Origin of the sequence: Micromonospora sp. LHW51205, assembly GCF_003315815.1 — a bacterium.
Lineage (GTDB): Bacteria > Actinomycetota > Actinomycetes > Mycobacteriales > Micromonosporaceae > Micromonospora > Micromonospora chalcea.
On the sequence record NZ_QMEZ01000006.1, the window covers coordinates 56,994 to 167,526 of the forward strand.

The 110,533-nt window shown below is 73.4% G+C and carries 109 protein-coding genes (2 of these 109 only partly in view); 50 read left to right on the forward strand and 59 right to left on the reverse strand.

All coding sequences use genetic code 11. The features are described from left to right. The 7 genes from pafA to arc form a co-directional block, all read right to left on the reverse strand. Nucleotides 1-686, reverse strand: partial view of a Pup--protein ligase gene (gene pafA, locus DQE82_RS22165; RefSeq protein ID WP_030504131.1) — the 5' portion only. The gene continues 673 nt to the left of window position 1, outside the view; the window shows 686 of its 1,359 coding nt (coding positions 1-686); the start codon lies at nucleotides 684-686; its stop codon lies beyond the left edge, outside the window. A gap of 149 nt (nucleotides 687-835) precedes the next feature. Continuing rightward, a complete protein-coding gene (prcA, locus tag DQE82_RS22170) occupies nucleotides 836-1,669 on the reverse strand; it encodes a proteasome subunit alpha (RefSeq protein WP_113973697.1) in 834 nt (277 codons plus the stop codon). Nucleotides 1,670-1,732: 63 nt separating this feature from the next. Next, on the reverse strand, nucleotides 1,733-2,572 hold the full coding sequence (prcB, locus tag DQE82_RS22175; protein ID WP_030504129.1) for a proteasome subunit beta: 840 nt from the start codon (nucleotides 2,570-2,572) through the stop codon (nucleotides 1,733-1,735). Next, nucleotides 2,491-2,973: an endonuclease VII domain-containing protein gene (locus tag DQE82_RS22180; protein ID WP_104112475.1), complete on the reverse strand. Its 483-nt coding sequence runs from the start codon at nucleotides 2,971-2,973 to the stop codon at nucleotides 2,491-2,493. Before DQE82_RS22180 ends, prcB begins: the two co-directional genes overlap by 82 nt. Nucleotides 2,974-3,164: 191 nt before the next feature. Next, nucleotides 3,165-3,371, reverse strand: coding sequence for a ubiquitin-like protein Pup (locus DQE82_RS22185; protein ID WP_030504127.1), 207 nt, complete (start codon nucleotides 3,369-3,371; stop codon nucleotides 3,165-3,167). Nucleotides 3,372-3,478: 107 nt separating this feature from the next. Continuing rightward, nucleotides 3,479-4,996 carry a depupylase/deamidase Dop gene (gene dop / locus DQE82_RS22190; RefSeq protein WP_036344014.1) on the reverse strand — a complete coding sequence of 506 codons (1,518 nt, stop codon included), beginning with the start codon at nucleotides 4,994-4,996 and terminating at the stop codon, nucleotides 3,479-3,481. A gap of 167 nt (nucleotides 4,997-5,163) precedes the next feature. Further along, nucleotides 5,164-6,945 (reverse strand): proteasome ATPase, encoded by a 1,782-nt coding sequence (gene arc, locus DQE82_RS22195; protein WP_043324384.1) that lies wholly within the window; start codon nucleotides 6,943-6,945, stop codon nucleotides 5,164-5,166. A 177-nt stretch (nucleotides 6,946-7,122) separates the two neighbouring features. On the opposite strand from arc, the gene DQE82_RS22200 reads away from it, so the two are divergent. Beyond that, complete coding sequence (locus DQE82_RS22200; RefSeq protein ID WP_043324386.1) at nucleotides 7,123-7,416, forward strand: ferredoxin; 294 nt, start codon at nucleotides 7,123-7,125, stop codon at nucleotides 7,414-7,416. A 61-nt stretch (nucleotides 7,417-7,477) separates the two neighbouring features. Here DQE82_RS22200 and DQE82_RS22205 read toward each other — a convergent pair whose 3' ends face one another. The 3 genes from DQE82_RS22205 to DQE82_RS22215 form a co-directional block, all read right to left on the reverse strand. Then, nucleotides 7,478-8,050 carry a hypothetical protein gene (locus DQE82_RS22205; RefSeq protein WP_043330176.1) on the reverse strand — a complete coding sequence of 191 codons (573 nt, stop codon included), beginning with the start codon at nucleotides 8,048-8,050 and terminating at the stop codon, nucleotides 7,478-7,480. A 175-nt stretch (nucleotides 8,051-8,225) separates the two neighbouring features. After that, nucleotides 8,226-9,170 carry a tRNA (adenine-N1)-methyltransferase gene (locus tag DQE82_RS22210; protein ID WP_043324388.1) on the reverse strand — a complete coding sequence of 315 codons (945 nt, stop codon included), beginning with the start codon at nucleotides 9,168-9,170 and terminating at the stop codon, nucleotides 8,226-8,228. After that, a complete protein-coding gene (locus DQE82_RS22215; RefSeq protein ID WP_233514754.1) occupies nucleotides 9,167-10,225 on the reverse strand; it encodes a M50 family metallopeptidase in 1,059 nt (352 codons plus the stop codon). Before DQE82_RS22215 ends, DQE82_RS22210 begins: the two co-directional genes overlap by 4 nt. A 202-nt stretch (nucleotides 10,226-10,427) precedes the next feature. Here DQE82_RS22215 and DQE82_RS22220 point away from each other — a divergent pair, with 202 nt between their 5' ends. The 4 genes from DQE82_RS22220 (at nucleotide 10,428) to DQE82_RS22235 (ending at nucleotide 15,939) form a co-directional block, all read left to right on the forward strand. Continuing rightward, nucleotides 10,428-11,342, forward strand: a complete 915-nt coding sequence (locus DQE82_RS22220) for a PD-(D/E)XK nuclease family protein (RefSeq protein WP_113973699.1) — start codon at nucleotides 10,428-10,430, stop codon at nucleotides 11,340-11,342. A gap of 338 nt (nucleotides 11,343-11,680) precedes the next feature. After that, nucleotides 11,681-12,364, forward strand: a complete 684-nt coding sequence (locus DQE82_RS22225) for a response regulator transcription factor (protein WP_064446104.1) — start codon at nucleotides 11,681-11,683, stop codon at nucleotides 12,362-12,364. Nucleotides 12,365-12,625: 261 nt separating this feature from the next. Further along, nucleotides 12,626-13,390 (forward strand): ABC transporter ATP-binding protein, encoded by a 765-nt coding sequence (locus tag DQE82_RS22230; protein ID WP_104112477.1) that lies wholly within the window; start codon nucleotides 12,626-12,628, stop codon nucleotides 13,388-13,390. Continuing rightward, nucleotides 13,390-15,939, forward strand: coding sequence for an ABC transporter permease (locus DQE82_RS22235; RefSeq protein ID WP_064446105.1), 2,550 nt, complete (start codon nucleotides 13,390-13,392; stop codon nucleotides 15,937-15,939). Before DQE82_RS22230 ends, DQE82_RS22235 begins: the two co-directional genes overlap by 1 nt. A 52-nt stretch (nucleotides 15,940-15,991) precedes the next feature. Here DQE82_RS22235 and DQE82_RS22240 read toward each other — a convergent pair whose 3' ends face one another. Both DQE82_RS22240 and DQE82_RS22245 read right to left on the reverse strand, forming a co-directional pair. Then, a complete protein-coding gene (locus tag DQE82_RS22240; protein ID WP_064446106.1) occupies nucleotides 15,992-16,630 on the reverse strand; it encodes an HAD family phosphatase in 639 nt (212 codons plus the stop codon). A gap of 115 nt (nucleotides 16,631-16,745) precedes the next feature. After that, on the reverse strand, nucleotides 16,746-17,486 hold the full coding sequence (locus DQE82_RS22245; RefSeq protein ID WP_113973929.1) for a neutral zinc metallopeptidase: 741 nt from the start codon (nucleotides 17,484-17,486) through the stop codon (nucleotides 16,746-16,748). Nucleotides 17,487-17,651: 165 nt separating this feature from the next. Between DQE82_RS22245 and DQE82_RS22250 the strand changes: the two genes are divergently transcribed. Continuing rightward, complete coding sequence (locus DQE82_RS22250; RefSeq protein ID WP_113973701.1) at nucleotides 17,652-18,017, forward strand: hypothetical protein; 366 nt, start codon at nucleotides 17,652-17,654, stop codon at nucleotides 18,015-18,017. Nucleotides 18,018-18,026: 9 nt separating this feature from the next. On the opposite strand, the gene DQE82_RS22255 is transcribed toward DQE82_RS22250, so the two are convergent. Next, on the reverse strand, nucleotides 18,027-18,206 hold the full coding sequence (locus DQE82_RS22255; protein ID WP_043324402.1) for a hypothetical protein: 180 nt from the start codon (nucleotides 18,204-18,206) through the stop codon (nucleotides 18,027-18,029). Here DQE82_RS22255 and DQE82_RS30570 point away from each other — a divergent pair. The 6 genes from DQE82_RS30570 (at nucleotide 18,205) to DQE82_RS22280 (ending at nucleotide 21,603) form a co-directional block, all read left to right on the forward strand. Continuing rightward, nucleotides 18,205-18,384, forward strand: a complete 180-nt coding sequence (locus DQE82_RS30570; protein WP_147265157.1) for a hypothetical protein — start codon at nucleotides 18,205-18,207, stop codon at nucleotides 18,382-18,384. The genes DQE82_RS22255 and DQE82_RS30570 overlap by 2 nt on opposite strands. A 79-nt stretch (nucleotides 18,385-18,463) precedes the next feature. Then, complete coding sequence (locus DQE82_RS22260; protein ID WP_043324404.1) at nucleotides 18,464-18,799, forward strand: YnfA family protein; 336 nt, start codon at nucleotides 18,464-18,466, stop codon at nucleotides 18,797-18,799. Nucleotides 18,800-18,873: 74 nt separating this feature from the next. Further along, entirely contained in the window at nucleotides 18,874-19,872 is a 999-nt protein-coding gene (locus tag DQE82_RS22265; RefSeq protein WP_113973703.1) for an RNA polymerase subunit sigma-70, read from the forward strand. A gap of 5 nt (nucleotides 19,873-19,877) precedes the next feature. Then, complete coding sequence (locus DQE82_RS22270; protein WP_233514737.1) at nucleotides 19,878-20,567, forward strand: DUF6069 family protein; 690 nt, start codon at nucleotides 19,878-19,880, stop codon at nucleotides 20,565-20,567. Nucleotides 20,568-20,728: 161 nt separating this feature from the next. Then, the gene (locus DQE82_RS22275; RefSeq protein WP_069089801.1) at nucleotides 20,729-21,130 is read left to right on the forward strand and encodes a hypothetical protein; all 402 of its coding nucleotides are present in this window, start codon (nucleotides 20,729-20,731) and stop codon (nucleotides 21,128-21,130) included. Nucleotides 21,131-21,201: 71 nt separating this feature from the next. Then, nucleotides 21,202-21,603 (forward strand): hypothetical protein, encoded by a 402-nt coding sequence (locus DQE82_RS22280; protein ID WP_113973707.1) that lies wholly within the window; start codon nucleotides 21,202-21,204, stop codon nucleotides 21,601-21,603. Between the two features lie 432 nt (nucleotides 21,604-22,035). Here DQE82_RS22280 and DQE82_RS30865 read toward each other — a convergent pair whose 3' ends face one another. Both DQE82_RS30865 and DQE82_RS31505 read right to left on the reverse strand, forming a co-directional pair. Next, nucleotides 22,036-22,209 (reverse strand): hypothetical protein, encoded by a 174-nt coding sequence (locus tag DQE82_RS30865; RefSeq protein ID WP_199496078.1) that lies wholly within the window; start codon nucleotides 22,207-22,209, stop codon nucleotides 22,036-22,038. Beyond that, nucleotides 22,206-22,424 carry a flavin reductase gene (locus tag DQE82_RS31505; RefSeq protein WP_113973709.1) on the reverse strand — a complete coding sequence of 73 codons (219 nt, stop codon included), beginning with the start codon at nucleotides 22,422-22,424 and terminating at the stop codon, nucleotides 22,206-22,208. Before DQE82_RS31505 ends, DQE82_RS30865 begins: the two co-directional genes overlap by 4 nt. Before the next feature lie 442 nt (nucleotides 22,425-22,866). On the opposite strand from DQE82_RS31505, the gene DQE82_RS22300 reads away from it, so the two are divergent. Next, nucleotides 22,867-23,082, forward strand: coding sequence for a winged helix-turn-helix domain-containing protein (locus DQE82_RS22300; protein ID WP_233514738.1), 216 nt, complete (start codon nucleotides 22,867-22,869; stop codon nucleotides 23,080-23,082). Here the strand turns inward: DQE82_RS22300 and DQE82_RS22305 are convergent. From DQE82_RS22305 to metH, 3 genes are all read right to left on the reverse strand, one after another. Then, nucleotides 23,023-23,328, reverse strand: a complete 306-nt coding sequence (locus tag DQE82_RS22305) for a transposase (protein WP_233514739.1) — start codon at nucleotides 23,326-23,328, stop codon at nucleotides 23,023-23,025. The two genes, DQE82_RS22300 and DQE82_RS22305, sit on opposite strands and share 60 nt — an antisense overlap. Nucleotides 23,329-23,505: 177 nt before the next feature. Next, nucleotides 23,506-24,282, reverse strand: a complete 777-nt coding sequence (locus DQE82_RS22310; protein WP_113973715.1) for a cyclopropane-fatty-acyl-phospholipid synthase family protein — start codon at nucleotides 24,280-24,282, stop codon at nucleotides 23,506-23,508. A gap of 890 nt (nucleotides 24,283-25,172) precedes the next feature. Further along, the gene (gene metH / locus DQE82_RS22325) at nucleotides 25,173-28,688 is read right to left on the reverse strand and encodes a methionine synthase (protein WP_199496080.1); all 3,516 of its coding nucleotides are present in this window, start codon (nucleotides 28,686-28,688) and stop codon (nucleotides 25,173-25,175) included. Between the two features lie 241 nt (nucleotides 28,689-28,929). Between metH and DQE82_RS22330 the strand changes: the two genes are divergently transcribed. After that, a complete protein-coding gene (locus DQE82_RS22330) occupies nucleotides 28,930-29,799 on the forward strand; it encodes a PAC2 family protein (protein WP_030504102.1) in 870 nt (289 codons plus the stop codon). Nucleotides 29,800-29,914: 115 nt separating this feature from the next. Beyond that, a complete protein-coding gene (locus tag DQE82_RS22335) occupies nucleotides 29,915-30,706 on the forward strand; it encodes a GntR family transcriptional regulator (protein WP_064446114.1) in 792 nt (263 codons plus the stop codon). A gap of 406 nt (nucleotides 30,707-31,112) precedes the next feature. Here DQE82_RS22335 and mshC read toward each other — a convergent pair whose 3' ends face one another. The 4 genes from mshC to DQE82_RS22355 all read right to left on the reverse strand — a co-directional run bounded on the left by mshC (nucleotide 31,113) and on the right by DQE82_RS22355 (nucleotide 34,615). Continuing rightward, the gene (mshC, locus tag DQE82_RS22340; RefSeq protein ID WP_113973719.1) at nucleotides 31,113-32,351 is read right to left on the reverse strand and encodes a cysteine--1-D-myo-inosityl 2-amino-2-deoxy-alpha-D-glucopyranoside ligase; all 1,239 of its coding nucleotides are present in this window, start codon (nucleotides 32,349-32,351) and stop codon (nucleotides 31,113-31,115) included. Nucleotides 32,352-32,418: 67 nt separating this feature from the next. Beyond that, nucleotides 32,419-33,237: an SCO1664 family protein gene (locus tag DQE82_RS22345; RefSeq protein ID WP_113973721.1), complete on the reverse strand. Its 819-nt coding sequence runs from the start codon at nucleotides 33,235-33,237 to the stop codon at nucleotides 32,419-32,421. Then, on the reverse strand, nucleotides 33,234-33,815 hold the full coding sequence (locus DQE82_RS22350) for a DUF3090 domain-containing protein (protein WP_043324423.1): 582 nt from the start codon (nucleotides 33,813-33,815) through the stop codon (nucleotides 33,234-33,236). Before DQE82_RS22350 ends, DQE82_RS22345 begins: the two co-directional genes overlap by 4 nt. Nucleotides 33,816-33,901: 86 nt before the next feature. Further along, nucleotides 33,902-34,615, reverse strand: coding sequence for an MSMEG_4193 family putative phosphomutase (locus DQE82_RS22355; RefSeq protein WP_113973723.1), 714 nt, complete (start codon nucleotides 34,613-34,615; stop codon nucleotides 33,902-33,904). A gap of 668 nt (nucleotides 34,616-35,283) precedes the next feature. Between DQE82_RS22355 and DQE82_RS22360 the strand changes: the two genes are divergently transcribed. Then, on the forward strand, nucleotides 35,284-35,871 hold the full coding sequence (locus DQE82_RS22360; protein WP_113973725.1) for a hypothetical protein: 588 nt from the start codon (nucleotides 35,284-35,286) through the stop codon (nucleotides 35,869-35,871). Between the two features lie 57 nt (nucleotides 35,872-35,928). On the opposite strand, the gene DQE82_RS22365 is transcribed toward DQE82_RS22360, so the two are convergent. After that, nucleotides 35,929-36,765: an undecaprenyl-diphosphate phosphatase gene (locus DQE82_RS22365; protein ID WP_043324430.1), complete on the reverse strand. Its 837-nt coding sequence runs from the start codon at nucleotides 36,763-36,765 to the stop codon at nucleotides 35,929-35,931. After that, nucleotides 36,762-37,814, reverse strand: coding sequence for an LLM class F420-dependent oxidoreductase (locus DQE82_RS22370; protein ID WP_043324433.1), 1,053 nt, complete (start codon nucleotides 37,812-37,814; stop codon nucleotides 36,762-36,764). Before DQE82_RS22370 ends, DQE82_RS22365 begins: the two co-directional genes overlap by 4 nt. A 163-nt stretch (nucleotides 37,815-37,977) precedes the next feature. Here DQE82_RS22370 and DQE82_RS22375 point away from each other — a divergent pair, with 163 nt between their 5' ends. Next, the gene (locus DQE82_RS22375) at nucleotides 37,978-38,946 is read left to right on the forward strand and encodes an aldo/keto reductase (protein WP_030504007.1); all 969 of its coding nucleotides are present in this window, start codon (nucleotides 37,978-37,980) and stop codon (nucleotides 38,944-38,946) included. Between the two features lie 70 nt (nucleotides 38,947-39,016). Next, nucleotides 39,017-39,208, forward strand: coding sequence for a DUF5703 family protein (locus DQE82_RS22380; protein WP_043324435.1), 192 nt, complete (start codon nucleotides 39,017-39,019; stop codon nucleotides 39,206-39,208). A gap of 54 nt (nucleotides 39,209-39,262) precedes the next feature. On the opposite strand, the gene DQE82_RS22385 is transcribed toward DQE82_RS22380, so the two are convergent. Together DQE82_RS22385 and DQE82_RS22390 are read right to left on the reverse strand one after the other, a co-directional pair. Further along, nucleotides 39,263-39,916, reverse strand: coding sequence for a hypothetical protein (locus DQE82_RS22385; RefSeq protein ID WP_030504008.1), 654 nt, complete (start codon nucleotides 39,914-39,916; stop codon nucleotides 39,263-39,265). Nucleotides 39,917-39,978: 62 nt separating this feature from the next. Beyond that, complete coding sequence (locus DQE82_RS22390; protein WP_043324436.1) at nucleotides 39,979-41,307, reverse strand: M20/M25/M40 family metallo-hydrolase; 1,329 nt, start codon at nucleotides 41,305-41,307, stop codon at nucleotides 39,979-39,981. 127 nt (nucleotides 41,308-41,434) lie between these two features. On the opposite strand from DQE82_RS22390, the gene DQE82_RS22395 reads away from it, so the two are divergent. The 3 genes from DQE82_RS22395 to DQE82_RS22405 are packed head-to-tail and all read left to right on the forward strand — an operon-like array spanning nucleotide 41,435 to nucleotide 43,343. Beyond that, entirely contained in the window at nucleotides 41,435-42,052 is a 618-nt protein-coding gene (locus DQE82_RS22395; protein ID WP_030504010.1) for a hemerythrin domain-containing protein, read from the forward strand. A 47-nt stretch (nucleotides 42,053-42,099) separates the two neighbouring features. Beyond that, nucleotides 42,100-43,086: a LysR family transcriptional regulator gene (locus DQE82_RS22400; RefSeq protein WP_043324440.1), complete on the forward strand. Its 987-nt coding sequence runs from the start codon at nucleotides 42,100-42,102 to the stop codon at nucleotides 43,084-43,086. 20 nt (nucleotides 43,087-43,106) lie between these two features. Further along, nucleotides 43,107-43,343, forward strand: coding sequence for a hypothetical protein (locus DQE82_RS22405; RefSeq protein WP_043324442.1), 237 nt, complete (start codon nucleotides 43,107-43,109; stop codon nucleotides 43,341-43,343). A 47-nt stretch (nucleotides 43,344-43,390) separates the two neighbouring features. On the opposite strand, the gene DQE82_RS22410 is transcribed toward DQE82_RS22405, so the two are convergent. The 3 genes from DQE82_RS22410 to DQE82_RS22415 form a co-directional block, all read right to left on the reverse strand. Further along, on the reverse strand, nucleotides 43,391-43,741 hold the full coding sequence (locus DQE82_RS22410; RefSeq protein ID WP_043324444.1) for a DUF3140 domain-containing protein: 351 nt from the start codon (nucleotides 43,739-43,741) through the stop codon (nucleotides 43,391-43,393). Beyond that, the gene (locus DQE82_RS30870) at nucleotides 43,741-43,911 is read right to left on the reverse strand and encodes a hypothetical protein (protein ID WP_199496081.1); all 171 of its coding nucleotides are present in this window, start codon (nucleotides 43,909-43,911) and stop codon (nucleotides 43,741-43,743) included. The genes DQE82_RS22410 and DQE82_RS30870 overlap by 1 nt, the downstream gene beginning before the upstream one ends. 62 nt (nucleotides 43,912-43,973) lie before the next feature. Then, complete coding sequence (locus DQE82_RS22415; protein ID WP_064446117.1) at nucleotides 43,974-46,523, reverse strand: ATP-dependent Clp protease ATP-binding subunit; 2,550 nt, start codon at nucleotides 46,521-46,523, stop codon at nucleotides 43,974-43,976. A gap of 112 nt (nucleotides 46,524-46,635) precedes the next feature. Here DQE82_RS22415 and DQE82_RS22420 point away from each other — a divergent pair, with 112 nt between their 5' ends. The 5 genes from DQE82_RS22420 (at nucleotide 46,636) to DQE82_RS22440 (ending at nucleotide 51,669) form a co-directional block, all read left to right on the forward strand. Then, the gene (locus DQE82_RS22420; protein ID WP_043324447.1) at nucleotides 46,636-47,013 is read left to right on the forward strand and encodes a hypothetical protein; all 378 of its coding nucleotides are present in this window, start codon (nucleotides 46,636-46,638) and stop codon (nucleotides 47,011-47,013) included. A gap of 174 nt (nucleotides 47,014-47,187) precedes the next feature. After that, complete coding sequence (locus tag DQE82_RS22425) at nucleotides 47,188-47,448, forward strand: hypothetical protein (protein ID WP_030504016.1); 261 nt, start codon at nucleotides 47,188-47,190, stop codon at nucleotides 47,446-47,448. Between the two features lie 9 nt (nucleotides 47,449-47,457). Then, entirely contained in the window at nucleotides 47,458-48,336 is an 879-nt protein-coding gene (locus DQE82_RS22430; RefSeq protein ID WP_113973727.1) for a hypothetical protein, read from the forward strand. Further along, the gene (locus tag DQE82_RS22435) at nucleotides 48,329-51,001 is read left to right on the forward strand and encodes an FtsK/SpoIIIE domain-containing protein (RefSeq protein ID WP_064446118.1); all 2,673 of its coding nucleotides are present in this window, start codon (nucleotides 48,329-48,331) and stop codon (nucleotides 50,999-51,001) included. Before DQE82_RS22430 ends, DQE82_RS22435 begins: the two co-directional genes overlap by 8 nt. Continuing rightward, on the forward strand, nucleotides 50,998-51,669 hold the full coding sequence (locus DQE82_RS22440) for a hypothetical protein (RefSeq protein WP_064446119.1): 672 nt from the start codon (nucleotides 50,998-51,000) through the stop codon (nucleotides 51,667-51,669). The genes DQE82_RS22435 and DQE82_RS22440 overlap by 4 nt, the downstream gene beginning before the upstream one ends. An 84-nt stretch (nucleotides 51,670-51,753) precedes the next feature. Here DQE82_RS22440 and DQE82_RS22445 read toward each other — a convergent pair whose 3' ends face one another. Further along, the gene (locus DQE82_RS22445) at nucleotides 51,754-53,028 is read right to left on the reverse strand and encodes a cupin domain-containing protein (protein WP_113973728.1); all 1,275 of its coding nucleotides are present in this window, start codon (nucleotides 53,026-53,028) and stop codon (nucleotides 51,754-51,756) included. Between the two features lie 3 nt (nucleotides 53,029-53,031). Continuing rightward, the gene (locus DQE82_RS22450) at nucleotides 53,032-53,334 is read right to left on the reverse strand and encodes a hypothetical protein (RefSeq protein ID WP_026268594.1); all 303 of its coding nucleotides are present in this window, start codon (nucleotides 53,332-53,334) and stop codon (nucleotides 53,032-53,034) included. 187 nt (nucleotides 53,335-53,521) lie between these two features. Here DQE82_RS22450 and DQE82_RS22455 point away from each other — a divergent pair, with 187 nt between their 5' ends. Beyond that, nucleotides 53,522-54,265, forward strand: a complete 744-nt coding sequence (locus DQE82_RS22455) for a PIG-L deacetylase family protein (protein ID WP_113973730.1) — start codon at nucleotides 53,522-53,524, stop codon at nucleotides 54,263-54,265. A 71-nt stretch (nucleotides 54,266-54,336) separates the two neighbouring features. Here DQE82_RS22455 and DQE82_RS22460 read toward each other — a convergent pair whose 3' ends face one another. The 10 genes from DQE82_RS22460 to DQE82_RS22505 all read right to left on the reverse strand — a co-directional run bounded on the left by DQE82_RS22460 (nucleotide 54,337) and on the right by DQE82_RS22505 (nucleotide 60,274). Next, nucleotides 54,337-54,765: a DUF2267 domain-containing protein gene (locus tag DQE82_RS22460; RefSeq protein WP_043330183.1), complete on the reverse strand. Its 429-nt coding sequence runs from the start codon at nucleotides 54,763-54,765 to the stop codon at nucleotides 54,337-54,339. 5 nt (nucleotides 54,766-54,770) lie between these two features. Next, nucleotides 54,771-54,953, reverse strand: coding sequence for a hypothetical protein (locus tag DQE82_RS22465; RefSeq protein ID WP_113973732.1), 183 nt, complete (start codon nucleotides 54,951-54,953; stop codon nucleotides 54,771-54,773). Nucleotides 54,954-55,062: 109 nt separating this feature from the next. Then, nucleotides 55,063-55,932 carry a DUF72 domain-containing protein gene (locus tag DQE82_RS22470; RefSeq protein WP_113973734.1) on the reverse strand — a complete coding sequence of 290 codons (870 nt, stop codon included), beginning with the start codon at nucleotides 55,930-55,932 and terminating at the stop codon, nucleotides 55,063-55,065. Nucleotides 55,933-55,979: 47 nt separating this feature from the next. Then, the gene (locus DQE82_RS22475) at nucleotides 55,980-56,378 is read right to left on the reverse strand and encodes a TraR/DksA C4-type zinc finger protein (RefSeq protein ID WP_043324464.1); all 399 of its coding nucleotides are present in this window, start codon (nucleotides 56,376-56,378) and stop codon (nucleotides 55,980-55,982) included. 182 nt (nucleotides 56,379-56,560) lie between these two features. Then, a complete protein-coding gene (locus DQE82_RS22480) occupies nucleotides 56,561-57,190 on the reverse strand; it encodes a uridine kinase (RefSeq protein ID WP_069089814.1) in 630 nt (209 codons plus the stop codon). 96 nt (nucleotides 57,191-57,286) lie between these two features. Continuing rightward, nucleotides 57,287-57,892, reverse strand: a complete 606-nt coding sequence (locus DQE82_RS22485) for a winged helix-turn-helix domain-containing protein (protein ID WP_113973736.1) — start codon at nucleotides 57,890-57,892, stop codon at nucleotides 57,287-57,289. 291 nt (nucleotides 57,893-58,183) lie between these two features. Continuing rightward, on the reverse strand, nucleotides 58,184-58,753 hold the full coding sequence (locus DQE82_RS22490; protein WP_043324471.1) for a winged helix-turn-helix domain-containing protein: 570 nt from the start codon (nucleotides 58,751-58,753) through the stop codon (nucleotides 58,184-58,186). 51 nt (nucleotides 58,754-58,804) lie between these two features. Then, nucleotides 58,805-59,299, reverse strand: a complete 495-nt coding sequence (locus DQE82_RS22495; RefSeq protein WP_069089869.1) for a rhodanese-like domain-containing protein — start codon at nucleotides 59,297-59,299, stop codon at nucleotides 58,805-58,807. A gap of 38 nt (nucleotides 59,300-59,337) precedes the next feature. Further along, nucleotides 59,338-59,790: a cysteine dioxygenase family protein gene (locus DQE82_RS22500; RefSeq protein WP_064446126.1), complete on the reverse strand. Its 453-nt coding sequence runs from the start codon at nucleotides 59,788-59,790 to the stop codon at nucleotides 59,338-59,340. Between the two features lie 106 nt (nucleotides 59,791-59,896). Next, the gene (locus DQE82_RS22505) at nucleotides 59,897-60,274 is read right to left on the reverse strand and encodes a hypothetical protein (protein WP_064446127.1); all 378 of its coding nucleotides are present in this window, start codon (nucleotides 60,272-60,274) and stop codon (nucleotides 59,897-59,899) included. Nucleotides 60,275-60,344: 70 nt separating this feature from the next. Here DQE82_RS22505 and DQE82_RS22510 point away from each other — a divergent pair, with 70 nt between their 5' ends. Next, the gene (locus tag DQE82_RS22510) at nucleotides 60,345-60,737 is read left to right on the forward strand and encodes an ankyrin repeat domain-containing protein (protein ID WP_064446128.1); all 393 of its coding nucleotides are present in this window, start codon (nucleotides 60,345-60,347) and stop codon (nucleotides 60,735-60,737) included. Nucleotides 60,738-60,784: 47 nt separating this feature from the next. Further along, nucleotides 60,785-61,741 carry a DUF3500 domain-containing protein gene (locus DQE82_RS22515; RefSeq protein WP_205796651.1) on the forward strand — a complete coding sequence of 319 codons (957 nt, stop codon included), beginning with the start codon at nucleotides 60,785-60,787 and terminating at the stop codon, nucleotides 61,739-61,741. On the opposite strand, the gene DQE82_RS22520 is transcribed toward DQE82_RS22515, so the two are convergent. The 6 genes from DQE82_RS22520 to DQE82_RS22545 all read right to left on the reverse strand — a co-directional run bounded on the left by DQE82_RS22520 (nucleotide 61,719) and on the right by DQE82_RS22545 (nucleotide 68,563). Further along, nucleotides 61,719-62,471: a class I SAM-dependent methyltransferase gene (locus DQE82_RS22520; protein WP_113973738.1), complete on the reverse strand. Its 753-nt coding sequence runs from the start codon at nucleotides 62,469-62,471 to the stop codon at nucleotides 61,719-61,721. The genes DQE82_RS22515 and DQE82_RS22520 overlap by 23 nt on opposite strands. Before the next feature lie 52 nt (nucleotides 62,472-62,523). After that, a complete protein-coding gene (locus DQE82_RS22525) occupies nucleotides 62,524-63,027 on the reverse strand; it encodes a DUF2231 domain-containing protein (RefSeq protein ID WP_043324476.1) in 504 nt (167 codons plus the stop codon). A 76-nt stretch (nucleotides 63,028-63,103) separates the two neighbouring features. Then, nucleotides 63,104-63,820 (reverse strand): GAF and ANTAR domain-containing protein, encoded by a 717-nt coding sequence (locus DQE82_RS22530; RefSeq protein WP_205796412.1) that lies wholly within the window; start codon nucleotides 63,818-63,820, stop codon nucleotides 63,104-63,106. Between the two features lie 192 nt (nucleotides 63,821-64,012). Continuing rightward, nucleotides 64,013-66,307 (reverse strand): accessory Sec system translocase SecA2, encoded by a 2,295-nt coding sequence (gene secA2 / locus DQE82_RS22535; protein WP_043324478.1) that lies wholly within the window; start codon nucleotides 66,305-66,307, stop codon nucleotides 64,013-64,015. Nucleotides 66,308-66,465: 158 nt separating this feature from the next. After that, nucleotides 66,466-67,554 carry a zinc-binding dehydrogenase gene (locus DQE82_RS22540; RefSeq protein ID WP_113973740.1) on the reverse strand — a complete coding sequence of 363 codons (1,089 nt, stop codon included), beginning with the start codon at nucleotides 67,552-67,554 and terminating at the stop codon, nucleotides 66,466-66,468. Beyond that, a complete protein-coding gene (locus DQE82_RS22545; protein WP_113973742.1) occupies nucleotides 67,547-68,563 on the reverse strand; it encodes a Gfo/Idh/MocA family protein in 1,017 nt (338 codons plus the stop codon). The genes DQE82_RS22540 and DQE82_RS22545 overlap by 8 nt, the downstream gene beginning before the upstream one ends. Nucleotides 68,564-68,765: 202 nt before the next feature. Here DQE82_RS22545 and DQE82_RS22550 point away from each other — a divergent pair, with 202 nt between their 5' ends. The 5 genes from DQE82_RS22550 (at nucleotide 68,766) to ctaD (ending at nucleotide 74,468) form a co-directional block, all read left to right on the forward strand. Further along, nucleotides 68,766-69,797: a glucosyl-3-phosphoglycerate synthase gene (locus DQE82_RS22550; RefSeq protein ID WP_197494855.1), complete on the forward strand. Its 1,032-nt coding sequence runs from the start codon at nucleotides 68,766-68,768 to the stop codon at nucleotides 69,795-69,797. Nucleotides 69,798-69,816: 19 nt separating this feature from the next. Then, entirely contained in the window at nucleotides 69,817-70,971 is a 1,155-nt protein-coding gene (locus DQE82_RS22555) for a glycosyltransferase (protein WP_113973744.1), read from the forward strand. Nucleotides 70,972-71,058: 87 nt separating this feature from the next. Beyond that, on the forward strand, nucleotides 71,059-71,511 hold the full coding sequence (locus tag DQE82_RS22560) for a DUF4383 domain-containing protein (protein WP_043330186.1): 453 nt from the start codon (nucleotides 71,059-71,061) through the stop codon (nucleotides 71,509-71,511). A 134-nt stretch (nucleotides 71,512-71,645) separates the two neighbouring features. Further along, on the forward strand, nucleotides 71,646-72,377 hold the full coding sequence (locus tag DQE82_RS22565; protein ID WP_043324490.1) for an ATP-binding protein: 732 nt from the start codon (nucleotides 71,646-71,648) through the stop codon (nucleotides 72,375-72,377). Nucleotides 72,378-72,464: 87 nt separating this feature from the next. Continuing rightward, nucleotides 72,465-74,468: a cytochrome c oxidase subunit I gene (gene ctaD, locus DQE82_RS22570; protein ID WP_043324493.1), complete on the forward strand. Its 2,004-nt coding sequence runs from the start codon at nucleotides 72,465-72,467 to the stop codon at nucleotides 74,466-74,468. A gap of 103 nt (nucleotides 74,469-74,571) precedes the next feature. Here ctaD and DQE82_RS22575 read toward each other — a convergent pair whose 3' ends face one another. From DQE82_RS22575 to DQE82_RS22595, 4 genes are all read right to left on the reverse strand, one after another. Continuing rightward, nucleotides 74,572-75,705 (reverse strand): SigB/SigF/SigG family RNA polymerase sigma factor, encoded by a 1,134-nt coding sequence (locus DQE82_RS22575; RefSeq protein WP_064446137.1) that lies wholly within the window; start codon nucleotides 75,703-75,705, stop codon nucleotides 74,572-74,574. Between the two features lie 244 nt (nucleotides 75,706-75,949). Further along, nucleotides 75,950-77,359: a hypothetical protein gene (locus tag DQE82_RS22580; RefSeq protein ID WP_064446138.1), complete on the reverse strand. Its 1,410-nt coding sequence runs from the start codon at nucleotides 77,357-77,359 to the stop codon at nucleotides 75,950-75,952. A gap of 430 nt (nucleotides 77,360-77,789) precedes the next feature. After that, nucleotides 77,790-79,538, reverse strand: coding sequence for a thiamine pyrophosphate-binding protein (locus DQE82_RS22590; RefSeq protein ID WP_113973746.1), 1,749 nt, complete (start codon nucleotides 79,536-79,538; stop codon nucleotides 77,790-77,792). After that, on the reverse strand, nucleotides 79,531-80,655 hold the full coding sequence (locus DQE82_RS22595) for a Vms1/Ankzf1 family peptidyl-tRNA hydrolase (RefSeq protein ID WP_030504049.1): 1,125 nt from the start codon (nucleotides 80,653-80,655) through the stop codon (nucleotides 79,531-79,533). Before DQE82_RS22595 ends, DQE82_RS22590 begins: the two co-directional genes overlap by 8 nt. A gap of 142 nt (nucleotides 80,656-80,797) precedes the next feature. Between DQE82_RS22595 and DQE82_RS22600 the strand changes: the two genes are divergently transcribed. Continuing rightward, entirely contained in the window at nucleotides 80,798-81,346 is a 549-nt protein-coding gene (locus DQE82_RS22600) for a hypothetical protein (RefSeq protein WP_199496088.1), read from the forward strand. A gap of 36 nt (nucleotides 81,347-81,382) precedes the next feature. Further along, the gene (locus DQE82_RS22605; RefSeq protein ID WP_113973931.1) at nucleotides 81,383-82,273 is read left to right on the forward strand and encodes an alpha/beta fold hydrolase; all 891 of its coding nucleotides are present in this window, start codon (nucleotides 81,383-81,385) and stop codon (nucleotides 82,271-82,273) included. On the opposite strand, the gene DQE82_RS22610 is transcribed toward DQE82_RS22605, so the two are convergent. Further along, nucleotides 82,254-82,625, reverse strand: a complete 372-nt coding sequence (locus DQE82_RS22610; protein WP_069089827.1) for a DUF3817 domain-containing protein — start codon at nucleotides 82,623-82,625, stop codon at nucleotides 82,254-82,256. The two genes, DQE82_RS22605 and DQE82_RS22610, sit on opposite strands and share 20 nt — an antisense overlap. 157 nt (nucleotides 82,626-82,782) lie before the next feature. Here DQE82_RS22610 and DQE82_RS22615 point away from each other — a divergent pair, with 157 nt between their 5' ends. Then, nucleotides 82,783-84,261 carry a glutamate--cysteine ligase gene (locus tag DQE82_RS22615; protein WP_113973747.1) on the forward strand — a complete coding sequence of 493 codons (1,479 nt, stop codon included), beginning with the start codon at nucleotides 82,783-82,785 and terminating at the stop codon, nucleotides 84,259-84,261. A gap of 12 nt (nucleotides 84,262-84,273) precedes the next feature. On the opposite strand, the gene bla is transcribed toward DQE82_RS22615, so the two are convergent. The 3 genes from bla to DQE82_RS22630 all read right to left on the reverse strand — a co-directional run bounded on the left by bla (nucleotide 84,274) and on the right by DQE82_RS22630 (nucleotide 86,296). Then, on the reverse strand, nucleotides 84,274-85,200 hold the full coding sequence (gene bla / locus DQE82_RS22620) for a class A beta-lactamase (protein ID WP_113973749.1): 927 nt from the start codon (nucleotides 85,198-85,200) through the stop codon (nucleotides 84,274-84,276). A 146-nt stretch (nucleotides 85,201-85,346) separates the two neighbouring features. Beyond that, nucleotides 85,347-85,955 carry a DUF6518 family protein gene (locus DQE82_RS22625; protein WP_113973751.1) on the reverse strand — a complete coding sequence of 203 codons (609 nt, stop codon included), beginning with the start codon at nucleotides 85,953-85,955 and terminating at the stop codon, nucleotides 85,347-85,349. Between the two features lie 50 nt (nucleotides 85,956-86,005). Next, nucleotides 86,006-86,296 (reverse strand): helix-turn-helix domain-containing protein, encoded by a 291-nt coding sequence (locus DQE82_RS22630; RefSeq protein ID WP_069089831.1) that lies wholly within the window; start codon nucleotides 86,294-86,296, stop codon nucleotides 86,006-86,008. Nucleotides 86,297-86,362: 66 nt separating this feature from the next. Between DQE82_RS22630 and map the strand changes: the two genes are divergently transcribed. Continuing rightward, a complete protein-coding gene (map, locus tag DQE82_RS22635) occupies nucleotides 86,363-87,136 on the forward strand; it encodes a type I methionyl aminopeptidase (protein ID WP_064446143.1) in 774 nt (257 codons plus the stop codon). Nucleotides 87,137-87,154: 18 nt separating this feature from the next. Here map and DQE82_RS22640 read toward each other — a convergent pair whose 3' ends face one another. Next, nucleotides 87,155-87,802, reverse strand: a complete 648-nt coding sequence (locus tag DQE82_RS22640) for a maleylpyruvate isomerase family mycothiol-dependent enzyme (RefSeq protein ID WP_113973753.1) — start codon at nucleotides 87,800-87,802, stop codon at nucleotides 87,155-87,157. Between the two features lie 236 nt (nucleotides 87,803-88,038). Between DQE82_RS22640 and DQE82_RS22645 the strand changes: the two genes are divergently transcribed. Beyond that, nucleotides 88,039-88,653: a calcium-binding protein gene (locus DQE82_RS22645; protein ID WP_043324514.1), complete on the forward strand. Its 615-nt coding sequence runs from the start codon at nucleotides 88,039-88,041 to the stop codon at nucleotides 88,651-88,653. Between the two features lie 122 nt (nucleotides 88,654-88,775). Beyond that, nucleotides 88,776-91,592 (forward strand): AfsR/SARP family transcriptional regulator, encoded by a 2,817-nt coding sequence (locus tag DQE82_RS22650; RefSeq protein WP_113973755.1) that lies wholly within the window; start codon nucleotides 88,776-88,778, stop codon nucleotides 91,590-91,592. Nucleotides 91,593-91,596: 4 nt separating this feature from the next. Here DQE82_RS22650 and treZ read toward each other — a convergent pair whose 3' ends face one another. From treZ to glgX, 3 genes are read right to left on the reverse strand one after another with little or no spacing between them, the layout of a single operon-like run. Beyond that, on the reverse strand, nucleotides 91,597-93,330 hold the full coding sequence (gene treZ / locus DQE82_RS22655) for a malto-oligosyltrehalose trehalohydrolase (protein ID WP_113973757.1): 1,734 nt from the start codon (nucleotides 93,328-93,330) through the stop codon (nucleotides 91,597-91,599). After that, nucleotides 93,327-95,627, reverse strand: coding sequence for a malto-oligosyltrehalose synthase (treY, locus tag DQE82_RS22660; RefSeq protein WP_113973759.1), 2,301 nt, complete (start codon nucleotides 95,625-95,627; stop codon nucleotides 93,327-93,329). The genes treZ and treY overlap by 4 nt, the downstream gene beginning before the upstream one ends. A 3-nt stretch (nucleotides 95,628-95,630) precedes the next feature. Then, nucleotides 95,631-97,751 carry a glycogen debranching protein GlgX gene (gene glgX, locus DQE82_RS22665; RefSeq protein WP_064446146.1) on the reverse strand — a complete coding sequence of 707 codons (2,121 nt, stop codon included), beginning with the start codon at nucleotides 97,749-97,751 and terminating at the stop codon, nucleotides 95,631-95,633. A 543-nt stretch (nucleotides 97,752-98,294) separates the two neighbouring features. Here glgX and DQE82_RS22670 point away from each other — a divergent pair. The 10 genes from DQE82_RS22670 to DQE82_RS22715 form a co-directional block, all read left to right on the forward strand. After that, nucleotides 98,295-98,513: a hypothetical protein gene (locus DQE82_RS22670; RefSeq protein ID WP_113973761.1), complete on the forward strand. Its 219-nt coding sequence runs from the start codon at nucleotides 98,295-98,297 to the stop codon at nucleotides 98,511-98,513. A gap of 94 nt (nucleotides 98,514-98,607) precedes the next feature. Continuing rightward, nucleotides 98,608-99,960 (forward strand): glycosyltransferase family 2 protein, encoded by a 1,353-nt coding sequence (locus tag DQE82_RS22675; RefSeq protein WP_113973763.1) that lies wholly within the window; start codon nucleotides 98,608-98,610, stop codon nucleotides 99,958-99,960. Nucleotides 99,961-99,978: 18 nt separating this feature from the next. Further along, nucleotides 99,979-100,986, forward strand: a complete 1,008-nt coding sequence (locus DQE82_RS22680) for an ATP-binding cassette domain-containing protein (RefSeq protein WP_113973765.1) — start codon at nucleotides 99,979-99,981, stop codon at nucleotides 100,984-100,986. After that, on the forward strand, nucleotides 100,983-101,777 hold the full coding sequence (locus DQE82_RS22685) for an ABC-2 family transporter protein (protein WP_069089834.1): 795 nt from the start codon (nucleotides 100,983-100,985) through the stop codon (nucleotides 101,775-101,777). The genes DQE82_RS22680 and DQE82_RS22685 overlap by 4 nt, the downstream gene beginning before the upstream one ends. A gap of 7 nt (nucleotides 101,778-101,784) precedes the next feature. Further along, nucleotides 101,785-102,573 carry an ABC transporter permease gene (locus DQE82_RS22690; protein WP_223201086.1) on the forward strand — a complete coding sequence of 263 codons (789 nt, stop codon included), beginning with the start codon at nucleotides 101,785-101,787 and terminating at the stop codon, nucleotides 102,571-102,573. Nucleotide 102,574: 1 nt separating this feature from the next. Then, complete coding sequence (locus DQE82_RS30680) at nucleotides 102,575-104,158, forward strand: hypothetical protein (RefSeq protein WP_158559998.1); 1,584 nt, start codon at nucleotides 102,575-102,577, stop codon at nucleotides 104,156-104,158. Continuing rightward, the gene (locus tag DQE82_RS22700; RefSeq protein WP_064446149.1) at nucleotides 104,151-105,032 is read left to right on the forward strand and encodes a TauD/TfdA family dioxygenase; all 882 of its coding nucleotides are present in this window, start codon (nucleotides 104,151-104,153) and stop codon (nucleotides 105,030-105,032) included. The genes DQE82_RS30680 and DQE82_RS22700 overlap by 8 nt, the downstream gene beginning before the upstream one ends. Next, nucleotides 105,029-106,933 (forward strand): hypothetical protein, encoded by a 1,905-nt coding sequence (locus DQE82_RS22705; RefSeq protein WP_113973767.1) that lies wholly within the window; start codon nucleotides 105,029-105,031, stop codon nucleotides 106,931-106,933. Before DQE82_RS22700 ends, DQE82_RS22705 begins: the two co-directional genes overlap by 4 nt. Continuing rightward, nucleotides 106,930-108,879, forward strand: a complete 1,950-nt coding sequence (locus tag DQE82_RS22710) for a TOMM precursor leader peptide-binding protein (protein ID WP_113973769.1) — start codon at nucleotides 106,930-106,932, stop codon at nucleotides 108,877-108,879. The genes DQE82_RS22705 and DQE82_RS22710 overlap by 4 nt, the downstream gene beginning before the upstream one ends. A 268-nt stretch (nucleotides 108,880-109,147) precedes the next feature. Next, nucleotides 109,148-110,533, forward strand: partial view of a glycosyltransferase family 4 protein gene (locus DQE82_RS22715; RefSeq protein WP_113973770.1) — the 5' portion only. Its footprint extends 12 nt past the window's final position; the window shows 1,386 of its 1,398 coding nt (coding positions 1-1,386); its start codon is at nucleotides 109,148-109,150; its stop codon lies off the right edge, out of view.

Here is a 110,533-nt window from a genome sequence, read left to right on the forward strand (position 1 = left end):
ATGTCGGCGGTGCCGACCTTCAGCAGCGTGGTGACCTCGTTCATGTTCGAGTCACCGACGATCACGTGCAGCCGGCGGTACCGCTCCGCGTCCGCGTGCGGCTCGTCCCGGGTGTTGATGATCGGCCGGCTGCGGGTGGTCGCCGACGAGACGCCCTCCCAGATGTGCTCGGCCCGCTGCGACAGGCAGTAGACCGCGCCGCGCGGCGTCTGCAGCACCTTGCCCGCGCCGCAGATCAACTGCCGGGTGACCAGGAACGGGATGAGCACGTCGGCGAGCCGGCCGAACTCACCGTGCCGGGACACCAGGTAGTTCTCGTGGCAGCCGTACGAGTTGCCGGCCGAGTCGGTGTTGTTCTTGAACAGGTAGATCTCACCCGCGATGCCCTCGTCGTGCAGCCGCTTCTCCGCGTCGACGAGCAGCCCCTCCAGGATCCGCTCACCGGCCCGGTCGTGCGCCACCAGGTCGGTCACCGAGTCGCACTCCGGAGTCGCGTACTCCGGGTGCGAGCCCACGTCCAGATAGAGACGGGCGCCGTTGCGCAGGAACACGTTGCTCGACCGGCCCCACGACACCACCCGCCGGAACAGGTACCGCGCGACCTCGTCGGGGGACAGTCGGCGTTGCCCGCGATAGGTGCAGGTGACGCCGTACTCGGTTTCGAGGCCGAAGATTCGCCGCTCCATGATGAGACATTAGCCGCCCGGAGCCTCCGATGGGCATCGCCGACGCTCACCGCTTGCGATCTCCCCCGCGCGGACCGCAAAGCCGGCGGCCTCCCGTACGCGAAAGACCCCGCCACCGCGACGCGGCGACGGGGTCTTTCGCGTAGGTGTCACTCGGCGGGCTTGTCCTCCGCGTTGCCCTCCAGATCGGCCGAACCCGCCGACGTGGTCGGCTTCTTCGCCTCCTCCGTGGGCACCGTCGGCGTCTTCGCCTGGCCCGGCGCCGGGGCGACGTCCCCCTCGGCCTCGCCGTTCAGCAGCGCGGTCAGCGCCGCGCCGGTGACCCGCCGGAACGTACGCCCCACCCGGCGCCGGTCCAGGACCGCAACCTCCAGCTGGTTCGCGGCGATCGTGCGGGCCGCGCCGCCCTCGCCGCCGACGCTGCTCAGCGCCTTCATGGCGGCGCGGACCGCCTCCGACAGCGACATCTCCGGCCGGTGCTCGTTCTTCAGCACCCCGCTGATCGCCTCGGCCTGGCCGCCCATCGCCATCCGGCCCGGCTCGTCGTTCACCGAACCGTCGTAGGTCACCCGGTAGAGGGAGTCGTCCTCGGGCGTGGCGCCCACCTCGGCCACGCAGATCTCCACCTCGAACGGCTTCGACTGCTCGGTGAAGATCGCGCCAAGCGTCTGCGCGTACGCGTTCGCGAGCGCCAGGCCGGTCACGTCCCGCCGGTCGTAGCTCAGGCCGTTGAGGTCGGCCATCCGCACGCCCGCGCGACGCAGGTTCTCGAACTCGTTGTACCGGCCGACGGCGGCGAAGCCGATCCGGTCGTAGATCTCGCTGACCTTGTGCAGCGTGCTGGACAGGTTCTCGGCGACGAAGAGCACCCCGCCGGCGTAGCTCAGGACCACCGCGCTGCGGCCCCGGGCGATGCCCTTGCGGGCCAGCTCGGAGCGGTCGCGCATGATCTGCTCGGGCGAGGCGTAGAACTGCATGGCCACGGCGGCGGTTCTCCTTCGGACCTGATGGTGCGGGACTGCTGAGTCGGTGGACGGGAAGCGGGATCAGCCGCCGGGGTTCTCCATCCGGCCGGCCACCACGCTCTCCGCGATCGCCGCCGTCTCGGCGTCGGTGAGCCGGTGCGTGCCCTCGGCGGTAGCGGTCATCACGACCGGGTAGATCCGCCGGGTCAGGTCCGGACCGCCGGTGGCGGTGTCGTCGTCTGCCGCGTCGTAGAGCGCCTCGACCGCCAGCCGCGTCGCGTCCTCGACCGACAGGCCGGTCCGGAACCGCTTCTTCAGCGCCGACTTGGCGAACAGCGAGCCGGAGCCGATCGCGTCGTAGCCGGTCTCCTCGTACGGGCCGCCGGTCACGTCGAAGCTGAAGATCCGCCCGGCCCGCGCCGGGTCGCTCGCCGCCAGGTCGAAACCGGCGAACAGCGGGACCACGGCCAGGCCCTGCATGGCCGCGCCCAGGTTGCCGCGGATCATCGAGGCGAGCCGGTTGGCCTTGCCGTCGAGCGAGAGCATCGCGCCCTCGATCTTCTCGTAGTGCTCCAGCTCCACCTGGAACAGTCGCATCAGCTCGATGCCGATGCCCGCGGTGCCCGCGATGCCGACCAGCGAGTACGCGTCGGCCGGGTGCACCTTCTCGATGTCGCGCTGGGCGATCAGGTTGCCCATCGTGGCGCGCCGGTCGCCGGCCATGACCACGCCACCGGCGGCCGAGATGGCCACGATGGTGGTCGCGTGCGGCGCCATGTCGGCGGCCATGCCGGGCGGCAGCGGCCGACGGCCGGGCAGCATCTCGGGGGCCACCTTGCTCAGGAACGCTGTGAAGGAGGACGTCCCCGCGTTGGTGAACACATCTGGAAGACGCCCGGATGGATCAAAACCCGCTGCCACGTGGTTCCTCTCAGGTACGTGATCGCCCTGGCCAGGACTTCGGCGTTGTCCTTGAACTGGCCAAGACCACCGTTGCAGTTGAAGCAGAGTATCCCGCGCACCCATCCGGTGCGATGATCGTGGTCCAGATGTTCCGGATCGGGGCGCCGACAGATCGCGCACACGCCGCCCTGCTCGGTCAGGAGCTCCTGGAACTCCTTCTCCCCGACCCCGTAGCGGCGGCGCAGGTGGTACTCGCGATTGCCGCCGTAGAGTCGCTGCTTCGTCTCGTTACCGCGGGCGATGTGGCACGGCTTGCAGTAGCTGTGCCGACCGCTGGCGTTGGTCGTTCGGGGGAAATCGTCAACGGGCTTGATCTGCTCGCAGTCGGGGCACCACTTGAGGCCGTCCGCTACCGGCACGGCAGCCCTTCGCTGCGGCGCGATGCCACGTTTCCGGCGACTCGCCTCTGAGCGAGCAGCGGCACACGTCTTGCAGTAGAACGCCAGCCCGTCTGGACGACGCCGATTACGGTGGAACGCCGACGCGGGAAGCGAGCGGCGGCACTGGGGGCAAAGCTTGTCCGAAGCCTCCGGCAAATCGGACATAAGCCTCATTGACCCCCCTTCTGCACATATCCCCTCACGAACTCCTCTGCGTTCTCCTCCAGGACGGAGTCGATCTCGTCGAGCAGGTCGTCGACGTCCTCGGTGATCTCGGCGTGCCGCTCGGCCACCTCGGGGTTCGCCTCCGCGGTGACCTCGTCGACCTCCTCGCGGGACTTGCCGGACTGGGTCTGCCCACCCTCTTGGGTCGCCATGGTGGTGCCTCCTCCACGATCGCCTGCGATCAACTTACCTCGCGGGAGCGACGAAAGGCCCGCCGCGCGCCCGGTTCCGGCACCCGACGGGCCTTCCGGCATCCGGGTCACCCGCCGGTGAGCGTCTCCAGCAGATCCTTGGCGCTCTCGCAGCGGTCGAACAGCTCACCGACGTGCGCCCGGGTGCCCCGCTCGGGTTCCATCATCGGCACCCGCACCAGCGACTCCCGGCCCACGTCGAAGATGACCGAGTCCCAGCTCGCGGCGACCACCTCGGAGGCGTACTGCGCCAGGCAGCGGCCCCGGAAGTAGGCCCGGGTGTCCTCCGGCGGCTCGGTCATCGCGGTGCGGGTCTGCTCGTCGCTGAGCATCGTCTTCATCGAGCCACGCTGCACCAGGCGGTGGTAGAGGCCCTTCTCCGGCCGCACGTCGGAGTACTGCAGGTCGACCAGCTGCAGCTTGTGCGAGCCCCAGCCGAGCTTCTCCCGCTCCCGGTAGCCCTCCAGCAGCCGCAGCTTCGCCACCCAGTCCAGCTCGTCTGCGCACTCGAACGCGTCGCGACCGAGCCGGTCCAACACGCTCTCCCAGCGGCGCAGCACGTCGGCGGTCTGCGCGTCCACGTCCTTGCCGTAGCGGTCGTCCACGAAGGAGCTGACCCGTTCCAGGTACGCCCACTGCACGTCCAGCGCGGTGAGCTTGCGGCCGTCGCGCATCCGCATCAGGTGCTTCAGCGACGGGTCGTGGCTGACCGCGCGCAGCTCCCCCACCGGGTCGGCGATGCCCAGGTCCGCGCCGAGCGCCTTCTCCTCGATCATGGTGAGGATCAGCGCGGTGGTGCCGACCTTGAGGAACGTGGAGATCTCGGAGAGGTTGGCGTCGCCGATGATGACGTGCAGCCGGCGGTACTTGTCGGCGTCGGCGTGCGGCTCGTCGCGGGTGTTGATGATGGGCCGCTTGAGCGTCGTCTCCAGCCCCACCTCGACCTCGAAGAAGTCGGCCCGCTGGGAGATCTGGAAACCGGTCTGGCCGCCGTCCTGGCCGATGCCGACCCGCCCGGCGCCGCAGACGATCTGCCGGGTGACGAAGAACGGCGTCAGGTACGCCACGATGTCGGCGAACGGCGTCTGCCGGCGCATCAGGTAGTTCTCGTGCGCGCCGTAGCTGGCGCCCTTGTTGTCGGTGTTGTTCTTGTACAGGTGGATCGGCTGGGTGCCCGGGATGGTCGCGGCCCGCCGGGCCGCCTCGGCCATCACCCGCTCCCCCGCCTTGTCCCACCGGACCACGTCGAGGGGGTTGGTCACCTCGGGCGTGGAGTATTCCGGGTGGGCGTGGTCGACGTAGAGCCGCGCGCCGTTGGTGAGTATGACGTTGGCGAGGCCGAGGTCCTCGTCGGCGAGCGCCTCGGCCGGGTCGTACGCGGCGCCGGAGTAGGTGAACCCGCGCGCGTCGCGCAGTGGCGACTCCTCCTCGTAGTCCCAGCGGGCCCGGCCGCCCCGGTTGAGTTCCGGCCGCGCCCCGTAGGCGTTTACCACCTGGGAGGAGGTGACCATCGGGTTGGCTCCGGCCTGACCGGGCACGGAGATGCCGTACTCGACCTCGGTGCCCATGATCCTTCTGACGCTCATCGACCTGCCCGCTCCCGCTCGCCGTCCCGGTCCCCGTCATGTCGAGCGTAGTCGGCGTGACGCGCCGAGGGGGCGTGGCGGCAGCGCCGGGTACGGTGTGGCGGCTTCCCTGCGTACGCGCGAAGGCCCGTGGCGGGCACGCCACGGGCCTTCGTCGCAGGGTCGGACTACAGGTACTGGCCGGTGTTGCTGGCGGTCTCGATGGACCGTCCGGCCTCGGCGCCCTTGCCGCCGGAGACGAGCGTGCGGATGTAGACGATCCGCTCGCCCTTCTTGCCGGAGATGCGCGCCCAGTCGTCGGGGTTGGTGGTGTTGGGCAGGTCCTCGTTCTCCCGGAACTCGTCGACGCAGGCGTCGAGCAGGTGCTGCAGGCGCAGCCCCTTGCGGCCGGAGGTGAGGAACTCCTTGATGGCCATCTTCTTGCCCCGGTCGACGATGTTCTGGATCATCGCGCCGGAGTTGAAGTCCTTGAAGTAGAGGACTTCCTTGTCGCCGTTGGCGTAGGTGACCTCGAGGAAGCGGTTCTCCTCGGTCTCGGAGTACATCCGCAGGACCACCGCGTCGATCATCGCCGCGACGGTGGCCTGGGCGTCGCCGCCGTGTTCGGCCAGGTCGTCGGCGTGCAGCGGCAGGCCGGCGAGGATGTACTTGGAGAAGATGTCCTTCGCCGCCTCGGCGTCCGGCCGCTCGATCTTGATCTTCACGTCGAGCCGGCCGGGACGCAGGATCGCCGGGTCGATCATGTCTTCCCGGTTGGAGGCGCCGATGACGATGACGTTCTCCAGGCCCTCCACGCCGTCGATCTCGCTGAGCAGCTGCGGGACGATGGTGTTCTCCACGTCCGAGGAGACGCCGGAGCCGCGGGTGCGGAACACGGAGTCCATCTCGTCGAAGAACACGATCACCGGAGTGCCCTCACCGGCCTTCTCCCGTGCCCGCTGGAAGATCAGCCGGATGTGCCGCTCGGTCTCGCCGACGTACTTGTTGAGCAGCTCCGGGCCCTTGATGTTGAGGAAGAAGCTGGTGTGCCGCTCCTTGCCCTCCCGCTCGGCGATCTTCTTGGCCAGCGAGTTGGCCACCGCCTTGGCGATCAGCGTCTTACCGCAGCCGGGCGGACCGTAGAGCAGGATGCCCTTCGGCGGCCGGAGCTGGTGCTCACGGAACAGGTCGGAGTGCAGGAAGGGCAGCTCCACCGCGTCGCGGATCTGCTCGATCTGCGCCTGGAGGCCACCGATGTCCTCGTAGTTGACGTCGGGCACCTCCTCCAGGACCAGCTCCTCGACCTCGCTCTTCGGGATCCGCTCGTAGGCGTACGCCGAGCGGGGCTCGATCATGAGCGAGTCGCCGGCCCGGATCGCGCTGCCGATCAGGGTCTCGGCGAGGTGCACGATCCGCTCCTCGTCGGAGTGCGACACCACGAGCGCCCGGTCACCCGGCGCGCCGTCCGGGCCCGCCAGGATCTCCTTGAGCATCACGACCTCGCCGACCCGCTCGAAACCGAACGCGTCGACGATGTTGAGCGCGTCGTTGAGCAGGACCTCCTGGCCACGGCGCAGCTCGTCGGCCTCCAGCGACGGCGAGACCGCCACCCGGAGCTTGCGCCCGCCGGTGAACACGTCCACCGTGCCGTCGTCGTGCTTGGCCAGGAAGACGCCGTAGCCACTCGGTGGCTGGGCGAGCCGGTCGATCTCCTCCTTGAGCGTCACGATCTGCGCGCGAGCCTCCTTGAGGGTGCTCACGAGCCGTTCGTTGTTCTCGGTCAGCCGCGCCAACTGGGCCTGGGTGGCCGCCAGCCGCTCTTCGAGCTGCCGGACGTGTCGAGGGCTTTCGGTCAACTTGCGCCGCACCAGAGCGAGTTCCTCTTGCAGGAACGCGACCTGCGTGGAGAGATCGTGGGCTTCCTTTTCCCACCGTGCGGCGCGCGAGTCCGCGTCGTCGCTGCGTGCCACGTCCCACCTCCCCGGGGGGCTTGAACGTTCTGACCTAACACTAGCCGCTATGAGCCCGATTCGGTCCACAGCAACGCGCTCGTCACCGAAGCTTGATCGCGAAGGGCTGGTCGCGGGGTGGGTACGGGCGTTCGGGTACCGTCGGAGCGTGGGACGGGAGAACATGGGGGGTGCTTCGTGACCGACGTCGCGACCGACCAGTTGCAGGTCTGGGTCGACCAGGACCTCTGCACCGGTGACGGGCTCTGCGTGCAGTACGCGCCGGAGGTCTTCGAGTTCGACGTCGACGGCCTGGCGTACGTCAAGGGCCCCGACGGCGAGCTGCGGCAGGCCCCCGGTGCCCGGGTGGACGTGCCGGAGCACCTGCGCCTCGAGGTGATCGACTCGGCAAAGGAGTGCCCGGGCGAGTGCATCCACGTGGTGCGCGGCAGCGACGGGGTCGAGGTGGCCGGCCCGGAGGCCGACGACTGAGGCCCGGACAGCTGCACGGCGGGCCGGGGACCACACGTCCCCGGCCCGCCGTTCGTCCGCCTCAGAGCAGGGGCCGGCCGACCACCGAGGCGACCAGCCGGGCGAACTCCTCCAGCCGGGCGATCTGCCCCGCCCCGCCGTCGTCGAGGGTCTTGCCGAAACGCAGCGCGTCGTGCCGGGGCGCGCCCGCCACCTCGTCGCTGGGTGGCGCCTCGTCCAGGGAGCTGAGCAGCAGGTACACGTCGATGCTGTCGACCCGTACGGTGCCGTTCTCGGCCCGCATGAGCCGCCGCCGGCAGCCGACCTCGGTGACTGTCGACAGCGGCACCACCCGCAGCGACGAGGTCATCGCGCCGGGCGGCCCCTCCCCCGGTGGCACGTCCTCGCCGTGCCAGAGCACCAGCCGGCTGCCGTCGCAGACGACGACCTCCTGCCACACGCCGTTCACCTCGTTGACGAACCGTTCCAGCGTGAAGCCGAGCACGGAGGCGCCGCGCAGCACGCCGTCGAGCGCCTCCAGCGCGATGTCCGGGTCGCGCAGGTACGCGCGGGCGGCCGACTCCAGGTCGGTGTAGGGCGACCAGTCCGGGAAGACGGCGGGCAGGTCACCGTTGCCGTAACCGGGGTTGCTCACGCCGCCTCCCACCGGGCCGCGCCGCCGTGCTGCCACCGGTCCAGGTCACCGGCACGGGCGCGCCGCCCGACGCGCGCCCCGATCCGCTCGCTCATGCCACCGTCTCCACCCGCTCAGGTGTCGTGCCCACCGGCACACATGATCCGCCCGTACGCGCGCGCCCGCGCGTCGGGGGTCAGGACTCCTGCGGCTCCTGCTCCGCGCGGGCCGCGGCGGCGGCGCGCAGGGCGTCGCGGCGCTGCGCGTACGCCTCGGCGCCCTTGCTGGGCTTGCGGCGGCGCGGCGGCGCGGTGACCCCGGGGGCGAGTTTGCGGGCGGAGACCAGGAACGCGGTGTGGGCGATCATCCGGTGGTCCGGGCGGACCGCCAGCCCTTCGGCGTGCCAGTCGCGCACCAGCGACTCCCAGGCGCGCGGCTCGGTCCAGCCGCCACGCTCGCGCAGCGCCTCGACCAGCTCGGACAGCTGCGGCGTGGTGGCCACGTAGCCGATCAGCACGCCGCCGGGCACCAGCGCCCGCTCGACCATGTCGAGCATCTCCCACGGGGTCAGCATGTCCAGGATGATCCGGTCGAAACCGGTCTCGGCGCAGTCGGCGACGTCGCCGACGTGCAGGTTCCAGGCCGGGTGCGGGCCGTTGAAGAACGCCTCCACGTTGCGGCGGGCGATCTGGGCGAAGTCGTCGCGCAGCTCGAACGAGTGCAGCTCGCCCTCGGTGCCGACGGCCCGCAGCAGCGAGCAGGACAGCGCGCCGGACCCGGCGCCGGCCTCCAGCACCTTGGCGCCGGGGAAGATGTCGCCCATGGCGACGATCTGCGCCGAGTCCTTCGGGTAGATCACCTGGGCGCCCCGCGGCATGGAGAGCACGTAGTCCGACAGCAGCGGCCGCAGCGCCAGGAACGCGGTGCCGCCGCCGGCGGTGGTGACCACGCTGCCGTCGGGCAGGCCGATCAGGGTGTCGTGCTTGAGGATCCCCCGGTGGGTGTGGAACTCCTTGCCGGGCTCCAGCGTCACGGTGTGCATCCGGCCCTTGGGGTCGGTCAGCTGGACCCGGTCGCCCGGCCGGAACGGCCCGCGGTGGACCGGGGGCAACGCCGGGACGGTGGAGATCTCTACGGTCACGTGTTCGTCTTCCGTTTGGGTTCCAGGAGCTGGGCGAGATCCGCGATGTGCAGCACGCCGACCACATCTTCGCCTGCCGTCACGACGTACTGCGCGCCCGGGTGGGTGCGTACGGTCTCCAGGACCCGCTCGCCGTCCGCGCCGACCGGCAGGGCCGGCACCGCGGACAGGTCGCGGGCCACCTCGTCCACCGCGACCCACGGCCTCCGTTCCGGGGGTACGGCGGCGGCGCGCGCCGGGTCGACCACGGCGACGGTACGGCCGGCGGAGTCGACGACGCCCAGCGCCGCGTGCGGGGTGGCCGCCTCGTCGCGGCGGCGCTGGGCCTCGGCCAGCGGCGTGCCGGTGGGCACCGGCAGCAGCGGGCGGGCCAGCCGGGCCAGGTCGACCAGGTGCAGCCGGCGGCCGATACGGGCCAGCCGGATGGACTGGCCGGCGCCGCGCCACAGCGTCAGTGCGACGAGCAGCAGCAGCGGCAGGGCCAGCGGGGCCAGCGCCCGGCGCATGGTGAGCACCACGACCAGCGCCAGCGTGCCCAGCGCGACGGCCCGGCCGACCCAGCCGGCCACCTCGGTGCCGCGGTGCCGGTCGCGGGTGAGCGCCCACACCGCGGCGCGCAGCGCCCGCCCGCCGTCCAGCGGCAGACCGGGCAGGCTGTTGAAGATCGCCACCACGACGTTGCTGACCGCGAGCTGGAAGGCGAGCTGGTGGCCGAGAGTGCCGGCGGGCAACGCGAGGGTGGCGGCGACCGCGCCGGCGCCGAGTACGGCGGACACGGCCGGCCCGGCCAGCGAGATCAGCAGCTCGATCCGCGGCGTGGGTGCGTCGCGGTCCATCTCGGTGTACCCGCCGAGCAGTTCCAGCGTGATCCCGCGCACACCGATGCCGTAGCGGCGGGCGGTCAGCGCGTGGCCCAGCTCGTGCAGCAGCACCGAGCCGAGCAGCGAGACCACGAAGCCGAACCCGACCAGGTAGCCGCCGAGCGGGCCGAGGTCGAGCTGGCGGCGGGCCAGCGCCGCGTACAGCACCGTGACGACGACGGTGAGCAGCAGCATCGAGGCGTCGACGCGCAGCGGCACCCCGAGCACCCGGCCGAGGCTGAGCCCCGGCCGGCGGGATCCTCGGCTCCGCTGCTGCACCGGCCCGATGCTACGTGAGCGTGCGCGGCGGGCCGCCGCGGTCACTGAGAGGGAGATCCGATCATGCTCCGGTGCGGCGACGGTGGCGGTGTCACAGGCGTGGCCTAACCTTCCGGGCATGACGGCGGAACCGATGATCGACAGCCACGGCGACCAGACGGCACCGGCGCCGGTCACGGTGCGGGCGTCGCTGTCGCCGTCCCGGGCGGCCGACTTCAAGACCTGCCCGCTGCTCTACCGGTTCCGCAGCATCGACCGGCTGCCCGAGCGGCCGACTGTCGAGCAGGCCCGGGGCACGCTCGTGCACGCCGTGCTGGAGCGGCTGTTCGACCTTCCGGCCGCCGCCCGCACCCCGGAGTCGGCCGGCGATCTGGTCGCTCCCCAGTGGGACCGGCTGGTCACCGAGGAGCCGGAGCTGGCCACGCTGTTCGCCGACGGCGACACCGCCGGTCCGCAGGAGTTCCTCCGGTCGGCGACGGCGCTGCTGGACGGCTACTTCGCGGTGGAGGACCCGCGCCGGCTGGAGCCGGCCGAGCGCGAGGCGCTGATCTCCGCGGTGGTGGACGACGAACTGCTCATCCGGGGTTATCTCGACCGGCTCGACGTGGCGCCCGACGGCGCGCTGCGAGTGGTCGACTACAAGACCGGCGGCGCGCCGCGCGAGGCGTTCGAGGCGCGGGCGCTGTTCCAGCTCAAGTTCTACGCCCTGGTGCTGTGGCGTACCCGGGGCGTGGTGCCGCGGGTGCTGCGCCTGCTCTACCTCAAGGACGCCGAGGTCTGCGACTACGCCCCCGACGCCGACGAGCTGGTGCGCTTCGAGCGCACAGTGGTGGCGCTGTGGCGGGCGATCGAGCAGGCCACCGCCCGGCAGGACTTCCGGCCCCGCCCGAGCCGCCTGTGCGACTGGTGCAGCCACCAGGCGCTGTGCCCGAGCTACGGCGGCACGCCGCCGCCGTTCCCGGTGGCCGCCGCCGCGCCCGACCCGCTGGTGGACGCCCGCTCCCGCCCGGTGGCGCCCGGCGCCGACGAGTAACCTCCGGCCCCAGCCGTCGAGTATTCGGCGCTGGCCGGAGGGCGCCCGGGCTGACGCCTGGCCGGACCGCCCCGGACCGGCGGGCCATTCCGCGCATGACCGGCGCGCAGACCGCCCGCTATCCCGCGCGGACCCAGGACGCAGAGCGCCTGCGATCCCGCGCGGGCCTGAGCGCGCGGAGCCCGGCCAACCTGCGGGATCGGGGCGGCCTGATCGGCGACCGCGCGACCGGTGACCTCTACGGTGGTTACCGCGGCCCGGCTCACGCCGGGCGGATCGCGCGCGTGCCGGCGCCGACGGGTCCCGGCCGGACCGCCGCCCGGGGACGAGGGGGACGCATGACCGACGGCGCCGTGTCCCGGCCGGTGCGGGTTCTGCTCGCCGACGACCAGCCGCTGCTGCGTACCGGATTCCGGATGGTGCTGGGCGCGGAGGACGACCTGGACGTGGTGGGTGAGGCCGGCGACGGCGCGGAGGCGGTGGACCTGGCGCGGCGGCTGCTGCCCGACGTGGTGCTGATGGACATCCGGATGCCGCGGATGGACGGGGTGACCGCGACGCGCGCGATCGTGTCCGCGCGGCTACCGGTGCGGGTGCTGGTGCTCACCACGTTCGAGCAGGACGAACACGTCGTCGGGGCGCTGCGGGCCGGCGCCAGCGGGTTCCTGACCAAGGATGTGCCGGCTGAGGACCTGGTCGCGGCGATCCGCACGGTGGCGGCCGGGGACGCGGCGATGTCTCCGCGCATCCTGCGCCGGCTGCTGGACCGCTTCGCCGAGCTGCTGCCCGATCCGGCCGCCGCGCCGGCGCGGGCGCTGGACCCGCTGACCGACCGGGAGCGGGAGGTGCTCACCCACATGGCGCGCGGTCTGTCCAACGCGGAGATCGCCCGGGTGCTGTCGGTCAGCGAGACGACTGTGAAAACCCATGTCGGGCACGTGCTGACGAAGCTACGGTTGCGCGACCGGGTCCAGGCGGTCGTGCTCGCGTACGAGACGGGTCTGGTTCGTCCGGGGCGGTGAGGTGGCGCGGGTCACCTACCGTGACCAGCGGCGGGGCTGATGTGTTGACCATCACGCCGGGTGAGGCTCTAGCGTCGGCGTCGCCTGCCGGTCAGGGGTCACCCTGAGCCCGGATGGGGGTCGACCCTCACCGGAAGATCGGCACGGATTCCACCCCAGGTCGGAGGGCTTTCGGGCTCGCGACCCCGAGGATGGATTCCGCCGCACCGACCAGCGGGGGCGGTGCGGCATTGAGAACGACAGACGGAAGAGGTACATGACGTGACCGCGACGGTAGGCCAAGAGCAGGCCGCGGCCCGGGCGAACGATGTGTGGAAGGTGTACGGCAGCGGCGAGGCGCAGGTCGCCGCGCTGCGGGGGGTGAGCGCCGAGTTCGAGCGCGGCCGGTTCACCGCGATCATGGGGCCGTCGGGTTCCGGGAAGTCCACACTGATGCACTGCCTCGCGGGTCTGGACACGGTGACCAAGGGCACCGTGATGATCGGCGACACCACTGTGACCGGTCTCAACGACGCCGGTCTGACGAAGCTGCGCCGGGACAAGGTCGGCTTCATCTTCCAGCAGTTCAACCTGCTGCCGACGCTCACCGCGCAGGAGAACATCCTGCTGCCGCTGTCGATCGCCGGGCGCAAGCCCGACCCGGCCTGGTACGACGTCGTGATCGACACGGTCGGCCTGCGGGACCGGCTCGGGCACCGCCCGGCGCAGCTCTCCGGTGGCCAGCAGCAGCGCGTGGCGTGCGCCCGGGCGCTCGTGGCCCGCCCCGAGGTGATCTTCGCGGACGAGCCGACCGGCAACCTGGACTCCCGCTCCGGCGCCGAGGTGCTGAAGTTCCTGCGCAACTCGGTACGCGAGCACGGCCAGACCATCGTCATGGTCACGCACGACCCGACCGCCGCCGCGTACGCCGACCGGGTGGTCTTCCTCGCCGACGGGCAGATCGTCTCGGAGTTGATCGAACCGACCGCCGAGACGGTGCTGGACACGATGAAGAAGCTGGACGCCCCGGTCGAGGTGGGCAACTGATGCTGCGGGCAACGCTCAAGAGCCTGCTGGCGCGCAAGCTGCGCCTGCTGCTGTCCGGGCTGGCGGTGGTGCTCGGCGTCATGTTCGTCTCCGGCGCGTTCGTGCTCACCGACACGCTCGGGCGTTCCTTCGACGCGGTCTTCGCCGACGCGTACGCCGAGGTCGACGTGAGCGTCGAGGCCAAGCCGAAGATCGACGTCTCCACGGCGGAGGGGATGCCGCTGAGCACTCCGATGCCGGCGTCGGTGCTGGACCGGGTCAAGGCGGTGCCCGGCGTCGCCGACGCCGAGGGTGTGGTGGCCGCCGAGGGTGCCCGGATGATCGGCAGCAACGGCAAGGTGGTCACCTCGTTCGGCCCGCCGCAGCTGGGCCAGAACTGGCTCGGTGAGAGCGACCTGCTGGAGCTGCGCGAGGGCCGCGGCCCGCAGGCCGACGACGAGATCGTGATCAACGCCGCGCTGGCCGAGGCGGGCAAGGTCAAGGTCGGCGACCGGGTCGGCGTGCTGACCCTCGCCCCGAAGAAGGAGTTCACGCTCGTCGGCGTGTTCGGCTACAGCGGCGGCCGGGACTCGATCGGTGGCGCGAACGAGGTCTACTTCACGACCCCGGTGGCGCAGCAGCTGATGCTGGGCAAGCCGGACGTGTTCAGCAACATCAGCGTCCAGGCCGCCGACGGCACCACGCCGGCCGCGCTGCGCGACGAGCTGGCCCGCACGCTGGGTGCCGACTACCAGGTCAAGACCGGCGAGCAGCTCGCCGCCGACGCCTCGGCCGGCCTCAAGGAAGGGCTGTCGTTCTTCAACAAGATCCTCCTCGGGTTCGCCGCGGTGGCGCTGCTGGTCGGCACGTTCCTGATCCTCAACACGTTCTCGATCATCGTGGCGCAGCGCACCCGTGAGCTGGCCCTGATGCGCGCGATCGGGGCCAGCGGCAAGCAGGTCATCGGCTCGGTGGTGCTGGAGGCGCTCGCGGTCGGCCTGATCGCCTCGGTGCTGGGGCTCGCCGCCGGTATCGGCGTGGGCGCGCTGCTTGCGTACCTGTTCGGTCAGCTCGCCGGGGGTCTCACCCTGGCCGGGCTGGGCGTGCCCGCCTCGGCGGTGATCGGCGCGTTCGCGGTCGGCATGCTCATCACTGTGGTCGCCGCGCTGCTGCCGGCGCTGCGCGCCTCGCGCATCCCGCCAATCGCCGCGATGCAGGACGTGGCCACGCCGGACCGGCCGCTGACCAAGGTCACCATCGGCGGTGCCGTGGTCACCGGCATCGGCGCGGTGCTGCTGTTCCTCGGTCTCGGCGGGCACGCCGGCGACAGCACCCTGGCGACCATCCTCGGCGGCGTGCTGTTCGCGTTCATCGGGGTGGCGCTGCTGACCCCGATCATCAGCCGGCCGGTGGTCTCGCTGCTCGGCGCGATGTTCTCCTGGTCGGTGCCGGGCAAGCTGGGCCGGCTCAACTCGGGCCGCAACCCGCGCCGTACCGCGATCACGGCCGCCGCGCTGATGGTGGGCATCGCCCTGGTCACCGGCGTGACGGTGATCCTGGACTCGGCCAAGGGCAGCATCGGCGCGCTGGCCGAGGACACCATCAAGGCGGAGCTGGTGATCTCCGGGTCCACGTCCGGGCCGCGTCCGGCGAGCTTCGACCCGGCGGTCCTGGAGAAGGCCGCGGCGATCCCGGGCGTGCAGATGGTCGACGGCGAGTACGGCGACATGGCAGTGGTCGGCGGCGAGCGGACCTGGGTGGCCGTGTCGAGCAACGTGGCCGCGCTGCAGCAGATCTTCGGGGCGAAGGCCGCCGCCGGTGACATCAGCAAGCTGGCGCCGGACCAGATGCTGGTCAGCTCGGACACCGCGAAGGCACGCAACCTCAGCGTCGGTTCGACGGTGCCGGTGCAGCTGTCCCGTGGCGACGCCCGCACCTACACGGTCAGCGGCATCTACGAGAGTTCACAGCTGACCAACCCGGTGACGCTGCCGCCGCAGGCAACGGCGGACTTCGCCATCCCGCAGCCGATCCAGGGTTTCCTGCAGCTCGCCCCCGGCACGTCGGTGGACGCGGTGCAGCCGCAGATCGAGCGGCTGCTGGCGGACAGCCCCGAGGTGTCGGTGGCCGACCGGGCCGGGTTCATCGAGCAGCAGACCGGTCAGCTGGACTCCCTGCTCCAGATGATCCAGATCCTGCTGGCGCTGGCCATCGTGATCGCGGTGCTGGGCATCATCAACACGCTCGCGCTGTCGGTGCTGGAACGCACCCGGGAGCTGGGTCTGCTGCGGGCGATCGGCCTGCGCCGCGCCCAGACCATGCGCATGATCACGGTCGAGGCGGTGGTGATCTCCATCTTCGGCGCGCTGCTCGGCGTGGTGGTCGGCACCGGTCTCGGCGCGGCGGTGGTGGAGGCGCTCAAGGACGAGGGCATCACCGACCTGATCCTGCCGTGGGGTCAGATGGTGACGTTCCTGATCCTGGCCGCGATCATCGGCGTGGTCGCGGCGGTGCTGCCGGCGATCCGCGCCGCGCGGATCAACGTCCTGGGCGCCATCGCCCACGACTGACGTGAAAGGAAGGGCCCCTTCTTAACGCCTCGTGCATAAGAAGGGGCCCTTCCTAACGGTTGAGCAGCGCCGCGAGCAGCTCCAGGTCCGCCCCGAGCAGGCTCTCCATCTGGTGTACGCCGTCGGCGGGCGCCAGCGGCACCTCGGCCGGAACGGCCAGCACCGCCGCACCGGCTGCCAGCGCGCTCGCCACTCCGGTCGGTGAGTCCTCGATCGCCACGCACCGCTCGACCGGTACGCCCAGCAGACGCGCGGCGGTCAGGTACGGCTCCGGGTGCGGCTTGGCCGCGTCCACCTCGTCGCCGCAGACCACCGCGTCGAAGCTGTCCCGGCCCAGCGTGTCCAGGGCCACCTCGACCAGGGACCGGCCGCTGGAGGTGACCAGCGCGGTGGGGATGCCGGCGTCGCGTACCGCCCGCAGCAGCGCCAGCGCGCCCGGACGCCACTGCAGCCCGGTGCGGAACAGCTCCAGGATCCGGGCGCTGATCCAGTCGGCGCTTTCCTGCACGTCCCGCTCCGGCTGGCCCAGGTCGTCGTGCACGATCCGCATGGCGTCGGCCATCCCGGTGCCGACGATCGCGCGGCGGGCGTCGTCGGACAGGACACCGCCGTACACGGCGGCCAGTTCCTGCAACGCGACGTCCCACAGCTTCTCGCTGTCGACCAGCGTGCCGTCCATGTCGAAGAGCACGGCGGCGGGGTGCTTGCTGCTCAGCGGGGGCCTCCTTCGATACGGGTACCCCGCCGATCCTGCCAGCCGCGCCGGGCCCGCCCGTCACCGTCCCCGATCGGGGTGACCCGCGGCATCACCCGAGACCGCACGCGCCCAGCGACTTCTCGTATCCCCGGAAGAACGAATCGCTGCGCTGCTCGGCGGTGCCGTGCGAGCCCTCGGCGAACCACGGCTGGTCGGGGTCGTCGCCGACCGCCAGCAGCCCTTCCCGGAACTCCTCCAGGTCGCCGTCCTCCAGCTCCAGCACCCCGGCGCGCACGCTGTCCCCGAGGTACGCCCCGGCCATGCAGTCGGCCTGCAGCTCCTGCTGGATGGTGAAGTTGTAGCGGATGCCGAGCCGCACCTGCATGCCGTGGGCGTACTCGTGGCCGAGCAGGTAGAACAGGAACGCGTCGCCGATCTGCCGGAACGCCGCCACCGACCAGTTCACGTCGTAGGCGATGAAGTCGCCGGCGGAGCAGTACACGGCGTTGTTGCGGGGCAGCGCCTGCCCGGCGCAGGCCACCTCGCCCTCCCGGCTGTAGGGCACCACCCGCCGGATCGGGGTGAAGCGCTGACCGGAGGCGCGGAACTGCTGCGCCCAGTAGCGTTCGGCCAGCCGGACCGCGTCCTCGATGTCCTGCTTGAACTCGGCGACGCTCGTGGTGCCGTCCGCCCGGGTGGTCTGCGACTCGGGCTGCGCGCTGCGCGGGGGTGCGGGCTGCTGCGGCTCGCCCTGGTCGACGCCGCCGGCCATGCAGCCGGCCGCGACCAGCGCGGCCACCACCAGCCCGGCGATCGGCCCGCGCCCCTGACGTCCCGCCCTGTCCCCCACCATGACCTCCCGGTTTTCGTACCCGTGTCCCGCAGCAGTACCCCCGGCGGACGCCGGTGATGCTCACCGGCTCACACGCACGGCCGCCGGGAAACGTTCACCGGGCGACGGCCTCCCGGGCGCCCGCGCCGGTCACGCTGGATCGGCCCGGGTACCGTCGCCGGGATGGAGCCGCACCCGTCGTACGCCGGAATTGTCTACTGGCGACGTAGCCTCTGGAACGGCCTGCGGTGCGTGCCGGTGCTGATGACCCTCGACGAGGGCTGGCTGCGGGCCGGCGACCGGCGCGGGGCGGAGGTGTTCGCCGCGCCCGTCGGGCAGGTCGAGGCCCGGGGAACGATCTTCGGCACGATGCTGCTCACCGTCGGCGGCCACCGGTACGCCCTGGTCGGCGTGGGCGCCACCGTCTCACCGCCACCGAGCAGGGAACAACTGCGGCGGCTGGACGAGCTCAGCGCCCGCACCGAGCCGGTGCCCGACCTCGCGTCCTGGTGGGAGACGCTGGCGCGGGCCGGCGTGACGGTGCGCTGAGCGGCGTGGTCAGTCCAGGCCGCGCATGATGTGCGGTTCGCCGTCGTCGTCGCCGAAGCAACGGTGCAGCACCTGGGCACGCGCCCACAGGTCCAGGCTGCTCGGCGGTCCGACCGGCCCGGTGCCGGCGGGCGCGCTCAGCACGGGAGCCGGGTCCGGCGGGACCTGCGACGTCACCTCGTCGGTCATGTCCGCCCCTTTCGTCGTACCCATGCTCGCCCTCGGGCGTTTCCGCCACGTCAACGCCGACGGCGGGGGCGTGGACGCGCCGCCTGGTCCGGCGTCGGCCCGTACTCCGGTGACGGTAGTCCGCCGGGCCGCCGAGCACAGCCGTATTCCCGACGTCGCCGCAGGTGGCGGCCGGTGATCACGCCTGCGGACCGGGCGGGCCGCAGGTGTCGCCGCGCCAGGCGTCGCGACCCTCGCGCCCGGCTACGGTCTGACGCATGACTGTCGTCCGGTCCATCCTGCTGTTCCTGCTCGCCGCGCTCGCCGAGATCGGCGGCGCCTGGCTGGTGTGGCAGGGCTGGCGGGAGAACCGCGGCCTCCTCTGGATCGCCGCCGGGGTGATCGCGCTCGGCGCCTACGGATTCGTCGCCACGTTCCAGCCGGACCCGAACTTCGGCCGCATCCTCGCCGCCTACGGCGGCGTGTTCGTCGCCGGGTCGCTCGCCTGGGGCATGGTCGTCGACAAGTTCCGGCCCGACCGCTACGACCTCGCCGGCGCGGCCATCTGCCTGGTCGGCGTCGCGATCATCATGTACGCGCCGCGCACGAGCTGACGGCGCGGTGATGAGTTTTCCCGCCCGTTCCCGTCACACCTGCGACAGACCACGACGGGCGGGAGGATGACGCGATGGGTGCGGAGACGCGGCAGGCGGAGCCGGACGTGCGCGACCTGCGTGAGGTCGACGAGCCGGCGTTCGCCGGGCTGGCACAGCGGCACCGGCGGGAGCTGCACGTGCACTGCTACCGGATGCTCGGATCGTTCGAGGACGCCGAGGACACCGTCCAGGAGACGTTCCTGCGCGCCTGGCGACGGCGCGAGACGTTCGCCGGACGCTCCACGTTCCGGGCCTGGCTGTACCGCATCGCCACGAACGCCTGCCTGGACCTGCTGGCCAAGTGCCGTCCCGAGCCCGCGACCGGCGGCGAGGTGCGGTGGCTGCAGCCCTACCCGGACCGGCTGCTCGACGAGCTGCCCGCGGCCGGCGCGGACGAGCCGGAAGCCGTCGCGGTGGCGCGGGAGACGATCGAGCTGGCGTACCTGGTCGCGGTGCAGCACCTCGCGCCACGCCCGCGTGCCGTGCTGATCCTGCGCGACGTGCTCGGCTGGCCGGCCAAGGACGTCGCGGAGCTGCTCGGCGACTCGGTCAACTCGGTGAACAGCGCGTTGCAGCGCGCCCGCGCCGGCATGCGGGAACACCTGCCCGCGCAGCGGCAGGACTGGACCGGCGACGAGACCGACACCCGCACCCGCGAGCTGGTACGCCGCTTCACCGACGCCGCCGTCGCCAAGGACGTCGCCGCTCTCGCCGCCATGCTGCGCGACGACGTGCGCTGCTCGATGCCCCCCACCCCGGGGCTGCAGATCGGCCGGGACGCGGTGGTCGCCGACTGGGTCGCGGACGGCTTCGAGAGCCTGGGCAGCATGCGGGCCGTGCCCACCGCCGTGAACCGGCAGCCCGCCGTCGCGTTCTACCTGTGGCAGGAGAGCGACGGCGCGTACCTGCCGCTCACCGTCGACGCCCTGCGCGTCACCGGCGGGGCGATCACCGAGATCGTCACGTTCCACGCCGACCAGTTCCCGCGCCTCGGGCTGCCCGAGCGCCTGCCGGCCGACCGTACCCCGTAGTGCCGGTGCGGACGCTCGCGCTGCCCGGCGGCGCGCGCGTCGCGGTGGTCGCAGCCCAGTGGCAGCACGCGTACGGCGTGGTCACACGCGGACGGGTGCAGCTGGAGCTGCGCGACGGCGCGCCCGGGCCGGTCCTGCGCCGCGACGCCGGTTTCTGGCTGCGCGACACCGGAGTACGCGCGCTGCGCAACCCCGGCCGCTGCACCGCGACGGTACGAGTCCTGACCCCCGACTTCTGGAGGAGCGACATGATCAGCAGCACCGGCACCGGCGTGGGCTCTCGCCGTTCGCACGGCTTCCGGCGGCTCGCCGTCACCGGCGTCGTCGCCACACTCGTCGCGATGACTGCAACCACGCTCGGCGCGGCGCTCGCGCGGGCCGCCGGCGTCGACTTCGCGATCCCGGACGGCGGTGACGAGGCCATCCCGCTCGGCGGATTCACCGTGGTGACCGGATTCTTCTCCCTCGTCGGGGTCGTCATCGCCGCCGTACTGCTGCGGTTCAGCGCGCGTCCCGCGTCGCGGTTCGTGTGGACGGCGGTGGCGCTGACCGCGCTGTCGCTGGCGCCGCCGTTCCTCGTCGGGGCCGCCGCCACGACGAGCGTCACGCTGGTCGCGCTGCACCTGGTCGCGGCGGCGGTGATGATTCCCGCCCTGACGCGAAGCCTGCGCGCACTCCCTCCGGGACGTGCCTGAGAGCTGCCCGGCCGTCCGCGAGGGAGGGCGGCGTGGGCCGGGCCACAAAACATACTCGATTCGCAGGGTTCGATCGAAGACGTGCGGGCACTCCGGTATGGACCGAACGCCGGGCGCCGCAAGTCGGCGCCCGGCACCACGTTCGACCGAGAGGTGACACCATGACCTTCCGCGCCAGGCTCGTCGGAGCCGCACTCGCCGGGACGCTCGCCGCCGGGGCATCGGCACTGGCTGGGGCCTCCGCGGCCAGCGCGCAGGCAGAACCCTGCGTTCAGCGCATCGCCGTGGTGAACAACGCCGCCTTCGTGATGTCCTTCAGCGTTCAGGCGAGCAACGGTCTGGAGACGGCGAACACCGACAACTACCCGATCAACCAGTCGCGGACGATCGATCTCACCACCACGGCGCTGCCGGTCGGCGCCGACGTCCGCCCGGTGGTCGACGCGGTCGCCGGAGCGACGCGGACCCCGAGCAGCTTCGTGTCGTACTGCGAGAACGGGCAGACCGCCACGTACTCGGTGACCGGGACGACGTACGACTACTCGGTCACGCTGATCGGCTGACCGGCACGTCGACGCTTCGGGGCGTCCGCCGTCGCGGCGGGCGCCCCGCGCTCGTGCGCTACGTTGATCGGGTGCCCGTACCCCGGCTGATTCCCATCGCGCACGAGCCCGGCCACCGGACGGACACGATCGGCCGCTACGACGAAGGGCTGTTCCTCGCCTCGGCGTGGGACCACCACGCGTACGTGCACCTCTTCGACCACCACGGGACGTACCGGAGCTCGACCATCACGCGGGTTCCGGATCGAGGCGCGCTGAGCGAGGCACTCGACGGGCTGCTCGCGAGCCTGCCCGGCAGGTCGTACGGCGACATCGCCGTACGACTGTTCCAGACCCGTCAGGACGGCGTCGTCTTCGGCCTGATCGACGAGTCCGGCGACCGGGCAGGCGACGGCAGCCACGTCGACTGGGTCGAGCTGTATCCGGATCGCCTCGGATTCCACGAGCCATGGGACGGCCTCTACGACACGTGACGGTTGGCGTTGTGGTCCTCACAGGTCGGAGCTCCGCCAACCGCTCGTTGACGCCGACCCGTTCGTCTTGCCGGTCAGGGTGCGAGGAAGAAGTACGCCACGACACCCTTGTGATCGGAGTTCGTGTCCCCGGCGGTGCGGGCGAGAACATCAAGGCGCTGTCCCTGTACCTCGACCACGCCGACCTAAGCTTCACGCTGCGGGTCAACACCTACCTACTGCCGACAAGCGAGGACCGCGCCCGCCGAGTGATTGAGCTTCTGCCGTGCCGGGTAACCAACGGTCACACATCGGGCATGGTGACCGCTTCGGTGTGAACTGTCGGCGAGCCGGTCGGATCAGGCTCGAAGCGAGGTCAGAGGGCCTGGCGGGGCTCGTCTCGACCGGTTTCGGCTGGCACGGTTGCTGTACTTCGCTGCTGTACTGCTGGCCTCAGATCAGACGCTGGATGCGGACCTTCGGGCGCTCATTTCTGAGGTGGCCTTGCTTGTGCTGGCGGACCTGCTCCTCCCAGACCTCCTGGTCGTAGTCCGGGTCCGGCGGGGTCCACTTGTGGGAGCCGTCGCTGTAGTGGAACTTCTCGTCGCCGGGTCGAAGGATGCTCATCGGGTCCAGCCGAGGAAGCGGTGGTGCAGGTGGCCGGCGGGGACGTGGGCCAGGTCCTGGGCGGCGTCGACGAGCTGGGCGGCGAGGTAGAGGGCAAGCGACACGGGGGCGCGGTCATATTCAGCTCGCAGTTCCCGCCGCCGAGTTTGGCATGGCCACTCTCCCGCACAGCCGCCGCAGGTCCAGGAAGGTTTGATCGGGTGGTGGGTGGTCATCGCGGGCCGTCCTGGCTGGGCCAGTGGCCGCGGTTGATCGGGATGCGGTGGCGGCTTCGGCAGGGCAAGCTGCTTCCGCAGCGGCAGACGTGCCGCCAGTGCCGCCATGACCAGACGGGCCGATGACGGCGGGCGAGGGTGAGCGCCACCGCCAGGACGTACTCGTCATAGAAGACGCGCTTCATCGGCTTGCCGGAGCCGTTGGGGCGACTCTTCGCCGCGTCAGGGGATCGGAAGGGAGCACTGCCGCCTCCTCGTGCCGCAGGTGTCCGGGGGCGTGGATGCCCGATCACGGGGGATGCGCCGGGCATCCACGCCGGTGAGGACGGCCCACAGCGCCAACCGGGGGAATCGACCTCCTCGGCAACCTCCCATAGGTACCGTTGGGTAGTCAAGGGCTGACGTAGGTGGTCTACTCGTGTTGCCAACCGAGGGGAACACCGTGCCACCGCGTTACCGCTACGAGCAGATCGCCGACGACCTCGCCGAACGCATCGCGTCTGGCGAGTTCCCGCCCGGCTCCAAGCTGCCCAGCCGTCGAGAGTTGATCGAGCACTACGACGTAACGGAGCCCGTGATCGACCGCGCCATGCAGGTGCTACGGATCAAGGGCATGACCGAGACCCTGCCGGGCGTAGGCGTCTTCGTCGCCGAGTAGACCCGCTCCATACGCGGGATGGCCGAGCTGCTCGATCAGCCACTCACGCACGTCATCGCGGACGGCGTCGGCATCCCACACCGCCGTGCGCAGCAGCCGCTGCATCGCCTGTGGATCCCCGTGACCCGCCCGCTCCGCAAGCGACCAGCAGGTCTTTCGTTCGGCCTCCGACAGCAGCCCCTCTACGAACTGCCCGGCCGTCGCCCGGGGCTCGGCCCGCACGAACCGGCCCGCGACACGCGTCATCGCCTCGTTCAGGATGACCCGCCACCCGGCGGGGTCTACGCTATGGCACGCGGCCACCGCACGATCTTCGGTTGTCCTCACAAACCATCGATGATCAACGCGGTGCCGTCTTCACGCCCACGCCACGCCACGCCCAAACTCGATGCCAAGGGACGTTGAAATACTAGACAGCCGGGACTATGGGGTGACCGGCTTCCGGGCAGTGACCAGCGCAAAGGACAATAACGCGCCGCCATCGGCTTCGAGCATGGTGATGACCGGATCGGTCAGGTCGCGTGTGTCTTCCGGCTGTTGCTCGCGACATGCCCGAGCCCACAGCAACCAGTCTTCCCAGCCGTCTGGTTGTAGACGGGCGGACGTCACGGTGACCAGCTCGGTGATCTGCCACTGGAACCGCCACCACTGCGCCGTGTGCCAGGCGATTGCCTCCCAGCCGACGCAGTCCTTGATGTGGGGCGGAATCTCTCCGAGGTCACGTATCTCGCTGGTCATGCCCGGCGTCGCGATCGCCAGCTGTCCACCTGGCTTGAGGAAGCGGGTGATGTAGGCCAGATAGCTGTCGGCGGTGCCAAAGTACTCGTATGCGTCGATGCTGACGATCACATCGAACGAGTTGGCGGCGAAGGGCAACGTATGCGCCTCCGCTTTGCACGCTTGAACCGAATCGGAAACCCCTGCCTCAGCGAACATGACGGCAGCGTCGTCCGGAGACACCCACAGGTCCGCCGCAACGACTTGGACGCCGAATTCGCGGGCCAGGAAGACAGACGTCGCGCCTCTACCGGAGCCGAGGTCGAGTACTCGCATGCCGGGTTGCAGGTCGAGGTCTCTGGACAGATCCTCCAGCAGCCAGAGCGGGTGCGGCCCCATGTCCAGCTGGAGCAGCCACGCCGGATCGTATTGAGACGACCGAGGGTACTTCTCCGGACGAACAAGATCTTGTAATGCGCTCATCGGTGGTATCGAAACAGCTTCCCGGCCCGGACACCAGCCGTTTCGGACAGCGGGTAGTCGCGGGACCGTTCACGCCGCGGCTCGCAACGGGGCTGCCGCCACTCCCGGGTGGGTATCGCTCGGCGAGGTCGTCGACGCGGATGAGGGCGCGGCCGTCGTTGACCGCCACGCGACGGTCGCAGCCGACCGCGAGGACGTAGCCGGTCCCGCATTGTTCGAGCTCGCCATGGCTGTTCTCCAGGCGGGCGACGTTGCCGCGTACAGCCTTCTCCGAGAACTCGGTCTCGTCGGTGACCAGCACCGTGTCGGGTGACCGAGGTCCCTGATCAGCCACTCGCGCATGTCATCCTGGACGGCATCGGGGCTCCGCACCGCCGTGCGCAGCACCCGCTGCATCGCCTGCGGATTGCATGTACGAACAGACCAACAGGTCTTACGTCACGCCTCCGACAGCACCTCCCGGGAAGTCGGCGCGGAGGGCGATGTAGACGTCGCGGACGATGTAGCGCCTGAGGTAGCGGAGGAATTCTTGCTTGTTGAGGCCTTCGGTGATGCGTCATTGCTGGTAGGCGTGAGTGCGTGGGTCGTAGCGCAGGCGGTAGAGGGCGATGGTGTGCAGGGCGTGGTTGGTGCCGCAGTCGCCTCCTCCGGATCGTGCAGCCGGGCCGGCAACGGAAGATCATCAACGGGCACGCCGATGAGGGTAGTCCGGGGTAAGCCTCCGAGCACCACGCTGCGCGTCTACACCCACCTCCTGCCGAGCAGCGAGGACCGCACCCGCCGGGCGATCGACGCCGCCTTCGGGCACGGCCCGACCGACCCCGACGGCCTGGCGACGGCCCAGCCGGGTGCCGGAAGAGTGTTTGCGCAGCTCAGGAAGGGTGACGGCGTCACTTGGCGTTGAAGTAGTTCGCCTCCGGGTGGTGCACCACGATCGCGTCGGTGGCCTGCTCCGGCACCAACTGGAACTCCTCCGACAACTGCACCCCGATCCGCTCGGCCCCCAGCAGCTCCACGATCTTCGCCCGGTCCTCCAGGTCCGGGCAGGCCGGGTAACCGAACGCGTACCGGCAGCCCCGGTAGTCGGTGCGCAGCAGACCCGCCAGGTCGGCCGGGTCGTCGTCGGCCACGGTGCCGCCGCCGGGCAGCACCAGTTCGGCGCGGATCCGCCGGTGCCAGTACTCGGCCAGTGCCTCGGTGAGCTGCACCGACAGGCCGTGCACCTCCAGGTAGTCGCGGTACTCGTTGCCGGCGAACATCTTCGCCGTGTACTCGCTGATCGGCTGCCCGACGGTGACCAGCTGCAACGCCACCACGTCGAGCTGGTCGCCCTTGGGCCGGAAGAAGTCGGCCAGGCACAGCCGCCGCTCCTGCCGCTGCCGGGGAAAGGAGAACCGGGCCCGCTCGCTGTGCCCGTTCTCGTCCAACACCACCAGGTCGTTGCCCTCGGAGTACGCCGGGAAGTAGCCGTACACCACGGCCGCCTCCAGCACCTGGTCGGAGATCAGGCGGTCCAGCCAGTACCGCAGCCGGGGCCGGCCCTCGGTGTCGACCAGTTCCTCGTACGACGGGCCCTTGCCGCCGCGTGCGCCGCGCAGTCCCCACTGGCCCAGGAACGTGGCCCGCTCGTCCAGCAGCGCCGCGTAGTCGGCCAGCGGCACGCCCTTGACCACGCGGGTGCCGAAGAACGGCGGCTTCGGCACCGCCACGTCCACCGCCACGTCGGAGCGCACCGAGGCGTCGTCCAGTTCGGGCAGTGCCTCGCGCACCTGCGCCCGCTGCCGCTCGCGGCGTTCCCGGCGGGCCGCCAGCGCCGCCTCGCGCTCCGGGTCGATCACCGGCGCGCCGCCGCGCTTGGCCGCCATCACCCGGTCCATCAGGGACAGCCCTTCGAACGCGTCGCGGGCGTAGTGCACCTGACCCGGGTAGATCGACCGCAGGTCGTCCTCCACGTACGCGCGGGTCAGCGCCGCGCCGCCGAGCAGCACCGGCCAGCGCTCGGCCACGCCGCGGGAGGCCATCTCGGCCAGCTTCTCCTTCATGATGACTGTGCTCTTGACCAGCAGGCCGGACATGCCGATCGCGTCGGCGCGGTGTTCCTCGGCCGCGTCGAGGATCGCGTTGATCGGCTGCTTGATGCCGATGTTGACCACGTCGTAGCCGTTGTTGGACAGGATGATGTCGACCAGGTTCTTGCCGATGTCGTGCACGTCGCCCTTGACGGTGGCGAGCACGATCCGGCCCTTGCCGTCGTCGTCGGTCTTCTCCATGTGCGGCTCCAGGTACGCCACCGCGGTCTTCATCACCTCGGCGGACTGGAGCACGAACGGCAACTGCATCTGGCCGGAGCCGAACAGCTCGCCGACCACCTTCATGCCGTCCAGCAGCAGGTCGTTGATGATGGACAGCGGCGTACGCCCCTGCGCCATCGCCGTGTCCAGGTCGGCCTCCAGGCCGTTGCGCTCACCGTCGATGATCCGCCGCTTGAGCCGCTCGTCCAGCGGCAGCGCAGCCAGTTCCTCGGCCCGGGTGGCGCGCGCCGACGCCGCGTCCACGCCCTCGAACGCCTCGATGAACCGCTGCACCGGGTCGTAGCCCTCGCGGCGCCGGTCGTACACCAGGTCGAGCGCCACCTCGCGCTGCTCGTCCGGGATCCGCGACATCGGCAGGATCTTGCTGGCGTGCACGATCGCCGAGGTCAGCCCGGCCTGGGCGCACTCGTGCAGGAACACCGAGTTGAGCACCTGCCGGGCCGCCGGGTTGAGGCCGAACGAGACGTTGGAGATGCCGGCGGTGAAGTTGACGCCCGGATAACGGGCCGCGATCTCCCGGATCGCCTCGATCGTCTCGATGCCGTCGCGGCGGGTCTCCTCCTGCCCGGTGGCGATCGGGAACGTCAGCGCGTCGATGAGGATGTCCTCCCGACGCATCCCCCACCGGCCGGTCAGGTCGTCGATCAGCCGGGAGGCCACCCGTACCTTCCACTCGCGGGTGCGGGCCTGGCCCTCCTCGTCGATGAGCAGCGCCACGACGGCGGCGCCGTGCTCCTTGACCACCGGCATGACCCGCGCGTAGCGGGAGTCGGGGCCGTCGCCGTCCTCGAAGTTGACCGAGTTGACCACGCACCGGCCGCCGAGCATCTCCAGGCCGGCCTCGATCACCGCCGGTTCGGTGGAGTCCAGCACGATCGGCAGCGTCGACGCGGTGGCGAACCGCCCGGCCAGCTCCCGCATGTCCTGCGTGCCGTCGCGGCCCACGTAGTCGACGCAGAGGTCGAGCAGGTGCGAGCCGTCCCGGGCCTGGCTGCGGGCGACCTCCACGCAGGCCTGCCAGTCCCCGGCGAGCATGGACTCGCGGAACGCCTTCGAGCCGTTGGCGTTGGTCCGCTCCCCCACCATCAGGATGCTGGCGTCCTGGGCGAACGGCACGTGGTGGTAGATCGAGGAGACGCCGGCCTCCGGCTTCGGCTCCCGCGCCACCGGCGCCCGCCCGCCGAGGCGCTCCACCAGCACCCGGATGTGCTCCGGGGTGGTGCCGCAGCAGCCGCCGATCAGGCCCACGCCGTAGTCGGTGACGAACCGCTCCAGCGCGTCGGCCAGCTCGTCCGGGCTGAGCGGGAAGTACGCTCCGTCGGCCGTGAGCACCGGCAGGCCCGCGTTCGGCATCACCGAGATCGGGATACGCGAGTGCTGCGCCAGGTAGCGCAGGTGCTCGCCCATCTCCGCCGGGCCGGTCGAGCAGTTCAGCCCGATCAGGTCGACGCCGAGCGGCTCGATCGCGGTCAGCGCGGCGCCGATCTCGCTGCCCAGCAGCATCGTGCCGGTGGTCTCCACCGCCACCTGACAGATGATCGGCACGTCCCGGCCCGCCTCGGCACGGGCCCGCTTCGACCCGACCACCGCCGCCTTGACCTGGAGCAGGTCCTGGCAGGTCTCGATGATCAGCGCGTCCGCCCCGCCGGCGATCAGACCGGCGGCGTTCTCCTGGTACGCGTCACGCAGCGAGGCGTAGCTCGCGTGCCCGAGCGTGGGCAGCTTGGTGCCCGGACCCATCGAGCCGAGCACGAACCGGGGGTGCTCCGGCGTCGCGTACTCGTCGGCGGCCTCCCGCGCGATCCGCGCGCCCGCCTCGGACAGCTCCCGGATGCGGCCGGGGATGCCGTACTCGGCGAGGTTGGGCAGGTTCGCGCCGAACGTGTTGGTCTCCACGCAGTCCGCGCCGGCGGCCAGATAGGCGTCGTGCACGCCGCGGACCACGTCCGGCCGGGTCACGTTGAGGATCTCGTTGCAGCCTTCGAGGCCGTCGAAGTCGTCAAGGGTGAGATCGGCGGCCTGGAGCATCGTCCCCATCGCGCCGTCCGCGATCAGGATCCGATCGGCCAGCAGGTCACGCAACGAAATAGGCACATGGCCCAGGTTAGTGCGCCCGAGTACGCCAGACTCACCCGAACCGGGCCTTCCCACATACTGCCCGGCCGACCGGCGTACGCCTTTGCGCCGGTTCGCCCGGGTGGTCACCCTCGGCGACCGGCGCGGCCGACGGGCCGGCCCCGTCGGCGGCACGTAGGCTGGCGGACGTGAAGGACAACAGGGGTGCGACAGTGCGACGGGGCGACGCCGCGCCCGACGAGCAGGGTGAGGTGACGGCGTGACCGAGTTCGACGGGCTGCCGGTACTGCGCTCGCCGGTCGCCATCGCGGCCTTCGAGGGCTGGAACGACGCCGCCGACGCCTCCACCGCCGCCGTGGAACACCTGGAGCAGGTCTGGCAGGCCCGGCAGGTGACCGAGCTGGACCCGGAGGACTTCTACGACTTCCAGGTCAGCCGTCCGACGATCACCATGGCCGACGGGGAGACCCGACGCGTCGAGTGGCCCACCACGCGGTTCATGGTGGCCAGCCCGGAGGGCACCGAGCGGGACGTGGTGCTGATCCGGGGCATCGAGCCGAGCATGCGCTGGCGGACGTTCTGCGAGCAGGTGCTGGAGATCTGCCACAGCCTGGAGGTCGAGCGGGTGGTGCTGCTCGGCGCGCTGCTGGCCGACGTGCCGTACACCCGGCCGCTGCCGATCAGCGGCAGCGCGTCGGACGCCGACGCCGCCAAGCGCTACCAGCTCACCCCCACCCGGTACGACGGGCCGACCGGCATCGTCGGCGTGCTGCACGACGCCTGCACCCGCGCCGAGGTCGACGCGGTGTCGTTCTGGGTGCACGTGCCGCACTACGCCAACAACCCGCCCTGCCCGAAGGCCACGCTGGCGCTGCTGCACCGGGTCGAGGAGGTGCTCGACCTGCCGGTGCCGATGGCCGACCTGGCCGAGGAGGCCGCCGAGTGGGAGCAGCGGGTGCGCAGCGCCGCCGAGCAGGACGCGGAACTCGGCGAGTACGTGCGTGAGCTGGAGGAACGGGTCGGCGACGCCGGCATCACCCCGTTGACCGGGGACGAGATCGCCCAGGAGTTCGAGAAGTACCTGCGTCGCCGCGGCGGTTCCGCCGGGCCGACAGCGGGTTCCTGGTAGCCGTTTTCCGTCGAAGCCGGGTCCCCTTGCCGGGGCCCGGCTTCTGCGTGTCCGGGGTGGCGCGGTCACACCCTCTAGGGCATCCTAGGAACCTAGCTGTTCTGAGGAGGCCCGGATGCAGATCAACCCCGGCGCGGCCGAGTTCCCGCACCGGCAGATCGCCGCGCAGCTCAAGGCCCAGGTGCGCCGCGGCGACTGGGGTCCCGGCGAGCGGCTGCCGTCCATCCCGGCCATCGCCGAGATGTTCGGCGTCGCCAAGCAGACCGTGCAACGCGCCGTCGACCAGCTGCGGGTCGAGGGCATCCTGATCACCAAACCCGGCTCCGGTACGTACGTCCGGGGCACCCGGCGCCGCCTCAACCGCCTGTCCCGGGGCCGGTACGGCGGCTTCCGCGGCTACCACACCGACCTGGCCGCCCGGTACCGCCAGCAACTCGTCTCGGTCGGCCGCTCCCCCGCCCCGGCCGAGGTGGCCGACGCGTTCGGCGTCGCCGACGGCACCGAACTGCTCTGCCGCCGGCACCTGGTACGCACCGACGACTCCCCGGTCGAGGTCGGCGCGTCCTGGTTCCTGCCCGCCGACACCGCCGGCACGTCACTGGAGCGGGCCGAGGCGTTCGGCCGGCCGCTCTACCAGGAGGCCGAGGAGGTCACCGGCCGACGGTACGTCACCGCCACCGACACGATCAGCGCACGCCAGCCCAGCCGGGAGGAGGCGGAGATCCTCCAGATCCGCCCGGACACGCCGGTGCTGCACCTGCTGCACGTGGCGTACGACGAGCGACGCAAGCCGATCGAGGTCGCGCAGGCGACCTGGCCCGGCCCGATGACCACGCTCACCGAGGAGTACAGGATCCCCGCCCCGGCTCCCGACCAGGACCCCGACCCCGGCCTGGTCCTGGGCTGACCGCTTTGCCCCCGCCCCGGCGATCTTGCACTTTCCGCCCCGGCAGACGGCGCATTTCCGACGCTCCAGGGGCCGCGAGTGCAAGATCGCCGAGGCGTGCCGGCGGGGCCGGCGCACACATGCTCCCGGAACGGCCACGCCCGGGCGGAGCCCCCCGGGTCGCGTCGTGCCGGGTGGAACACCGTGGGTGTCAAACCGCCCTCGAGACACCCGTCACGTTCCACCCGCCCGCCGAGCGACGCGATCTTGCGGTTTCGGACCCCGCGAACTGGGGCGAAACGGCGAAAACGCGGGCCGCAAGTGCAAGATCGGCGAGGCGAGGCGGGAGCGGCGCGAGGACGAGGCGCGGCGCGGGGGCGGGGGCGGGTGAGCGAGGGACGGGTGCGCGGGCGGCCGGGCGGAACGGCTACAGGGCGATGCCCAGGAGCGCGTCGACCGTGTCGGTGAACAGCGCCGGGGCCTCCGGGTCGTCCGTGACGCCGTTCAACGCTCCGTCGGCCCAGCGGTCAGCCGCCGCCAGAGCGCCCGGCGTGTCCAGATCGTCGGCCAGGCGCTCGCGTACCTCGGCCAGCAACGCCGCCCCCGACGGCCCGGCCGGCGCGGCGGCGGCCCGCCGCCAGCGGCCCAGCCGCTCCCGAGCCTCGGTGAGCAGATCGTCGGTCCAGGAGCGGTCGGTGCGGTAGTGGCCGCTCATCAGCGCCAGCCGCACCGCCATCGGGTCGACCTTGTCGGCCCGCAGCCGGGACACGAAGACCAGGTTGCCCTGGGACTTCGACATCTTCTCGCCGTCCAGGCCGATCATGCCGGCGTGTACGTAGTGGTCGGCGAACGGCGCCTCGCCGGTGAGCCGCTCGGCGTGCGCGGCGGAGCACTCGTGGTGCGGGAAGATCAGGTCGTTGCCGCCGCCCTGCACGTCGATCCGGTCGCCGAGCAGGTTCAACGCGATGACCGTGCACTCGATGTGCCAGCCGGGACGGCCCGCGCCGAGTTCGCCGCCGGGCCAGGACGGCTCGCCCTCGCGGGCGCCGCGCCACAGCAGCGGGTCGAGCGGGTCGCGCTTGCCGGCGCGCTCCGGGTCGCCGCCGCGCTCGGCGAACAGTTCGAGCATCTCCTCGCGGGACAGGTTCGACTCGTAGCCGAAGCGCGGGGCGGCGGAGATGTCGAAGTAGACGTCGCCGGTGCCGTCGTCGAGCCGGTACGCGGCACCGTCCTTGAGCAGCACCAGCACCTTCTCGGCGATCTCCGGGATCGACTCGACAGCGCCGACGTAGTGCGCCGGCGGGATCATCCGCAGCGCCTCCATGTCCTCGCGGAACAGCGCGGTCTCCCGCATGGCCAGGACCTTCCAGTCCTCGCCGTCGCGCTCGGCGCGTTCCAGCAGCGGGTCGTCGATGTCGGTGACGTTCTGCACGTACCGCACGTCGAGGCCGGCGTCGCGCCACATCCGCTGCACCAGATCGAACGCGATCATGGTGGCGGCGTGCCCCAGGTGCGTGGCGTCGTACGGGGTGATGCCGCAGACGTACATCGAGGCCGCGCCCTCGGGCCGGCTGGGATGGGCGCCCTGCCGCGCCGAGTCGTACAACCGCAGCGGCACGCCCTCGCCGGGCAGCCGCGGCACCTCGTGTCCCGCCCAAGACTCCATGACCGCCAGCCTAACGATCCGTCAGACGCTCGGGTGCCGCCCTACGGGTGATCAACGCGACAGCGGCTCACATCGGCGGCCAGGGCATCGCCGGCCACTCCTCGGGAGGCAGCGGGAACCGGCCGGTCCCGCGCAGCCGCTCGGCGCGGGCCGCCAGCGCCGCCGTCTCGCCGATCGTCAGGTGCTCGGCCAGTTCGTCGCCGAGCGGGCCGCGGAGCTGACCGGCCAGCCCGTCGAGCATCTCCACCGCGTCCGGCGGCAGCTCGCGGCCGGCCCAGCCCCACAGCACCGTACGCAGCTTCTCCTCGACGTGGAAGCTCACGCCGTGGTCGACGCCGTAGATCCGGTCGTCCGGGCCGACGAGCACGTGACCGCCCTTGCGGTCGGCGTTGTTGATCACCGCGTCGAGCACGGCGAGCCGGGCCAGGCGGGGGTCGTCGGCGTGCGCCAGCGCGTACGCGGCGCCGTCGTCGTCGCGGGCCGCGGCCACCGGGAACCAGCGCGGCGGGATCTCCCCCGCCGGCACGAACCCGACCAGCGGCTCGGCGTCGTCCGGCTCGTCGATCCAGAGCTGGCAGGAGCCGGGGCCGAACGGGCCGTCCCGCAGCACCGTGGGGGGCACCAGGTCCCAGCCGGTGGCCCGGGACACCAGGTAGGCGGCCACCTCGCGGCCGGCGAGCGTGCCGTCCGGGAAGTCCCACAGCGGGCGCTCACCGCGTACCGGCTTGTAGACACAGTGGGCGGTGACGTCGCCGAGCGCGACGACGGCGCGCAGCGTGGCGTTGGAGGCGTCGACAAGCCGCCCTTCCAGGGTCAGCTCACCGTCGGCGAGCAGCCGCAGCGCCTCGGCGCCGTCCTGTCGGGGCTGCAGTTCCGACGACGTCACCGGTGATAGCCGTTGTTCCGGGGGCAGAGGTGACCGGCCGGGTCCAGCGGCTGCCCGCACAGCGGGCAGGGGGGACGGCCAGCGTTGACGACGCGCTTGGCCCGCTCGATGAACTCGCGGGTCGCCTCCGGGGTCAGCCGGACCCGGAGCCGGTCGAGGTCGTCGTCCGGCTCGTCCGGTTCCTCGTCGGCGTCGTCGTCCGCGTCGCCCAGCTCGACCTCGACCTCCGCCTCGCCCACGGCGATCGCCTCGATCACCACTGTCGCGGTGTCCACGTCGAAGGCCAGGCCCAGCGTGCCGACGCGGAACTCCTCGTCCACCGGGGTGTCGAGCGGCTCGTTGTCGCCGCCCGTCGGCGGCGCGGCCTCCGGCAGCTGCACGCCGAAGCGGCGCTGCGCCTCGGCGAGCAACTCCTCGAGCTTCTCGGCGAGCAACGACACCTGGACCTTCTCCAGCGACACGCTGACCAGCCGGCCGCCGCCGCGCGCCTGGAGGAAGAACGTGCGCTCCCCCGGCGGGCCGACCGTACCGGCGACGAACCGCTCCGGCGGCTCGAAGGCGTGCACCTGGTGCGTCATACCCACGACCCTATCCGGCGCGTGGAAGTGCCGCGCAGCCCACCGACGCCGAATCCGCCCAGAGCGAACGCGCCGCGCCGGGCCGGCTATCCGGCCGCGCCCGCGCCCCCGCCGACCGCCGCGTCCGACTCGGCCGGCCGCGCCGCGCGCCGGCGCCGCTTGCGCGGCGGCGGGACCAGCGCCGACAGGTCGCCGCCGGTGTCGTTGAGCCGGACCAGGAACGGCCGCAGCGGCGTGTAGCGGATCGCGGTCACCGACGCCGGGTCGGCCACGATCCGCTGAAAAAGATCAAGGTGTACGCCGAGCGCGTCCGCCACGATCGCCTTGATCACATCACCGTGGCTGCACGCGAGCCAGACCGCCTCCGGTCCGTGCTCGGCGGTGACCCGCGCGTCCCACGCCCGTACCGCCGCCACCGCGCGCGCGGACATCGCCGCCATCGACTCCCCGTGCGGGAACGCGGCGGCGCTCGGGTGCTGCTGCACCACCGGCCAGAGCGGCTCCTTCGCCAGCTTCTTCAGCGACTGCCCCTCCCAGTCGCCGTACCCGCACTCGATCAGCCCGTCGTCCACCACGGGCTCGGCGTGCGGCAGCGCCAGTTCCAGGGTCTGCCGGCAGCGGATCAGCGGGCTGGTCACCACCGCCGCGAGCGGCAGCCCGGCGAGGCGTGCGCCCACCGCCGTCGCCTGCGCCCGGCCGGTGTCGTCCAGCTCGACCGGTTGCCGCCCAGCCAGGCCGCCGTCGGCGTTCGCGGTGGTCCGGCCGTGTCGCAGAAGCAGAAGGGTCGCCACGCAGACCACCCTAGGCGGTACGCCCCGACCGTGATCGTCCCGCCACGACGCCGACCTTTCCCGCCCTCACACCCCGTCCCCGCCCTCACATCCCGTCCGCGTCGATCGTGATCGCCCGTCGCATTGCGCAGCTCGTTCGTCTCGCGCGGCACTCCGCCAGAGATCTTGGAAGATTTGGGCCCCTATGAGAGCCCTTTCCTTCCAAGATCTCCTGAGGTAGCGGCGCACGCCGGAGATCTTGGTACGTTCCCGCCCTTGTAGGGGCCGTTCCGTACCAAGATCTCCGGCCAGCCCTGCCGTCGGCGACCCGACCTCCCACACGATCATGAGGTTGGCGGTGACAAAACGGACACGAGGTGCCGTCAACCTCATGATCGACGCTTCGGGGTCACGGGAGGGTGAGCCGGGGTGGCGGGTGGGGTGGGTGTCGGGTTTCGGGGTGGTTGGGGACACCCGGGTGGCGGAATCGGTGGCGGGGCGGGGGCGTTATACCTGGTGAACGACCGCAGCAGCATCCCCCGGCACCCCGGAATGATCCCGGGGCGGCGGTCGTTGGACATGTCTCCGGCCCCCGCAGCCACGGGCAGCGAGCCGGATCCCCCCGAAGACTTCTTGAGCGCCTGACGGTGCCCACGCACTCGCCCCCGGGTGCGTCGACCCCCGAATGGAGCCCCCTCATGAACACGATCCTGCGCAAGAGCATCCTCGGTATCGCCGGTCTGACCGTCGCCGGTGGCCTCGCCGCCGGCCCCCTCAACCACGACACCAGCACCCCCACCACCCGCAACGCCGCGGTCACCACCACCCAGGCCGCGAAGCTCGACAGCGCCGCGCTGATCCCGCACGGCGTGCAGGGCGCCCAGTCTCGCATCGACCTCGATGACGAGCAGACCAAGAACGTGAAGGCGATCATCGCGGCGACGAAGAAGGCCGGCATGGACGAGCGTGCCGCGGTCGTGTCGATCGCGACCGCGTTGCAGGAGTCGAAGCTGGAGAACCTCGGCCACCTCGGTGACCGTAACGACCACGACTCGCAGGGCCTGTTCCAGCAGCGCCCCTCCAGCGGCTGGGGCACGGTCGAGCAGATCACCGACCCCGAGTACTCCACCACCGCGTTCCTCAAGGGCCTCAAGCAGGTCGACGGCTGGCGCGACATGCCGCTGACCAAGGCCGCCCAGACCGTCCAGGTCAGCGCGTACCCCGACCACTACGCCCAGTGGGAGCAGCAGGCCGCCGACCTGGTCGCCGAGCACTGGAACAGCTGAGACAAGCGAAAGGCCGGCACCCCGAACATCGGGGTGCCGGCCTTTCGCATGACAGCGTCAGGTGGCGCTGATCGTGCCGGTGGCCAGCAGGCAGATCACCAGGCTGCCCAGCGCGACCCGGTAGAGCACGAAGACGTACAGCGTGTGGTGTGCGACGTAGCGCAGCAGCCAGGCGATGGCCGCGTACCCGACGGCGAACGCGATCAGCGTCGCCACCACCATCTGCGCCACGCTCGGCGCGGCGGTGCCGGGCGCGGACGGCTCGAAGACGTCCGGCAGGCTGAACACGCCGGAGATCACCACGGCCGGGATGGCCAGCAGGAACGAGTAGCGGGCCGCGGTCTCCCGGGTCAGGTTGAGCAGCAGGCCCGCGGTCAGCGTGCCGCCGGAGCGGGACACGCCTGGTACGAGCGCCGCGGCCTGGGCGAAGCCCATCACCACGCCGTCGCGCATCCGGAAGTTCTCCAGCGTACGGGTCTGCCGGCCCCAGTACTCGGCGAAGGCGAGCAGTACCGCGCCGATGATCAGCGTGCAGGAGATCAGCCAGAGGTTGCGGCCGGCGGTGCGGATCTGGTCCTTGAAGATCAGTCCGAAGATGCCGATCGGGATGGTGCCGACGATGACGTACCAGCCCATGCGGTAGTCGAGGCTGGAGCGCACCGAGCGGTCGAACAGGCCCAGACACCAGGTGCGGACGATCCGCCAGATGTCCTTGGCGAAGTAGATCAGGACGGCGGCCTCGGTGCCGAGTTGGGTCACCGCGGTGAACGACGCGCCCGCGTCCCGGCCGAAGAACAGCTCCGAGGTGATCCGCAGGTGCCCGGACGAGGACACCGGAAGGAACTCGGTCAGCCCCTGGACCAGGCCCAGGACGATGGCCTCGATCCAGGTCACTCCCCGACTCCGGACAGCTCCAGCGCCTCGGCGACGGTCCGCAGGGTCTGCACCCCGCTCTCCCGGTCGGCCACGAACAGCGACACCGACAGCGTGGTCACGCCCGCGGCGGCGTACTCCCGCATGCGCTCGGCGATGCGCTCCTTCGGGCCGAGCAGCGAGGTGCGGTCGATGAACTCCATCGGTACGGCGGCGGCCGCGTCGCGCTGCCGCTTGGCCAGGTAGAGGTCCTGGACCTCGCGGGCCGCGTCGCCGTAGCCCATCCGGGTGGCGAGCTGGTTGTAGAAGTTCTGCTTGCGGCTGCCCATGCCGCCGACGTACAGCGCGGCGTACCAGCGGACCAGCTCGGCGCAGGTGGCGACGTCGTCGCCGACCACCACCGGCACGGACGGCACCACGTCGAAGCCGGCCAGTTCCTTGCCGGCGGCGGCGCGGCCGGCCCGGACCGAGGCGAGGTGCTCCTCGGCGAACTCCGGGGAGTAGAAGACGGCCAGCCAGCCGTCGGCGATCTCGCCGGCCAGCTCCAGGTTCTTCGGGCCGACGGCGGCCAGGTAGATCGGGATGTGCTCGCGCGGCGGGTGGAAGCCCAGCCGCAGCGCCTTGCCCGGGCCGTCCGGCAGCGGCAGCGTGTAGTGCTCGCCGTCGTACGCGACCTCCTTGCGGGCCACCGCCAGCTTGACGATGTCCACGTACTCCCGGGTGCGGGCCAGCGGCTTGGCGAACCGCACGCCGTGCCAGCCCTCCGAGACCTGCGGGCCGGACACGCCCAGGCCGAGCCGGAACCGGCCGCCGGAGATCGTGTCGATGGTCGCCGCGGTCATCGCGGTCATGGCGGGCGAGCGGGCCGGGATCTGCATGACCGCCGACCCCACGTCGATCCGCTCCGTCTGTCCGGCGATCCAGGACAGGATGCTCGGCGAGTCCGAGCCGTACGCCTCCGCGGCCCACACGACCGAGTAGCCGAGCCGGTCCGCCTCCTGGGCCAATGCCAGGTGGTCGAACGGCGTGCTCCACGCCGTTTGGTATCCGAGGTTGAGCCCGAGTCGCACTGATCCTCCCGCCATCCGCACCACAGGTCGCATCAGGTTACGCAATGAGCGTGGCGCCCTCGACGTCCGGCTCACCCGAACATGTCACACCGGTCTGATGTCGCGCGGGAACTTGACTGCGGCGAGGATATCCGTGACGCCGGGTTCGAAATAAGGTTCACGCATGCAACAGCGACCGCTCGGCCGAAGCGGGCTGGCGGTATCGCGGCTCGCGCTCGGCACCATGACCTGGGGACGCGACACCGACGCCGACGACGCGGCCGCCCAGCTGAAGAGTTTCCTCGACGCGGGCGGCAACCTCGTGGACACCGCGGACGTGTACGCCGACGGCGACGCCGAATCGGTGATCGGCTCGCTGCTGGGCAGCCTGGTGGACCGCGACGAGCTGCTGATCGCCACCAAGGCGGGGCTGCGGCCGGGCAGCCGCCGCCGGGACGGCTCGCGCGGGCACCTGCTGCGCACGCTCGACGCCTCGCTGCGCCGGCTGGGCACCGACCACGTCGACCTGTGGCAGGTGCACGGGTACGACCCGGACACGCCGCTGGAGGAGACGCTCTCGGCCCTGGACCATGCCGTGTCGAGCGGGAAGGCCCGCTACGTCGGCGTGTCGAACTTCTCCGGCTGGCAGACCGCCCGCGCCGCCGCCTGGCAGGCCGCCTGGCCGGGGCGCGCCCCGGTGGTCGCCGCGCAGGTGGAGTACTCGCTGCTGGAGCGCGGCGTGGAGCGGGAGGTGCTGCCCGCCTGCGCCGGGATGGGGCTGGGCGTGCTGCCCTGGTCGCCGCTGGGCCGGGGCGTGCTGACCGGCAAGTACCGCAACGGCCGCCCGGCCGACTCGCGGGCGGTGTCGCCGCACTTCGAACGGTTCGTCGCCACCTACCTGGAGCCGCGCTGCTCCAGCATCGTGGAGGCGGTCGCCATCGCGGCCGGCGGGCTCGGCGTGTCGCCGCTGGAGGTGGCGCTGGCCTGGGTGCGGGACCGGCCGGGCGTGACCGCGCCGATCCTGGGCGCCCGGACCGTCGGGCAGCTGCTCGGCGCGTTGCAGGTGGAGCGGATGACGCTGCCGGAGGAGATCGTCACGGCGCTGGACGACGTGTCGGCGGTGCCGGTGGGCTACCCGGAGCGCGACGGATGAGCCGCGCCGGGGCGGTCCGGGTCACCGTCAGGGGGTGGCGGAGGGCCCGCGACCTGGGCAGCATAGGGGCATGGACTACGAATACGCGCCGCTGCGGTTGCCTTCGAACGTCGATCGGCTGACCGCCGCGGCGCAGCTGGCGATCCAGGCCGAGTTCTCCGGTTGGGAGCTGGCCCGGGTGCGGCTCTACCGGGACGGCACGCGGCAGGTGGTGCTGCGGCGCCGCCTGGTGAACAAGCCGCAGCCGGGCCTGTCGTACTGACGGGCCCGTCCCCGGGGCCGCGCGACGCGGCGCCGCCCCGGGGACGCGCACGGCCTAGTGCGCGTGGTCGTGCTCCTCGTCGAGCTCCATGAACGGGTGCTCGTCGAGCCGGCCGACCAGCCGGTCGTCGGCGGCGGGCTGGAACGGCCCGACCGGGTCGTCGTCGTCGAACGACTCCAGGTCGACCGGGGTGCCGACCTCGCTGACCATGACCACGCCGTCGAGCGGCTCCAGCTCCGGCACGTCCAGCGCGGACAGCGAGCCGTCGCCGCTCTGCAGCAGCTCCAGCACCGCCTCGCCGACGCCCTCCACCGGGGCCGGCTCGTCGTCCTCCGGGGTGCCGTCGCGGCGGGCCGCCTCGGCGGCACGCAGCAGCGCGGCGACGCTCGGCACCCGGTAGTCGCGCCGCTGCCGCACCGAGATGACCCGCGGGTGCGGGTCGGTGGGCTCGCCGCCCTCCACGGCGCCGAAGCGCTCGTCGGCCTCGTCCGGGTCGATCGACTCCACGTCCCAGGGCGTCACCTCGCCGAACGCGTCGAGCAGCTGCTCGTCGTAGGCGAACGAGGCGTTGTTCAACGCGACGTACGCCTGCCAGACGGCGTCGTCGTCGATCCGGCCCTGAGCGGCCCGGACGGCGGCCAGGTGGGCGCGAGCGGCGTCGATCACCCGCTCGAGGGCGGCATCCAGCTCACCGTGCTGGTCGGTCATGTGTGGCAGTCCCTTCGCGATGGGGGGAGGGTTCCGTGCCGACGGCGCCGCTGTGGGCGCGGTCAGCAGGTACGCAGGAAGCGGTCCAGAACCCGCACGCCGAACTGTAGTCCGTCCAGCGGAACCCGCTCGTCGATGCCGTGGAACAGGCCGGAGAAATTGAGGTCGGCGGGCAGCCGCAGCGGCGCGAAACCGAAGCAGCGGATGCCGAGCCGGGAGAACGCCTTGGCGTCGGTGCCGCCGGAGAGCATGTACGGCACCGGGTGGGCGCCCGGGTCCTCGGCGCGCAGCGCGGCCGACATGCCCGCCACCAGGTCACCGTCGAACGTGGTCTCCAGGGCCGGCTGGCGCTGGACGTACTCGATGGCGATGTCCGGCCCGACCAGCTCGCGCAGCTGCCGTTCCAGCTCCTCGCTCTGCCCGGGCAGGCTGCGGCAGTCGATGGTGGCGGTGGCCCGGCCGGGGATGACGTTGTCCTTGTAGCCGGCGGCCAGCCGGGTCGGGTTGGCGGTGTTGCGGATGGTCGCGCCGATGATGTTGGCGATCGGGCCGAGCTTGGCGATCGCGGTCTCCGGGTCGTCCGGGTCGATCTCGATGCCGAGCACGTCGGACACCTCGGCCAGGAAGGCGCGTACGGTGTCGGTCATCACCACCGGGAAGCGGTGCCGGCCGATCCGGGCGACCGCCTCGGCCAGCGCGGTGACCGCGTTGTCGTCGTGCATCATCGAGCCGTGGCCGGGCCGGCCCTTGGCGTGCAGGCGCAGCCAGTCGATGCCCTTCTCCGCGGTCTCGATCAGGTAGAGCCGGCGCTGCTCGTCCACGGAGTAGGAGAAGCCGCCGACCTCGCCGATCGCCTCGGTGCAGCCGTCGAACAGGTCGCGGTGCCGCTGGGTGAGGAAGTGCGCGCCGTAGTCGCTGCCGGCTTCCTCGTCGGCGGTGAACGCGAGCACGATGTCGCGCCGGGGGCGGACGCCGGCGCGCTGCCAGCCGCGGACCACGGCGAGGACCATGGCGTCGAAGTCCTTCATGTCGATCGCGCCGCGGCCCCACAGGTAGCCGTCGCGGATCTCGCCGGAGAACGGGTGCACCGACCACTCGTCCGGGTCGGCGGGCACGACGTCGAGGTGGCCGTGCACGAGCAGCGCGTCGCGGCCCGGCTCGGTGCCGGGGATGCGGGCGACCACGTTCGCCCGGCCGGGGGCGGATTCGTGGATCTCGGCGTCGACGCCGGCCTCGGCGAGCTTCTCCGCCACGTACTCGGCGGCGCGCCGCTCCCCCACGCTGGTGTCGTTGTCGCCGGTGTTCGTGGTGTCGATGCGCAGCAGGTCGCGGCAGAGGTCCACGACCTCGTCGGTGGCGTCGGGCCGGGCGGGGAGGGCGTCGCTCGTCATCGCTTCCTTATATCAGCAGGCGGGGTCGTCGCGGCCGTCGGTGCGCGCCGCGGTTTCGTGGATCTCCCGGCCGGGTACCGGCGGAGGCGCCCGGGACATCGACCCCGGCCGTCACGAGGAGGGCCCCATGACCGTCCCGCTGCCGCCGCTGCCGCCCGCCGCCGACGACGCGTACCGGCCGGGTGGGCGAAGCGTGGCCGACCTCGTGGACACCGAGCACCGGGCGCTGCTGGGGCTGGCCGACCGGGTCACCGACGCGGCGCTGACGGCGGCCGAGCGGCGCGACGTGCTGGACGTGCTGACCGCCGCGGTGTCCCGGCACCTGTCGGCCGAGGAGCAGTATCTGTTCCCGGCGGCGCGGGCCGCCATGCCGGACGCCGTCGAGCTGGTGGAGCGGGAGATCGAGGCCGACGCCGGGCTGCTGACCGCGCTCAAGGAGCTGTCCGGCGCGGACGACCCGGCGGTCGCCGACGTGGCCGAGCGGGTGCGCCGGCACGTCAGCCGCGTCGCCGCGCTGGTCACGCCGTTGCGGGAGGTGGCGAGCGACGCCGAGCTGATCCGGCTGGGCAACCGGTGGGAGATCGCGGAGGAGGCGGCGCCGACCCGGCCGCACCCCGGCACGCCGGCCACCCCGCCCTGGAACAAGATCGTCGAGCCGGCGGTCGGGGTGCTGGACAAGGTGCGCGACGCGGTCTCCGGACGGCGTACCCGGCTGAGTGACCTGGAACACCGCCGCCAGAGCTGAGCCGATCGCCCCTTTCGCGTATCGGTTCGTGGTCCTACCGTCACGGTATGGATCTGGAGCTGCGACACCTGCGTGTGGTCTGCGCGATCGCGGAGACGGGGAGCGTCACCAAGGCCGCCTCGGCGCTCGGCCTGGCCCAGCCGGCGTTGACCGCCCAGCTTCAGCGGATCGAACGGGCGCTGGGCGGGCCGCTGTTCGAACGGGACCGCCGCGGCGCCCGCCCGACCGCGCTGGGCGAACTGGTGCTGGACCGGGCGCGGGTGCTGCTGCCGGCGATGAAGGGCCTGCGGGACGAGGCGGCCCGGATGGCCGGCGCGGGCGACCCGCTGCGCCGCTACCGCTTCGGCGGGGTGAACAGCCCGATCATGGGCCGGCTGGTGCACCGGCTCGCCGCCGAGCGGCCGGACGCGCAGATCACCACGTACGCCTCGTGGTCGGTGGACGAGCTGGCGCAGATGGTGGCCGGCGGCCGGCTCGACTTCGCCCTCACCGGGGTGTGCGGCGACTCGACGCCGTCGGCGGGGTTCGGGCTGAGCTGGCGGGAGGTGGCGGTGGAGCCGATCTGCGTGCTGCTGCCGCAGACCCACCCGCTGGCCGGTCGCGCCGAGATCGACCTGGTCGACCTGAGTCACGAGCGGTGGGTGGCCGCGCCGGGCGACGGCTGCTTCGGCGACTGCTTCGCCGCCGCGTGCGCCCGCGCCGGCTTCACCCCCAAGAAGGTGTACGAGGCGGACGTGCGGGCCGCCCTGGAGCTGGTGGACGCGGGCGAGGCGGTGGCGTTGTGCCAGGCCACGTTCCGGCCGGTCGCCGGGCTTGTCACGCGGCGGCTGGCCGGTTCGCCGCTGCGCTGGCGGCTGCTGCTCGGCTGGCACCCGGACGTGCCGGCGGCCGCGGTGGCCGACCCGGTGCTGGCGGCGGCGGTGGCGGCGTACACGGACGCGCTGGCCAACCATCCCGACTATCTGGGCTGGTTGCTGGCGCACCCGGAGTTCGGCGTGCAGCCCAACGGCACCGGCGGGGTGCGAATCGCCTGAACCCGGGTAACACCGGCGACATGACTGATCTGTATCCGGCCGCCGACCAGCGGGAGCTGCTGCGTCAGGCGGCCACCGCGCACACCACCGCCGCCGCCGAGGTGGAGGCGTTCCTGCGGCGGCTGCCGGAGGTGCCGGACCCGGCCGACGTCACCGAGTACGCCAACCTGCTCAGCCGTGCGGAGCGGGCCCGGGACGACCTGCTGGCCGCCGCGGACGCGGCCGGGCTGCGGCTGCCCAGCCTGGAGTCGGAGTAGACGCCGGCGCCCGGGTGGGTGACCCGCCCGGGCGCCGGCGTACCGGCTCAGCGTTCGATCAGGACGTCGTGGCCGAGGTCGAGCAGGGCGTGCCGCCACTCGTCGTCGGCGTTGCCCCGGCGTGGCCGCTGCGCGGTCAGCTCCCGGATCCGGGTGATCGCCTCGCGCATCACCTCGATGTCCTCCGGCGTGAGGTCCACCTTGCGCTTGCGCAGCACGGCGAGGATCTGCCGGCCGGGTTCGGGCAGGTCGAGGTCCGGGCCGGGGCCGAACGCCTCCTCCCCCGAGCCGCGGGTCAGCAGCCACTGCCGCAGCGTCTCGGAGGACACGTTCACCTCGGCGTGGAAGTCGTCCCAGATCACCTCGACCTCGGGGTCGAGTCGCGCCTCGCGTGCCATCACGCCTCCTCTGCCGACGGCGGCCCGGATGCCGGCTCGCCCTCGTTCGGTGTGTGCTGCTTCAGGCCCTCCGGCGGCACCCGCACCCGGGACGGGTTCGCCGTCGGGGCCGCCTCGATCGGCTCACCGGCCCCGATGTCGCCGTCGGGGACCTCCTCGGGTTCGGTCATGTCCGCCCTTTCGATCCGTCGGTGACGAGGCGGTCCGGCCCGTGGGAACGGACCGTCGCCGGTCATCGGGGATGAGACGTGGTGGCTGCCGCGTGCCCGCGTTCACCGGCGGTGACGTCGAATACCAGCTGGTCGTCGCGGGCGTCGACAATGACCTTCTGCCCCGGGGATATCTCGTTCTCCAGCAGCATCCGGGACAGCCGGTTGTCGACCTCGCGCTGGATCACCCGGCGCAGCGGGCGGGCGCCGAACTCCGGCTGGTAGCCGTGCTCGGCGAGCCAGTCCACGCCGGCGGTCCTGAAGTCCACCTGGATGTCCTGGGCGTGCATGCGGCGGCGGGTCTCCTCCAGCAGCAGCCCGGTGATCTGGCGCAGCTGCTCGGCCTCCAGCCGCTGGAAGATGATCACCTCGTCGATGCGGTTGAGGAACTCCGGGCGGAAGTTCTCCTGGAGCCGGCGCATCAGCCGTTCCCGCAGCTCGTCGCTCTCCTGCTGGCCGGGCGCGCCGCTGGCGAAGCCGACGGTGCGCTGGGCGCCGGTGATCAGCTCCGAGCCGAGGTTGCTCGTCATGATCAGCACGGTGTTCTTGAAGTTCACCGTCCGGCCCTGGCTGTCGGTGAGCCGGCCGTCGTCGAGCACCTGGAGCAGGATGTTGAACACGTCCGGGTGCGCCTTCTCGATCTCGTCCAGCAGCACCACCGCGTACGGGCGGCGGCGGACCGCCTCGGTGAGCTGGCCGGCCTCCTCGTAGCCGACGTACCCGGGCGGCGCGCCGACCAGCCGGCTGACCGTGTGCCGCTCCTGGAACTCGCTCATGTCCACCCGGACCATCCGGTCCGCCTCGCCGAACAGCGCCTCGGCCAGCGCGCGGGCCAGCTCGGTCTTGCCGACGCCGGTCGGGCCGAGGAACAGGAAGCTGCCCATCGGCCGGTTCGGGTCGGCCAGCCCGGTGCGGGAGCGGCGCACCGCCTCGGAGACGGCGCTGACCGCGTCGTCCTGGCCGATGATCTTCTCGTGCAGGTGCCCCTCCAGGCGCAGCAGCCGGTCGCGTTCCTCCTCGGTGAGCTGGGTGACCGGGATGCCGGTGGCCCGGGAGACCACCTCGGCGATCTCCGTCGGCCCCACCTCGGGCACGTGGTTGGGTCCCTCGTCGCCGCGGGCGCGGCGCACCTGGTCCTCCAGCTCGGCGACCCGGTCGCGCAGCGCGGAGGCCCGCTCGTACTGCTCGTCGGAGACCGCCTGCTCCTTGTCCCGGCGCGTGTCCTCGAGCTGCTGCTCCAGCTCGCGCACGTCCTCGGCGGGAGTGCGCGTCCGCAGCCGCACCCGCGCGCCGGCCTGGTCGATCAGGTCGATCGCCTTGTCCGGCAGGAACCGGTCGGTGACGTACCGGTCGGACAGCTCACCGGCGGCGATCAGCGCCTCGTCGGTGAACCGGACCTGGTGGTGCGCCTCGTACCGGTCGCGCAGCCCGCGCAGGATCGCCACGGTGTCCTCCACGCTCGGCTCGGGCACCAGCACCGGCTGGAACCGGCGGGCCAGCGCGGCGTCCTTCTCGATGCTGCGCCGGTACTCGTCGAGCGTGGTCGCGCCGATGACCCGCAGCTCGCCGCGGGCCAGGGCCGGCTTGAGCATGTTCGACGCGTCCATCCCGCCCTCGCTGCCGGCGCCGCCCGCGCCGACCAGCGTGTGGATCTCGTCCAGGAAGATGATCAGCTCGTCGCGGTGGGCGCGGATCTCGTCGATCACCTTCTTCAGGCGTTCCTCGAAGTCGCCCCGGTAGCGGGTGCCGGCGACCAGGCCGGACAGGTCGAGCTGGATCACCCGCTTGCCGATCAGCGTCTGCGGCACGTCGCCGTCGCAGATCCGTTCCGCCAGCCCTTCCACGATCGCGGTCTTGCCGACACCGGCCTCGCCGATCAGCACCGGGTTGTTCTTGGTCCGCCGGGACAGGATCTCCACCGCCTGCTCGATCTCGTCGGCGCGGCCGATCACCGGGTCGATCTGGTCCATCCGGGCCAGCTCGGTGAGGTCCTGCCCGTACTGGTCGAGGGTGGGGGTGCCGCGGTCCGGGCGCGGCGTGCCGGCCGCGCCCCGCTCGGCGCTGGCCGCCTGCAACGACTCCGGCTGGATCCGGCCGGCGGCGAGCATCCGGCCGGCCGGCGACTCGGGGTTCAGCGGCAGCGCCATCAGGATGTGCTCGGGACCGATGTAGTTGGCGCCCATCGCGCGGGAGAGCTGGTGCGCGTCCAGCAGCGCCCGCTTCGCGGCCGGGGTCAGCGACAGGTTCGGCGGCACCTCGCCCCGGGGCGCGCCCTCACCCCGCCCGCCGAGCGCGTTGACGAGCGTGTCCGGGTCGGCGCCGGCCCGGCGTACCAGGTCGCGCAGCGGCTCGCGCTGCAACGCCGCCCAGAGCAGATGGTCGGTGTCCAGGTCGTTGCTGTGCTTCTGAGCGGCCCGGCGGGCCGCGTCGGCGAGCATCTCCCGGGCGTCGGCGGTCATCAGTCGGGTGATGTCGACCCGGTGCGCCGGTCGGCGTCCCCCCTCGCCCCGGCCGAAGTATCGGGCCAGGAACTCGTCCCAGGGGTCGTTGCCGAAGTCACCCGGTCCCATCATCATCGTCCTCCGCAGTCGGTCGGCACGACCGGTACCCGGCACGCGCGGCACGGTCGGCGGTGGCTACCCGGCGGTCGGCGCGACAAACGCGACCGGATGGCAGGCTGAGGGCATGGAGAGCAGACCGCTGCTGGTCGTGGACGGCGCGAACGTGGTGGGCTCGCGCCCGGACGGCTGGTGGCGGGACCGGGCCGGCGCGGCCGCCCGCCTGCGCGACGCGCTGGCGTCCGTCGGGGAGGCGGGCCTGCCGCCGGAGCTACCCCCGCCGGTGCAGGTGGTGCTGGTGGTGGAGGGCGCGGCCCGGCACGTCACCTCGGCGCCCGGCGTCGAGGTGGTGTCCGCGCCCGGCTCCGGCGACGACACGGTGGTGGAGCTGGTGGCCGCCGCGCCGCAGCGGCGGCGGGTGGTGGTCACCGCCGACCGGGAGCTGCGCGAGCGGGTGACCGCGCTCGGCGCGGAGGTACGCGGCCCGCGCTGGCTCGGCCGCTAGATCATCCGGTTCCGTCAACGGGACCGGCGGGCTCGCCGACGGGACCGGCGGCGAGGTCTTCGCGCACGTCAGGGCCACAACCGGACACGCGGGCGACAACCGCCTGAGGGTGGATGCTCGCCCACTCGTTCCGATGGGTTGTAATGGAGATCTCTTTTGCCCCCAGGAGGTTCCGTGGCGAGCGTCGCCGAGCTGAAGGCCGCCATCGATGTCGCGCTCCAGCAGATCGGTGACGGCCAGACAGCGGTGCAGGCAGCGGGCGAGAAGCTGGCCGAGGCACAGCAGACCCTGGCCGGCGCGCTGGAGGGCAGCGGCCACGAGACGGTCGAGGCGGCCCAGGCCTCGCTGACACAGGCCAGCCAGGAGCTGGAGGAGTGTCTCGCCGCGACACTCGTCGCGGTCGAGCAGGCGCAACTCTACGTCGCGACGCTCTGAGGCCGGGCCGTGTCCATCGTCGAGGACATCGGCGCCCAGGTCCGCGCCGCCGCCGAGGACCTGCCCCTCGCCCAGCTCGCCGCCGCGCTGGAGAAGCTCGGCCAGGCGCAGGAGCGGCTGCGCTGGGTACGCCAGGAGTCGGCCGACCCGATGGGGGTGCCGGAGCTGTCCTCGGCCACCGAGCACGCCGAAACCGCCGGCTACGCGCTGCGTGTGGCGCAGGAGCAGCTCACCGCGTACCTGGCCGCGATCGGGCTGGCCCCCGACGGCGCGCCGCCGGCCCCGCCGGGCGAGCGGCCGCCCAAGCACGACACGCCGCGCGGCGAAGCGCCGCCCGCGCCGGGCGCCGCGCCCGAGCCGGGCGAGCAACCCGCGGTACGACGCTGGTGGGCGGTACGGGTGGCGGAGCTGACCGGCGGCCGGGAGGGTACGCCCGACGAACCGGACGAGCGCGTCGGGGACTCCCGGGAGCTGCTGCGCCGGGTGGTCGCCGGGGTCCGCTCCGGTGACCGGGACCGGCTGCACCGCGACCTGCGCGGCGCGCACGCCGACGTGGGGCTGGGGCTGGCCGCGATCGCCCCGCCGCTGCTGCGCGAGCTGGCCGGTGAGCTGCTCGGCCACCCGCCCCGCGCGGACGACCTGCCCCGGCTGCGCGACGCGCTGGAGTCCCGGGTCCGTGACCTGCTGCCCGGCCTGCCGCGGCCGGTGCTGGACACGCTGCTGACCCGGGTGTGCCGGATGCCCCCGCCGCGCCGCGACGACGACGCGGAGCAGCCGCACGCGGCCGACCCGGCGGTCACCGCCGGCGTGCTAACCGGGGTGCTGCTCGACCGGCTCGGCCGGGACCTGCCGAAGGACACCGACGAACGGGAGACGTCCCGTGGCTGACGTCCGCACGCAACTGGTGACGCGGGTCCGGGGGATGCTCTCCGAGGCGCTGGGCGCCACCCGTACCCGGCTCGCCGCCGCCGAGGCGGAACTGACCGCGAGCCGGGAGCGGCTGGCGCGTACCCGCAAAGCCGCCGCCGCAGTGCCCGCCCGGGTGGGCGCGGCCCGCGACCGGCGCCTGGCCGAGATCGACGCCCGGCACACCGCCCGCCTCGCGGAGCTGGCCCGCCGGGCCGCCGCCGCGGCGCAGCGGGAGGCGCCGGGCGCGGCGTCCGCGCCCTGGGACCGCTGGCAAGCCACCCCCGCCGGCCGGTCCGAGCCACCGGGCGCGTTGCGGGTCGGCACGGTACGCCTCGACGGCGCCGAACCGGTGCCCGCGCTCGTGCCGCTGCTCGATGCCGGGCACGCGCACCTGGCCGGCGGCGACCGGGACGGCCTGGCGGCGGTGGTGCCGGCGCTGCTGCTGCGCTCGGTCGGCCGCGCCGACCCGGGCGCGGTGCGGCTGTACGGCTACGACCCGGAGCACCTGGGCGGCGGGCTGGCCGGGTTCGCCCCGCTCGGCACCGCCGGGCTGCTCACGTTCGTCGGACCGGGTGGCCTGGGCCGGCTGCTGGACGACCTGGTGGAGCAGATCCGCCGGATCAACGCCACGGTGCTGGCCGGTGAGTACGCCTCGCTGCGCGACCTGGCCGCCGCGACCGGACGCCGCCCGGAGCCGTGGCGGGTGGCGGTGCTGCTCGGCGGTGACGAGCTGTCCCGGCACGAGCGCGGCCAGCTCGACCGGGTGGTACGCACCGGCGCCGCGTGCGGCGTGCACCTCGTGGTCCGCGGCATCGAGCTGCCCGACGACCCGACCGTCACCCGGATCGTGGTCGAGCCGGACGACGCCCGGGTGGCCGGGCTGCCGGTGCGGCTCGACGCGCCGCCGCCGCCCGCGCTGGTCACCGAGACCTGCCGCGCGGTTGCCTCCCGGGTCGCCGCCGGCCCTCCCCCGACGCCGTTCACCGACCTGCTCCCGCCGCCGGACGAGTACTGGCGGGAGGACTCGTCGCACGGGCTCAGCGCGCCGGTCGGCGAGGGCCCGCACGGGCGGCAGGTGCTGCTCACGCTCGGCGACTACCCGCCGCACGCGCTGATCGGCGGCCCGTCCGGCACCGGCAAGACCAATCTGATCTTCGCCTGGATCGGCGCGCTCGCGGCCCGCTACTCCCCCGCCGAGCTGGAGTTCTATCTGCTGGACTTCAAGGAGGGCGTGTCCTTCGCCCGGTTCGCGCAGGGCCGGCGCGACCCGAGCTGGCTGCCGCACATGCGGCTGGTCGGCATCAACGTCAACACCGACCGGGAGTTCGGCCTGGCGCTGCTGCGCTTCCTCGCCGAGGAGCTGCGCCGCCGCGCCGACGCGGCGAAGAAGCACGAGGTCACCAAGCTCGCCGAGCTGCGCGCGGTGGACCCGGACGGGCACTGGCCACGCATCGTGGCCGTGGTGGACGAGTTCCAGGCGCTGCTCGCCGGCCGGGACGTGGTCGCCCGGGAGGCCGCCGACCTGCTGGAGGACCTGGCCCGGCGGGGCCGGTCGCAGGGCATCCACCTGGTGCTCGCCTCGCAGGACGTACGCGGCATCGAGGCGCTGTGGGGGCGGCCCGCGCTGGTCGCCCAGTTCACGCTGCGGATCGCGCTGCCGAAGGCGCTGCGCATCCTGGCCGAGCGCAACGACGCGGCGCAGTCGCTGCCCCGCCACCACGCGGTCATCAACGCCGAGTCGGGCCTGGCCGAGGGGAACGAGGTGGCCCGCATCCCGTCGGCCAGCGACTGGGAGACGTGGAGCGAGCTCCAGCACCGGCTGTGGCGGATGCGCCCGCAGGACGCCGCGCCGGCCCGGCTGTTCGACGGCGACGCGATCCCGAAGCTGGCCGACGCGCCGGATTTCCGCGCGCTGACCGCGCCGGAGCAGGGCGTCCCGCGCAACCCGGTGGCGCTGCTCGGCGAGATCATCGACGTGCAGGCCCGCTCGGCGGCGCTGCGGCTGCCCCGCGCCCCGGGCCGCAACCTGGCGGTGCTGGGCACCCGGGTGGACGAGGCGTGCGCGGTGCTCGACGCCGCCGCCCGCTCGCTGGCCCGGCAGTACCCGCCCGGCGCGGCCCGCTTCTCCATCGCCTGCCTGGACCCGGACGCCGACCCGGCCGCCCGCGCGCTCTACGAGGACCTGGCCGGGGACGCCTCCTGGTACGACGAGGAGACGGTGCCGGAGCTGATGGCCGAGGCAGGTGACGGGCTGGGCGCGCCGGGCGCGCCGCGTACCCCGCACTTCCTGCTGCTGTACGCGGTGGACGCGGCCGCGGCGGCGCTCGCCGGCAAGGCCGGTACGCGCACCGGGCTGGAGCAGCTGCGCCGGATCCTGCACGACGGGCCGGAACGGCGTACGCACGTGCTGGCGTGGTGGCGGGGCGTGGCCCGGATGCGGGCCGACCTGGGCGGCGCGGGCGCGCGCACGGATCAGATCGGCGCCTGGGTGGCGCTCGACGTGCAGGGCGGTGAGCTGGGCTCCTCGCTGTATCCGGGCAGCGGAGGGCCGGACTGGTATCCCCGGCCGTGGCGCGGTCTCTACTTCGACCGGGCGGTGCACCGCACCGGACAGGTGATCATCCCTTATGGTCCGTCCCGATGAACGAACCGGTTACCAGTGAGACGTACAGCGCGCAGATCCGCCGGCTCGCCGAGCTGACCGCCCGGGTGGCCGCCCAGCGGGCCGAGGCGCACACCTGGTACGACCAGCAGGTGGCCGCCGCGGACCGGGCGGTCGCCGAGGCCACCGAGCAGATGCGGCAGGCCGAGACGGAGGTGGCCGAGGCGTCCCGGATGGTGGAGCGGGTCGACGGCGAGGTCACTCACCTGTGGACGCAGTTGCGGGCCCGGCTCGGTGTGGGCGCCCGGCGGCTGGGTGACCCGCCCGGCCCGGTACGCGGGGCCGCCGGTGACCCGGTGCCGCTGCTGCGCGCGGTCCGGGACCTGCTGGAGCGCACCGGCGCCCCGGGTGAGCTGCCCGGCTCGGTGAATCCGCTGCTGATCGCCTGCGGCATCGGCGGGGCGCTGGTGGCATACGCGCTGGGGGTGGCGGCGCGAGCGCTGGCGGCCGGCGCCAGCGGTGACCTGGCGGTGGGTCTGCCGGTGCTGGCGCTGGTGGTGACGCTGCTCGGCCCGGTGATCGGGCTGGCGCCCGCACGGCTGCTGGCCGACCGCCGCCACGCCGTGCTGACCCCACGCCCGATGATCCTGGTGGCCGTCTCCGGCCTGGCGACGACCCTGCTCCTGCTGACGGTGACCTACACCCGCTGACCGCCGCCCGTCACCCGCCGGCGATCATGAGGTTGGCGGCGCGACACGCCGTCGCGCCGCCGGTCAACCTCATGATCGCCCGGTTCAGGCGGGGGTGAGGACTGCCTCCTTGAGCAGCCGGCGGGCCAGCACCAGGCGGTCGGCGTCGTCGTCGAGGCCGGGCAGGTCGCCGACCCTCGTCACCTCGCCGGTGAGCAGCGCGCGCAGCGCCGCCTCGCAGGTGCCGGGCAGAGTGAGCGTGCGGTCGGGCACGCGCAGCGTCACCCGTCCGTCGGCGGCCGGGGTGAGCTGCCAGCGCAGGCCGCCGCGCACCGCGACCTCGCTGTCCGCGTTCAGCCGGGCCAGCGCCTCGGCCTGGGCCAGCGGCCGGATCGGCGCCGGGCGGGCCGCCGGCCAGACCCGGGCACGCAGCCGGCCGGCCACCGCCGCCGGGTCGGCCCGCAGCAGCCAGTCGCGCAGCGCCTCGACGGTCTCGGTCAGCTCCGGCTCGATCGCGTCCGGGTCGGCCAGGTCCAGCCCGAACGGCAGGCTCGCGCGCAGCCGCGCGTCCTCGGCGGCCAGCGCGAGCAGTTCCTCGACCACCGCGTACCGGGTCAGCGCCCGGATGCCCACGGTCAGGTGCAGCGAGCTGGACTCCTGCGCCTGGGCGCTGTGCAGCCAGCCGCGCGGCAGGTAGAGCGCGTCGCCCGGAGAGAGCACCACGTCCAGCTCGGGGCGTCCTTCGGCGGTCGCGGAGACCTCGTCGGCCCGGCCGCCCCAGGGCTGGCGCTCCAGCGGGTCGGCCAGCACCGGCGGGTGGATGCGCCAGTGCTTGCGTCCGTCGACCTGGAGCACGAACACGTCGTGGGTGTCGTAGTGGGTGGCGAAGCCCTGGCTGCCGGCCGGGGTCAGGTAGGCGTTCACCTGCAACGGCTGGGCCAGCGCGGCGCCCAGGTCGCGGGCGAAGTCGACGAGCGCCGGCCAGATGCGGTGCAGGCCCTGCAACACCAGCGTCGCGCCGTCGGCGTAGAGCGCCAGCACCTTCTCGTCGAGGACCTGGTCGCCGATCTCGGCGCCCGCGCCACCGCCGCCGGTGTACCGCGCCGCCGGCACGAGCCGGCCGTCCTTGGCCACCCGCAGGAACGGAGTACGCAGGCCGCGGCGGCTGAGCAGCTCGTCGGCGTCGGCGGGGCTGAGCAGGTCGGTGAAGCCGTCCGGGCTGGGCAGCTCCGCGGCGCGGGACAGCAGCGGGCTGCGCCCCCAGTGGTCGGCGGCGAACTTGGCCGGCTCCACCGCTACGCACCGGGCCAGCGCCTCGGCGGCGGAAAGCGGAACCGCCGGGCGGCCGTGGCCACCCGGCGGGTCGACGTGCGTGCTCATGTGTCAGGCGCTGCCGTCGGCGCCGCCGTCGTGCTGACCCGGAGTCGCGCCACCGTCGGCCGGGCCCTCCGCGCTGCCGTCGGCGCCACCGTCGTGCTGACCCGGAGTCGCGCCGCCGTCGGCGGGACCCTCGGCGCCGCCGTCCGCGCCACCGTCGTGCTGACCCGGAGTCGCGCCGCCGTCGGCGGGACCCTCGGCGCCGCCGTCCGCGCCACCGTCGTGCTGACCCGGGGTGGCACCGCCGTCAGCGGGGCCCTCCAGGCCGCTGCCACCGCTGCTCTGGATGTCGTCGTCGTTCAATGCCATGGGTGCTCCCTCGGTGTGCCGCCCCGCGTGGTGCCGGGGTCCGTGTGCAGCGGGTGGTACCCCACGCCCGATCTTCTCTAACCACACCGTAGACGCCCGGACACCGTCGTACGGACGGTTCGCGGGGCAAGCGTCCGGGACCGGCGGATGCCAGGATGGCGGGAGGACGACGTGCGAGGAGGTCCACGTGACGCAGCCGGAGCCGCTCACCCCACTGGCCGAGGACTGGCAGCGGGCGCTCGCAGTGGTGGCGCACCCCGACGACCTGGAGTTCGGCGCCGCCGCCGCGGTGGCGCGCTGGACCGCCCAGGGCAAGGAGGTCGTCTACTGCCTGCTGACCAGCGGCGAGGCGGGCATCGACGGGATGTCGCCGGAGCGCGCCCGGGTGGTACGCGAAGAGGAGCAGCGCGCCTCCGCCGCCGTGGTCGGGGTGTCAGTGGTCGAGTTCCTCGGCCTGCCCGACGGGCTGCTGGAGTACGGCGTGCCGCTGCGCCGGGCCATCGCCGCCGTGGTGCGCCGGCACCGGCCGGACGTGGTGCTGACGAACAACTTCCGGGAGACCTGGGACGGGGCGTACGCGCTGAACCAGGCCGACCACATCGCCTGCGGCCGGGCCACGCTGGACGCGGTCCGCGACGCCGGCAACCGGTGGATCTTCCCGGAGCAGCTCACCGACGGCACGCAGCCGTGGTCGCGGGTCCGCGAGGTGTGGGCGGCCGGGTCGCCGGCCGCCCGGCACGGGGTGGACGTGACCGACACGTTCGACAAGGGCGTGGCGTCGCTGCGGGCGCACGGGGCGTACCTGACCGGACTCGGCGACGGCGGTTTCGACGCCGAGGAGTTCCTGGAGGGCATGGCCCGGCCGGCCGGGCGCCGGCTCGGCGCGCGGTTCGGCGCGACGTTCGAGGTGTTCCAGATCAGCCTTCAGTAGGGCGCGGCGACGGTCGGGACGCCGTCGGCCCGCCCCGCCGAGGGGGCGGGACGGACCGGGCCGGCGCCGGGTCAGGGAATGAGCTGACGCAGATCCTTCGGCATGGTGGACTTCACGTCCTGCCACTCGCCCTGGGTGACGTGCCGGCGCAACGTGTCCAGCACGACCTGCACCACCCGCTGCGCGCCGCCCTCGGCGTCGTACGGGAAGCCCTGGCGCACCTCGTACAGGAAGTCGTCCCGGTTCAGCTTGATCGGCACGTTCTCCGGCTGCCAGCCGTCGAAGTAGACGCCCCGCACCAGCACCGGCAACTGCTGGGCGAACTCGACGCTCTCCTGCACCGGCATCCGGTCCCGCAGCAGATGCAGCACCGTACGCAACGCGGCGTAGGACTGGTTGCGCTGCTCCTTGGGCCAGCCGTACGCGGACTCGATCTCCTTGAGGATCACGTTCGTCTTGTCCAGCGAGGACTCGAACGCGGACAACATCTGTTCGGCCATCGGGATCACCCCCGTGCGTCGGTCTCCCAGCGTCGGTCTTCGGCGCGGCGCGGCGGTCCGCTGGGCCCCCGCCACAGCCGGGTCGGACGGAACCAGCCGGGCCGTTCGGCCCGCCGAGGCGCCTCGGAGCTGCCGACCACGTGCAGTACGCCACCGCGGCGTCGATCCGCCACCACCCGTACCGTCATGACCCACCTCCTCGTCGCGGCGCCTCCGCCCGGCCCGGCGGAGCGCGTCCACAGTCATGCTGCGTCGCGGACGGGTGAGCCGGCCTCACCCGGAGCGGGTGAGCCCGGCTCAGGCGTCCAGCAGGCCGGCGAGGGTACGGGCGTTGCGCTGCGCGTAGTCGCGGTAGCAGTTGTTCATCAGGACGTGTGTCTGCTCGGCCTCGCCGGCCAGCTCGCGCAGTTTCGGCGCCCAGTCGCGCAGCTCCCGCTTCGAGTAGTCGTAGCCGAACTTCTCGTGGATGTCCTTGCTGGTCCACTTGTCGCTGTGCCCGTGGAAGCGGACCATCGCGAGGTCCGCGGTGGCGGCCAGCACCGGCGGGACGGACGACTTGTGTCCCTGCGGCATGTCCACGCAGACGAACGGCAGCGCGTGCTCACGCAGGAACCCGAGCGTCTCCTCGGCGTTGTCGCCGTCGAACCAGGAGGCGTGCCGGAACTCGAAGACCGGGCGCAACGGCGCGCACCGGCGGGCCACCTCCAGCAGGTACTGCTTGTTGTCCCGCTTGATGGTGAACCAGGGCGGGAACTGGAACAGCAGCGCGCCCAGCTTTCCCGCGTCGACGAGCGGGTCCAGGGCGGACAGGAACCGCGTCCACACCTCCTCGTACGCCTGCGCGGGCAGGTCGTCCGGGTAGACGTTGCGCTTGTCCGTGTCCGGGCGCAGGTCCTTGTAGAGCGCGGAGACGCGGGTGGGGTGGCCGGTCAGCAGGCTGAACGCCTTGACGTTGAACGTGAACCCGGCCGGGGTGCGTTCGGCCCACAGCCGGGCGGTGCGCTCGGCCGGCGGCGAGTAGTAGGTGGCGTCCACCTCGACCAGCGGGAACTGCCGGGCGTAGTAGGACAGCCGGCGCTCCGGCGTGTCGGCGCTGTCCGGATACCAGCCGGAGTCGAGCAGCGTCCGGTCGGTCCACGAGGCGGTGCCCACCTTGATCTCACCCATGGCAGGAGTTCATCGCGTCGGCGGACCGACCGGCAACCGCATCGGCGTCAGGCCGCCCGCCGCTCCCGGGTCTGCTTGCAGGCCACGCAGGAGGTGGCGGACGGGAAGATCTCCAGCCGCTCCACCGGGATCGGGGCGGTGCAGCCCTCGCAGAAGCCGTAGGTGCCCTCGTCCAGGCGGGTCAGCGCGTGCTCGAACTGCGCCCGCCGGTCCAGGATGGTGCGCAGCAGCGACTGCGCGGTGTCCCGCTCGGCGGTCTTGGTGCCGCTGTCGGCCTGGTCGTCGCCGGCGGTGTCGCCGACCTCGACCAGCCGCAGCACGTGGCTCTGCGCCAGCGTCTGCTCGTACTCGGCGGTCAGCTCGTCGTACCGCGACCGCAGGGACTGCCGGATCTGGTCGACCTCCGCCTGGGAGCGGCCGGTGGCTGTCGTGTCGTGGACGAGCATCGCTGCCTGCCTTCCTACGTCCTCATACCGGACCGGGGCGGCCAGCGCCCCGGACCCCGGTCCGACTGTGGATGCGCGGGCGACGAGATCACCCGTGCTCTGTGAGCCGGGCGATTACCCCCGCCCACGGCGGGCCAAACCGGCTGTTTCCTGAGTGTTTCCGGTGAGTCCGTAGCCGCTGGTCAGGCCGCCTCGACCAGCGCGGGGCGGCGCGGGTCGTCGGCCCGGACCACCACGTCGGCGAAGGACGCGGGGTCGACCTCGTCGGCGTAGCGGGCGAAGGCGGGCAGCGTCCAGCGCAGCGCCGGGTCGGTACGCCGGTCCAGCGCCGCCGGGGACAGCACGAGGTGGACCGTGACGTCGAACGGCAACGCGCCGCCGAGCAGCAGCGCGCCGCTGACCACTACCACCCCGCCGGGCGGCAGATCCACGTACGCGGCCCGGCTGGCCCGATCGGCGGCGGCGTCCCAGAGCGACGGCAGCAGCCGGCCCGAGCCGTCCGGGCCGGCCGGGTCGAGCACCTCGCGGCGCAGTCCGGGCTCGTCGAGCCAGCCCTCGTAGTACGCGTCGGGGTTGGTGCGGCCGTGCTCCAGGCGGACCGAGGCGGGGCGGAGGAAGTCGTCGGCGCGTACGTGCAGCACCGGCCGGCCGGCGGCGCGCAGCGGGGCGACGAGGGCTTCGGCGAGCGTGTCCGGTGCGGCGGCGGGCGGGCCGTCCACGGCGACCCGCAGCCGGCCGGGCGTCCCGGTGCGGGCGAGACGCCCGGCCAGCTCGGTGACGAGCCGGTCGGGGCTGATCGGGCGCACACGCATCGGACCATCGTGCCGCGCGGGCGGGCGGGTCACCACCTGATCCCTCCGGGCGGTCGGGGCTCCGTCCGGCGGCGATCGGCGCGTGGGTGTCCCGGGTCAGCCGGTGCGGTCGATGGTGACGCGGGCGTCGTCGGCGAGCCGGTAGCCGACGCCGTAGACGGTGGTGACCAGCGGGACGTCCACGCCGACCTTGCCGCGCAGCCGGCGGACGTGCACGTCGACGGTGCGGACGCCGGCGTGCTCGTACCCCCAGACCGCGTTGAGCAGTTGCAGGCGGGTGAACACCCGGCGGGGGTGGGCGACCAGGTGCAGCAGCAGGTCGAACTCCAGCCGGGTCAGCGGCAGCGGCTCGCCGTCGCGCAGCACCGACCGGGACGAGGCCAGGATGTGCAGGGTCGGGATGGTCGGGGCGAGCGGCCGGGACGGCGAGCGGCCGGCCGGGACGGCGTCGGGCCGGCGCTCGGCCGGAACCGCGGCGCTGACCACCGCGTCGCCGCGTTCGAGCATCTCGCGGGCGGCGTCGAGCAGCCGGCGCGCGGCCGGGGTGAGCGACTCCTCACAGGCCAGTGGGATGTTCAGGGTGACGGTGAGCATGGGCGCGGCGGTGTTGGCGGGACGACGCTGGCCGCCGGGGGGACGACCGGGGACCGCGGGTTGGGACGTATGCCATCCGGCGCGCGACGAGGCGGGGCTGACCGACATGGTCCTCCTTGGGCTGGTCCGGGTATCTCCCCACGGCCCGGGACGCCGCCTCATCGATGCTTCCCGGCGTCTCTGCGAGGGTCAAGAGGCGGCTGCGTTGCATGAATGTGACATTTGACGAACACATCGGAGCCGTGCGCTCGCTCTGCGTGCGAGGCCCGTTGATTACAGCAGAGCGCCGTTTCGGGCTGGTACGGGGGGTCTCCCCGGCGGTTCACAATGGCGGATGCGTCCTGAACGTGAACGCGGCGCACCCGGCTCTCCGGATGCGCCGCGTGCGGGAAGGGCGGGTCAGGCGTCGCGGTCCACGGTGATCGCGGCGTCGTCGGCGAGGCGGTAGCCGACGCCGTAGACGGTGGTGACCAGCGGCGTGTCCGGTCCGAACTTGGCCCGCAGCCGGCGGACGTGGACGTCGACGGTGCGGGCCACCGCGTGCTCGTAGCCCCAGACGTTGGCGAGCAGTTGCAGCCGGGTGAACACCCGGCGCGGGTGCTCGGCGAGGAAGAGCAGCAGGTCGTACTCGATGCGGGTGAGCGTGATCTCGGTGTCGCCGAGCCGGACCCGGCGGGTGCCGGTGAGGATGCGCACGCCGCCGCCGGCCGGTGGCGGTGGCGCGGCGGCGGCGCGGCGCAGGTCGAGCACGGTACGGGCGGCCCGGTGCTCGTCCGGGCTCACCAGCGCCTCGCCGGAGGCGGCGAGCTCGTCCAGCAGCTCGGCCAGGCGGGCCAGGCCCGGCGTCAGTGGGCCGGCGCCCAGGTCGAGGGTGATGGTCACGGTCGGCGCGGTACGCGGCCGGGGCGGCACTGCCCGGTCGGGGCGGCCCGATCGGGCCGGACGGGTGGTGAGGGCGACGACGGACATGGGAGCCTCCTGTGCGGGCGGTCGCCCCGCCCCGCCGGTGTGGCGGGACGGTCAGCGGAGCGCCCCACCGGCGGTGACCGGGGGCGCGGCGGACGAGGGTCGGGTCGGCGGGGTGGGACCGAGCGTGGGCAGGCCGGCGATGTGCCAGGCGGCGAAGCCGCCGACGACGTCGGTGGCCTTGTGCAGGCCGATGTCCTGGAGCGCGGCGGCGGCCAGCGACGAGGTGTAGCCCTCCTGACAGAGCACGATCACCGGCACGTCGTAGTCGACCGCCTGTGGCAGCCGGGCCGCGCAGCGCGGGTCGAAGCGCCACTCCAGCACGTTGCGCTCGACGACGAGCGCGCCCGGCACGGTGCCCTGTGCGGCGCGCTGGGCGGCCGGGCGGATGTCCACCAGCAGCGCCCCGGCCCGGCACGCCAGGTGCGCCTGCTCCGGATCGAGGCGGCGCAGGCGGGCCCGGGCGGCGGCGAGGATCTCGTCGATGCCCCGCGAGCCCGGCGGCGGAGCCGGACAGCGCTCGGTTGCGGTGGTGGGGATCTGCGCCATCGTGGCGTCCTTCCGTTCGTCGGGGTTGCGGGGGTGGGTCACCAGGCCACGCCGGCCTCGGCCACCTCGGCGACCCGGAGCCGGCCGGCGACGAGGCGGTAGCGGGTCATCCGGGTCAGCGCCGGCCGGTAGACGTGCACGCTCACGGCGGGCTGGTCGCCGTGGTTGGTGACCTGGTGCACGTGCCGTACGCCGAAGCGCCGCCCGGCGCCGGCGGCGAGCCGGTGCGGGCGCAGCCGCGCGCCGCTGACCGTCTCCTCGGTGAGCACGCCGGCCACGACCAGGAACGCGCCGGCGCTGCCGCCGTGGTCGTGCAGGCCGGTGCCCTGTCCGGGCAGCCAGCTCAGCGCCCACACCTCGTGCTCGTCGCCGGCGTCCAGGCGGGCGTACCACCGCTCGGACGCGTCGAAGCACAGCGGCACCGGCCAGCCGTCCGGGTCGGCCCAGCGGGCGGCGACGGCGAGCAGATCGGCGGGAGCGGTGCTGGTCATCGGCGGGACGTCCTCACGGTGCGGAGCGGATGTACCCGCACAGCCTAGACGGCAAAGCCTATCGGTTAAGTAGGTAATACCAGATGCTGGGACGCCGGCTCACGGCTCAGCGCAGGACCGGCGGATCCACCTTGTAACCGGGCACGGACGGCCAGCGGACGGTGAGCACCGTGGACTCCCGCTCGGCGTACCAGGAGTGGTCCACGCCCCGGCCCCACACCACGTAGTCACCGGGCGCGCGCAACACCACCGTGCGGTCCGGCAGCTCGATCCGGAACGCGCCGCTGATCAGCACCAGCAGGGCGGTACGCCGCTCACCGGTGGCCCACCGGGACCGGCTCTCCCCCGCCGGGTGCACGCCCCACTTCACCTCGACGTCGGTGCTGTGCCGCACGTCCCCGGCCGGCTTGAAGTGGCCCAGCAGCCAGCCCGCGTCGGTCGCGCCGTCCACCGCCGCGTTGCCCACGTACACCCGATCGTCCATGCGCGCGCCTCCCGTGCCCGGCTGCGCAAGCTACCAGGCGCGTCCGGCCGCGACGCCATAGCCTGGGCGGATGCCCGACGAACTCGACGACGAGACCATCGCCTTCGCCCACCGGATGTTCGACCTGGCCCGGGCCGGCGCCACCGAGGAACTGGCCGCCAACGTGGACGCCGGGCTACCGGTCAACCTCACCAACGCCAAGGGCGACACGCTGCTGATCCTCGCCGCCTACCACGCCCACCCGGACACCGTGGCCGCGCTGCTGGCCCGGGGCGCCGACCCGGCACGGGTGAACGACAGGGGGCAGACCGCGCTCGCCGCGGCGGTGTTCCGGCGTCAGGAGGCGGCGGTCCGCGCGCTGCTGGACGCCGGCGCCGACCCGGACCACGGCGGCCCGTCGGCGGTCGAGACCGCCCGGTTCTTCGAGCTGCCGGACATGCTGGCGCTGCTGCGCCGCGAGTGAGCCCCAGGCGGTATACAGAGACGGTGGAGGATCCCGTACCCGAGCAGATGCGCGCGGCCGCGGCGGCGTTCCTGGCCGCGCTGGACGAGCCGGCCCGCGACGCCGCCCGGCACGCCTTCGACGACGAACCGGCCCGGCGCTGGCTGGAGTACCGGCCACGGCCCCGGCCCGGCGTCGCGCTCGCCGGCCTGGACGTCGACGCCCGCAAGGCCGCCCACCGGCTGCTCGCCACCGCGCTCAGCCCGGCCGCGTACGCGCAGGCCATGACCGTGATGGCGCTGGAGGAGGTGCTGGACCGGGCCGAGGACTGGCGGCGCGGACGGCACAGCGGCGACTACTGGGTGGCCGTCTTCGGCGACCCGGACCGCGACGACGACTGGGCCTGGCGGTTCGAGGGACACCACCTGTCGGTGAGCATGACCGTCGCCGACGACCGGGTCTCCCCCGCGCCGGTCTTCCTCGGCGCGAACCCGGCCACCGTCCGGCACGCCGGCCGCCCGGTGACCCGGCCGCTCGGCCCGGAGGAGGACCTGGCCCGCGAGCTGCTCGACGCGCTCGGTCCGGGCGGCCGCTCCGCCGCGATCATCGCCGACGAGGCGCCCGCCGACATCATCAGCGCCACCCGGGCCACCGCCCCCGGCCGGCTCGACCCGCCCGGCGTACCCCGGGGGCGGCTGCGGCCGACCGGCCGGGCGCTGCTGGACCGGCTGGTCGCGCTCTACCTGGACCGGCTCCCGCCGGAACTGGCGGCCCGGGAGGCCGACCGGCTCGACGGCGGCGAGCTGCACTTCGCCTGGGCCGGGCCGGTCGAGCCGGGCCGGCGGCACTACTACCGGGTGCAGGGCGAGGACCTGCTGATCGAGTACGACAACACCACCGACGACGGCAACCACGCGCACACAGTGCTGCGCCGCCCGGCCGGTGACTTCGGCGCCGACGTGCTGGCCGCGCACCACGCCGCCGCCCACCGGCCCGGCCCGCTCAGCCCCGGCGCGCCTCGATGAGGAAACGGCGGGCGTACGCGACGAACGGTCCGTCGGCGCGGATCCGCTCGTCCAGGCGGCGCAGCTCGTCGGTGTAGCGGCCCACGGTGAAGCCGGGCACCGTCCAGACCACCTTGCGCAGGAACCAGACCACCGCGCCGATGTCGTGGAAGACGGTACGCAGCGTGGCCTCGCGCAGGTCGACGACGTGCAGCCCGGCGGCCCGCGCGTCGGCGACCGCCACCTCCGGGTGGCGGTGCTCCGGCGGCGGCAGCGGCCCGAGGATCGCCTCGCTGAGCTCCCGCACCGTGCCGGGGCCGATCTGCTGGGACAGGTAGGCGCCGCCGGGCCGCAGCACCCGGGCCACCTCGTCCCACCAGGTGTGCACCGGGTGACGGCTCACCACCAGGTCGAAGGCGGCGTCCCGGAACGGCAGCGGCGGGCGGTCGCCCACCCGCACCACTGTCGCGCCGAGCGGGCGAAGGTTGCGCCGGGCCACCGGCACGTTCGGCGGCCACGCCTCGGTGGCGACCAGCAGCGGCGGCGGCGCGGGCACCTCGGCCAGTACCTCTCCCCCGCCGGTGTCGATGTCCAGCGCCGCCTTCACGGCGGCCATCCGCTCGCCGACCAGTCGCGCGTACCCCCAGGGCGGGCGCTCCTCGGTGGCGCGGCCGCGTAGCCAGTCGAAGCCCCAGCCCTCGACCGGCGCCGCCTCGGCTTCGGCTACCAGTTCCTCGAACGTCCCGACCATGCCCGCGAGCCTGCCGCTCCGCGCCGACCGCGGCAACGGAATTCGGCCGGCGTCAGTACGGGCGCGGGCGGGCGATCTCGACTGTGGAACCGGCGGGCACGTCGGCGAACGGCTCGAACCCGGCCGGCTCGGTGACCCGGTCGAACTGCTGCATCAGCCGCGCGCCCAGGGCCACCCCGACCGCGCCGACGGCGAGCGCCACGAGTTCCGCGGCGAGCAGGACACCGGTCGCGCCCCGCTGCGGCGCGCTCGCCCGGATCAGGCAGGAGAGCAGGAACAGCGCCGCCATCACGGCGTTGACGAGGTTGAACATCAGCACCGTCCGGCTGGTCCGGCCGGCCCGCACGTCCCACAGGTCGACCATTCCGGCGACGGTGGTGAGCCCGGCCGCGACGAGCGCGGCCACCGCGGTCCAGTAGCCCACCTCACCGAGGAACGCCGGACCGCCCGCCACGTCGGCCAGGTCGAAGACCGCGGCACAGACGAACAGGCCGAACGGGAACGTCACCAGCATCGGTTGGATGGGGTGCCCCTGCACCCGTAGACGGCTCTGCATCGCTTCCTCCCCAGGTCCGCGCAGCTCACCAGTCCAGAGTGCTACCCGAGGCGCCGCGGGGCGAAACGACTGTCGCTCAGTTGTCCCGGGGCCGGGAAACGGTCAGCACGAGCCGCTCGGCGACCTCGCGCAGCGGGATGTCCAGCGAGGACGCCGCGCTGCGCAGCACCCGCAGGGCCTCCGGGGCGGGACAGCCGCGCTGCGTCATGATCACGCCGACGGCCTGCCCGACCACCCCCTCGGCCAGCAGCGTGTCGTCGAGCTGACCGGCGCGGGTGGCCGCCCGCTCGCGGTCGCGCGCGGCGGCCAGCAGCAGCCCGGCGTGCTCGGCCAGGAGCATCGCGGTGAGCTGGTGCCGGGGCGTCAGCGCGTCGGGCGAGTCGGCGTAGAGGTTGATCGCGCCGATGACCTGTTCGTCGATGTCGACCGGCGCGGAGATCACCCCGTGCACCCCCAGGGCGCGGGCCCGCTCGTTCCAGACCGGCCAGCGCGGGTCGCCGGACAGCCCGCCCGCGGTGATCATCTCCCGGCGGCGGATCGCTGTCATCGCGGGCGTGTCCGGGCCGTGCCGCAGGTCGTCCAGCTCGGCCCGCTCCGGATCGGAGGCGGCCACGCCGGCGGGCTCACCGGCGCGCAGCGCGGTGAAGCCGCAGCTGTCCACGGCCGGTACGGCGTCGCGGGCGATGCGGACCAGGCGGTCCAGCGCCTCGTCGAACCCGGCCGCGCCGATCAGTCCGGCGGTCAGCTCGCGCAGCAGCGCGGCGGTCTCCAGCACACCAAGGTTGTCGATCATGGGTTGGCGCGTGTCGAGGTTCACCGGGCCGTGGCCTCCACCGTCCACCCGATGTCCCCGCTCGGCGCCGTTGCCTGTCCCATGTCCGTCCCTCCTGTGGCCGGGCCTCGGCCTACTACCCTCCCAGACCGCGGGCGAAACCGCGCAAAAAGGCCCCTCCCGGTCGCGCCGGGAAGGGCCTTTCCGCGCGGGTCAGCGCGACCCGGAGATGAGCCGCCGGCCCACCGAGGCGATCAGCCGGTCCAGCTCCGAGCCGAACGGGTTGTCGTGCACGAGGTACGTCCAGGTGGCGCTCGGCCGCACCAGCTTCGACGAGTCCGGCTCCCAGCCCTCGTCGAACTCGGTCTCCTCGAACGTGGCCACGGTCCGCGTCTCGATCTCGGGCACCAGCGCGTTGAACGCCGGCACCGCGCTGCGGTGGAACTCGTCGAGCGGGTCGAGGCGGCCCAGCGCCCGCAGGTGCACGCCCTCGCGCACCTCGGACAGCTCGGCCAGGTGGTCGGCCCAGAGCCGGTCCAGGTGGTAGAGGGCGATCTTGCGGGCCACGTCGGCGAGCAGGTCCTCGTCCATCTCGCCGGCCTTCTCCGGCACCCGCTCCAGCAGCATCAGCGCGGCGATGTCGCTGGTCAGCAGCCGCTCGCGGCGCTCGGCGAGCGCCTTGCGCTGCTGCTCGATCACCTGGCTGTAGCGCCACGTGTTGCGGTGGATCTCGTGGTTGACGCCCTCGGCGACGCGCTGGGCGTGCTCGACCGCGTAGTCGACCTGCGGGTCGGTGACCAGGCCGTCGGCGTTCATCCGGGGCGAGGCCGGCACGGTGTCGCCGGCGTGCCGGACCACCAGGTCGTCCTCCAGGCTGACGAAGAACACCGACCCGCCCGGGTCGCCCTGCCGCCCGGCCCGGCCGCGGAGCTGGTCGTCGACCCGGCGGCTGTCGTGCCGGCCGCTGCCGATCACGTAGAGACCGCCCAGCTCGGCCACCCGGTCCCGGTCGGCCTGGTCGCTGCCGCCCAGCCGGATGTCGACGCCCCGGCCGGCCATCTGCGTGGAGACCGTCACCGCGCCGTACGCGCCGGCCTCCGCGATGATCCCGGCCTCCTCGTCGTCGTTCTTGGCGTTGAGCACCACGCACGACACGCCGGCGGCGTTCAGCGCGGCGGCCAGCCCCTCGGACTCCTTGACGTCGAGCGTGCCGACCAGCACCGGCCGCCCCGCCTCGTGGCAGCGCGTGATCTCGTCGACCAGCGCCTCCTCCTTCTCGGCGCGGGTGGCGTAGATGCGGTCCGGCTCGTCCTCGCGGACGCAAGGGGTGTTCGGCGGGATCACCGCGACCTCGAGGCCGAAGAACTCGCGGAGCTGGTCGCCGACGAGCACCGCGGTCGCTGTCATCCCGCAGACCGTCGGGTAGAGCGCGATGTACGCCTGCACGGTGATCGTGCCCAGCACCTCGCCCTCGGCGGTGGCGTCCAGGCCCTCCTTCGCCTCGACCGCGGCCTGCAGCCCGTCGGGCCAGCGGCGGCGCTGGGCGACCCGGCCGCGCATCTCGTCGATCAGCTCGACCGAGTCGTCCCGGACGATGTAGTCCACGTCGCGGTGCAGCAGGGCGTGCGCGTGCAGCGCCACGTTCACCGCGGAGAGCTGCCCGACGTGCTCCTCGTCGTACAGGTCGATGCCGCCGAGCTTGGCCTCGACGGTGGCCAGGCCGACCGAGGTGAAGGCGACGCTGCGGCCGTCCTCGGCGACCGTGTAGTGCTTGCCCTTGCGCAGCCCGCGTACGAGCGCGGCGGCGGCGTGCACCGGGTCCTGCTCGCCGCCGACCGCGCCGGCCAGCACCATCGGCACCCGGGCCTCGTCGATCAGGATCGAGTCGGCCTCGTCCACGATCGCGGTCTTCAGCGGCGGCTGCACCCGGTCGGCCAGGTCGGTGACGAGCTGGTCGCGCAGGAAGTCGAAGCCGGCCTCGCTGACCGAGACGTAGGTGACGTCGCAGGCGTACGCGGCGCGCCGCTCGTCGGGCGTGGACGCCTCGTTGACCCAGCCGACGCTGAGCCCGAGCAGGTCGTAGACCGGCGTCATCCACTCGGCGTCGCGGCGGGCCAGGTAGTCGTTGACGGTGAGCACGTGCACCGGGCCGTTGCCCAGCCGCACGTGGCCGTACGCGGCGACGGTCGCGGTGAGCGTCTTGCCCTCACCGGTGGCCATCTCGGCGACCTTGCCGGACAGCAGCGCCATCGCGCCGAGCAGCTGCACGTCGTAGGGGCGCTGGTCGAGCCCGCGCCGGGCCGCCTCGCGCCCGATCGCGCAGATCTCCTCGTACCCCGACGCCTGGCCGGCGGCCTCGGTCAGCTCGGCGTCGGAGAGCTTCTCCAGGTCAGCCTCGCGCGCCTCGATCGCCGGCAGCAGCTTCTCCAGCGGAGCCAGGTCGACAGTCGTCCCCGGGCGCTGGAGGAACCGGCGGAACCTGGTCTTCAACCGTTGCGACACACCCATGAGCGGCAACGGTACGCGAACCGGAGCCGATTGTGACCCCCGCCCGCCGCGCGCCGGGTTCCGCCCGCCCCGTCCGCTTCCGTCGATCATGAGGTTGGCGGCGTCCGGCGTCCGTTTTGTCGCCGCCAACCTCATGATCGACGCCCTGGAAAAGGGGGTCAGGGGGTCAGGATTGCCTGGAGTTCGGTGCGGCGGCGTTGGGCCAGGTCGGTCAGCAGGGCGGGGGCCTCGTCCAGGGGGACCACTGCCGAGATCAGGTGCTTGCGGATCATGTCGCCGTACTGGCGCAGCAGCTCCACCGTCTCCGCGGACAGCCGCTCGCGGTCCCAGGTGGGGGCCAGGCCGCGCGGCACCCGGCCGATCTGCGCGCACCGCAGCGACAGCCCGTTGTGATGGAACTCCTCGCCGAGGCGGACCGCGTCCGCACCGGCCTGGTAGAACGCCAGGTCGACCACGGTGCCCTGCGGTCGCAGCAGGCGCAGCGCGAGTTGCAGCGCCCAGTCCTGGCCGCGGCACTGGAAGACCACGTCCGCGCCCCGGTCCCCGGCCGCGTGGTTCCACCGGGTCTTGAGCACCACCGCCGGGTCGTCCGCGTCCGGGTCGAGCGTGTCCAGGCCGAGCGCCTCGGCGACCTGCCGCCGGGCCGGCGTCGGGTCGACCACGACCACCGAGGCGGCGCCGTGGCGGCGGGCGAACAGCGCGGTCAGCAGCGCCACCACGCCGCCGCCGACCACCGCCACCCGGCGACCGCGTACGCCGTCGCCGAGCGTGCGCACGTCGGCGCCGCACAGGTCGGCGGCGGCGTGCAGCAGCCCGTTGGCGCAGATCGGGCCCATGTGCGCGACGTACACGCCGAGCAGCGGGTCCAGGTCGTCGGGCAGCGGCACGAACCGCTCGGTGAGCGGGTCGGCGACCCAGCCGCTGCGGTGCCCGTACGTCATGGCCCCGACCTCACCCACCGCGACGGCCGGGGTCCGGCTCTCCACCACGCGCCCGACCTGCATGTAGCCGAGCCGGGTCACCGGGTACCGCGTGCTCGCCCCGCCGGGCCGGAACAGCCCGAGCGCGGCGTCCCAGGTGACGTGCAGGTACGGGTTGGTGCCCTTGACGAAGCTCAGCTCGGTGCCGGCGGACACGCCGCTGTAGAGCGTCTCCACCCGGAACGTGCCCTCGCGCAGCTCCGGCGCGTCCAGTTCGGTCAACTCGACCCGGCCCGGGCCGCCGACCACCACCACGCGGTCACGCATCGACGCCCACCCCCGCGTCCGCGACGGGCCGCCGGGCCGCCGGGCCGTTCGGCAGCGCCACCGGCCGGCCGGTACGCGCCGACTCGGCCACCGCCAGCGCCAGCCGGTGGGTGCGCAGCGCCTCGGCGTACGGCACCCGGACGTCGTCGCCGAGACCACGAACGGCGTCGACGAAGGCCCGGTCGACGGCGATCCGCGCACCGTCCGGGTCGGCGGGCAGGTGCCGCTCGCCGTCGCCGTCGCGGACGGTGAGGCCGTCCTCGGCCAGCCACAGCGCCAGCCCGTCGGCGAGGATCTCCACGCCGGCCCGGTGCTTCCAGCCCAGCACGCACGACGCGGCGAGCGTGCCGACCGCGCCGGAGCCGAAGCGCAGCGTGGCCGCGGTCACCGAGTCGATGTCGGCGCCGTCGACCGGCGGCGGGCTGCCGTCGCCGTACGCGCTCACCTCGACCGCCTCGCCGGCCAGCAGCCGGACCAGGTCCAGCACGTGCGCGGCCTGCTCGACCACCGGGCCGCCGGAGCGGTCCCGCCGCGCCCACCAGGCCACCGGCGGTACCTTGTCCAGCCAGGCGCCGTTGACCATCCGCACCGGGCGGCCGGCGAGCAGCCGCCGCGCCTCCGCCACCACGTGCAGGTAGCGCCAGTGGTGCCCGACGCCGGTGAGCAGCCCGCGCTGCTCCACCAGCGCCGCGACCCGCTCGGCGGTCTCCAGGTCCAGCGCCACCGGCTTCTCCACGAACATCGGCACGCCGGCGGCGACCACCGCCTCCTCGACCGGGCCGTGGGCGAACGGCGGCACGCAGACGTACACCGCGTCCGGTCCGGCCGCGAGCAGCTCGTCCACGTCGCGGAACACCCGGCCGCCGTACGTGCCGGCGAGCGCCCGCGCCGCGTCCGGCGCGACGTCGGTCACGCCGAGCAGCTCCACGTCCTCGAAGCCGGTGAGCACCCGGGCGTGGCGTTGCGCCACCCCGCCGGCTCCGACCAGTCCCACCCGGCAGGTACGCATCCGACCAACCCTCTCGCCACGACTGGAAGACTGCGGTCACCACTCCCCGCGGCGGCCGCGCCCGAAACGCCGCCGAGGGGCGCAACGCAACGTTCATCTGCCCGGAACCGCCCGGTACGCACCTGGTGATCAGGTTGTCAGGCAAGATCCGGTTAGCGCGGATGCGGGATTGGGAAAACCATGGTTCGCGATTCCACCACTAATGGGGGTGCCCGTGCGGGAATCAGATTCGACCGTCTCACCTGTGGTGGAGGCGTGGGCCACGTACCGCACCAGCACCGCCGCCGACTGGCCGGCGCAGCGACTGGTCCGGGCAAAGGGAAACAGCCGGGTCAGCGTGGTGCTGCCGGCGCGCAACGAGGAGGCCACAGTCGGCGCGATCGTGGCGACGGTCCGGGAGCACCTGATGGACCGGGTGCAGCTGGTCGACGAACTGATCGTGGTCGACTCCCGGTCCACCGACCGGACCGCGCAGGTGGCGCGCGCGGCCGGCGCCGAGGTGGTCAGCCAGGACGCGATGACGCGCGGGCTGCCCCGGCTGACCGGCAAGGGTGACGCGCTCTGGGCCGGGCTGGCGGCGGCCGAGGGGGACGTGGTCGCGTTCGTCGACGCCGACCTGCGCGAGTTCCGGCCACACTTCGTGACCGGGCTGCTCGGGCCGTTGCTCACCGATCCGAGCGTGGACTTCGTCAAGGGCTTCTACCACCGGCCGCTGGTCGGCGCCACGAGCGTGGAGCCCGACGGCGGCGGCCGGGTGACGGAGCTGATGGCCCGGCCGCTGCTCAACCTGTTCTGGCCGGAGCTGGCCGGCTTCGTGCAGCCGCTCGCGGGCGAGTACGCCGGTCGCCGCCAGGTGCTGGAGCGGGTGCCGTTCGTCACCGGGTACGGGGTGGAGACGGCCATGCTCATCGACCTGCTGGAGCTGGTCGGGCTGGACGCGCTGGCCCAGGTCGACCTGGGCGAGCGCAAGCACCGGCACCAGGACACCGCGGCGCTGGGCCGGATGTCCGCGCAGATCATGCTGACCGCCTGGTCGCGGCTGCAACGGCGCGGCTGGGCGGCGCCCGGGGTGATGCCGGGCGCGCTGCTGACCCAGTTCCGCCGCGGCGGCTCGGAGGCGCTGCCCAACCTGGACCGCGAGGTCGTGGTCAACGACGTGTCGGTGCAGGAGCGCCCGCCGCTGGCGCAACTGCGGCACCGCATCCCGCGCCGCCGCCGGGTCGCGGCCGCGTGAGCGCGAGGAGGAACAACGCATGACGCTCACCGTGCTGATGAACGCCGGTCCGTGGCTGTCCGTGCCGCCGCCCGGCTACGGCGGGATCGAGAACGTGGTGGCCACGCTCGTGCCGGAGCTGCGCCGGCTGGGCGTACGGGTGGTGCTGGCCTCGGTGGAGAGCAGCACGCTGCCGGTGGACGAGAAGATCGCGGTCTTCCCGGACGGCCAGTTCCACGCGCTGCAACGGCCGTACAACCAGGTGTGTGGCGTGTCCCAGGCGCACCTGTCCGGGGTGGTGCGGGCGCTGCACGCCCGCGACGACATCGACCTGGTGCACGACCACGTGGAGGCGGTCGGGCTGGCCACGCTCGCGGCGATGGGCCCGGACGCCCCGCCCGCGCTGCACACGTTGCACTGGGACCTGGCCAAGCACCCCGAGCTGTACGGCAACCTCGACGGCGGCGACCGGGTACGGGTCAACGGCGTGTCCGCGTCGCAGCTGGCGCGCGCGCCGGAGGCGCTACGCGCGCACGCGGTGGGGCACGTGCACCTGGCCACCCCGCTCGCGGTGGACGCGGACCGGCGAGCCTCGGTGGCGAAGGGCGACCACGTGGTGATCCTCGGCCGGATCAACCCGGGCAAGGGGCAGGACCTGGGCGCGCGGCTCGCCCACGAGGCCGGTTTCCCGCTGGTGCTGGCCGGGCCGGTCGGGCCGTACCACCGGCCGGAGGATCTCGCCGCGGCCGGCGACGAGGCGCGGCAGAACCCGGACGTGCGCTTCTTCCACGACCACGTCGCGCCGTACGTCGACGGCGACCGGGTGCGCTGGGTCGGCACGGTGGCCGGGCGGGACCGCGACGACCTGGTCGCCTCGGCGCGGGCGTCGCTGTTCCCGCTGCGCTGGGAGGAGCCGGGCGGCACCGCTGTGGTCGAGTCGCTGGCGCTGGGCACGCCGGTGGTGGCCACCGCCCGGGGCTGTCTGCCGGAGCTGGTCGAGCACGGCCGCACCGGCCTGCTCACCGGCGTCGAGGAGGAACTGGGCGACCTGGTTCTCGCCGCCGGCGGCCTGGAGCCGGACGAGTGCCGGCGCGAGGCGGCCCGGCGGTTCACCCCGGCCCGGATGGCGCAGCGCTACCTGGAGCTGTACGAGCGGGTCCGCCAGGGCGCGGCGCAGCCGTTGCAGCCCGCCTGACGTACGCCGCCGGCCCGGCGTTTGCCCGCGCCGGGCCCGGGAAACCGTCGCTCCCCGCGTGGCGAGGAGGCCGGCGTGACGAACTCGATGGCGCACTCCCGGGCGCGCCGCAACCCGGCCGACGGCCGGGCGCCGGTGCGCCGGATCGCCTCCGGGTTCGCCGTGCTCCTGCTGCTGCTCGGCGCGCTGGGCTTCGTGCCCGGCATCACCAGCGACTACGCGGATCTGCGCTTCGCCGGCCCGGGGTCGGGCGCCCGGCTGCTGGGGCTGTTCCAGGTCTCAGTCGTGCACAACCTGGTGCACCTGGTCCTCGGGGTGGCCGGGCTGGCGCTGGCCCGTACCGTCGCCGGGGCCCGCGCGTTCCTGGTGGGCGCCGGGGCGGTCTACCTGGCGCTGTGGCTCACCGGCCTGGCGGTCGACCGGCGCGACGCGGCGAACGTGCTGGCGGTGAACCGCGCCGACGCCTGGCTGCACCTGCTGCTGGGCGCCGCCATGCTGGTCCTGGGGCTGCTCGCGTCGCGACGCGGCGACCGCCGCTGACCTGCGCCCCGGGGACCCGGATGCCCGGTTTCGGGGGCCGGGGGCCCGGGTACGTCCGTAGTCCTCCGGCTGCGGGAGACGGCGACCGCCGCGGCCGGGCGACCCTCCCCGACGAAACGGAAACGAGGACGGCGATGGTGACCCGGATCAGGTGCGAGGTCCGCGACGAGTCGCCGGTCACTGTCGTACGGCTGGCCGGCGCGCTCGACCTGGGCACGATGCGCGCGGTGCACGAGGTGCTGGACCGGTGCCTCGCCGCGCAGCCGGACGCCCTGGTGGTCGACCTGGAGGAGATCGAGGTCGGCGAGCCGCTGGCGCTGTCCGTCTTCGCCGCCGCCGCGCGGCGCGCAGCCGACTGGCCGGCGGTGCCGATGGTGCTCGCCGCGCCCTGCGCCGAGACGGCGGCCTGGCTGAACGAGACCACCGCCTGCCGGGTGGTGCCGGTGCGCCGGGACTGCGCCGAGGCGGCGGCGCTGGCCGGCGCGGATTCGGCGCCCCGGCTGCGGGCGCGGCTGGAGCCGGTGGCCGGGGCCTGCCGACGGGCCCGGGAGCTGGTCACCGAGGCGTGCGGCAGGTGGAACGTGCCGGAGCTGGCCGGCCCGGCCTCGCTGGTGCTCAGCGAGCTGGTCGGCAACGTGGTGCGGCACGCCGGCACCCCGATGCAGGTGACGCTGACGCTGCGCCGGCCGTACCTGCGGGTGGCGGTGATGGACGGCAGCCCGGCCGACGCGCGCGCCGCGACCAGCCGCGATCCGCGCGCCGAGGGGGGCCGCGGGCTGATGCTGGTGCGGGAGCTGACCCAGCGCTGGGGCAGCACCCCGGTCGGCGCCGGCAAGGTCGTCTGGGCCATGCTCCCCGCTAATTGACCGAATTCTCCGCTCTCGCCTGGTTACATGGGCAGAGGGCCGGGTACGCCCGCCCGTCCTGTCTGTCGTCACACGGGGTGAGATGCCATGCCCAAGCGGGTAGTCACGGAACCGGCACGAGACCGGGGGCCCGCGATCCTCGCGCCGGCCCGGTTCGGGGGCTTCCCCGGGCCCGTACGGGAAGCGGTGAAGGGCAACGCGCTGTGGCGGTTGCTGCGCACCACCGACGCCAAGCAGATCGGCCTGCTCTATCTGATCACGTCGTTCGCGTACTTCATCGTCGGCGGGATCCTGGCGCTGGTCATCCGGGCGGAGCTGGCCCGGCCGGGGATGCAGATCGTCTCCCCCGAGCAGTACAACCAGATGTTCACCATGCACGGCACGGTCATGCTGCTGCTGTTCGCGACGCCGCTGTTCTTCGGGTTCGCCAACTACCTGGTGCCGCTGCAGATCGGCGCCGCCGACGTGGCGTTCCCCCGGCTGAACGCGTTCGCGTACTGGCTCTACTTCCTGGGCGCGCTGATGGTCGTGGGCGGGTTCGCCACCCCGGCCGGCGCGGCGGACTTCGGCTGGACCGCGTACACGCCGTTGAGCACCGCGCAGCACTCCCCCGGCGTCGGCGGGAACCTGTGGGTGGTCGGCCTGGCCGTGTCCGGCCTGGGCACGATCCTGGGCGCGGTCAACCTGATCACCACGATCGTGACGCTGCGGGCCCCGGGCATGACCATGTTCCGGATGCCGATCTTCACCTGGAACGCGCTGCTCACCAGCGTGCTGGTGATCTTCGTGTTCCCGCTGCTGGCGGCCGCGCTGATGGCGCTGGCCTCGGACCGGCTCCTGCACTCGCACGTGTACGACTCGACGACCGGCGGGCCGATGCTGTGGCAGCACCTGTTCTGGTTCTTCGGCCATCCCGAGGTCTACATCATCGCGCTGCCGTTCTTCGGCATCATCACCGAGATCATTCCGGTGTTCTCCCGCAAGCCGATCTTCGGCTACACCGGCCTGGTGCTGGCCACCATCGCCATCACGGTGCTGTCGATGACGGTCTGGGCGCACCACATGTTCGCCACCGGGCAGGTGCTGCTGCCGTTCTTCAGCATCCTGAGCTTCCTGATCGCGGTGCCGACCGGCGTGAAGTTCTTCAACTGGATCGGCACCATGTGGAAGGGACAGATCACGTTCGAGACGCCGATGCTGTTCGCCGTCGGCTTCCTGGTGACGTTCCTGCTCGGCGGCCTGACCGGGGTGCTGCTGGCCAGCCCGCCGCTGGACTGGCAGGTCACCGACAGCTACTTCGTGGTGGCGCACTTCCACTACGTGATGTTCGGGACCATCGTGTTCGCCGCGTTCGGCGGGCTCTACTTCTGGTTCCCGAAGATGACCGGGCGGCTGCTCGACGAGCGGCTGGGCAAGATGCACTTCTGGACCATGTTCGTCGGCTTCCACGCCACGTTCCTGGTGCAGCACTGGCTCGGCAACGAGGGCATGCCCCGCCGGTACGCCGACTACCTGCCCGGTGACGGCTTCACCACGCTGAACACGATCTCCAGCATCGGCTCGTTCGTCCTCGGCGCGTCCACCCTGTTCGTGATCTGGAACATCTGGAAGTCGTGGCGGTACGGCGCGATGGTCACCGTGGACGACCCGTGGGGTTTCGGCAACTCGCTGGAGTGGGCCACCACGTGCCCGCCGCCGCTGCGCAACTTCGACCGGATGCCGCGCATCCGCTCCGAGCGGCCGGCGTTCGACCTCAAGTACGGCCCGCTCGTCTCCGACCTGGGCCGCGACCTGCCGCAGCGCACCACCAAGCCGCCGCAGAGCTTCCGCGAGGAGCTGCGCCACGAGCGGCACCTGCCGGAGTCCCCGTCGGCCGGCGGCGCGTACGGGGCGCCCGAGGCGGTGGACTACCAGCCCGCTCCGCAGTCCGGCGCCCGGCCGGTGGAGGTGCCGGTGCCGGAGGAGGTACGCCGGCCCAGCTTCGAGGAGACCGACGAGCCGGAGGACAGCGCGCTCAACGCCGAGCGCGACGACCAGCCCAACGACAGGTGGCGGCACCCGCGCGGGCACGGGGACACCCCGGAGAACTGAGACACCCGACGGGGGCCGGCGCCGTGCGGGCGCCGGTCCCCGTCGCGTACGCCGCGCGCCGGCTCCCGTGGTGGGAGCCGGCGCGGTACGTGCGTGCGGCGGGTCAGTCGGCGGCCGGCAGTCCGGCAGCGGTCAGCGAGCGGCGCACCGCCGGCTGCACCCGGGTCAGCCGCAGCGGCACCCCGGTACGCGCGGCGGCGTCCCGCCCGGCCATCAGCGCGGCGATCCCGCCAGCGTCGAAGCCACCCGCGCCGACCAGGTCCACCACCACCTCGCGGGGCTGCCCGGTGACCGCCTTGAGCACGGCCCGGCGCAGCTGGTCCGCGCCGGCCCGGTCGACCTCGCCGCCGACCTCGACGACCACCCGGTCGCCGTTCTGCTTCACCGAGATGCGGGCCTTCGCCGGCTCGGCCTCGGCGGCGCCGTTCTGCCAGGGCGGCGGCGCCTCGGCCAGCATCGCCTGGCGCAGCCAGGTCAGCGCACGCGACAGCAGCCGGGACACGTGCATCTGCGAGATGCCGAACCGGGCGGCGATCTCCGCCTGGGTCTGGTTGCCGTAGAAGCGCATCGCCAGGATGCGGCGCTCCCGCCAGGGCAGCCGGTGCAGCAGGCCGCTGACCGTGACCCGGTCGTCCACCGACTCCAGCGCGTGGTCGGACTCGCCGACCAGGTCACCGAACTCGGCCGAGCTCTCCCCGCCGACCGGCGCGTTCAGCGACGCCGGGCTGTAGCCGGCGGCCGACTCCAGCGCGGCGAGGATCTCCTCCTCCGGCGTCTCCAGCCGGGCGGACAGCTCCGCCACCGTGGGGGCGCGGGACAGCTCGCTGGTGAGCGTCGCCGTGGCCTGCCCGACCTCGAGGATCAGGTCGCGCAACCGGCGCGGCACGTGCACGCCCCAGGTGCGGTCACGGAAGTGCCGTTTGATCTCGCCGACGATGGTGATCGCCGCGTACGCGGTGAACGAGCCCCGTTCCGGGTCGTACCTGTCGACGGCGTTGACCAGCCCGAGACGGGCCACCTGTTCCAGGTCCTCCAGCGGCTCGCCGCGTCCCCGGTAGCGCCGGGCCAGCCGGCCGGCGAACGGCAGCGCGAACCGGACCAGGTCGTCCCGCGCCTCCTGCCGCCGTTCCGGTGGCAGTCCCTCGATCCGGGCCGCGTACGCGAGCGCCGCGGCGTCCAGGTCCTCCAGACCCCGGTCGGTGGTCGGTGGTGTGGGTGTGGTGGTCTGTCCGAACATCCGCGCCCCCCTCGCCGAAGGTCCCCGCCCGGTCGTAACCGGTCGTGCGCGTGGTCGGACCACGCACCGGGTGAGGAAGTTGGGTTACGTGACGGAGTACGTCGAAGGCGGTGGCCGTCCGCCGCACGGCGTCGTGGGCCGTTCCGCGGCGAGCGGTCTTCCCGCTCCGTAGGTACTCAATCACGGACCGCAGGATCGCGAGGAAGTTTCGCCAGGTTGCCCGGCAGCCGGTCCCGGCGGCGGTTCAGCAGACCAGCAGGCCCTGGTGCGCGCCCGCGTCACGCAGCGCGGTGAGGGCCTCGGCCGCCCGCAGCGGCGGCGGCGTGGGCAGGTCGCAGGGCTGGTTGCGCAACACCTCCGTGGCACGTCGGGTGGGTACCGAGGCGACCGGGTAGCCGCGGGCGGCACCCCGGTCCAGGGCCCGCCGCTTGCGCCCGAAACCGGCCACCGCCAGCCACTGGGGCAGGCCCGCGTGCGCGGGCGAGCGCAGGCCGGGCGGCTCGGGCAGCACGTCCACCGAGCTGAACGGCTCGCTGCCGGCCAGCCACCACTCGACGCCGGCGACCCGGCGCGCGGTGGCGTTCTCGCACCAGTAGGGCACCAGGCCGGCCCGCAGCACCTGCCCCGGATCGAGCAGCCGCCCGCACTCCACCACCAGCCGGTCCCCGGTCTTGCCGGCCCGCCGCAGCCAGCGCCGGTACAGGTCGGCGGTCACCGCGCTCAGCGCGTCCGGCTGCGGCACCACGACCCGGTGCAGCGGGTGCCCGTGCCGGTCCCCCGCAGACCGGGCGTCGTGCTCGAAACCGGACTCCACACCGTGCTCGGCGAACGCGCCCGCGACAGTGACCTCCGGCGTGACCCAGCGCGACTCGTCCCCGCCGGCGGCGCGCAGCACCTGACCAAGCGCGCGGGCGTCCGGGTGGAAGTCGACCGGGTCCAGCCCGCCGGCCGGGCAGCCGGTCTGGAAGCTGTGCCCGTCGCCGCCGTCGCGCACCGGCCAGGTGCGGGCGTCGTGCAGCAGCAGCACCGGCGCGGCCGGTTCCAGCCGGTCGGCCAGGAAACGCGCGTACGCCTTCGGCAGCGTGCGCCAGCGCACCGCGAACGTCACCACCGCGCCCGCCGCCGCGCCCCGGCTCGCCGGGCAGTGCACCTGGCGTACGTGCACGCGCGGATTGGCGTCGAGCAGCCGGGCGGCCAGCGTGGCGCCGTGCGCGTACGCGGCGTCCGGGCGGTCCACCGCCCCCCGGCTCCACCGGGCGGTGATCTCGAAGCCGGCCGGCAACCACGGCACGCCGAGCGCCACCGCGAGGTGGGCGGCGGCGCCGTGCGGTGAACCGAGCACCACGCCGGGCCAGCGCCGGTCCGGGTACTGTCCGGTGAACCATCCGGCCACCCGCTCGGCGTCCACGGCGGCGATCTGGGCGGCGGTGAGCGCGGCCCGCCCGGCGGCCCGCGACGCGGCGGCCCGGCGTACCGGCTCGGGCGCGCCACCGAGGCGCGACAGCGCGCCCGGGTGGCCGAGGTCGCCGCAGTCGTCGCCGCGCAGCGCCCGGGCGGTCGCGGCGACCAGGGTCCGGGCGGCGCTGCCGGCCGCCACCACCCGCTCGGCGGGCAGTCCCGCGCCGCCGGCCCGTTCGACTCGTTCGCTCACCACGCGGCCCGGCTTCCCGTCCCTCTGGGGTCTAAACGGGGCATCTCCCCACGGGGCAGGACCAAGGCCCGCCCGGTGGCCGCACCGCCCGCGGCACCCAGGTACGCCGTCGCGTCGCGCGCCCGCCGTCACGGGCGGGTATGGGCCGGACCGGGACGGGCACTGCACGGCGCATGCCCGACGACGGGAGCACCCCGGCGGCGACCATCACCCCGTACCGGGACGGACCGCCGCGGGAACGAAACGACTTCGCGCTGGTCACACCCGAGTATCGAGACGTCTCCGGGCCGCCCCGGCGACCGCGAGCGCTGCCCCCCTGCCACCTCCCCCGCGATCTTGCACTTCGGTCCCCGGAAAACCGTCCTGAACCGGGCACTCAGGGGGCCGGAACTGCAAGATCGCGAGGGTAGAGAGGGTGGCCGCCCGGATGCCGCTAGACGATCTCGTCGGCCGCGATGGCCTCGGTCTGGATCACCCGTTCCCGCACCCGGCGGGCGGCGTCCCCGTCGGCGACCAGGCCGCGCAGGTCGGCCAGCGCCGGCTCGGGCACGTCGAGCGGCGTGGACGGGTCCACCACCGCCTCCAGCACGGCGGGCCGGTCGGCCGCGAGCACCTCGTCCCAGGCGGCGCCGACCAGGTCCGGCCGGTCCACCCGTACGCCGTGCAGCCCGAGCAGGCGCGCCCACCCGGCGTACGGCACGTCGGAGCGTCGTCGCCCGGGCGTACGCCCGCCGCCCACACCGGACTGGTCCCGGTTGTTCAGCACCAGCACGATCAGCCGGGGATCGCGCCACCGCGTCCAGTGGTGTGCCACCGTGATCAGCTCGGCCAGGCCGTTGAGCTGCATCGCGCCGTCGCCGAGCAGCGCGATCACCGGCTCGTCCGGGCGGGCCAGCTTGGCCGCGACCGCGTACGGCAGCGCGCAGCCCATCGAGCCGAGCGTGCCGCACAGCCGCGCCTGCACCCCCGGTGGCAGCTCCAGGTGCCGGGCGTACCAGTAGACGACCGAGCCGACGTCGACGGCGACGGAGGCGTGCCGGGGCAGCCGGGCGGACAGCTCGTGGAGCACCAGCCGCGGGTTGACCGGCTCGGCGGGCGTGGCGGCCCGCTCGGCGGCGGTCTCCCGCCACCGGTCCACCATCTTCTCCACCATGCCGCGCCACTCGCGGTGGGGCTGGTCGGGCACCCGGGTCAGCAGTGCCCGCAGCGTCTCGGCGGTGTCGCCGACGAGCGGCACGTCCACCGGGTAGCGGGTGCCGACGCGCCGGCCGTCGATGTCGATCTGGATGGTGCGTACCTGGCCGGGCATCGGGAACCAGTCGGTCCACGGATCGTTGGTGCCGATCATCAGCAGCGTGTCGCAGCCGCCCATGAGTTGCGCGGCGGCGGTGGTGCCGACCTCGCCGAGCACGCCGGTGTGGAACGGCAGCCGCTCGTCCAGCACCGGCTTGCCCAGCAGCGACGTGGCCACGCCCGCGCCGAGCCGGTCGGCGAGCGCGACGATCTCCTCGGCCGCGCCGTGCGCGCCCTGGCCGACCAGCATCGCCACCCGCTGCCCGCTGCCCAGCAGCGAGGCGGCGGCGTCCAGGTCGGCGTCGTGCGGCAGCACCCGGGCCAGCGGCTCGCCGGGCGTCGCGGTGACCACTCCGGCGGTCTGCGGCAGCAGGTCCGGTACGGCGGTGACCTGCAACGCGCGCGGCAGCACCACGCAGGTCGGGCTGCGCGTCGCGGCGGCGGTACGGAACGCCTGGTCCAGCAGCGCCGGCACCTGCTCCGGGCGGCGGCCGTAGCGGACGAACTGGTTGCACACGTCGCCGAAGAGCCGGCTCAGCCCGATCTCCTCGTGCGCGCCGCCGAGCGGGCCGGTGACGTCCTCGCCGACGATCGCGACGACCGGCTTGCTGTCCAGCTTGGCGTCGTAGAGCCCGTTGAGCAGGTGCACCGCGCTGGGCCCCTGGGTGGCCAGGCACACCCCGACGCCGCCGGTGAACTTCGCGTGCCCGGTGGCCATGTACGAAGCGGTCTCCTCGTGCCGGGCGGGGACGAACGCCGGGTCCCCGCCCGCGTCGTCGAGCGCGCCCACGAGCGGGGCGATCGCCGCGCCCGGACAGCCGAAGACCCGCGGCACCCGCCAGGCCCGCAGGCGTTCGACCACCAGGTCGGCGACGATGCGCTCAGCCATTACCCCGCCCGGGCGTGCTCGCGTCGACGTAGCGCAGCACCGCGCCGACCCCGTCGGTCAGCTCCGGCGCCTCCTCGGGCGCGAGCACCGTCAGGTCCGCGTCGGTGCCGATCAGCGCGCGCAGCAGCGCGGCGTCGGCGCGTACCCGCTGGGGGTCGGCCACCGACATGTCCGACAGCTGCCCCGGGTCGGTGGCGATCTCGGTCGGCTCGGGGCCCACCCACAGCTCGCCGTCGGCGGACGGGTCGTCCACGATGAGCATGGTGTCGACCTGGTTGCGTTGCAGCGCGGAGACCACGGCGTCGAGGCCGGCGCCGACGTCCTCCTGCACGCCGAAGCGGTCCAGGGCGGCGGTGACGCGCCGGTCGGCGACCTCGGCGACGGTCTGCGCCGTGATGTCGTCCATCAGCGTGTCGTCCGCGCCGACGTCGCGGGCGCCGGCGTCGGTGCGGACCAGCACGTCCTGCCACCGTTCCGGCAACTGGGCGGCGATCATGCCAGTGGCGCGGATGTCCCCGGCCACCACCACGACGTCCGCGCCGACCCGCTCGGCCAGGTCTGCGGTTGCGGCGGCGGCGTCACCGGCGTTCTGGTGCCACGCCTCCATGGCGGCGCGCTGGTAGCGGGACTGTGACCAGCCGCCCGGCTGTACGCGCCGCAGCTGCCGGCTCTGTCCGCCGGTGACGTGGGCGCGGCGCGGCACGCCGCCGGCGCTGACCGCCATCGCGTCCGCGCCGGTACGGTCGGCCAGGACCCGCACCCAGGCCACCTGTTCGCCGCGCTGGGCGACGAGCGGCATGGTGTGCGGCAGCGCCGACCAGCTCGCCAGGTCACGCAGCGGCGGCGCGGACAGGTACTCGGTGAGCACCACGCGGCCCCGGGTGGCGAACACGGCGATCCCGTAGTCGCCGGGCATCGGCTGGTGCCGGCGGACGACCTCCTCCACCGCCTCGACGGTGACCGGGTCGGCGCCCTGGCTCAGCAGGTCGCCCTTGAGGGCCCGCCAGCGCAGGTCGACCTGCGCTCGCGCGTCCTGGGTGTCGCGGGAGGCGTCCATGTACACCGAGCACCAGGGCCCGGGACGGTTGTAGAGCGGGCGCAGGAAGGACAGCTGCATGCTCGACCCCTTTCCGGCTCGGCCGCACGCATACCCGCGCCCCGGCGGAGTTCACCTGCCGGCCGCCCGGGCGTGACCGGTGTTCATTCACGTCGTTCAACTCCACGGGTCGATACCATCTGTGCACGGATCGGAACTCTCGGTGGTGAACATGGACACGGAGCTGCATACCCGTCGCGTCGTCCACCCGGCGGAGCGCGTCGTCACCGGACGTCTCGTCCGGTTGATGGAGGGCTACGCCCGGGAGGTACGGGTCGGGCAGCCGGCGCTGGTCGCGGTGCTGACCGCCGCGGGGGTGGTGGGGCTGCTGCTGAAGGTGGTGCGCGCGTTGCTCAGCAACGGTGGCGGCGGGGCCCGGCGCAGCTTCAAGGAGCTGAAGAAGGGGCCGGAGTTCCTGGTCACCCCGGTCCGGGTCCGCGACGCCGCCGGCCGGCTGGTCGAGGTCGAGCTGCACGGCCACCTGCCGCAGAGCGCGCTGCACCCCGGCGACCACGTCCAGCTCACGCTGCGGGCGCAGCGCGACGAGGATCTGCCGCCCCGGATCGAGCGGATCGTCAACCTGACCACCGGGCAGCTGCTCACCCCGCGCACCGCCACGCTCTGGTCGCACCTGGGTCCGGCGCTGCTGCTCCAGGCCGTGCTGGGCGCCGTGCTGCTGTTCGGCGTGGCCGCCTGCTCCGCGCTGACCTAGGTTTCCCCGTCGCCGGTGGCGGGCACCGCTGCGGCCATGTTCGCCGGATTCACGCTCACCGAGATCGACGCCGGCGCGGTGCGCCTGCGCGTACGCCACGGCGGCTCCGGGCCGCCGGTGGTGCTGCTGCACGGGCACCCGCGTACCCATGCGACCTGGCACCGGGTGGCGCCGCGGCTGGCCGCGCGCCACACGGTGATCTGCCCGGACCTGCGCGGCTACGGCGGCTCGTCGAAGCCGCCGAGCGACCCGGAGCACACCGTCTACTCCAAGCGGGCGATGGCCGCGGACGTGGTCGGGCTGCTCGACGCGCTCGGCCACCGCCGGGCCGCCGTCGTCGGACACGACCGCGGCGCGTACGTGGCCATGCGGACCGCCCTGGACCACCCGGACCGGGTGAGCCGCCTCGGTGTGCTGGACGGGGTGCCGATCGGTGAGGCGCCGGCCCGCTGCGACGCCCGGTTCGCCGCCCGCTGGTGGCACTGGTTCTTCCTCGGCCAGCTCGCCAAACCGGCCGAGCGGGTGATAAACGCCGATCCGGACGCCTGGTACGGCGGCTCACCGGAGGAGATGGGCGAGCAGGCGTACGCCGACTACCGCCGCGCCATCCACGATCCGGCCACCGTGCACGCCATGTGTGAGGACTACCGGGCCGGGCTCGGTCCGGACCGGGCGGCGGACGACGCGGACCGCGCCGCCGGACGCCGGATCGGCTGCCCGGTGCTGTTCGCCTGGTCCGAGCGCGACGACATGGTCGACCTGTACGGCGACCCGGCCGCGATCTGGCGGGACTGGGCCGACGACGTGCGGACCGCCTCGATCCCGTCCGGGCACCACATGGCCGAGGAGGCGCCGCGGGAGCTGACCGACGTGCTGGCCGGTTTCCTCGCGGAGGACCTTGCCTCGGTCAGCGACCGGCGGGGGTGAGCGGTCGCTCGACCGGGGCCGGCGCGTCGAGCAGGCCCCGGCGGCGCGCCCAGCGCTCGAACAGCACTGTGGCGAACGGGGGCACCGCGCTGACCAGGGCCAGCCCGGTCTGCACGAGCGTCCAGCGGCGCCGCCGGGCCACCACGAGCGTCAGCAGTCCGTAGACCACGAACAACGCGCCGTGGATCGGGCCGAAGATCTTCACGCCGATCTCGTTTCCGGGCGGCCCGTACTTGACCGCCATGCCGGCCAGCAGCGCCGCCCACGAGCAGCCCTCGGCGAACGCCGCCACCACGAACGCCCGGATCCACCCGTCGCGCATCAGCCACTCCCCTTCGCCGTCGGCGGCCATGCTAGCCGCCCGGGCCGGGCGGCCCGGACGGAACCCGCTGCCCCGCGACGGGGATCACCGGGGCCGCCACGGGGTACAGAAAAGGGTCTGGCGGACCTTTCCTGACCCGCCACTCCGTGCGAGGTTGGGAAGAACCAACGGTGACAGGGTGGTGACCATGGGCGAGGACGTCGGCGTGCGTACCTTCAGCCGGGAGGACCGGGCCCGCTATCGCGAGAAGGTCCGGCGGTGCCTGGACGTGTTCGCCGAGATGCTGCGCGAGTCCCGGTTCGACGTGGAGCGGCCGATGACCGGCCTGGAGATCGAGCTGAACCTGGTCGACGACGACTTCGACCCGGCCATGCGCAACGCCGACGTGCTGGAGGCGATCGCCGACCCGGCGTTCCAGACCGAGCTGGGCCAGTTCAACGTCGAGATCAACGTCGAGCCGCGCCGGCTGGCCGGCACCGGCACCGCCGCGTTCGAGGAACATGTGCGGGCCAGCCTGAACGCCGCCGAGTCCAAGGCCCGCACGGTCGGCGCGCACATGGTGATGGTCGGCATCCTGCCGACGCTGCGCCCGGAGCATCTGACCGCCGAGACGCTGTCGGCCAATCCCCGGTACGCGCTGCTCAACGAGCAGATCTTCGCCGCCCGGGGCGAGGACCTGCCGATCGCGATCAGCGGGGTGGAGCGGCTGGCCACCACCGCCGACACGATCACCCCGGAGGCGGCCTGCACCAGCACCCAGTTCCACCTCCAGGTCAGCCCGGCGCAGTTCGCCGACTACTGGAACGCGGCCCAGGCGATCGCCGGCATCCAGGTGGCGCTCGGCGCGAACTCGCCGCTGTTCTTCGGCCGGGAGCTGTGGCGCGAGACCCGGGTGCCGCTGTTCCAGCAGGCCACCGACACCCGGGCGGAGGAGATCAAGGCCCAGGGCGTACGCCCGCGGGTGTGGTTCGGGGAGCGCTGGATCACCTCCGTGTTCGACCTGTTCGAGGAGAATGTGCGCTACTTCCCGGCGCTGCTGCCGGTCTGCGACCCGGAGGACCCGGCCACCACGCTGCACAGCGGCGGCGTGCCGAAACTGGCCGAGCTGCGGCTGCACAACGGCACCATCTACCGGTGGAACCGGCCGGTCTACGACGTGCTGAAGGGCCGCCCGCACCTGCGGGTGGAGAACCGGGTGCTGCCGGCCGGGCCGACGGTGCTGGACACCGTCGCCAACGGCGCGTTCTACTTCGGCCTGGTCCGGGCGCTCGCCGAGTCCGACCGTCCGCTGTGGTCGCAGATGTCGTTCAGCGCGGCCGAGGAGAACTTCAACGCCTGCGCCCGGCACGGCATCGACGCCCAGGTGTACTGGCCCGGCCTGGGCTACCTGCCGGTGACCGAGCTGGTGCTGCGCCGGCTGCTGCCGATGGCCCACCACGGGCTGGACCGGTGGGGCCTCGACCCCGCCGAGCGGGACCGGCTGCTCGGCATCGTCGAGCAGCGCTGCCTGACCAGCCGCAACGGCGCGACCTGGCAGGTGGAGACGCTGCACCGGCTGGAGTCGGCCGACCACCTGGACCGTCCGGCGGCGCTGCGCGAGGTGGTCCGCCACTACGTCGACCTGATGCACAGCAACCGGCCCGTACACGAGTGGCCCATCCCCTGAGCCGGCCGCCTGTCAGCGCAACGCGGTCACTGTCGCCCGCGCCGCCTCGGCGACCAGGGTGTCGTCGGGCTTCGCGTCGCGGCTACCGCGACTGGACATGACCGCCAGCACGATCGGCGCGGAGTCCGGCGGCCACACCACGGCGATGTCGTTGCGGGTGCCGTACCCGCCGGTGCCGGACTTGTCCGCCACCTGCCACCCGGCCGGCACGCCGGCCCGGACCAGCCCGCTGCCGGTGGTACTGGCCCGCATCCAGCTCAACAGCAGGTCCCGGTCCGCGGGCGGCAGGGCCTCACCCAACGTGTACGCCCGCAGCGAGCCGGCCAGCGCGCGGGGCGTGCTGGTGTCGCGCTCGTCGCCGGGCGTGGCCGCGTTGAGTTCCGGCTCGGTACGGACCGGCCGGGTGACCCGGTCACCGACATCCCGGAGCGCCCGCGCGAAGCCGGCCGGGCCGCCGAGCGCGTCGAACAGCAGGTTGCCGGCGGTGTTGTCGCTGTACCGCACCGCTGCCTCGGCGGCGTCCCGCAGCGTCATCCCGGTCTCCACGTGCCGTTCGGTCACCGGTGAGTGCGCCACCAGGTCGGCGCGCCGGTAGCGGACCACCCGGTCCCGGTCGGCGTCGGACGTGGCGGCCAGCATCGCGCCGGCGGCGAGCGCCTTGCACGTCGAGGCGTACGCGAACCGCTCGTCGGCCCGGTGCGCGAGGGTGCGGCCGGTGCCGGTGTCGACGGCGTAGACGCCGATCCGGGCGCCGAAGCGCCGCTCCAGCGCCGCCAGCTCGGCCGGCGCGGGCACCGGCTCGGCGTTCGGCGTCGCCGACGCGGCGGGTGCGGTCGGGGCGCCGGTGGGCGACGCGGCTTCGGGCCGGTCCTTTGTGCAGCCGGCCACCAGGGCCGTCACCGTGAGCATCGCCGCCGTGAGCACCTGCCGTCGGATCATCCGTTTCCTCCCCCGTCATCCGGACCACGCCGTTCTCGGGTCATTGTCGCCGATCCCGGTCGGGCCGGTGGTCCGCCGCCTCGGCCGACGCGGTGGCCCGCATCCTCGGCCGGCGGGGTGGCTCGCAGCCTCGGCGGCGGGGCAGGTCAGCTCCCCGCGACGGCGGCGAACGTGAGCGCGCCCGCCGCGGCCAGCGGCAGCGCCACCGCGGCCGCCAGCAGCCGCACCCGGGCGGACCGGCCGATCAGCACCACGAGCAGCACGGCCAGCCCGAGGTCGATCGCCACGTTCCACCAGGCTCCGGGGTAGGACCCGGACTTCAGCGCGAACCGCAGCGCCTCCTCCACGAACACGGCCACCGGCAGCGCGGTCCCCACGACGCGCCGCCATCCCTCGGTCCGCGCCCAGATGCCGGCGACGCCGAACACCACGCCCGCCACCACGCCGAACGCCATCCAGACGAACGAGGTGAGCGCCCAGATCACGGCGAGGTCGTCGCCCTGGAGCAGCGTCGCCGCCAGGTAGTAGCTGGGCACCGCGACGATCAGCAGGACGCTGGCGGCCACGGCGGCACGCACCGCGCCCGACCGGATCCACCAGCCCAGCGCGAACGCGGCCACCGCCCAGGTGGCTGTGGAGTTGCCCAGTTCGGCGAACGGGAACGGCACCCACTTGATCCAGACGAAGTCCAGGAAGCCGAGCAGGAAACCGGCGACGGGAACGACAAGCGCGACGGCGCGACGCGAGGGTGGCATGCGCGGAATCTTACATACTCGGTATGCTCGACCCCGTCGAGAGGGCTGCCCTACGAGGCGAGGCGCCGCTCGGACGGCGCGAGACGCGCCACGTCGTCCGAGTGGTTGATCTCCGACCAGACCGCATCCAGGGAGAGGCCGAGGACGTCGGCGATGGCGGCGATGGTGGGAAACGCCGGGGTGGCCACCCGGCCGGACTCGATCTTGCGGAGCGTCTCCGGGGAGACACCCGCGTCGAGCGCGGTGAGCAGCATGGATCGCTCACCCCGGGCGCGGCGCAGGAGCGCGCCGAGGCGCTGCCCGCGCTCGACCTCGGCGGGAGTGAGGGGCAACCGGACCATGCCGAGATTCTAATACCGGGATAACATGACCGGGATACTTATTGGTCGCGTGAGGAAGGCGCCCGCATGATCGAGATCCTGAGCCCCACCGACGTACGGCGGGCGCGGGACACCGGCGCCCTGGTCGCCCACATCCTGCAGACCCTCCGGAGCAGCACCACCGTCGGCACCAACCTGCTCGACATCGACAGGCAGGCCCAGCGCATGATCGTCGAGGCCGGGGCGCAGTCCTGCTACGTCGACTACGAGCCGTCCTTCGGGCGCGGGCCGTTCGGCCACTACATCTGCACGTCGGTGAACGACGCGGTGCTGCACGGCCTGCCGCACGACTACACGCTCGCCGACGGCGACCTGCTGAGCCTCGACCTGGCCGTCAGCCTCGGCGGAGTGGTGGCCGACTCCGCGATCAGCTTCCTCGTCGGTGACGCCCGGCCCGCGGAGAGCGTCGCGCTCATCGACGCGACCGAGCGGGCGTTGCAGGCCGGGATCGCCGCCGCCGGTCCCGGCGCCCGGATCGGCGACCTCTCGCACGCCATCGGATCGGTCCTCACCGCGGCCGGTTACACGGTCAACACCGAGTTCGGCGGGCACGGCGTCGGGTCGACGATGCACCAGGACCCGCACGTGTCGAACACCGGCCGCCCCGGACGCGGGTACAAACTGCGCCCCGGGCTGCTGCTGGCGCTGGAGCCGTGGGTGATGGCGGACACCGCCACGCTCGTCACCGACGCCGACGGGTGGACGCTGCGCAGCGCGACCGGCTGCCGCACCGCGCACAGCGAGCACACCATCGCCATCACCGACGACGGCGCGGAGATCCTGACGCTGCCGAAGCCGTGACCCGGGCACCCGCCGTGGTCACACGGGCGTGCAGCGCTCCCGCAGCGTGGGGACACCGGGCCCGGTGAGGTCGTCGCAGTACGCGGCCCGCCCGGCCATCGCCATCGTCAGCGCCAGCGTGGTGCCGCTGACCAGCGGGCCGTCGCCGGCGGTGAACGGCCCGTCGGTCGCCTCCACCCGCAGGCCGTCGATCGCGCTGCGCCCGGCCACCGTGAAGTCCCGCCCGGCGTAGAACCGGGCGACCGGCGTCACCGCCTCGACCGGGGGCGTCCGGGCCAGGCCGAGCGGCCGCCGGATGTCCTGGGCGTGCACGACCACCTCACCGAGCCACGCCTCGGTCGGGCCGAACGTCGACGTGGTGCTGCCGATGATCCGCCGGAACCGATCGAGCGTCTCCCCCGGGTCGGCGCCCCGGTGCTCGGCCAGCCGGCGGTCGTTGTGCAGATCGAAGTCGAACCGGGCGCCGAGCACGCTGGCGACCCAGCGGGCCCGGCCGACGCTTGCCGCCGCGGTCATGTGCGCGAGCGTCTCCTCAACGGTCCACCGGCCGCACAGCGAGCGCCGCGCCCACTGCGCCGCGTCGATTCCGGCGAGGTCGTCGGCCAGGGCGGCGCGCTCGGCGTGCGCGAGCGCCCACAGCTCACGGCGGGTCAGCGTGTCGGACATGAAACCTCCAGGGGCCGGGTCGTCGGAGGTAGGACCGCGCTGCCTGGACGAACTCACCGCTCCCGCCCCGCCGATCTTGGAGTTGTGGTGGTTCGCAAACCGGGCATGGGCGACCTTCGAGGCGCCACAACTCCAAGATCGGCGTTGAGGGCGGGCGGGCTGCACGTTTGCTGCACGTCCGCTGAACGCTCGCCGGTGACGCTTCTCGCACACATCAACCGCAAGGGAGAAGCGTCATGTCACACAGGTTCCTCTTCACCCCGCGTACCGTCGCTTCGGCGATCGGGGCGCTCGTCCTGGCCGCCGCGGGCCTGGCCGGCGGCGCCACCCCGGCGTCCGCGGCCTACATCGTCCCCCCCGACTGCGGCCCCTACTCCGGGGCGCCGGTGCCGGCCGGATACACCCTGAGGTTCGCCATCGCGGCCTACGTCAGCAACAACGCCAACGGTCCGGAGTTCATCGTCGGCACTAACCTTCGCGACGTGATCGTCGGAAGCGTCTACGACGACGTCATCTGCGGCCTCCCCGGCAACGACGACATCCAGGCCAACAGTGGCGACGACATCGTCTACGGCGGGCTGAACGGCGACGACATCTGGGGCGACCTGGGCAACGACAACCTCCACGGCGACGGCGGCGCCGACACCATCCACGGTGACCGCTTCATCGGACCCAGCGCCCTGGACGGCAACGACCGCGTGGACGGCGGCAGCAACGACGACCACCTCTTCGGCGACAAGGGCGCGGACACCCTGGTCGGCGGTCCCGGCTTCGACGACGGCGACGGAGGCCCGGACGTCGTGTTCGACGACTGCCGTACCAGCGTGGAAATCGTGGTCAACTGCCCGTGATCCAGTCGGCACGGCGGTCCGCGGGGCTCGGACAACGGGGCCCGCGGACCGCGCGCTGCCGCCTGTCGGATCGTCGTCACGCCCGGTCCGACCACCACCGCACGCGGCTACCGTGACACTCCGTGGCGGTGGAGTTCCGGGTGCTCGGCGACCTGGACGTCCGGATCGACGGCCGGGCGGTCCGGGTCGGTCACGCCCGTCAGCAGTGCGTCCTCGCCGCTCTACTGGTCGAGCCCAACCGGGTCGTCGCGACCGGGCAGCTGATCAGCCGGGTCTGGGGCGACGAGGTGCCGGACGGGGCCGCCGCCACGCTGCGTGGCTACCTGTCGCGGCTGCGGCACGCGCTGGCCGGCACGGACGACGTCCGCATCGTCCGGCGTCATCCCGGCTATCTGCTCGCCGTCGACCCGGACCGTGTCGACCTGCACCGCTTCCGCGCGCTGACCGAGCAGGCCCGGAGCACCGGGGACGACGCGACGGCGATCGGCTGCCTGGAGCGGGCGCTGGGGCTGTGGCGCGGTGACGCGTTCGACGGCCTGACCACGCCGTGGCTGGCGGCGTACCGGCAGACCCTGGACCGGCAGCGGCTCGCGGCCGCGCTGGACCGCAACGACATCGCGCTGCGCCGCGGCGGGCATGTCCGTCTCCTTCCCGACGTCCTGGATCTGAGCGGCCGGTATCCGTGGGACGAGCGCCTGGCGGCGCAGGCGATGCTCGCGTTGTACCGGTGCGGGCGGCAGGCCGACGCGCTGGAGCACTTCCACCGGCTGCGCCGGAGGCTGGCCGCCGAGATCGGCGCCGACCCCAGCCCGCCGCTGGCGCAGCTCTACCAGCAGATCCTCACCGCCGACGCGGCGATCGCGCCGCCGGACCTGCCAGGCAGCGGAGAGCCGAGCGCGACGGCCACCGGCGCGGCCCGGGATGCGGGCGCCGTGCCCCGGCAGCTGCCCGCGTCACCAGGGGTCTTCGCCGGCCGGACCGCCCAGCTCGCGCGCCTCGACGAACAACTCGCCGACGCGGGCCACCCGGAGGGCGCCGGGTCACCGGTGGTGATCTCGTCCATCGGCGGCGGCGGTGGAGTCGGCAAGACCTGGCTGGCGCTGCGCTGGGCGCACGCCAACGCCGGCCGTTTCCCCGACGGGCAGCTCTACGTCAACCTGCGCGGCTTCGACCCGACAGCGGACCCGGTGACGTGGCCGGTCGCGGTACGCGGCTTCCTCGAGGCGCTCGGCGTCGAACCGGCACGCGTACCGGCCGATCCGGAGGCCCAGGCGTCGCTGTACCGCACGCTCGTCGCCGGACGCCGGCTGCTGGTGGTCCTCGACGACGCCCGCGACGCCGCCACAGTGGTCCCGCTGCTGCCCGGCACCCCCACCAGCGCGGTCCTGGTGACCAGCCGACGGCAACTGGCCGGCCTCGTCACCACCCACGGCGCGCGGCCGCTGCCGCTGGACGTGCTGCCCGACGACGAGGCCCGCGAGCTGATCGTCCGGCAGGTGGGCGCCGCGCGGGTGGCCGGGAAGCCGGACGCCGTCGCGGACATCCTGCGGTTCTGCGGGGGCCTGCCGCTGGCTCTCGGGATCGTGGCGGCCCGTGCCGCGCTCAACCCGGAACTTGCCCTGTCGTCAGTCGCGGCCGAGCTGACCTCAGCGGTCAGCCCGCTGGACGCGCTGACCGGCGACGAGGTGACGACGAACCTGCGGGTGGTGCTGTCCCGCTCGCTGGCGGCGCTCACGCCGGAGGCAGCGGAGGTGTTCACGCTGCTCGGCCTCGCCCCGGGCTCGGACATCGGCCGGGCCGCGGCGGCCAGCCTGACCGCCCGTACGCCGGCCGAGCTGCGCCCGCCGCTGCGCGAGCTGGTCGACGCGCACCTGGTGCAGGAACACGTCGCGGGCCGCTACCGCATGCACGACCTGGTCCGCAGCTTCGCCGTCGAACGGGCGAGCGGTGGCCCGGCCGGTTCCCGGGCCGCGTTGCGCCGGCTGGTCGACCACCGTCTGCACACCGCTCACGCGGCCGCGCTGCTGCTGTCCCCGCAGCGCGACCCGCTGACCCTGGCCCCCGCCGCGCCGGGGGTGAGTACCGAACGGCTCGACGACCTGGCGGCGGCGCTGGCCTGGTTCACCGCCGAGCACCAGGTGCTCCTCGCGACGATCGAGTACGCCGCCGGCAACGGCCTTGACGTCGCCACCGGGCAGCTCTCGTGGACCCTGGCCACGTACTTCGACAGGCAGGGCCACTGGCACGACTGGGCCGCTGTGGCCCGCCGGGCGGTCGAGGCGACCGGGCGCTCGGGTGACCGGCCAGCGCAGGCGCAGGCGCACCGGCTCCTGGCCGGGGCCTGCTCCAACCTCGGCCGGTACGCCGAGGCGCAGCGCAACCTGCTCGCCGCGCTGGATCTGTTCGCCGCGCTGGGCGACGACGAGGGGCGGGCGCACACCCATTTCGACCTCAGCATGCTGCACGACCGGCAGCGGCAGCCGCGGGAGGCGCTGCCGCACGCGCGGCGCAGCCTCGCCCTCTACGAACGGGTCGGGAGCCCGCTCAAGCAGGCGGTCGCGCTCAACGCGATCGGCTGGTACCACTCGCAGCTCGGCGAGCACCACGACGCGATCACGTTCTGCCGCCGCGCCCTCGCCCTGGCCGAGCGGGCCGGGAGCGCGTACGGGCAGGCGAACACGTGGGACAGCATCGGCTTCGCCCACCACCACCTGGGTGAGTACGAGGACGCGGTGGACTGTTTCCGGCAGGCCCTCGCGCTGTTCGCCGAGATCGGTGACCGGCATGCCGAGGGCATCGTGCTGGACCACCTCGGCGACACGTGGGCCGCGGCCGGGCGGGCGGACGCGGCCCGGGACGCCTGGCGGCGGTCACTCGCGTTGTACGAGGAACTCGGTCACGCCGACGCCGAGGCGGTACGGCGCAAACTTCACCGGTGAACGGTCAGAGCGCCGCGATCGCGGCCGACTCCGGCGGCAGCTCGATCCCGTCGCGCATCACCGTGACGCCCTCGGACGTGGCGAGCAGCACCCGGCGTACCACCCCGGGCAGGTTGATCCGCTGCGCCCGGCCGGCCAGGTTCGCCACCACGAGCGTGTCGCCGCGCCGCATCACCAGGAACCGGTCGCCGTGGCGGACGTCGACCCGGTCCAGCCGGGGGTCGGACAGGTCGGCCCGGGAGCGGCGCAGCGCGATCAGCCGCCGGTAGAGGTCGTACGTCTCGCGGTGCTCGGGCTTGTCCAGCTCGGCCCAGTCCAGCCGGGACCGCAGGAACGTCTGCGGGTCCTGCGGGTCCGGCACGTCGTCGGTGGCCCAGCCGTGGTCGGCGAACTCGCGTCTGCGGCCGGTGGCGACCGCCGTCGCGAGTTCCGGCTCGGGGTGGCTGGTGAAGAACTGCCACGGCGTGGCGGCCGCCCACTCCTCCCCCATGAACAGCATCGGCGTGAACGGCGCGGTCATCAGCAGCGTCGCGCCGACGCGCAGCAGCCCGGGCGACAGCGTGGCGGAGATCCGGTCGCCGGTGGCCCGGTTGCCGATCTGGTCGTGGTTCTGCAGGTACGCCACGAAGCGGTGGCCGGGGGTGCGCTGCCTGTCGACCGGGCGGCCGTGGCTGCGGCCGCGGAAGCTGGACCAGGTGCCGGCGTGGAAGAACCCGCCGGTCAGCACGTCGGTGAGGCACTCCAGCGAGCCGAAGTCGCCGTAGTAGCCCTGCCGTTCGCCGGTGAGCAGCGTGTGCAGCGCGTGGTGGGCGTCGTCGTTCCACTGGGCGTGCAGGCCGTACCCGCCCGCCTCGCGCGGCGTGATCAGGCGCGGGTCGTTGAGGTCGCTCTCGGCGATCAGCGACAGCGGCCGCCCGAGGTGCGTGGACAGCGCCTCCACCTCGGCGGCGACCTCCTCCAGCCAATGCACGGCCCGGCCGTCCGGCATGGCGTGCACGGCGTCCAGCCGCAGCCCGTCGACGTGGTAGTCGCGCAGCCAGCCCAGCACGCTGTCGGCGATGTAGCGGCGTACCCCGTCGGAGTGCGGGCCGTCCAGGTTGACGGTGCGGCCCCAGGTGTTGCTCTGCTCGGTGAGGTACGGCGCGAACCGCGGCGCGTAGGCCCCGGAGGGCCCGAAATGGTTGTAGACGACGTCGAGGATCACCCCCAGGCCCTTGGCGTGGGCGGCGTCGACGAACCGTTTCAGGCCGTCCGGGCCGCCGTACGGCTCGTGCGGCGCGAACCAGCAGACGCCGTCGTAGCCCCAGTTGTGCTCGCCGTTGAACGCGTTCACCGGCAGCAGCTCGACCATGTCCACGCCGAGGTCGACGAGGTGGTCGAGCCTGGCGATCGCCCCGTCGAACGTGCCTTCCGGGGTGAACGTGCCGATGTGCAGCTCGTACAGCACGCTGCCGGGCAGTTGCCGGCCGGTCCAGGCGGCGTCGGTCCAGGCGAACGCGGCGTGGTCGTAGAGCCGGCTGGGCCCGTGCACCCCGGCCGGCTGCCAGGCCGAGCGGGGGTCGGGCAGCGCCTGGGCGTCGTCGTCGAGCAGGAACGCGTAGTCGGTGCCGGGCCCGGCGCCGGGGACCTCGACCCGCCACCAGCCGTCCGGCGCCTGACGCATCGCGTGATCGGCGACGCCGGGCAGGCGCAGCCGCACCCGGGCGGCCTCGGGCGCCCACACCGTGAACTCGGTCATGCGGCGGCCTCCACAGAGTCGGTGGGTGCGAGGAGGGCGACGGGGTAGGTGCTCAGCAGATCATGAAGGAGCAGCTCAGAACCACTGTAGACCCGTCCGGTGAACAAGTCGGTGCACTCGTGAACGGGAAGTGACAGCGCCGTGTCCCGCCAGCCGCCGGAGCGGGCCAGCCGCAGCGGCAGCCGGGTCGCCACCGCGACCGCCCCGCCCCGGTCGAAGGCCACCGCGTGCGCGGCGGCCGGGCCGCGCGCGGGCACCGGCCGGTAGCCGCCGAACAGGTCCGGGCGGTCGCGGCGCAGCCGCAGCGTCCGGGACACCACGAGCAGCTTGGCCGCGCCGTCGGCGGCCACCGCGGGCCGCCAGCCGGCGTCGAGCCGGGCCAGCAGGTCCCGGCGTACGGCGAAGTCGACCGGCCGCCTGTTGTCCGGGTCGACGAGCGAGTTCTCCCACAGCTCGGTGCCCTGGTAGACGTCGGGCACACCGGGCATGGCGAGCTGGACCAGCTTCTGCCCGAGCGCGTTCGACCAGCCGGGCGGCGTGATCTCGGCGGCGAACGCGGTGATCTGGGCGTGCAGCTCCGGGTCGTCGTACATCCGGTCGACCAGGGCGTGCAGCTCGTGCTCGAAGCCCGGGTCCGGGTCGGCCCAGCTGGTGGTGACGGACGCCTCCCGGGCGGCCTTCTCGGCGTACCCGTGCAGTCGTTCCCGTTCGATCGGCCACGCCCCGACGGCGGTCTGCCAGAGCAGGTGGGCCAGCGCGGGGTCGGCCAGCGGCGCGCGCGACATCCAGTCGGCGACCCGTTCGGCCCAGCGGCCGGGCAGCTCGGACAGCACCGCGAGCCGGGCGCGGACGTCCTCGCCGCGCTTGGTGTCGTGGGTGGACAGCGCGGTCATGCTCGCCGGCCAGCGCACGTGCCGGGCGGCGGCGAAGCGGTGCAGCTCGGCCGCTGGCACACCGAAGTGGGCCGGGCTGCCGCCGACCTCGTTGAGCGCGACGAACCGGCTCCACCTGTAGTACGCGGTGTCCTCCACGCCCTTGGCCATCACCGCGCCGGTCAGCTGCGGGAACCGGGCGGCCAGCTCGTGGCCGGGGTCGCGCAGCCGGGCGGTGACCTGGTCGAGCACGCCGGTCAGGTCGGGACGGCGGCGGCCTGCCTCGCTGCGGGCGGCGGCCAGGTGCCGGGCGCCTTCGGGCGGGTATCCGCGGTAGACCGGGAAGCACGCGGCCAGCTCGGCCAGGGCGGCGCGGACCTGCTCGCCGGGCAGCTCCGGCACGAGCGCGGCCAGCCGGGTCAGCTCGGCGGCGAGCAGCCGGGTGGCGGCCTCCAGCTTGGTGGCGTGCGTCAGGTCCGCCCAGGACGTGTGCCGGCCGGTGAGCCGGCCGTCGAGCGCGGTGAAGTCCGCCTCGGCGTCCGGGTCGACGAACAGCCCGGACACGGCGGCCAGCGCGTCGTAGCCGGTGGTGCCGTCGACCGGCCAGTCCGGCAGGTCCTCGCCGTACTCCAGGATCTTCTCCACCACGAGCCAGCTCTGCGGCGCGGCGGCGCGCAACCGGGCCAGGTAGCCGGCCGGGTCGCGCAGCCCGTCCGGGTGGTCGACGCGGATGCCGTCGACCTCCCCGGCGTCGACCCAGCGCAGGATCTCCGCGTGGGTGGCGTCGAACACCTCCGGGTCCTCCACCCGCAGGCCGGCCAGGTCGGACACGGCGAAGAACCGGCGGTACGTCAGCTCGGCGTCGCCGCGCCGCCAGTTCACCAGCTCGTAGTGCTGCCGGTCGTGCACCTGCCGGGGCGTGCCGTCGCCGGTGCCGTCGGCCACCGGGAACCGGTGCTCGTGGTAGCGCAGCTCCCCGTCGACGAGCTTCAGGTCGTCGAGCGCGTCGGCGCTGTCGGCGAGCACCGGCAGCAGCAGCCGCCCCCGGTCCCAGTCGATGTCGAACCAGCGCGCGTACGCCGAGTCGCGTCCGGACCGCAGCACGTCCCACCAGGCCGGGTTGGCCTCGGGCCGGGCGACGCCGGCGTGGTTGGGCACGATGTCCACGACCAGGCCCAGCCGGGCCGCGCGCAGCGCCCGGACCAGCCGGGCCCGGGCGGGCTCGCCGCCGAGCTGCGGGTTGACCGCGCGGTGGTCCACCACGTCGTAGCCGTGCGTGGAGCCGGGCGTGGCGGTGAGCAGGGGCGCGGTGTAGAGGTGGGTGACGCCGAGCGCGGCGAGGTAGCCCGCCAGCTCGGCCGTGGCGTCCAGGTCGAAGCCGGGACGCACCTGGACCCGGTAGGTCGAGCGGGGGGTGTCGGGCATGGGTCAGGCCGTCCTCTCCAGGACCAGCAGCGAGCGGTCCGGCACGCAGACCGTGCCGCCCGCCTCGACCAGTGTCGTCTTCTCCGGGTCGGGTTCCGCGGTGCTGATCACCAACTCCCACCGGCTGCCGAACTCCTCGCCGGGAAGCGTGAAGTCCAGCGGCGCGTCGTGCGCGTTGAACAGCAGCAGGAACGAGTCGTCCCGGTGGCGCTGGCCGTACTGGCCGCGTTCCCCGATGCCGTCGCCGTTGACGAACAGGGCCACCGAGCGGCCGAAGTCGTTGCCCCAGTCCTCGCCGGTCATCTCCCGGCCGTCCGGGGTGTACCAGGCCAGGTCCGGCAGTCCGGAGCCGGCGGCCCGGCCGCCCACCGGCAGGCCGGTGAAGAACCGGCGGCGGCGGAACACCTGGTGCCGGTTGCGGAAGTCGGTGAGCCGGCGGACGAAGTCCAGCAGCTCGTCGTCGGCCCGGTCCCAGTCGACCCAGGCGATCTCGCTGTCCTGGCAGTAGGCGTTGTTGTTGCCGCGCTGGGTGCGGCCCAGCTCGTCGCCGTGGCCGAGCATCGGCACGCCCTGGGACAGCATCAGCGTGGCCAGGAAGTTGCGCCGCTGCCGGGCCCGCAGCGCGCGTACGCCCGGGTCGTCGGTCTCGCCCTCGACGCCGCAGTTCCAGGACCGGTTGTGGCTCTCCCCGTCCCGGTTGTCCTCGCCGTTCGCCTCGTTGTGCTTGTCGTTGTAGGAGACCAGGTCGGCCAGCGTGAACCCGTCGTGGCAGGTGACGAAGTTGATGCTGTGGAACGGGCGGCGGCCGTCGTCCTGGTAGAGGTCGGCGGAGCCGGAGATGCGGGAGGCGAACTCGGCGAGCGTGGCCGGCTCGCCGCGCCAGAAGTCGCGTACGGTGTCGCGGTACTTGCCGTTCCACTCGGTCCACTGCGGCGGGAAGTTGCCGACCTGGTAGCCGCCGGGGCCGACGTCCCACGGCTCGGCGATGAGCTTCACCCGGCCGACCACCGGGTCCTGCTGCACCACCTCGAAGAAGGTGGACAGGCGGTCCACCTCGTAGAACTCGCGGGCCAGCGTGGCCGCCAGGTCGAACCGGAAGCCGTCGACGTGCATCTCGGTCACCCAGTAACGCAGCGAATCCATGATCAGTTGCAGCGAGTGCGGGCTGCGGACGTTGAGGCTGTTGCCGGTGCCGGTGTAGTCGACGAAGTAGCGCCGGTCGTCCTCGGAGAGCCGGTAGTAGCTGGGCGTGTCGATGCCCTTGAAGCTCAGCGACGGCCCGAGGTGGTTGCCCTCGGCGGTGTGGTTGTAGACCACGTCGAGGATGACCTCGATGCCGGCGGCGTGCAGCGCCTTGACCATGCCCCGGAACTCCTGCACCTGCTGGCCCAGGCGGCCCAGCGCGGAGTAGCCGTGGTGCGGGGCGAAGAAGCCGATGGTGTTGTAGCCCCAGTAGTTGCGCAGCCCCAGGTCGGCCAGGCGGTGGTCGTGCACGAACTCGTGCACCGGCATCAGCTCCACCGCCGTGACGCCGAGCCGTTTGAAGTGCTCGATCATCACCGGTGAGGCGATCGCCGCGTACGTGCCGCGCAGCTCCTCCGGGATGCCCGGGTGGCGCATGGTCAGCCCGCGCACGTGGGCCTCGTAGATCACCGAGTGGTGGTACGGGGTGCGCGGCGGCCGGTCGTTGCCCCAGTCGAAGTACGGGTTCACCACCACCGACTTCGGCATGTACGGCGCGGAGTCCTCGGTGTTCATCCGGTCCGGGTCGCCGCCGACCTCGTAGTCGTAGACCGACGGGTGCCACATGATCTCCCCGTCGACCGCCTTCGCGTACGGGTCGAGCAGCAGCTTGTGCGGGTTGCAGCGCAGCCCCTCGGCCGGGTTCCACGGCCCGTGCACCCGGTAGCCGTAGCGCTGGCCGGGCTCGACGCCGGGGATGTAGGCGTGCCAGACGTACGCGTCGACCTCGCGCAGCTCCACCCGGCGCTCGGTGCCGATGTCCCACTCGTCGAACAGGCAGAGCTCGATCTTCTCCGCCACCTCGGAGAAGATCGCGAAGTTGGTGCCCATCCCGTCGTAGGTGGCGCCGAGGGGGTAGCTCTCGCCCGGCCAGACCTGCATGTCGCTCCTTCGGCCCATGATCGTGAGCGCAGCGGACAGGGGGCCGCCGATGCGCACGCCGGTGATGCCCAGTCGTACGCCTCGTCAATCCACCCGTTCGGACGGTAACCGAAATCCGCCCTCGTGGGGCCGGATGTCACGTTCGGGCCCGCCTGCGGCGATCGGGGCCACCCGTCCCGGCATTCCATAGCCGGGGTCGGCGAATAAGCAGGTCACTTCACAATAGAGGGTCGCCCGCATTCATTGACACCTTCCCCTGCTTTATCTTCTTGTTACATCGGCTTCACGCGATCGGAGAAGGAGGCAATTGATGCGGTGATTCATCGTTCGACCCCACCTGACCTGGGCGTCTCGAATAGTGGATCCCGGAACTACGCCGCGTCACCGCCCGGAATCTTTCCGTTCCCGACCGGTCTTCACCTGCGCGAATTGACGGTTCCGCCTCGCTTTATCTCCCTGTTACATCAGCGCGGTGCGAATCCCGCCAGGACCGGCCTACGCTTCGTTCCACTGTCCACATCGATCCGAAAAGAGGATGAATCGATGGGTGAAAGCAGGAACTTGTCGATCGACCTGTCCGACCTGGACACCACAGCGGTCTCCTGGTCGGGCGCCGGCGACGAGGCGTCGGCAGGGCTGTACGCCATGCCGACGGGCGGCGGGATCACGCTGACCGACCCGTCCGCCATGGGCAAGGGCTCCTGCGGGGGCGCCGCGTGCCAGGGCCGGCCGATCCAGTGGTGCTGCGTCAACTGCCACTGATCATCGCGGAGCCGCCGGCGATCGCCGGCGGCTCCGTCCCATCGTCAGCGCGGCCGGCGGTCCGGCTCGTGGGACAAGCGGAGAGGTACGTCAGATGAGCGTTGAACCCGGTCGAGCCGTCGAGCTGAGCGTGGTGATCCCCACCCACGCGGACGCCCCCTGCCTGGAGCTCACGCTGCGGTCGCTGCGGCGTCAGACGCTGGACCCGGACCGCTTCGAGGTCATCGTCGTCCGCGACGGCGGGGACGGCAGCCAGTACTCCGGCATCGCCGACGCCGGCAAGGGGCTGCGCCTGCACTTCGTCGAACGGCCCGAGCGCGGCGGCCGGGCGGCGGCCCGCAACGAGGCCGCGCGCCGGGCGACCGCGCCGCTGCTGTTGTTCCTCGACGCCGACTCGTACGCCACGCCGGACCTGCTGCGCCGCCACCTCGACCACCACCGCGACCCGTCCGCGCCGGCGGTGCTGATGGGCCGGCGCGACGAGACCGGCATCGAGCACGTGCACGCGGCGCTGGCCGACCAGCCGACCATGCCCGTACCCCGGCTGCGTGGGCGCGGCGGCGGCGACATGCGGTTCGGGACCGAGGAGGGACCGTCCGGCGACGACTGGCTGATGGCCGGGTGGCTGTTCTGCTTCACCCACAACGCCTCGGTGCGCCGGGACGTGTTCGAGGCGGTCGGCGGCTTCGACGAGGGCTTCGGCCTGCGCTGGGGCCTGGAGGACATGGAGCTCTTCTACCGGGTGCACGCGCACCTCGGCGTACTCAACCGCAACTTCGCCTACGACGACCTGGCCGCCGTCTACCACCTGCCGCACCACCGCAACGTCATCCAGAACTGGAACGACTTCATGGACAACCTGGATCGGGTCGCGCTCAAGTACCCGGTCGTGGAGTGGGAGTTCGCCGGGCCGGTGGACGTGGCCCGCGCGGCCGAGCGGGTGGTGCACTACCGCCGGGCGATGGACGACTGCGTACGCCGCTCCTGGTGCCGGATCGGGCCGGCGGTGCAGCGGCTCGCCGGTCGCCTGCCCGGCGACCGGGTGCTGTGGGTCGGCACCGGCAGCGCCGAGGCCGGGCTGCCCGACGGCGCGCTGACCTACGACTACGGGGCGCCGGCCGGTCCGGCCAACTTCCACCTGGTCGGGATCAGGCCACCGGTCGCCGCGGACAGCCTGGACGCCGTGGTCAGCGTCGACTTCTGGCGGTACCTCTACTGGGAGGACCTGTGCCAGTTCGTCAACGTCGCCGGTGCCCTCGCCGACGAGGTGCACCTGGTCTCCACCGGCGCGGAGCTCTCGGCGCGGTTCGACCCGGACCCGGCGAGCCTGGGCTACCTCGGCCGGGTCATGGGCGCCGCGTTCGAGACCACCCTGACCGAGGTCGACGGCCTCGGCACGGTGCTGCGGCTGCGCCCGCACCACCGTGCCGCCGTCGCGGCCGGCTGACCGGGAACGACACCGCCGATGCCAGTGATCGAGGCCAGTGGCCTGACCAAGCGCTTCCGGATCGCCGACAAGCAGCCGGGCCTGCGCGGCTCGCTGCGCCATCTCGTACGGCCACGGCACGTCGAGCACGTGGCGGTGGACGGCGTCGACCTGTCGATCTCCTCCGGCGAGGCGGTCGCGTACGTCGGGCCCAACGGCGCCGGGAAGTCGACGACGGTCAAGCTGCTCACCGGCATCCTGCACCCCACCGCCGGGCGGGTACGCGTCTGCGGCCTCGACCCGCACCGCGACCGGCACGCCAACGCCCGCAACATCGGCGTGCTGTTCGGCCAGCGCAGCCAGCTCTGGTGGGACCTGCAGGTCCGCGACTCCCTCGCGCTGCTGCGCGACATCCACCGCATCCCCCGGGCCCGGTACGCGGCACGCCTGGAGGAGTTCGACGCGCTGCTCGGGCTCGGCCGGCTGCTGCCGGTGGTCGCCCGGCAGCTCTCGCTCGGCCAGCGGATGCGCGCCGACCTGGCCGCCGCGCTGCTGCACGCACCGCCCGTGGTGTTCCTCGACGAGCCGACCATCGGGCTGGACATCGTCGCCCGGCAGGCCGTCCGGGACTTCCTGCGGGCCCAGCGCGCGAGCGGGACCACGGTGCTGATGACCACGCACGACATCGGTGACATCGAGCAGGTCTGCCGCCGGCTCGTGATCATCGACGGGGGCCGGATCATCTTCGACGGCTCGATCGACGCCGTCCGCCGGCTGGTCGCCGACCAGCGGACCGTGCACCTGACGCTCGGCGCCGACTGGCACGGCGACCTCGACGCCGACCTGCCGGGCGTCCGGCTGGTCCACGACGGGTCGGCACGGCAGATCGCCGTCACGTTCGACCACGGCGCGTACGGCGCGGGCGAGATCGTCTCGGTGGTCGCCCGTCAGGCGCCGGTGGTGGACATCCGGATCGACGAGCCGTCCATCGAGGACGTGGTGCGCCGGGCGTACGCCGGCGAGCTGAGCCCGTCGGTGCCGGCATGAGGGCGTACCTGACGCTGGCGCGGATGTCCTGGTCGACGCTGCTGATCTACCGGGGCGAGTTCCTCCTCCAGCTCACCGGGGTCGTGGTGCAGACAGTGGCGCTGTTCGCGGTCTGGCAGGCGGTCTTCGCCGGCGCGGCCGGCGGCGAGGTGGGCGGGTTGTCCTGGGAGCAGATGAAGGGCTACCTGGTGGTGGCGTTCCTGACCGGGGCGCTGCTGTCGAGCTTCACCGACGCGCAGATCGCCGGCCCGGTGCTGCACGGCACCGTGGCGCTCGACCTGGTCCGGCCGATCGACTACCAGCTCTCGCGTTTCGCGCTGTCACTCGGATACGTCGTCGGTGAGGTGCTGACGGTGGCGGTGATGGCGGCGACGCTGGTGTCGGCGTTCGGCGGCGCCGCGCTGCCCGCCGCCGGGCAGGCCGGGCTGTTCCTGCTCAGCCTGCTGGCGGTGGTGCCGCTGAAGTTCGGCCTGGTCTACCTCGTCGGGCTGCTGTGCTTCTGGACCGGCAACTTCCACGGGCTGAGCCTGTCCCGGGTGGCGGTCACCAACATCCTCTCCGGGGCGCTGGTGCCGATCGCGTTGTTCCCCGGCTGGCTCCAGGTCGTCTGCCAGCTCTCCCCGTTCCCCGGCATCGTCTCCACCCCGGCGCTGATCTACCTGGGGCAGGTACGGGGCGCCGAGGCGGTGACGCTGATCGGCGTACAACTGCTCTGGGTTCTGGTGTTGTGGGGCGCGGCCCGGCTGCTGTGGTCCGCGGGCGTGCGGCGGCTGACCGCGCACGGCGGGTGACCGGCCGATGATGCACGAGGCACGGATCTACCGCCGGCTGCTCGGCGCGCATCTGCGGGCGGTGCTCGAGTACCGCGCCGACGCGCTCCTGACCATCGGGGCGACCGTGCTCGGTCAGCTCGCCGGGCTGGTCTTCGTGGTGATGGTGTTCCGGCAGGTGACCGCGCTCGGCGGGTGGACCCGCTGGGAGGTGCTGTACGTCTGCGCCATGGTGATGCTCGCCGAGGGCGTCGGCTCCCTGCTGTTCGAGGGGACCTGGCATCTCGGCGGCCTGGTCAACCTCGGCCTGCTGGACTACCTGCTGGTCCGGCCCTACCCGGTGGTGCTCCAGGTCACCGGCAACGCGGTCGGGTTCAACGGCCTCGGCAACGTCGGGTTCGGCGCGGCGCTGCTCGGCGCCGCGGCCGTCCACCTCGACCTGGCCTGGACGCCGCTGACGGTGCTCTGGGCGGTGGTGCTGCTCGCCAGCGGAGTCCTGGTCAAGCTGGCGGTCAACCTGGCCACCAACGCTGTCGTCTTCTGGCTGCTGAGCCCGTCCAGCTCGCTCGCGGCGAGCGTGCACACCCTGGGCGACCTGGCCCGCTATCCGCTGACCCTGTACGGCACCGGCCTGCGCTCGCTGCTGACGCTCGTACCCGTCGCGTTCGTCGGCTACTTCCCGACGGCCGCGCTGCTGGACAAGGGCGCCTCGACCACGGCGGGCGCGCTCACCCCGGTCGTCGCGGCGGCCTGCGCGGCCGGGGCGTGGGCGGTCTTCCGGGCCGGGTTGCGCCGGTACGAGAGCGCGGGCAGCTGAGATGGCAGCCACGCGGGCCGGCGTCACCGGCCGGTACCTGGCGGCGGTGCGGGACGACACCGGGCAGCCGACGGCGTACCTGCCGCCGTGCGGCAAGCGGTACCCGGGCGCGACCCGCCGGCCGCTGCGGTGGCCCGGCCCGGGGTCCGTGCCGCTCGGCGACGGCTGCCTCGACCGGCTCAGCGCGATGCTGCTCGGGTACGCGCCACGCCGGGCGGAGACGATCACACTGGCCGGGCTGTCCGCGTTGACCGGCGCCCCGTCGGACACGCGCACGCCGTCGCGGCTGCTGCCCGGCTGGCACACGCTGCGCCGGTCGGTGCCCTCCGGCGGGGCGTTCCACCCCAACGAGATCTACCTCGCCTGGGCCGGCTCCCCCGACCTCGCGGCCGGCGTCTACCACTACGACCCGCCGCACCACTGCCTGGAACTGCTGCGCCCGGGCAGCCCGGCCGCCCGGCTCGACCGGCTCCTCGGGGTCGCGGCGGCGCCCCGGCACGCGCTGCTGCTGACCCACCGGCCGTGGAAGAACACCAGCAAGTACGGGGCGTTCGGCTACCGGCTGGGCATCGTCGACTCCGGTGTCCTGCTGGCCCAGCTGCTCACGTCGCCGGTGGACGCGACACCGCGCCTGGACCTCGATCCGGCGCTCGCCGGTGAGCTGCTCGGACTCGACGCCGAAATGGAGGCCACCTACGCGGCGATCGAGTTCCCCGCGTACGCGGACGTCCCCGGGACACCGCTTGCGTCCGGCGGGCCGCCCCCGGCGACCGGGCTGGACCACGACCGGCTCGGCCACGAGGCCGCCCACCCGAGCGCGGTGGCGCTGCACCGGGCAAGGTACGACCGGCACGCCGACGCCGAGCCGCCCTCGGCCGACCGTCTTCCGGCCGACGGCGTCCCGGCCCGGCGCCTCCCGGCGGACCGCCTTCCGGTGGGTCCGGCGGCGGGCCGGGCGCTGGACCTGCCGCCGGCCCGGCCGCTCGACCTGGTCGCGGCCGCCGCCCGCCGCGCCTCCGCCGCGAACCTCGGCCCGGGGCTGACCGCCGGGCAGGTCGCCGACATCCTGGCCTGCGCCGCCGGCCGGGCCGGTTCGCCGGCCCTGGCGGCGCTGGCCCGGCAGCCGCTGTACCCGGAGATCTGGTGCCTCGCCCGGGCCGTCGACGGCATCCCGGCGGACGCGTACCGCTACCAGCCGCACCACCACCGGCTGGTGCCGACCGGGCCGCCGGGAGCGGCCGACGACGCGGCGGCGTACCCGCACCGGGTCGACCGCCGGATGGTCACCCGCGGCGCGACCCTCTACCTGGTGCACGCCGGGAGCCGGCCCGCCGACGAGCTCTCCCCGGCCTCGTTCCACCGGCTGCACCTGCTCGCCGGTGTGGCCCTTCACCTGGCCGGGCTCGCCGCCACCGCGACCGGCGCGGCGAGCCGGGCGCTGGGCGGCCTCACCGCCGACGCGGTCGCCGCCCGGCTCGGCCTGCCGGACGGGGCGTCCCCGCTGACACAACTGCTGGTCGGCACGCCCGCGCCGCGTCCCGGGGTGCTGGCGGCCCATCTCACCGAAGGGAACCCTCATGGCTGAACAGGACGTTCCGGCGCTCGTCGGCACCCCCACGCCGGACGCGGTGCTCGCGGCGGTCGCCGAGCACGGCGCGGTGCTGCTGCGCGGCGGGTGGCGGCACGAGGACTACGTCGCGCTCGGCGACGCGCTGATGACCGCGTCGCCGTACCAGGGCGGGTTCCACGACGAGCGGGACGTGATCGGCGGTGACCCGACGACGACCACAGTCACCCGGGGAACGCAGGGCATGCCGCTGCACCGGGAGGCGTCGTACGCGCCCGGCGCCCCGGACCTGCTCATGTTCCGGTGCGAGCGGCCCGCCGCCGACGGCGGGGCCACGACGCTGTGCGACGGTCTCGCGCTGCTGGCCGCCCTGCCCGCCACGGTCCGCGCCGCCTGCGAGGAACTGACGCTGCGCTGGGAGAGCGAGCTGCCCACACCGGTGTGGCAGCGGATGTGCGGCACGACCGACCCGGAGGCGGCGGAACGGATGCTGCGGCAGTGGGAGCCGTACCTGCGGCCGTGGGAGTCGATCCACATCGACGTGGACGAGGACGCGATGACTGTCGGCTTCGGCACCCGGTGCACGCCACCGACCCTCTTCGAAGGTGTGCCGGCGTTCTGCAACTCGCTGTTCATCAGCCGCCCGCAGCCCGGCGAGTACCACGACCGGCGGCTGCGGGTGCGCTCCGGTACCGGCGCGCCGGTGCCCGAGGACCTCGTGGCCACCGCCGCGGACGTCGCCGCGCGGCTGACGGTGGCGGTGCCGTGGCGGTCCGGTGACGTGCTGGTCGTGGACAACTCCCGGTACCTGCACGGCCGGCAGGCGTTCACCGACGCCGGACGCGCGGTCGCGGTGCGGATGGGACACCTGCGGAAGGAGACGGCCGCGTGAGGGTCAAGCTCCGCGACGACCTGATGTACGTGCCGGTCGACGACGGCGTGTACCTGGAGACGGGACTCGCCGGCACGCACCTGGCGGGCGCGTCGGCGTACGGCCTCGTGCAGCGGCTCGCCCCGCATCTGGACGGCACCCGCACGGTGGAGGCCCTGACCGCGGGTCTGCCCCCGGCGCAGCGGCAGCTCGTCACCGACCTGGTCCGGATGCTGGTGCGGCGGGGCATCGCCCGCGACCTCGACAGCGAGCCGCCACACACGTTGCGGGACTGGGAACTCGACACCTACCGGGACTCGATCGCGTTCGCCGAGCACGTCACCGACGCGCCGCTGAGCCGCTTCGAGGCGTTCCGCGACGGACGGGTGCTGCTCGTCGGCGCCGGCGCCGGCATGCTCGCGCTCGTCCAGACGCTGTTCGAACTCGGGCTGCGTACGGCCTCGCTGGTCGAGACCACCGAGACCGGCACCGAACGCGACGGCTTCCGGCGGATCGTGCAGCGGCGTCGAGCCGAGGATCCGACGACCGGGCTGACGCTGCTGGACGCGGCCGCCGCCCTCGACACCGACGAGGGGCTCGCCGGCCTGCTGACGGGGTACGACGCGGTGCTGCACTGCGCCGCGCGTCCGATGGCCGGGCGGGCGACGCGGCTGAACCGGGCGGCCCGGGCGATCGGGGTGCCGGTCCTGCACGCGGTGCCCGGCGGCGCGGAGGCGTGGATCGGCCCGACCGGCGGCGGCGTCACCGGCGGCTGCTGGGAGTGCGGCCTGCTCAGCCGGCAGGGCGCCGGGCTCCCCCCGGGTGACGCCGACGAGCCCGACACGACGTCCGAGTGGCTGTCGGCGCCGGTCTGCGGCCTGATCGGCGCGGCGCTCGGGTTCGCGTACCTGCGCCACCGGGTGGGAGCGGAGACCACCGCCACGAACCGGATGACCCGCGTGGACCTGGAAACCGCTGTGACCAGCGAGCATCTGCTCGACGTGCACCCCCGCTGCCGCTCCTGCCGGCCCCCGGCCCCGTACGCCGATCTCGCCGCGCACGTCGACGCGATGGCCGCCCGCACGCCGGTGGGCGTCGAGGAGTTCGTCGCCCGGATGCCGTTCCTGGTCGACGCGCGGCTGGGCCCGCTGCTGGCCATCGACACCGGCACCCACTCGCAGATCTCGGTCAGCTGCGTCGAGGCGACGGTCGTGGACCTGGCCGGCGGCGCACCGCGGCTGCTCACCGCCGTCGGCGCAAGCCGGGAGCAGGCGCTGCTGCGCGCCGCCACGGCGGCACTGGAGACGCTCGCGGCCCGGGCCTGCGCCGGCGACGCCGCCACGGTGTGGTGGGACACCGCGCGTGGCGCTGTCGTCGACGTACAGCCGGACGGCGTGGTGATCGCCGGCGGTCACACCTGGGCGGAGGCGCGCGGCCGGGCGATCCTGAAACTGCGACGCGCGGCCGCGACCCCACCCGAGGTCGCCGACGGTGGGCCGCCCGGCGGCTGGCTCGACCGGGCGCGGTGGCCGGAGCCGACCCGCGTCATGGCACACGAGCTGGCCCTCCTCGGCCACGAGCCGCGGGCCTGGCACGACGGATCGAGCACCCCGACCGTGTTCGTCGCCGTCGGCGGCGGATGGGTCGCCCGCAGCTGCGCCACCGACACGGACACCGCCCTGGCGAACGCGATGCAGGCGGCGGTCGCCGTCCTGACCGGACGCCGCCCGGACGGCGCCGAGATCGGGCCGGACGTGGGCGGCCACGACTGGGACACGGCGCTGCCGCCGCTGCTGCGCGAGCTGGCACGGGACGGACGGTCACTGCTGGTGCGGCCCGCCGACTCGCTGCCCGGGGCGCAGCGGGTGATGCCGTTCATGATCAGGGCGGCGTGGTCGCCACGAGCGGGGAGCAGCGAATGACCGACGTCACGACCACACCGGCCGTCCCCGCCCCGTCCGATGTGGCGCCGCGTCCCGGCCTGCGGATCCTCGGCGTCGGCGCCCTGCGCCGGGCGGTGGAACAGGCGCTGGGCGCCGCCCCGGTCACCGACGTCGACGTCTTCGTCGTCGACGGGCCACCGGAGGACGTCGAGGTGGCCGCCCGGGCTGCCGCCGACGCCGGCCGGTCCTTCCTGCCGGTGTACACCACGCCGCGCGGCGTACGGATCGGACCGTTCGTCACACCCGGCCGGCCGGGCTGCCACCACTGCCTCCAGGTGCGGCAACGCCGGGCGCGGACCACCGGGACACCGCACCGGTCCGCGCTGTGGCAGGGGCTCTACGACGGCACCGTGCAGCCCGCCCGGCCCGTCCTCGGCCCGCCGGTACGCGCCGCGGTCGCCGCGCTCGTGGCCGACGAGCTGAGCCGGGTCGCGCAGGGCGGCGACGGCCGGTGCGCGGAAGGGGTGCTGGAGGTCGCCACGGCCTCGATGGCCGTCAAGCGGCACCGGTTCGTCCCCGAACCCGGCTGCCCGGTGTGCGGCCCGTTGCCGGACGACGGCCCGGGCGCCGGCACCTTCACGCTGACGTCCCGGCCGAAGCGGGCACCGGACGACTACCGGGCCCGCAGCCTTCCCGACGAGCACCTAGCCCTGCTGGCGGCGCTGCACGACGAGGAGACCGGGCTGCTGTCGTCGATCACCGTCCACCACAACCATCCGATGGTTCTCGCCGGCGCGATCGGTGGCCCGTTGTGCTGTGGTGAACTGGCCGGCTACGGCCGGACCTTCACCTACCCGGCGAGCGTGGCCGTCGCCGTCGCCGAGGCGCTGGAACGGCTCGGCGGCAACGTGCCACGCGCCCGCCGTACCGTCACCCGCGCCTCGTTCCGCGAGCTCGGACCGCGGCGGGCCGTCGAGCCGACGGAGTTCGGGCTGCCGCCCGCGCCGCCCGACGACCACGCGGTCGCGTACGACCCGGACCGGCCCGTGGAATGGGTGTACGCCTACTCGTTCCGGCGCGGCGGCCCGGTGCTGGTGCCGGAGACCTTCGCCTACTACGGCTCGCACGGCACGGGTTTCGGTCCGGAGTGCTCAAACGGCTGCGCGCTGGGCGCGAACCTCGAAGAGGCGATCCTGCACGGCATCTTCGAGGTCGCCGAACGGGACGCCTTCCTGTCCACCTGGTACGCCCGGCTACCGGTGCCGCGCGTGGACCCGATGACCTCCACCGACCCGATGACCCGCGTGCTCGTCGACTGGATCCAGCGCACCACCGGCAGCCGCCTGGACGTCTTCGACATCACCATGCCCGAAGGCGTCCCGGCGGTCTGGCTGATGCTCGTCGACGAGGAGGTGCGGCCGGGACGTCCCCGGGCGTTCTGCGGCGCCGGGGCGCACCTGGACCCGGAGCGCGCCCTGTGGTCCGCGCTGGTGGAGCTCGCCAGCGTCGCCGAGGCCACCCGGGAGATGGTCGCCGAGGACACCACCGCCCCCGGCCTGGTCGCCGACTCCGACCTGGTCCGGACCATGGAGGACCACCTGCTGGTGGCGGCCGACCCGGACGCCTGGCCGCGCTTCGCGTTCCTGTACGAGCGCGACGAGATCCGGTCCATGGCGGAGGCGTTCCCACCGGCGGCGCGCTACCGCCCGGCCGCGGACCTGCTCGACGACCTGCGGCACGTGACCGGACGCTACCTCGACGAGGGCCTGGACGTGGTGGTCGTCGACCAGACCGCCCGCGAGCAGGAGGCCGTCGGCCTCACCAGCGTGAAGGTGCTGATCCCGGGGCTGCTGCCGATGACGTTCGGTCACCGCAACCGGCGCGTCGACCTGCCCCGGCTGCGCGAGCTGCCGGTCCGGCTCGGACACCGGGCCGAACCGCTCGCCCCGGGGGAGATCAACCCGTATCCGCACCCGTTCCCGTGACCGTCCCATGTGCGCGGAGGCGTCGGAGAGTGATGAGGATCGCTCACCGCGCGCGAGAGGATCCGGCACAGTAGGTTGGCAGGGTGACTGGACGGTTCCGGTTGCCGATCGACGTCAGCACCCTCCCGGTGGCCCGCGATCGGTATCCGGCCAGGCCGTCGTCGGCGAGCTGGTGCCGGCGCCCGGCCGGCCGTCCGGTCGCTCCTGACCACCGCTCGACGCCGCCACCGCTGCCGGCGTGCCTCACCCTGCATGGACGGAGATCGACGTGACCACTCTGCGGGTCGGCGCGCAGCCCGCCACCGCGACGGACCGGCTCCACCGGCCCACTCTCACCTCCCGCCCGGCCCCGCCGTCGCCGGCCGGGGCCGGGCCCCGGACCCGGCGCATCCTGATGCTGTCGTGGGAGTACCCGCCGGTGCTCGTCGGCGGGCTCGGCCGCCACGTCCACGCGCTGTCCGTGGCGCTGGCCGCCGCCGGGCACGAGGTCACGGTCGTCACCCGCCACGCCGAGGGCGCTCCCCTGGAGGAGTACGCCGACGGCGTCCGTGTCGTCCGCGCCGCCGAGGACCCGGTCACCTTCCCCCTGGCCACCGGGTCACTGCTGGCCTGGACGATGGCGTTCAACCACACGCTGACGCGGGCCGCGCTGCGCGCCGCCTCGTCCGGCGCCTACGACGTCATCCACGCCCACGACTGGCTCGTCGCGCACACCGCGATGACGCTGCGCGAGCACCTGGACGTGCCGCTCGTGACCACCATCCACGCCACCGAGGCGGGCCGGCACCAGGGCTGGCTGCCGGAGGAGATGAACCGCACCATCCACGGCGTCGAGCACTGGCTCGCCGGCGAGTCCGGGCGCGTGATCGTGTGCTCCGGCTACATGCGCGACGAGGTGGGCGCGCTGTTCGGCGTGGACGCCGCCCGCGTCGACGTGGTGCCCAACGGCGTCGAGCCGCACCGCTGGCGGGTGCCCGCGTCGGCCGTCGCCGCCGCCCGGACCCGGTTCGCCGCCGACGGCCCGCTGGTCACGTTCGCCGGCCGCCTGGTGTACGAGAAGGGCGTACAGCACCTGCTGGCCGGGCTGCCCCGGCTGCGCGACCGGCACCCCGGTCTGCGCGCGGTGATCGTCGGCGACGGGCCGTACCGGGCGGACCTGGAGGCCGAGGTGCACCGCCTCGGGCTGGTCGGCACCGTCAGCATGCCCGGCTTCCTCGGCGGCACCGACCTGCCCGCGGTGATGGCCGCCTCGGACTGCTTCGCGGTGCCCAGCATCTACGAGCCGTTCGGCATGGTGGCGCTGGAGGGGGCGGCGGCGGGGGCGCCGCTGGCGGTGGCCCGTACCGGTGGGCTGGCCGAGATCGTCGAGCCGGGCGTCACCGGGATGACGTTCGCCCCGCACGACGCGGACGGGCTCGTCGAGGCGGTGCACGCGCTGCTGTCGGACCGCGACCGGGCCCGCGTGCTCGCCCGGCGGGCCCGCGCCATGGTCCACGAGCGGTACGGCTGGGCGGCCATCGCGTCCCGCACGGCTGCCGCGTACGCCGCCGCGATCGCCGGCGACCCGTCGTTCACCGCCGCCCGCGCCCAGCACCGCATGACACACGGCCGGCCCACGCCGCGCGTCCCCGAGGGCAACCTCCTCACCGCCGCC

Excerpts from the sequence above, each read along its gene's own strand:
- DQE82_RS22565 (WP_043324490.1), top strand. The coding sequence starts at position 71,646 with ATGGTGACCCGGATCAGGTGCGAGGTCCGCGACGAGTCGCCGGTCACT.
- DQE82_RS22595 (WP_030504049.1), bottom strand. The coding sequence starts at position 80,655 with ATGCAGCTGTCCTTCCTGCGCCCGCTCTACAACCGTCCCGGGCCCTGG.
- DQE82_RS22630 (WP_069089831.1), bottom strand. The coding sequence starts at position 86,296 with ATGGTCCGGTTGCCCCTCACTCCCGCCGAGGTCGAGCGCGGGCAGCGC.
- DQE82_RS22645 (WP_043324514.1), top strand. The coding sequence starts at position 88,039 with ATGTCACACAGGTTCCTCTTCACCCCGCGTACCGTCGCTTCGGCGATC.
- DQE82_RS30570 (WP_147265157.1), top strand. The coding sequence starts at position 18,205 with ATGTCCGCCCCTTTCGTCGTACCCATGCTCGCCCTCGGGCGTTTCCGC.
- DQE82_RS30865 (WP_199496078.1), bottom strand. The coding sequence starts at position 22,209 with ATGAGCATCCTTCGACCCGGCGACGAGAAGTTCCACTACAGCGACGGC.
- DQE82_RS22480 (WP_069089814.1), bottom strand. The coding sequence starts at position 57,190 with ATGCGTGTGCGCCCGATCAGCCCCGACCGGCTCGTCACCGAGCTGGCC.
- DQE82_RS22235 (WP_064446105.1), top strand. The coding sequence starts at position 13,390 with ATGCTGCGGGCAACGCTCAAGAGCCTGCTGGCGCGCAAGCTGCGCCTG.
- DQE82_RS22615 (WP_113973747.1), top strand. The coding sequence starts at position 82,783 with ATGGGCGAGGACGTCGGCGTGCGTACCTTCAGCCGGGAGGACCGGGCC.
- ctaD (WP_043324493.1), top strand. The coding sequence starts at position 72,465 with ATGCCCAAGCGGGTAGTCACGGAACCGGCACGAGACCGGGGGCCCGCG.
- DQE82_RS22510 (WP_064446128.1), top strand. The coding sequence starts at position 60,345 with ATGCCCGACGAACTCGACGACGAGACCATCGCCTTCGCCCACCGGATG.
- DQE82_RS22185 (WP_030504127.1), bottom strand. The coding sequence starts at position 3,371 with ATGGCGACCCAAGAGGGTGGGCAGACCCAGTCCGGCAAGTCCCGCGAG.
- DQE82_RS22375 (WP_030504007.1), top strand. The coding sequence starts at position 37,978 with ATGCAACAGCGACCGCTCGGCCGAAGCGGGCTGGCGGTATCGCGGCTC.
- DQE82_RS22555 (WP_113973744.1), top strand. The coding sequence starts at position 69,817 with ATGACGCTCACCGTGCTGATGAACGCCGGTCCGTGGCTGTCCGTGCCG.
- secA2 (WP_043324478.1), bottom strand. The coding sequence starts at position 66,307 with ATGGGTGTGTCGCAACGGTTGAAGACCAGGTTCCGCCGGTTCCTCCAG.
- DQE82_RS22225 (WP_064446104.1), top strand. The coding sequence starts at position 11,681 with ATGACCGACGGCGCCGTGTCCCGGCCGGTGCGGGTTCTGCTCGCCGAC.
- DQE82_RS22670 (WP_113973761.1), top strand. The coding sequence starts at position 98,295 with ATGGGTGAAAGCAGGAACTTGTCGATCGACCTGTCCGACCTGGACACC.
- DQE82_RS22490 (WP_043324471.1), bottom strand. The coding sequence starts at position 58,753 with ATGTCCGTCGTCGCCCTCACCACCCGTCCGGCCCGATCGGGCCGCCCC.
- DQE82_RS22410 (WP_043324444.1), bottom strand. The coding sequence starts at position 43,741 with ATGGCACGCGAGGCGCGACTCGACCCCGAGGTCGAGGTGATCTGGGAC.
- DQE82_RS22575 (WP_064446137.1), bottom strand. The coding sequence starts at position 75,705 with ATGTTCGGACAGACCACCACACCCACACCACCGACCACCGACCGGGGT.
- DQE82_RS22215 (WP_233514754.1), bottom strand. The coding sequence starts at position 10,225 with ATGCTGCTGCTCACCGTCGTCGTCACGGTGCTGTACGCGGCGCTGGCC.
- DQE82_RS30870 (WP_199496081.1), bottom strand. The coding sequence starts at position 43,911 with ATGACCGAACCCGAGGAGGTCCCCGACGGCGACATCGGGGCCGGTGAG.
- mshC (WP_113973719.1), bottom strand. The coding sequence starts at position 32,351 with ATGGAGTCTTGGGCGGGACACGAGGTGCCGCGGCTGCCCGGCGAGGGC.
- DQE82_RS22525 (WP_043324476.1), bottom strand. The coding sequence starts at position 63,027 with ATGCAGAGCCGTCTACGGGTGCAGGGGCACCCCATCCAACCGATGCTG.
- DQE82_RS22445 (WP_113973728.1), bottom strand. The coding sequence starts at position 53,028 with ATGAGCACGCACGTCGACCCGCCGGGTGGCCACGGCCGCCCGGCGGTT.
- DQE82_RS22465 (WP_113973732.1), bottom strand. The coding sequence starts at position 54,953 with ATGACGGTACGGGTGGTGGCGGATCGACGCCGCGGTGGCGTACTGCAC.
- DQE82_RS22500 (WP_064446126.1), bottom strand. The coding sequence starts at position 59,790 with ATGACCAGCACCGCTCCCGCCGATCTGCTCGCCGTCGCCGCCCGCTGG.
- treZ (WP_113973757.1), bottom strand. The coding sequence starts at position 93,330 with ATGACCGAGTTCACGGTGTGGGCGCCCGAGGCCGCCCGGGTGCGGCTG.
- DQE82_RS22540 (WP_113973740.1), bottom strand. The coding sequence starts at position 67,554 with ATGCGTGACCGCGTGGTGGTGGTCGGCGGCCCGGGCCGGGTCGAGTTG.
- glgX (WP_064446146.1), bottom strand. The coding sequence starts at position 97,751 with ATGCAGGTCTGGCCGGGCGAGAGCTACCCCCTCGGCGCCACCTACGAC.
- DQE82_RS22420 (WP_043324447.1), top strand. The coding sequence starts at position 46,636 with ATGGAGAGCAGACCGCTGCTGGTCGTGGACGGCGCGAACGTGGTGGGC.
- DQE82_RS22400 (WP_043324440.1), top strand. The coding sequence starts at position 42,100 with ATGGATCTGGAGCTGCGACACCTGCGTGTGGTCTGCGCGATCGCGGAG.
- DQE82_RS22640 (WP_113973753.1), bottom strand. The coding sequence starts at position 87,802 with ATGTCCGACACGCTGACCCGCCGTGAGCTGTGGGCGCTCGCGCACGCC.
- DQE82_RS22460 (WP_043330183.1), bottom strand. The coding sequence starts at position 54,765 with ATGGCCGAACAGATGTTGTCCGCGTTCGAGTCCTCGCTGGACAAGACG.
- DQE82_RS22700 (WP_064446149.1), top strand. The coding sequence starts at position 104,151 with ATGGCTGAACAGGACGTTCCGGCGCTCGTCGGCACCCCCACGCCGGAC.
- DQE82_RS22440 (WP_064446119.1), top strand. The coding sequence starts at position 50,998 with ATGAACGAACCGGTTACCAGTGAGACGTACAGCGCGCAGATCCGCCGG.
- DQE82_RS22550 (WP_197494855.1), top strand. The coding sequence starts at position 68,766 with ATGGGGGTGCCCGTGCGGGAATCAGATTCGACCGTCTCACCTGTGGTG.
- map (WP_064446143.1), top strand. The coding sequence starts at position 86,363 with ATGATCGAGATCCTGAGCCCCACCGACGTACGGCGGGCGCGGGACACC.
- DQE82_RS22515 (WP_205796651.1), top strand. The coding sequence starts at position 60,785 with ATGCGCGCGGCCGCGGCGGCGTTCCTGGCCGCGCTGGACGAGCCGGCC.
- DQE82_RS22395 (WP_030504010.1), top strand. The coding sequence starts at position 41,435 with ATGACCGTCCCGCTGCCGCCGCTGCCGCCCGCCGCCGACGACGCGTAC.
- DQE82_RS22220 (WP_113973699.1), top strand. The coding sequence starts at position 10,428 with ATGACGGCGGAACCGATGATCGACAGCCACGGCGACCAGACGGCACCG.
- DQE82_RS22475 (WP_043324464.1), bottom strand. The coding sequence starts at position 56,378 with ATGCTCGTCCACGACACGACAGCCACCGGCCGCTCCCAGGCGGAGGTC.
- bla (WP_113973749.1), bottom strand. The coding sequence starts at position 85,200 with ATGATCCGACGGCAGGTGCTCACGGCGGCGATGCTCACGGTGACGGCC.
- DQE82_RS22675 (WP_113973763.1), top strand. The coding sequence starts at position 98,608 with ATGAGCGTTGAACCCGGTCGAGCCGTCGAGCTGAGCGTGGTGATCCCC.
- DQE82_RS22250 (WP_113973701.1), top strand. The coding sequence starts at position 17,652 with ATGGAGCCGCACCCGTCGTACGCCGGAATTGTCTACTGGCGACGTAGC.
- DQE82_RS22605 (WP_113973931.1), top strand. The coding sequence starts at position 81,383 with ATGTTCGCCGGATTCACGCTCACCGAGATCGACGCCGGCGCGGTGCGC.
- DQE82_RS22450 (WP_026268594.1), bottom strand. The coding sequence starts at position 53,334 with ATGGCATTGAACGACGACGACATCCAGAGCAGCGGTGGCAGCGGCCTG.
- DQE82_RS22610 (WP_069089827.1), bottom strand. The coding sequence starts at position 82,625 with ATGGCCGCCGACGGCGAAGGGGAGTGGCTGATGCGCGACGGGTGGATC.
- DQE82_RS22685 (WP_069089834.1), top strand. The coding sequence starts at position 100,983 with ATGAGGGCGTACCTGACGCTGGCGCGGATGTCCTGGTCGACGCTGCTG.
- DQE82_RS22390 (WP_043324436.1), bottom strand. The coding sequence starts at position 41,307 with ATGACGAGCGACGCCCTCCCCGCCCGGCCCGACGCCACCGACGAGGTC.
- DQE82_RS22415 (WP_064446117.1), bottom strand. The coding sequence starts at position 46,523 with ATGATGGGACCGGGTGACTTCGGCAACGACCCCTGGGACGAGTTCCTG.
- DQE82_RS22495 (WP_069089869.1), bottom strand. The coding sequence starts at position 59,299 with ATGGCGCAGATCCCCACCACCGCAACCGAGCGCTGTCCGGCTCCGCCG.
- DQE82_RS31505 (WP_113973709.1), bottom strand. The coding sequence starts at position 22,424 with ATGACCACCCACCACCCGATCAAACCTTCCTGGACCTGCGGCGGCTGT.
- DQE82_RS22545 (WP_113973742.1), bottom strand. The coding sequence starts at position 68,563 with ATGCGTACCTGCCGGGTGGGACTGGTCGGAGCCGGCGGGGTGGCGCAA.
- DQE82_RS22350 (WP_043324423.1), bottom strand. The coding sequence starts at position 33,815 with ATGACGCACCAGGTGCACGCCTTCGAGCCGCCGGAGCGGTTCGTCGCC.
- DQE82_RS22520 (WP_113973738.1), bottom strand. The coding sequence starts at position 62,471 with ATGGTCGGGACGTTCGAGGAACTGGTAGCCGAAGCCGAGGCGGCGCCG.
- DQE82_RS22310 (WP_113973715.1), bottom strand. The coding sequence starts at position 24,282 with ATGAGCGCATTACAAGATCTTGTTCGTCCGGAGAAGTACCCTCGGTCG.
- DQE82_RS22560 (WP_043330186.1), top strand. The coding sequence starts at position 71,059 with ATGGCGCACTCCCGGGCGCGCCGCAACCCGGCCGACGGCCGGGCGCCG.
- treY (WP_113973759.1), bottom strand. The coding sequence starts at position 95,627 with ATGCCCGACACCCCCCGCTCGACCTACCGGGTCCAGGTGCGTCCCGGC.
- DQE82_RS22260 (WP_043324404.1), top strand. The coding sequence starts at position 18,464 with ATGACTGTCGTCCGGTCCATCCTGCTGTTCCTGCTCGCCGCGCTCGCC.
- DQE82_RS22470 (WP_113973734.1), bottom strand. The coding sequence starts at position 55,932 with ATGGGTGAGATCAAGGTGGGCACCGCCTCGTGGACCGACCGGACGCTG.
- DQE82_RS30680 (WP_158559998.1), top strand. The coding sequence starts at position 102,575 with ATGGCAGCCACGCGGGCCGGCGTCACCGGCCGGTACCTGGCGGCGGTG.
- DQE82_RS22275 (WP_069089801.1), top strand. The coding sequence starts at position 20,729 with ATGACCTTCCGCGCCAGGCTCGTCGGAGCCGCACTCGCCGGGACGCTC.
- DQE82_RS22265 (WP_113973703.1), top strand. The coding sequence starts at position 18,874 with ATGGGTGCGGAGACGCGGCAGGCGGAGCCGGACGTGCGCGACCTGCGT.
- DQE82_RS22680 (WP_113973765.1), top strand. The coding sequence starts at position 99,979 with ATGCCAGTGATCGAGGCCAGTGGCCTGACCAAGCGCTTCCGGATCGCC.
- DQE82_RS22405 (WP_043324442.1), top strand. The coding sequence starts at position 43,107 with ATGACTGATCTGTATCCGGCCGCCGACCAGCGGGAGCTGCTGCGTCAG.
- DQE82_RS22505 (WP_064446127.1), bottom strand. The coding sequence starts at position 60,274 with ATGGACGATCGGGTGTACGTGGGCAACGCGGCGGTGGACGGCGCGACC.
- DQE82_RS22385 (WP_030504008.1), bottom strand. The coding sequence starts at position 39,916 with ATGACCGACCAGCACGGTGAGCTGGATGCCGCCCTCGAGCGGGTGATC.
- DQE82_RS22625 (WP_113973751.1), bottom strand. The coding sequence starts at position 85,955 with ATGCCACCCTCGCGTCGCGCCGTCGCGCTTGTCGTTCCCGTCGCCGGT.
- DQE82_RS22360 (WP_113973725.1), top strand. The coding sequence starts at position 35,284 with ATGAACACGATCCTGCGCAAGAGCATCCTCGGTATCGCCGGTCTGACC.
- DQE82_RS22690 (WP_223201086.1), top strand. The coding sequence starts at position 101,785 with ATGATGCACGAGGCACGGATCTACCGCCGGCTGCTCGGCGCGCATCTG.
- DQE82_RS22380 (WP_043324435.1), top strand. The coding sequence starts at position 39,017 with ATGGACTACGAATACGCGCCGCTGCGGTTGCCTTCGAACGTCGATCGG.
- DQE82_RS22255 (WP_043324402.1), bottom strand. The coding sequence starts at position 18,206 with ATGACCGACGAGGTGACGTCGCAGGTCCCGCCGGACCCGGCTCCCGTG.
- DQE82_RS22335 (WP_064446114.1), top strand. The coding sequence starts at position 29,915 with ATGCAGATCAACCCCGGCGCGGCCGAGTTCCCGCACCGGCAGATCGCC.
- DQE82_RS22710 (WP_113973769.1), top strand. The coding sequence starts at position 106,930 with ATGACCGACGTCACGACCACACCGGCCGTCCCCGCCCCGTCCGATGTG.
- DQE82_RS22590 (WP_113973746.1), bottom strand. The coding sequence starts at position 79,538 with ATGGCTGAGCGCATCGTCGCCGACCTGGTGGTCGAACGCCTGCGGGCC.
- DQE82_RS22530 (WP_205796412.1), bottom strand. The coding sequence starts at position 63,820 with ATGATCGACAACCTTGGTGTGCTGGAGACCGCCGCGCTGCTGCGCGAG.
- DQE82_RS22305 (WP_233514739.1), bottom strand. The coding sequence starts at position 23,328 with ATGACGCGTGTCGCGGGCCGGTTCGTGCGGGCCGAGCCCCGGGCGACG.
- DQE82_RS22485 (WP_113973736.1), bottom strand. The coding sequence starts at position 57,892 with ATGTCGGTCAGCCCCGCCTCGTCGCGCGCCGGATGGCATACGTCCCAA.
- dop (WP_036344014.1), bottom strand. The coding sequence starts at position 4,996 with ATGAGCGTCAGAAGGATCATGGGCACCGAGGTCGAGTACGGCATCTCC.